The organism is Rhizobium gallicum bv. gallicum R602sp, from assembly GCF_000816845.1.
GTDB classification, from domain to species: domain Bacteria; phylum Pseudomonadota; class Alphaproteobacteria; order Rhizobiales; family Rhizobiaceae; genus Rhizobium; species Rhizobium gallicum.
Map to the genome: position 1 here is coordinate 3,722,501 of NZ_CP006877.1, position 112,805 is coordinate 3,835,305.

108 protein-coding genes, 2 tRNA genes and 2 pseudogenes (2 of these 112 running past the window's edge) are annotated in these 112,805 nt (G+C 59.7%); 55 read left to right on the forward strand and 57 right to left on the reverse strand.

All coding sequences use genetic code 11. From position 1 onward, the window contains the following. On the forward strand, positions 1 to 631 hold the end of the coding sequence (locus RGR602_RS18190) for a M23 family metallopeptidase (protein WP_039846238.1). The gene continues 1,301 nt to the left of window position 1, outside the view; only the last 631 of its 1,932 coding nucleotides appear in the window; its start codon lies off the left edge, out of view; the stop codon is at positions 629 to 631. A gap of 51 nt (positions 632 to 682) precedes the next feature. On the opposite strand, the gene clpB is transcribed toward RGR602_RS18190, so the two are convergent. Next, the gene (gene clpB / locus RGR602_RS18195) at positions 683 to 3,286 is read right to left on the reverse strand and encodes an ATP-dependent chaperone ClpB (RefSeq protein WP_039846239.1); all 2,604 of its coding nucleotides are present in this window, start codon (positions 3,284 to 3,286) and stop codon (positions 683 to 685) included. Between the two features lie 283 nt (positions 3,287 to 3,569). On the opposite strand from clpB, the gene RGR602_RS18205 reads away from it, so the two are divergent. Then, positions 3,570 to 4,166: a LysE family translocator gene (locus RGR602_RS18205; protein WP_039846241.1), complete on the forward strand. Its 597-nt coding sequence runs from the start codon at positions 3,570 to 3,572 to the stop codon at positions 4,164 to 4,166. Between the two features lie 15 nt (positions 4,167 to 4,181). On the opposite strand, the gene RGR602_RS18210 is transcribed toward RGR602_RS18205, so the two are convergent. The 5 genes from RGR602_RS18210 to RGR602_RS18230 all read right to left on the reverse strand — a co-directional run bounded on the left by RGR602_RS18210 (position 4,182) and on the right by RGR602_RS18230 (position 10,809). After that, positions 4,182 to 4,862, reverse strand: coding sequence for a DUF4167 domain-containing protein (locus RGR602_RS18210; RefSeq protein ID WP_039846242.1), 681 nt, complete (start codon positions 4,860 to 4,862; stop codon positions 4,182 to 4,184). 340 nt (positions 4,863 to 5,202) lie between these two features. Next, complete coding sequence (prmC, locus tag RGR602_RS18215; RefSeq protein ID WP_039846243.1) at positions 5,203 to 6,075, reverse strand: peptide chain release factor N(5)-glutamine methyltransferase; 873 nt, start codon at positions 6,073 to 6,075, stop codon at positions 5,203 to 5,205. After that, positions 6,072 to 7,151, reverse strand: a complete 1,080-nt coding sequence (prfA, locus tag RGR602_RS18220; protein WP_039846244.1) for a peptide chain release factor 1 — start codon at positions 7,149 to 7,151, stop codon at positions 6,072 to 6,074. Before prfA ends, prmC begins: the two co-directional genes overlap by 4 nt. 28 nt (positions 7,152 to 7,179) lie before the next feature. Next, complete coding sequence (gene ptsP, locus RGR602_RS18225; protein ID WP_039846245.1) at positions 7,180 to 9,447, reverse strand: phosphoenolpyruvate--protein phosphotransferase; 2,268 nt, start codon at positions 9,445 to 9,447, stop codon at positions 7,180 to 7,182. An 87-nt stretch (positions 9,448 to 9,534) separates the two neighbouring features. Continuing rightward, positions 9,535 to 10,809: an aspartate kinase gene (locus RGR602_RS18230; RefSeq protein ID WP_039846246.1), complete on the reverse strand. Its 1,275-nt coding sequence runs from the start codon at positions 10,807 to 10,809 to the stop codon at positions 9,535 to 9,537. Between the two features lie 271 nt (positions 10,810 to 11,080). Here RGR602_RS18230 and RGR602_RS18235 point away from each other — a divergent pair, with 271 nt between their 5' ends. Further along, the gene (locus tag RGR602_RS18235; protein ID WP_039847012.1) at positions 11,081 to 12,490 is read left to right on the forward strand and encodes an adenylate/guanylate cyclase domain-containing protein; all 1,410 of its coding nucleotides are present in this window, start codon (positions 11,081 to 11,083) and stop codon (positions 12,488 to 12,490) included. A gap of 34 nt (positions 12,491 to 12,524) precedes the next feature. Here RGR602_RS18235 and RGR602_RS18240 read toward each other — a convergent pair whose 3' ends face one another. Together RGR602_RS18240 and RGR602_RS18245 are read right to left on the reverse strand one after the other, a co-directional pair. Continuing rightward, on the reverse strand, positions 12,525 to 12,968 hold the full coding sequence (locus RGR602_RS18240) for a DUF421 domain-containing protein (protein WP_039846247.1): 444 nt from the start codon (positions 12,966 to 12,968) through the stop codon (positions 12,525 to 12,527). A 12-nt stretch (positions 12,969 to 12,980) separates the two neighbouring features. After that, positions 12,981 to 13,484 (reverse strand): hypothetical protein, encoded by a 504-nt coding sequence (locus RGR602_RS18245; RefSeq protein WP_052451616.1) that lies wholly within the window; start codon positions 13,482 to 13,484, stop codon positions 12,981 to 12,983. 184 nt (positions 13,485 to 13,668) lie between these two features. Here RGR602_RS18245 and RGR602_RS18250 point away from each other — a divergent pair. The 3 genes and pseudogenes from RGR602_RS18250 to ubiG all read left to right on the forward strand — a co-directional run. Continuing rightward, positions 13,669 to 13,863 (forward strand): annotated as a pseudogene (locus RGR602_RS18250) (isochorismatase family protein); the annotation flags it as partial. Positions 13,864 to 13,942: 79 nt separating this feature from the next. Continuing rightward, positions 13,943 to 15,370, forward strand: a complete 1,428-nt coding sequence (locus tag RGR602_RS18255) for an amidase (RefSeq protein ID WP_039846249.1) — start codon at positions 13,943 to 13,945, stop codon at positions 15,368 to 15,370. A gap of 53 nt (positions 15,371 to 15,423) precedes the next feature. Beyond that, entirely contained in the window at positions 15,424 to 16,173 is a 750-nt protein-coding gene (gene ubiG, locus RGR602_RS18260; RefSeq protein WP_039846250.1) for a bifunctional 2-polyprenyl-6-hydroxyphenol methylase/3-demethylubiquinol 3-O-methyltransferase UbiG, read from the forward strand. Positions 16,174 to 16,176: 3 nt separating this feature from the next. Here the strand turns inward: ubiG and RGR602_RS18265 are convergent, their stop codons facing one another. From RGR602_RS18265 to grxC, 3 genes are read right to left on the reverse strand one after another with little or no spacing between them, the layout of a single operon-like run. Continuing rightward, positions 16,177 to 16,605 carry a DUF1178 family protein gene (locus RGR602_RS18265; RefSeq protein WP_039846251.1) on the reverse strand — a complete coding sequence of 143 codons (429 nt, stop codon included), beginning with the start codon at positions 16,603 to 16,605 and terminating at the stop codon, positions 16,177 to 16,179. Next, entirely contained in the window at positions 16,602 to 17,459 is an 858-nt protein-coding gene (locus tag RGR602_RS18270) for a carbon-nitrogen hydrolase family protein (protein WP_039846252.1), read from the reverse strand. The genes RGR602_RS18265 and RGR602_RS18270 overlap by 4 nt, the downstream gene beginning before the upstream one ends. A gap of 10 nt (positions 17,460 to 17,469) precedes the next feature. After that, positions 17,470 to 17,727 (reverse strand): glutaredoxin 3, encoded by a 258-nt coding sequence (grxC, locus tag RGR602_RS18275; protein WP_039846253.1) that lies wholly within the window; start codon positions 17,725 to 17,727, stop codon positions 17,470 to 17,472. A 627-nt stretch (positions 17,728 to 18,354) separates the two neighbouring features. On the opposite strand from grxC, the gene RGR602_RS18285 reads away from it, so the two are divergent. After that, complete coding sequence (locus RGR602_RS18285; protein ID WP_039847014.1) at positions 18,355 to 19,239, forward strand: methyltransferase domain-containing protein; 885 nt, start codon at positions 18,355 to 18,357, stop codon at positions 19,237 to 19,239. Positions 19,240 to 19,262: 23 nt separating this feature from the next. Here RGR602_RS18285 and RGR602_RS35895 read toward each other — a convergent pair whose 3' ends face one another. The 6 genes and pseudogenes from RGR602_RS35895 to RGR602_RS18310 form a co-directional block, all read right to left on the reverse strand. Then, positions 19,263 to 19,430 (reverse strand): Flp family type IVb pilin, encoded by a 168-nt coding sequence (locus RGR602_RS35895; protein WP_082046579.1) that lies wholly within the window; start codon positions 19,428 to 19,430, stop codon positions 19,263 to 19,265. 37 nt (positions 19,431 to 19,467) lie between these two features. After that, positions 19,468 to 19,785: a hypothetical protein gene (locus RGR602_RS18290; RefSeq protein WP_039846255.1), complete on the reverse strand. Its 318-nt coding sequence runs from the start codon at positions 19,783 to 19,785 to the stop codon at positions 19,468 to 19,470. A gap of 125 nt (positions 19,786 to 19,910) precedes the next feature. Then, positions 19,911 to 20,324, reverse strand: a complete 414-nt coding sequence (gene mutT, locus RGR602_RS18295; protein WP_039846256.1) for an 8-oxo-dGTP diphosphatase MutT — start codon at positions 20,322 to 20,324, stop codon at positions 19,911 to 19,913. Continuing rightward, positions 20,321 to 21,141, reverse strand: a pseudogene (locus RGR602_RS18300) (GNAT family N-acetyltransferase). Before RGR602_RS18300 ends, mutT begins: the two are co-directional and overlap by 4 nt. Next, positions 21,110 to 22,351 carry a bifunctional glutamate N-acetyltransferase/amino-acid acetyltransferase ArgJ gene (gene argJ / locus RGR602_RS18305; RefSeq protein WP_039846258.1) on the reverse strand — a complete coding sequence of 414 codons (1,242 nt, stop codon included), beginning with the start codon at positions 22,349 to 22,351 and terminating at the stop codon, positions 21,110 to 21,112. Before argJ ends, RGR602_RS18300 begins: the two are co-directional and overlap by 32 nt. Positions 22,352 to 22,465: 114 nt before the next feature. After that, positions 22,466 to 23,341, reverse strand: coding sequence for a peptidylprolyl isomerase (locus RGR602_RS18310; RefSeq protein ID WP_039846259.1), 876 nt, complete (start codon positions 23,339 to 23,341; stop codon positions 22,466 to 22,468). A 247-nt stretch (positions 23,342 to 23,588) separates the two neighbouring features. Here RGR602_RS18310 and secA point away from each other — a divergent pair, with 247 nt between their 5' ends. The 3 genes from secA to RGR602_RS18325 all read left to right on the forward strand — a co-directional run bounded on the left by secA (position 23,589) and on the right by RGR602_RS18325 (position 29,156). Beyond that, on the forward strand, positions 23,589 to 26,303 hold the full coding sequence (secA, locus tag RGR602_RS18315) for a preprotein translocase subunit SecA (protein ID WP_039846260.1): 2,715 nt from the start codon (positions 23,589 to 23,591) through the stop codon (positions 26,301 to 26,303). 163 nt (positions 26,304 to 26,466) lie between these two features. Further along, complete coding sequence (locus RGR602_RS18320; protein ID WP_039846261.1) at positions 26,467 to 27,876, forward strand: lipopolysaccharide biosynthesis protein; 1,410 nt, start codon at positions 26,467 to 26,469, stop codon at positions 27,874 to 27,876. Positions 27,877 to 27,878: 2 nt separating this feature from the next. Then, positions 27,879 to 29,156 (forward strand): GNAT family N-acetyltransferase, encoded by a 1,278-nt coding sequence (locus RGR602_RS18325; protein WP_039846262.1) that lies wholly within the window; start codon positions 27,879 to 27,881, stop codon positions 29,154 to 29,156. Here RGR602_RS18325 and RGR602_RS18330 read toward each other — a convergent pair. Next, complete coding sequence (locus RGR602_RS18330) at positions 29,140 to 30,780, reverse strand: AMP-binding protein (protein WP_039846263.1); 1,641 nt, start codon at positions 30,778 to 30,780, stop codon at positions 29,140 to 29,142. The two genes, RGR602_RS18325 and RGR602_RS18330, sit on opposite strands and share 17 nt — an antisense overlap. Positions 30,781 to 30,988: 208 nt before the next feature. Here RGR602_RS18330 and RGR602_RS18335 point away from each other — a divergent pair, with 208 nt between their 5' ends. After that, positions 30,989 to 31,966, forward strand: a complete 978-nt coding sequence (locus RGR602_RS18335; RefSeq protein WP_039846264.1) for an aldo/keto reductase — start codon at positions 30,989 to 30,991, stop codon at positions 31,964 to 31,966. Between the two features lie 23 nt (positions 31,967 to 31,989). On the opposite strand, the gene RGR602_RS18340 is transcribed toward RGR602_RS18335, so the two are convergent. After that, on the reverse strand, positions 31,990 to 32,574 hold the full coding sequence (locus RGR602_RS18340) for a TetR/AcrR family transcriptional regulator (protein ID WP_039846265.1): 585 nt from the start codon (positions 32,572 to 32,574) through the stop codon (positions 31,990 to 31,992). A gap of 124 nt (positions 32,575 to 32,698) precedes the next feature. Between RGR602_RS18340 and RGR602_RS18345 the strand changes: the two genes are divergently transcribed. Together RGR602_RS18345 and RGR602_RS18350 are read left to right on the forward strand one after the other, a co-directional pair. After that, positions 32,699 to 33,994 carry an MFS transporter gene (locus RGR602_RS18345; protein ID WP_039846266.1) on the forward strand — a complete coding sequence of 432 codons (1,296 nt, stop codon included), beginning with the start codon at positions 32,699 to 32,701 and terminating at the stop codon, positions 33,992 to 33,994. A gap of 123 nt (positions 33,995 to 34,117) precedes the next feature. Next, positions 34,118 to 34,202, forward strand: a tRNA-Leu gene (locus RGR602_RS18350). Positions 34,203 to 34,533: 331 nt separating this feature from the next. On the opposite strand, the gene RGR602_RS18355 is transcribed toward RGR602_RS18350, so the two are convergent. Further along, entirely contained in the window at positions 34,534 to 35,112 is a 579-nt protein-coding gene (locus RGR602_RS18355; protein WP_039846267.1) for a DUF1643 domain-containing protein, read from the reverse strand. Beyond that, positions 35,109 to 35,243 (reverse strand): hypothetical protein, encoded by a 135-nt coding sequence (locus RGR602_RS39250; RefSeq protein WP_267285081.1) that lies wholly within the window; start codon positions 35,241 to 35,243, stop codon positions 35,109 to 35,111. The genes RGR602_RS18355 and RGR602_RS39250 overlap by 4 nt, the downstream gene beginning before the upstream one ends. Before the next feature lie 356 nt (positions 35,244 to 35,599). On the opposite strand from RGR602_RS39250, the gene RGR602_RS18360 reads away from it, so the two are divergent. Then, positions 35,600 to 36,034: a hypothetical protein gene (locus tag RGR602_RS18360; RefSeq protein ID WP_133941871.1), complete on the forward strand. Its 435-nt coding sequence runs from the start codon at positions 35,600 to 35,602 to the stop codon at positions 36,032 to 36,034. Between the two features lie 63 nt (positions 36,035 to 36,097). Here the strand turns inward: RGR602_RS18360 and RGR602_RS18365 are convergent, their stop codons facing one another. Next, positions 36,098 to 36,304 (reverse strand): hypothetical protein, encoded by a 207-nt coding sequence (locus RGR602_RS18365; RefSeq protein ID WP_039846269.1) that lies wholly within the window; start codon positions 36,302 to 36,304, stop codon positions 36,098 to 36,100. A gap of 207 nt (positions 36,305 to 36,511) precedes the next feature. Between RGR602_RS18365 and RGR602_RS18370 the strand changes: the two genes are divergently transcribed. Next, positions 36,512 to 38,278 (forward strand): cation:proton antiporter domain-containing protein, encoded by a 1,767-nt coding sequence (locus RGR602_RS18370; protein ID WP_052451661.1) that lies wholly within the window; start codon positions 36,512 to 36,514, stop codon positions 38,276 to 38,278. Here RGR602_RS18370 and RGR602_RS18375 read toward each other — a convergent pair. Then, positions 38,248 to 38,547, reverse strand: a complete 300-nt coding sequence (locus RGR602_RS18375; protein WP_039846270.1) for a hypothetical protein — start codon at positions 38,545 to 38,547, stop codon at positions 38,248 to 38,250. The genes RGR602_RS18370 and RGR602_RS18375 overlap by 31 nt on opposite strands. A 199-nt stretch (positions 38,548 to 38,746) precedes the next feature. Between RGR602_RS18375 and RGR602_RS18380 the strand changes: the two genes are divergently transcribed. Together RGR602_RS18380 and RGR602_RS18385 are read left to right on the forward strand one after the other, a co-directional pair. Further along, entirely contained in the window at positions 38,747 to 39,337 is a 591-nt protein-coding gene (locus RGR602_RS18380; RefSeq protein WP_039846271.1) for a YqaA family protein, read from the forward strand. Positions 39,338 to 39,359: 22 nt separating this feature from the next. Continuing rightward, positions 39,360 to 39,875: a disulfide bond formation protein B gene (locus RGR602_RS18385; RefSeq protein WP_039846272.1), complete on the forward strand. Its 516-nt coding sequence runs from the start codon at positions 39,360 to 39,362 to the stop codon at positions 39,873 to 39,875. A 14-nt stretch (positions 39,876 to 39,889) separates the two neighbouring features. On the opposite strand, the gene RGR602_RS18390 is transcribed toward RGR602_RS18385, so the two are convergent. Together RGR602_RS18390 and RGR602_RS18395 are read right to left on the reverse strand one after the other, a co-directional pair. After that, the gene (locus tag RGR602_RS18390) at positions 39,890 to 40,447 is read right to left on the reverse strand and encodes an HNH endonuclease (RefSeq protein WP_022718785.1); all 558 of its coding nucleotides are present in this window, start codon (positions 40,445 to 40,447) and stop codon (positions 39,890 to 39,892) included. A gap of 111 nt (positions 40,448 to 40,558) precedes the next feature. Next, a complete protein-coding gene (locus tag RGR602_RS18395; protein ID WP_039846273.1) occupies positions 40,559 to 41,245 on the reverse strand; it encodes a DNA-3-methyladenine glycosylase family protein in 687 nt (228 codons plus the stop codon). Between RGR602_RS18395 and gluQRS the strand changes: the two genes are divergently transcribed. Further along, entirely contained in the window at positions 41,244 to 42,125 is an 882-nt protein-coding gene (gluQRS, locus tag RGR602_RS18400) for a tRNA glutamyl-Q(34) synthetase GluQRS (protein WP_039846274.1), read from the forward strand. The genes RGR602_RS18395 and gluQRS overlap by 2 nt on opposite strands. On the opposite strand, the gene RGR602_RS18405 is transcribed toward gluQRS, so the two are convergent. Next, on the reverse strand, positions 42,087 to 43,004 hold the full coding sequence (locus RGR602_RS18405; RefSeq protein ID WP_039846275.1) for a YihY/virulence factor BrkB family protein: 918 nt from the start codon (positions 43,002 to 43,004) through the stop codon (positions 42,087 to 42,089). The two genes, gluQRS and RGR602_RS18405, sit on opposite strands and share 39 nt — an antisense overlap. Before the next feature lie 76 nt (positions 43,005 to 43,080). Here RGR602_RS18405 and RGR602_RS18410 point away from each other — a divergent pair, with 76 nt between their 5' ends. From RGR602_RS18410 to RGR602_RS18440, 7 genes are all read left to right on the forward strand, one after another. Then, the gene (locus tag RGR602_RS18410) at positions 43,081 to 43,914 is read left to right on the forward strand and encodes an SDR family oxidoreductase (protein ID WP_039846276.1); all 834 of its coding nucleotides are present in this window, start codon (positions 43,081 to 43,083) and stop codon (positions 43,912 to 43,914) included. Between the two features lie 18 nt (positions 43,915 to 43,932). After that, positions 43,933 to 44,136, forward strand: coding sequence for a twin transmembrane helix small protein (locus RGR602_RS18415; RefSeq protein WP_039846277.1), 204 nt, complete (start codon positions 43,933 to 43,935; stop codon positions 44,134 to 44,136). Positions 44,137 to 44,159: 23 nt separating this feature from the next. Further along, a complete protein-coding gene (locus tag RGR602_RS18420; RefSeq protein WP_039846278.1) occupies positions 44,160 to 44,738 on the forward strand; it encodes a cob(I)yrinic acid a,c-diamide adenosyltransferase in 579 nt (192 codons plus the stop codon). Between the two features lie 35 nt (positions 44,739 to 44,773). After that, positions 44,774 to 45,541 (forward strand): rhomboid family intramembrane serine protease, encoded by a 768-nt coding sequence (locus RGR602_RS18425; RefSeq protein ID WP_039846279.1) that lies wholly within the window; start codon positions 44,774 to 44,776, stop codon positions 45,539 to 45,541. 189 nt (positions 45,542 to 45,730) lie between these two features. Next, positions 45,731 to 46,480: an electron transfer flavoprotein subunit beta/FixA family protein gene (locus tag RGR602_RS18430; protein WP_039846280.1), complete on the forward strand. Its 750-nt coding sequence runs from the start codon at positions 45,731 to 45,733 to the stop codon at positions 46,478 to 46,480. 20 nt (positions 46,481 to 46,500) lie between these two features. After that, positions 46,501 to 47,430 (forward strand): electron transfer flavoprotein subunit alpha/FixB family protein, encoded by a 930-nt coding sequence (locus RGR602_RS18435; RefSeq protein WP_039846281.1) that lies wholly within the window; start codon positions 46,501 to 46,503, stop codon positions 47,428 to 47,430. Between the two features lie 150 nt (positions 47,431 to 47,580). Further along, entirely contained in the window at positions 47,581 to 48,462 is an 882-nt protein-coding gene (locus RGR602_RS18440; protein ID WP_022718092.1) for a 3-hydroxybutyryl-CoA dehydrogenase, read from the forward strand. Positions 48,463 to 48,464: 2 nt separating this feature from the next. Here the strand turns inward: RGR602_RS18440 and tlpA are convergent, their stop codons facing one another. Then, on the reverse strand, positions 48,465 to 49,127 hold the full coding sequence (tlpA, locus tag RGR602_RS18445) for a thiol:disulfide interchange protein TlpA (RefSeq protein ID WP_039846282.1): 663 nt from the start codon (positions 49,125 to 49,127) through the stop codon (positions 48,465 to 48,467). Positions 49,128 to 49,168: 41 nt separating this feature from the next. On the opposite strand from tlpA, the gene argH reads away from it, so the two are divergent. The 4 genes from argH (at position 49,169) to RGR602_RS18465 (ending at position 54,940) form a co-directional block, all read left to right on the forward strand. Next, a complete protein-coding gene (gene argH / locus RGR602_RS18450) occupies positions 49,169 to 50,572 on the forward strand; it encodes an argininosuccinate lyase (protein ID WP_039846283.1) in 1,404 nt (467 codons plus the stop codon). 76 nt (positions 50,573 to 50,648) lie between these two features. Then, positions 50,649 to 50,843 (forward strand): LPS translocon maturation chaperone LptM, encoded by a 195-nt coding sequence (lptM, locus tag RGR602_RS18455; RefSeq protein ID WP_039847016.1) that lies wholly within the window; start codon positions 50,649 to 50,651, stop codon positions 50,841 to 50,843. Between the two features lie 12 nt (positions 50,844 to 50,855). Next, positions 50,856 to 52,124, forward strand: a complete 1,269-nt coding sequence (gene lysA / locus RGR602_RS18460) for a diaminopimelate decarboxylase (protein WP_039846284.1) — start codon at positions 50,856 to 50,858, stop codon at positions 52,122 to 52,124. Between the two features lie 164 nt (positions 52,125 to 52,288). Further along, positions 52,289 to 54,940 (forward strand): TIGR02302 family protein, encoded by a 2,652-nt coding sequence (locus RGR602_RS18465; protein WP_039846285.1) that lies wholly within the window; start codon positions 52,289 to 52,291, stop codon positions 54,938 to 54,940. Positions 54,941 to 55,087: 147 nt separating this feature from the next. Here the strand turns inward: RGR602_RS18465 and RGR602_RS18470 are convergent, their stop codons facing one another. The 3 genes from RGR602_RS18470 to RGR602_RS18480 form a co-directional block, all read right to left on the reverse strand. Further along, complete coding sequence (locus RGR602_RS18470; RefSeq protein ID WP_039847017.1) at positions 55,088 to 55,447, reverse strand: response regulator; 360 nt, start codon at positions 55,445 to 55,447, stop codon at positions 55,088 to 55,090. Positions 55,448 to 55,567: 120 nt separating this feature from the next. After that, positions 55,568 to 56,110, reverse strand: coding sequence for a hypoxanthine phosphoribosyltransferase (gene hpt, locus RGR602_RS18475; protein ID WP_022718085.1), 543 nt, complete (start codon positions 56,108 to 56,110; stop codon positions 55,568 to 55,570). Between the two features lie 59 nt (positions 56,111 to 56,169). Beyond that, entirely contained in the window at positions 56,170 to 56,829 is a 660-nt protein-coding gene (locus RGR602_RS18480; RefSeq protein ID WP_039847018.1) for a membrane protein, read from the reverse strand. A 206-nt stretch (positions 56,830 to 57,035) separates the two neighbouring features. On the opposite strand from RGR602_RS18480, the gene ftsE reads away from it, so the two are divergent. The 4 genes from ftsE to RGR602_RS18500 all read left to right on the forward strand — a co-directional run bounded on the left by ftsE (position 57,036) and on the right by RGR602_RS18500 (position 60,368). After that, positions 57,036 to 57,695 carry a cell division ATP-binding protein FtsE gene (ftsE, locus tag RGR602_RS18485; RefSeq protein WP_039846286.1) on the forward strand — a complete coding sequence of 220 codons (660 nt, stop codon included), beginning with the start codon at positions 57,036 to 57,038 and terminating at the stop codon, positions 57,693 to 57,695. Continuing rightward, a complete protein-coding gene (locus tag RGR602_RS18490; protein WP_039846287.1) occupies positions 57,688 to 58,701 on the forward strand; it encodes a cell division protein FtsX in 1,014 nt (337 codons plus the stop codon). The genes ftsE and RGR602_RS18490 overlap by 8 nt, the downstream gene beginning before the upstream one ends. A gap of 65 nt (positions 58,702 to 58,766) precedes the next feature. Further along, a complete protein-coding gene (locus RGR602_RS18495) occupies positions 58,767 to 59,483 on the forward strand; it encodes a YdcF family protein (RefSeq protein WP_039846288.1) in 717 nt (238 codons plus the stop codon). Positions 59,484 to 59,570: 87 nt separating this feature from the next. Then, entirely contained in the window at positions 59,571 to 60,368 is a 798-nt protein-coding gene (locus RGR602_RS18500; protein ID WP_039846289.1) for a lysophospholipid acyltransferase family protein, read from the forward strand. Here RGR602_RS18500 and RGR602_RS18505 read toward each other — a convergent pair. Continuing rightward, the gene (locus RGR602_RS18505; protein ID WP_039846290.1) at positions 60,365 to 60,895 is read right to left on the reverse strand and encodes a gamma-glutamylcyclotransferase; all 531 of its coding nucleotides are present in this window, start codon (positions 60,893 to 60,895) and stop codon (positions 60,365 to 60,367) included. The genes RGR602_RS18500 and RGR602_RS18505 overlap by 4 nt on opposite strands. Positions 60,896 to 60,947: 52 nt before the next feature. Here RGR602_RS18505 and RGR602_RS18510 point away from each other — a divergent pair, with 52 nt between their 5' ends. Beyond that, positions 60,948 to 61,949, forward strand: coding sequence for a DUF2125 domain-containing protein (locus RGR602_RS18510; RefSeq protein WP_039846291.1), 1,002 nt, complete (start codon positions 60,948 to 60,950; stop codon positions 61,947 to 61,949). A 3-nt stretch (positions 61,950 to 61,952) separates the two neighbouring features. Here the strand turns inward: RGR602_RS18510 and RGR602_RS18515 are convergent, their stop codons facing one another. The 3 genes from RGR602_RS18515 to RGR602_RS18525 all read right to left on the reverse strand — a co-directional run bounded on the left by RGR602_RS18515 (position 61,953) and on the right by RGR602_RS18525 (position 64,854). Then, a complete protein-coding gene (locus RGR602_RS18515; protein ID WP_039846292.1) occupies positions 61,953 to 62,885 on the reverse strand; it encodes a prephenate/arogenate dehydrogenase family protein in 933 nt (310 codons plus the stop codon). Further along, on the reverse strand, positions 62,882 to 63,991 hold the full coding sequence (gene hisC, locus RGR602_RS18520; RefSeq protein WP_039847019.1) for a histidinol-phosphate transaminase: 1,110 nt from the start codon (positions 63,989 to 63,991) through the stop codon (positions 62,882 to 62,884). Before hisC ends, RGR602_RS18515 begins: the two co-directional genes overlap by 4 nt. A gap of 86 nt (positions 63,992 to 64,077) precedes the next feature. Next, positions 64,078 to 64,854 (reverse strand): class I SAM-dependent methyltransferase, encoded by a 777-nt coding sequence (locus tag RGR602_RS18525; protein WP_039847020.1) that lies wholly within the window; start codon positions 64,852 to 64,854, stop codon positions 64,078 to 64,080. 53 nt (positions 64,855 to 64,907) lie between these two features. On the opposite strand from RGR602_RS18525, the gene gloB reads away from it, so the two are divergent. Further along, positions 64,908 to 65,678, forward strand: coding sequence for a hydroxyacylglutathione hydrolase (gene gloB, locus RGR602_RS18530; protein ID WP_039846293.1), 771 nt, complete (start codon positions 64,908 to 64,910; stop codon positions 65,676 to 65,678). Continuing rightward, positions 65,678 to 66,100: a cupin domain-containing protein gene (locus RGR602_RS18535; RefSeq protein ID WP_039846294.1), complete on the forward strand. Its 423-nt coding sequence runs from the start codon at positions 65,678 to 65,680 to the stop codon at positions 66,098 to 66,100. Before gloB ends, RGR602_RS18535 begins: the two co-directional genes overlap by 1 nt. Before the next feature lie 3 nt (positions 66,101 to 66,103). On the opposite strand, the gene yddG is transcribed toward RGR602_RS18535, so the two are convergent. Further along, on the reverse strand, positions 66,104 to 67,000 hold the full coding sequence (yddG, locus tag RGR602_RS18540; RefSeq protein WP_039846295.1) for an aromatic amino acid exporter YddG: 897 nt from the start codon (positions 66,998 to 67,000) through the stop codon (positions 66,104 to 66,106). A 28-nt stretch (positions 67,001 to 67,028) separates the two neighbouring features. Continuing rightward, on the reverse strand, positions 67,029 to 67,805 hold the full coding sequence (locus RGR602_RS18545) for a DUF3108 domain-containing protein (protein WP_039846296.1): 777 nt from the start codon (positions 67,803 to 67,805) through the stop codon (positions 67,029 to 67,031). Positions 67,806 to 68,045: 240 nt separating this feature from the next. Between RGR602_RS18545 and rpmB the strand changes: the two genes are divergently transcribed. Both rpmB and RGR602_RS18555 read left to right on the forward strand, forming a co-directional pair. After that, a complete protein-coding gene (gene rpmB, locus RGR602_RS18550; RefSeq protein WP_022718069.1) occupies positions 68,046 to 68,336 on the forward strand; it encodes a 50S ribosomal protein L28 in 291 nt (96 codons plus the stop codon). Between the two features lie 112 nt (positions 68,337 to 68,448). Next, positions 68,449 to 69,084, forward strand: coding sequence for a queuosine precursor transporter (locus tag RGR602_RS18555; RefSeq protein ID WP_039846297.1), 636 nt, complete (start codon positions 68,449 to 68,451; stop codon positions 69,082 to 69,084). A 30-nt stretch (positions 69,085 to 69,114) separates the two neighbouring features. On the opposite strand, the gene RGR602_RS18560 is transcribed toward RGR602_RS18555, so the two are convergent. The 4 genes from RGR602_RS18560 to RGR602_RS18575 all read right to left on the reverse strand — a co-directional run bounded on the left by RGR602_RS18560 (position 69,115) and on the right by RGR602_RS18575 (position 73,961). Further along, positions 69,115 to 70,107: an esterase-like activity of phytase family protein gene (locus RGR602_RS18560; protein WP_039847021.1), complete on the reverse strand. Its 993-nt coding sequence runs from the start codon at positions 70,105 to 70,107 to the stop codon at positions 69,115 to 69,117. A 22-nt stretch (positions 70,108 to 70,129) separates the two neighbouring features. Beyond that, positions 70,130 to 72,031 carry a cobaltochelatase subunit CobT gene (gene cobT / locus RGR602_RS18565; protein ID WP_039846298.1) on the reverse strand — a complete coding sequence of 634 codons (1,902 nt, stop codon included), beginning with the start codon at positions 72,029 to 72,031 and terminating at the stop codon, positions 70,130 to 70,132. 12 nt (positions 72,032 to 72,043) lie between these two features. Continuing rightward, positions 72,044 to 73,036, reverse strand: a complete 993-nt coding sequence (gene cobS, locus RGR602_RS18570) for a cobaltochelatase subunit CobS (protein ID WP_022718065.1) — start codon at positions 73,034 to 73,036, stop codon at positions 72,044 to 72,046. A gap of 310 nt (positions 73,037 to 73,346) precedes the next feature. After that, positions 73,347 to 73,961, reverse strand: coding sequence for a J domain-containing protein (locus RGR602_RS18575; RefSeq protein WP_039846299.1), 615 nt, complete (start codon positions 73,959 to 73,961; stop codon positions 73,347 to 73,349). A gap of 104 nt (positions 73,962 to 74,065) precedes the next feature. Between RGR602_RS18575 and RGR602_RS18580 the strand changes: the two genes are divergently transcribed. Both RGR602_RS18580 and RGR602_RS18585 read left to right on the forward strand, forming a co-directional pair. Further along, positions 74,066 to 74,350 (forward strand): BolA family protein, encoded by a 285-nt coding sequence (locus tag RGR602_RS18580; protein WP_028740097.1) that lies wholly within the window; start codon positions 74,066 to 74,068, stop codon positions 74,348 to 74,350. Between the two features lie 54 nt (positions 74,351 to 74,404). Continuing rightward, the gene (locus tag RGR602_RS18585) at positions 74,405 to 74,728 is read left to right on the forward strand and encodes an antibiotic biosynthesis monooxygenase family protein (protein WP_039846300.1); all 324 of its coding nucleotides are present in this window, start codon (positions 74,405 to 74,407) and stop codon (positions 74,726 to 74,728) included. Positions 74,729 to 74,731: 3 nt separating this feature from the next. Here RGR602_RS18585 and RGR602_RS18590 read toward each other — a convergent pair whose 3' ends face one another. Genes RGR602_RS18590 through RGR602_RS18600 form a run of 3 tightly spaced genes read right to left on the reverse strand, consistent with a single transcriptional unit; the run spans position 74,732 to position 77,756 of the window. After that, positions 74,732 to 76,042: an HlyC/CorC family transporter gene (locus RGR602_RS18590; protein WP_039846301.1), complete on the reverse strand. Its 1,311-nt coding sequence runs from the start codon at positions 76,040 to 76,042 to the stop codon at positions 74,732 to 74,734. Further along, on the reverse strand, positions 76,039 to 77,169 hold the full coding sequence (gene aroB / locus RGR602_RS18595) for a 3-dehydroquinate synthase (protein ID WP_039846302.1): 1,131 nt from the start codon (positions 77,167 to 77,169) through the stop codon (positions 76,039 to 76,041). Before aroB ends, RGR602_RS18590 begins: the two co-directional genes overlap by 4 nt. Beyond that, positions 77,166 to 77,756 (reverse strand): shikimate kinase, encoded by a 591-nt coding sequence (locus tag RGR602_RS18600; protein ID WP_039846303.1) that lies wholly within the window; start codon positions 77,754 to 77,756, stop codon positions 77,166 to 77,168. Before RGR602_RS18600 ends, aroB begins: the two co-directional genes overlap by 4 nt. Positions 77,757 to 77,902: 146 nt before the next feature. On the opposite strand from RGR602_RS18600, the gene RGR602_RS37320 reads away from it, so the two are divergent. From RGR602_RS37320 to RGR602_RS18625, 5 genes are all read left to right on the forward strand, one after another. Then, entirely contained in the window at positions 77,903 to 78,079 is a 177-nt protein-coding gene (locus tag RGR602_RS37320) for a hypothetical protein (protein WP_022718059.1), read from the forward strand. Between the two features lie 4 nt (positions 78,080 to 78,083). Further along, on the forward strand, positions 78,084 to 79,037 hold the full coding sequence (gene xerD / locus RGR602_RS18610) for a site-specific tyrosine recombinase XerD (RefSeq protein ID WP_039846304.1): 954 nt from the start codon (positions 78,084 to 78,086) through the stop codon (positions 79,035 to 79,037). A gap of 62 nt (positions 79,038 to 79,099) precedes the next feature. Continuing rightward, positions 79,100 to 80,056, forward strand: coding sequence for an acetyl-CoA carboxylase carboxyltransferase subunit alpha (locus RGR602_RS18615; RefSeq protein WP_039846305.1), 957 nt, complete (start codon positions 79,100 to 79,102; stop codon positions 80,054 to 80,056). A 198-nt stretch (positions 80,057 to 80,254) separates the two neighbouring features. After that, positions 80,255 to 81,493: a L,D-transpeptidase family protein gene (locus RGR602_RS18620; protein ID WP_039846306.1), complete on the forward strand. Its 1,239-nt coding sequence runs from the start codon at positions 80,255 to 80,257 to the stop codon at positions 81,491 to 81,493. A gap of 5 nt (positions 81,494 to 81,498) precedes the next feature. Beyond that, the gene (locus tag RGR602_RS18625; RefSeq protein ID WP_039846307.1) at positions 81,499 to 81,723 is read left to right on the forward strand and encodes a sulfurtransferase TusA family protein; all 225 of its coding nucleotides are present in this window, start codon (positions 81,499 to 81,501) and stop codon (positions 81,721 to 81,723) included. Positions 81,724 to 81,725: 2 nt separating this feature from the next. Here the strand turns inward: RGR602_RS18625 and RGR602_RS18630 are convergent, their stop codons facing one another. Both RGR602_RS18630 and RGR602_RS18635 read right to left on the reverse strand, forming a co-directional pair. Continuing rightward, positions 81,726 to 82,862, reverse strand: a complete 1,137-nt coding sequence (locus RGR602_RS18630) for a CobW family GTP-binding protein (RefSeq protein WP_039846308.1) — start codon at positions 82,860 to 82,862, stop codon at positions 81,726 to 81,728. 11 nt (positions 82,863 to 82,873) lie between these two features. Next, entirely contained in the window at positions 82,874 to 83,977 is a 1,104-nt protein-coding gene (locus RGR602_RS18635; protein ID WP_039846309.1) for a D-alanyl-D-alanine carboxypeptidase family protein, read from the reverse strand. Positions 83,978 to 84,127: 150 nt separating this feature from the next. Here RGR602_RS18635 and RGR602_RS18640 point away from each other — a divergent pair, with 150 nt between their 5' ends. Both RGR602_RS18640 and RGR602_RS18645 read left to right on the forward strand, forming a co-directional pair. Next, positions 84,128 to 85,291 (forward strand): M20 aminoacylase family protein, encoded by a 1,164-nt coding sequence (locus RGR602_RS18640; protein WP_039846310.1) that lies wholly within the window; start codon positions 84,128 to 84,130, stop codon positions 85,289 to 85,291. Between the two features lie 72 nt (positions 85,292 to 85,363). Next, positions 85,364 to 85,440: transfer RNA gene (locus tag RGR602_RS18645), tRNA-Arg, on the forward strand. A gap of 36 nt (positions 85,441 to 85,476) precedes the next feature. On the opposite strand, the gene RGR602_RS18650 is transcribed toward RGR602_RS18645, so the two are convergent. The 4 genes from RGR602_RS18650 to RGR602_RS18665 form a co-directional block, all read right to left on the reverse strand. Then, the gene (locus RGR602_RS18650) at positions 85,477 to 87,027 is read right to left on the reverse strand and encodes a SpoVR family protein (protein ID WP_039846311.1); all 1,551 of its coding nucleotides are present in this window, start codon (positions 87,025 to 87,027) and stop codon (positions 85,477 to 85,479) included. Beyond that, positions 87,024 to 88,301, reverse strand: a complete 1,278-nt coding sequence (locus RGR602_RS18655) for a YeaH/YhbH family protein (RefSeq protein WP_039846312.1) — start codon at positions 88,299 to 88,301, stop codon at positions 87,024 to 87,026. Before RGR602_RS18655 ends, RGR602_RS18650 begins: the two co-directional genes overlap by 4 nt. A 19-nt stretch (positions 88,302 to 88,320) precedes the next feature. After that, positions 88,321 to 90,264: a PrkA family serine protein kinase gene (locus tag RGR602_RS18660; RefSeq protein ID WP_039846313.1), complete on the reverse strand. Its 1,944-nt coding sequence runs from the start codon at positions 90,262 to 90,264 to the stop codon at positions 88,321 to 88,323. A 482-nt stretch (positions 90,265 to 90,746) separates the two neighbouring features. After that, a complete protein-coding gene (locus RGR602_RS18665; protein ID WP_039846314.1) occupies positions 90,747 to 91,286 on the reverse strand; it encodes a DUF992 domain-containing protein in 540 nt (179 codons plus the stop codon). Between the two features lie 336 nt (positions 91,287 to 91,622). On the opposite strand from RGR602_RS18665, the gene RGR602_RS37325 reads away from it, so the two are divergent. Then, the gene (locus RGR602_RS37325) at positions 91,623 to 91,787 is read left to right on the forward strand and encodes a hypothetical protein (RefSeq protein ID WP_166677513.1); all 165 of its coding nucleotides are present in this window, start codon (positions 91,623 to 91,625) and stop codon (positions 91,785 to 91,787) included. A gap of 89 nt (positions 91,788 to 91,876) precedes the next feature. On the opposite strand, the gene RGR602_RS18670 is transcribed toward RGR602_RS37325, so the two are convergent. Together RGR602_RS18670 and RGR602_RS18675 are read right to left on the reverse strand one after the other, a co-directional pair. Then, positions 91,877 to 92,143 (reverse strand): BON domain-containing protein, encoded by a 267-nt coding sequence (locus RGR602_RS18670; protein ID WP_039846315.1) that lies wholly within the window; start codon positions 92,141 to 92,143, stop codon positions 91,877 to 91,879. Positions 92,144 to 92,218: 75 nt separating this feature from the next. Further along, positions 92,219 to 92,866, reverse strand: a complete 648-nt coding sequence (locus tag RGR602_RS18675) for a hypothetical protein (RefSeq protein ID WP_052451617.1) — start codon at positions 92,864 to 92,866, stop codon at positions 92,219 to 92,221. A gap of 311 nt (positions 92,867 to 93,177) precedes the next feature. On the opposite strand from RGR602_RS18675, the gene dxr reads away from it, so the two are divergent. Next, positions 93,178 to 94,371: a 1-deoxy-D-xylulose-5-phosphate reductoisomerase gene (dxr, locus tag RGR602_RS18680; protein ID WP_039846316.1), complete on the forward strand. Its 1,194-nt coding sequence runs from the start codon at positions 93,178 to 93,180 to the stop codon at positions 94,369 to 94,371. 332 nt (positions 94,372 to 94,703) lie between these two features. Here the strand turns inward: dxr and hemA are convergent, their stop codons facing one another. The 4 genes from hemA to RGR602_RS18700 form a co-directional block, all read right to left on the reverse strand. Continuing rightward, on the reverse strand, positions 94,704 to 95,918 hold the full coding sequence (gene hemA, locus RGR602_RS18685; RefSeq protein ID WP_039846317.1) for a 5-aminolevulinate synthase: 1,215 nt from the start codon (positions 95,916 to 95,918) through the stop codon (positions 94,704 to 94,706). 198 nt (positions 95,919 to 96,116) lie between these two features. Then, entirely contained in the window at positions 96,117 to 96,914 is a 798-nt protein-coding gene (locus tag RGR602_RS18690; RefSeq protein ID WP_039846318.1) for an FAD binding domain-containing protein, read from the reverse strand. 12 nt (positions 96,915 to 96,926) lie between these two features. Further along, complete coding sequence (locus RGR602_RS18695; RefSeq protein WP_039846319.1) at positions 96,927 to 99,272, reverse strand: xanthine dehydrogenase family protein molybdopterin-binding subunit; 2,346 nt, start codon at positions 99,270 to 99,272, stop codon at positions 96,927 to 96,929. Positions 99,273 to 99,356: 84 nt separating this feature from the next. Further along, positions 99,357 to 99,848 (reverse strand): (2Fe-2S)-binding protein, encoded by a 492-nt coding sequence (locus RGR602_RS18700; protein ID WP_039846320.1) that lies wholly within the window; start codon positions 99,846 to 99,848, stop codon positions 99,357 to 99,359. Between the two features lie 271 nt (positions 99,849 to 100,119). Between RGR602_RS18700 and RGR602_RS18705 the strand changes: the two genes are divergently transcribed. From RGR602_RS18705 to RGR602_RS18715, 3 genes are all read left to right on the forward strand, one after another. After that, positions 100,120 to 100,374, forward strand: a complete 255-nt coding sequence (locus RGR602_RS18705; protein WP_039846321.1) for a YMGG-like glycine zipper-containing protein — start codon at positions 100,120 to 100,122, stop codon at positions 100,372 to 100,374. 154 nt (positions 100,375 to 100,528) lie between these two features. Continuing rightward, positions 100,529 to 102,451, forward strand: a complete 1,923-nt coding sequence (locus tag RGR602_RS18710) for an autotransporter assembly complex protein TamA (RefSeq protein ID WP_203226175.1) — start codon at positions 100,529 to 100,531, stop codon at positions 102,449 to 102,451. A gap of 62 nt (positions 102,452 to 102,513) precedes the next feature. After that, positions 102,514 to 108,936 carry a translocation/assembly module TamB domain-containing protein gene (locus RGR602_RS18715; RefSeq protein ID WP_039846323.1) on the forward strand — a complete coding sequence of 2,141 codons (6,423 nt, stop codon included), beginning with the start codon at positions 102,514 to 102,516 and terminating at the stop codon, positions 108,934 to 108,936. Here RGR602_RS18715 and RGR602_RS18720 read toward each other — a convergent pair. Further along, positions 108,933 to 109,361, reverse strand: a complete 429-nt coding sequence (locus RGR602_RS18720; protein ID WP_039847023.1) for an Lrp/AsnC family transcriptional regulator — start codon at positions 109,359 to 109,361, stop codon at positions 108,933 to 108,935. The two genes, RGR602_RS18715 and RGR602_RS18720, sit on opposite strands and share 4 nt — an antisense overlap. 132 nt (positions 109,362 to 109,493) lie before the next feature. Between RGR602_RS18720 and rocF the strand changes: the two genes are divergently transcribed. The 3 genes from rocF (at position 109,494) to RGR602_RS18735 (ending at position 112,344) form a co-directional block, all read left to right on the forward strand. Further along, on the forward strand, positions 109,494 to 110,429 hold the full coding sequence (rocF, locus tag RGR602_RS18725; RefSeq protein WP_039846324.1) for an arginase: 936 nt from the start codon (positions 109,494 to 109,496) through the stop codon (positions 110,427 to 110,429). 12 nt (positions 110,430 to 110,441) lie between these two features. Beyond that, positions 110,442 to 111,641, forward strand: a complete 1,200-nt coding sequence (gene rocD, locus RGR602_RS18730; protein ID WP_039846325.1) for an ornithine--oxo-acid transaminase — start codon at positions 110,442 to 110,444, stop codon at positions 111,639 to 111,641. A gap of 226 nt (positions 111,642 to 111,867) precedes the next feature. After that, positions 111,868 to 112,344, forward strand: coding sequence for a chemotaxis protein CheW (locus tag RGR602_RS18735; RefSeq protein ID WP_039846326.1), 477 nt, complete (start codon positions 111,868 to 111,870; stop codon positions 112,342 to 112,344). Positions 112,345 to 112,458: 114 nt separating this feature from the next. On the opposite strand, the gene RGR602_RS18740 is transcribed toward RGR602_RS18735, so the two are convergent. Then, positions 112,459 to 112,805 carry the 3' end of an OFA family MFS transporter gene (locus tag RGR602_RS18740; protein ID WP_039846327.1) on the reverse strand. It continues 1,312 nt past the right edge of the window, so 347 of the gene's 1,659 nt are visible here — the last part of the coding sequence; its start codon lies off the right edge, out of view — the gene reads right to left on this strand; its stop codon occupies positions 112,459 to 112,461.

Consider the following 112,805-nt stretch of genomic DNA (forward strand, 5'->3'; position numbering starts at 1 on the left):
GACGCCGAATTCCGAACTGCTTTACGTCAATGCCCGTTTTGGCGATACGGTGACACGCTTCTACCGCTTCCAGGATGCGGACGGAAACGTCGATTACTTTGATCAGGACGGCAAGAGCATCCGTCAGTTCTTGCTGCGCAACCCGGTGCCGAACGGCATTTTCAAGTCCGGTTTCGGCATGCGACGCCACCCGATCCTGGGGTTTGCCCGCATGCATACGGGCGTCGACTGGGCCGCTCCCCGCGGCACGCCGATTATCGCGACCGGCAATGGCACGGTCGAGAAGGCCGGCTGGGATTCCGGCGGCTATGGCAATCAGACGATCGTCCGTCATGCCAATGGATACGAGTCCTCCTACAACCACCAGAGCGCCATTGCCAAAGGCATCGTGCCCGGAGCCAAAGTTCGCCAGGGCCAGGTGATCGGCTGGGTCGGCACCACCGGCGAATCCACCGGACCGCATCTGCACTACGAGATGATCGTCAACGGCACCAAGGTCGATCCGCTCCGCATCCGCCTGCCGGGCGGCAAGTCGCTGGCCGGCGAAGCACTGGCTAAATTCCAGGACGAGCGCAAGCGCATCGATACGCTCCTGAATAACCAGCCGGTCGATCAGATCGCTAGCAAGTAGGCCAAAAAAATGGCGGCCGGAGCCGCCATTTGCTTTCCCGGATGCCGGTCTTTACGCTGCTTCGCTGACGGCGGAATTGCGCGAGCGGAACAGCAAGCGGTCGGAACCGTTGGTGACCTTCACCGTCGATCCGTCCGGTACCTGGCCGGAGAGAATCTGCTCGGCAAGCGGATCCTGGACATACTTCTGGATCACCCGCTTCAATGGCCGCGCGCCATAGACCGGATCGTAGCCTTTGTTGGCAAGCCAACTGCGGGCATCGTCATCGAGCTCGATCGTGATCTTGCGCTCGGCCAGCAACGCCACCAGCCGTTTCAGCTGGATATCGACAATCGCGCCCATCTCATCGCGCTTCAGGCGATGGAAGAGGATGATCTCGTCGACGCGGTTCAGGAATTCCGGCCGGAAATTGGCGCGCACGACCTCCATCACCTGCTCGCGAACCGTGTCGCTGTCCTGGCCCTCGCCCAACTGGGTGAGGAATTCCGCACCGAGGTTCGAGGTCATGATGATCATCGTATTGCGGAAATCGACCGTGCGGCCCTGGCCGTCCGTCAGGCGCCCCTCATCCAGCACCTGCAGGAGGATGTTGAAGACGTCGTGATGCGCCTTCTCGATCTCGTCGAAGAGCACGACCTGATAGGGCCGGCGGCGGACGGCTTCGGTCAATGCACCACCTTCCTCGTAGCCGACATAGCCGGGAGGGGCGCCGATCAGCCGGGCCACGGAGTGTTTTTCCATGTATTCCGACATGTCCATGCGCACCATCGCCGTCTCGTCGTCGAAGAGGAAGCGGGCGAGCGCCTTGGTGAGCTCCGTCTTGCCGACGCCGGTCGGGCCGAGGAAGATGAATGAGCCGATCGGCCGGTTGGGGTCCTGCAGCCCGGCGCGCGCACGGCGAACGGCACGCGATACGGCTTGCACCGCATCGCCCTGGCCGATGACCGAAGTCGCCAGTTCGTCTTCCATCCTGAGCAGCTTTTCGCGCTCGCCTTCCAGCATCTTGTCGACCGGAATGCCGGTCCAGCGGGAAACGACATGGGCGACATTATCCGGCGTCACGACCTCCTGCACCATGGCGCTGCGGTCGCCATCCTGGCTTTCCGCATCGGCCAGTTGCTTTTCCAGCTCCGGAATGACGCCATAGGTCAATTCGCCGGCGCGCTGGAATTCACCCTTGCGCTGGGCGATTGCCAGTTCGTTGCGGGCGTCGTCGAGCTTCTTCTTGAGATCGGCGGCAAGACCGAGCTTCTGCTTTTCCGATTGCCAGCGGGCCGTCAGAGCGTTGGCCTTCTCCTCCAGGTCCGTCAGTTCGGCATCGAGCCGCGTCAGACGGTCGGCGGAGGCCGCATCCGTTTCCTTCTTTAGCGCTTCACGCTCGATTTTCAGCTGCATGATGCGGCGATCTAACTCGTCGAGCTCTTCGGGCTTCGAATCCACCTGCATGCGCAACCGCGCGGCCGCCTCGTCCATCAGGTCGATCGCCTTGTCGGGCAGGAAGCGATCGGTGATATAGCGGTTCGACAGCGTCGCAGCCGCTACAAGCGACGAGTCCGAAATGCGAACCTTGTGGTGCTGCTCGTATTTTTCCTTGAGGCCGCGAAGGATCGAGATCGTGTCCTCGACCGTCGGTTCATCGACCATGACGGGCTGGAACCGGCGGGCGAGTGCTGCGTCCTTCTCGACATGCTTGCGGTACTCGTCAAGCGTGGTGGCACCGACGCAGTGCAACTCGCCGCGCGCAAGCGCTGGCTTCAGCAGGTTGGAAGCATCCATCGCTCCATCCGCCTTGCCGGCGCCGACTAGCGTGTGCATTTCGTCGATGAAAAGGATGATCTCGCCGTTTTCCGACTGCACTTCGTTAAGCACGGCCTTCAGCCGTTCTTCGAATTCGCCGCGATACTTTGCACCTGCAATCAGCGCGCCCATGTCGAGCGCCATCAGCTTCTTGTCCTTGAGAGACTCCGGCACGTCGCCGTTGACGATGCGTAGTGCCAGTCCCTCGACGATTGCCGTCTTGCCGACGCCGGGCTCGCCGATCAGCACCGGGTTATTCTTGGTGCGGCGGGAGAGAACCTGAATGGTACGGCGGATTTCGTCATCGCGGCCGATCACCGGATCGAGCTTGCCCTCGCGCGCCTCGCCGGTCAGATCGCGGGCGTATTTCTTGAGGGAATCGAAGCCTTGTTCCGCATTAGCCGAGTCGGCCGTGCGCCCCTTTCGAATTTCGTTGATAACTTGATTGAGGCTCTGCGCCGTCACGCCAGCATTCTTCAGCGTCGCTGAGGTCGAAGCGGAAGTCTCAATCGCCAAGGCCTGCAGCAACCGCTCGACCGTGACGAAGCTGTCGCCGGCTTTCTTGGCGGCCTCTTCAGCGGTGGAAAAAACTCTAGCGAGCGGCTGGGCGAGATAGATGTTGCCGTTGCCGCCGGAAATCTTCGGCAGCCTTGCAAGCGCTGCATCGTTTGCAAGCCGCGCGGCCTTGGCATCGCCGCCGGCGCGCTCGATCAGCGAAGCGGCCATGCCTTGATCATCGTCAAGCAGGACCTTGAGGACATGTTCCGGCGTGAATTGCTGGTGACCCTGCGCCAAAGCATAGGTTTGGGCGGACTGAACGAAACCGCGAACCCGCTCGGAATACTTTTCGATATTCATATTCTACCTCCATGGATCGCCCTGCCCTTATAAGGCACAGACCGATGATTGAGATTGAGCTCCCTCAAAAGGCGAGCCGTTGCTTCATCCTTTTTGGAAATTGGACGAAGCATTCGAGGACGAATATGGGATGGATTTTCGCGAGTTTAAAGAGCCGGAACCACGAAAGCCGGGCCGAACAATCCTTCGCGAACGCGCGGCCGCGGCCTGATGGCACGAACGTTCAAGACCCGATTGTAGCGCTGCTGGTATGCGTTGCAGCTTCCTAAACAGCAGAGCCGTGATGACCCTCGAGCAAACGATTGCATTTCTGACCTTTTCAGTCGTCGGCGCCATCACGCCCGGCCCGAGCAACGTCATGATCATGGCGACCGCGTCACTCGTGGGTTTGACACGCGGCCTGCCATGCGTGCTCGGTGCTGCCTTGGGAATGTCGTCGCTATTCTTCTGTGCGGGACTCGGCCTTGCGCAGTTGTTTCTGCTTTATCCGCTTACGCTAACGATCATGAATCTGATCGGCGCTGCCTTTCTGTTTTGGCTGGCCTGGAAGATCGCGACCGCGGACGTGACGCAGGCGAAAGGCGACACGAAAGCCGTGGGCTTTCTGCACGCGGCGGCGTTTCAATGGATGAATCCGAAGGGTTGGCTGGTTGCCATGAGTGGGATTACCGCCTACGCCGGCGCATCTCCAGGAAGCGCTTTCGGCTTGGCCGCAACCTTCGCAGTCCTATTTTTTGTGGCAGCCTTCCCGAGCGGTCTCGCCTGGTTAATGGCTGGCGCAATGATGCAGAAACTGCTTCAAGACGCGCGCATTGCGCGCGCCTTCAATATCGTGATGGCAATCGCACTCGCCGGCTCTGTCGCGACAATATTCGTGTGAGCCGGAGAGGCAGCCTTATTCCGTTGCCGCTTCGACGAGAGCCGGTGCTTCGGCGGAAGCAGCCTCGCCTTCGCCTTCGCCTTCGGCGCGGCGCGGACGACGCGGGCGGTTGCTGGCGTTACGGCGGCGCGGCTGGCGTTCGCGCTGTTGGCCGCCTTCTTCCTCCATGGAGACTTCGGCCGGAATGCCTTCGATTTCAGGCTGAGGGCCGGTTCCGTCGTTGGTATCCTGAGCCGGGGCCGGTAAAGAAGCGGGAGCTTCTGCGCGCTGTTCGCGACGATTCTGCTCGCGCGGCGGCTGAACGACGACGGCATCATCGCCGTCTACCGTATCCAGTTCGTCGCCATCGCGCTCGCCACCTTCGCGGTCGGTGTATTCGTTCCGATCGTCGCGCTGGAAACGTTCCTGCATCTGCGTCTGGGCGGCCGCAATGATGCGGTAATAGTGCTCTGCGTGCTGCAGGTAGTTCTCGGCTATGACGCGGTCACCGGAGCTCTGCGCATCGCGGGCAAGCTGCGAATATTTTTCAGCAATATGCTGAGCCGTACCGCGGATCTTCACGTCGGGGCCGGAGCTGTCGTAGGTCCGCGTCAGCGGATTTCCACCCTTGCGGTTGAAATTGTTGTTGTTATTTCCGCCGCCGTTATTGTTACTGCCACGCCCTCGACCGCGCTTGTTCTGCTGTCCTGGCCTCATAGATCGTTCACCTGAATTCTCTGTTTGTGTGGAGTTATGGCACCAACCGCCGTGGCCGGTAAACCGGCTCAGGGCCTTCGTGCCGCAAGCATAATGCGCCTTCGCGCCGACCTGCCGCTTGTTCTCAAGTCATATTGACTGATTCACGCATTGGGTCGTGTTCAACCTTTGAAACTCTCGTTTAAAAGAGTGGACCCCCGAGGCCGACCAAGTACCGAACGAATCGACGTTCCTTCTTGACTGCCCAACGCGTGAGGGCAACCTATATCGCTTCCCCGTGAAATCCAAGCCTTTTCTTCGCAATAGCAGTAATGTCCTGTTCAATGCTGCAATTTGTCGCTCAAGCGATGGGTGCGAACACGAGCACCCGGTCATTCTGGCCATAATCCTTTGCGGATTCCACGCATTTGAAACCTGCGGCCTCGAAGACCGCCGTTACGTGATTGCGCTGGTCGTAGCCGATTTCCAATCCTATGACGCCGTTTGGCTGCATGAACCTGGCAGCATCCTTGGCTATCGCTTTATATGCGTCAAGCCCATCGGGGCCACCATCCAGAGCTGCCGCCGGATCAAACTTCGTCACTTCAGGAGCGAGATTGTCAATCACATTGGAAGCAATATAGGGCGGATTTGAGACGATTGCGTGAAACGTACCGTGAATGTTTTGAAACCAACTTGATTGCACAGCCTCAAACCGTTCCTTCAATCCGTTTCTTGCAGCGTTTGATTCAGCCGTCCTGAGGGCATCTGCGGATACATCGCTTCCGATACCTGACGCTCCCGGAAATTCGCTCAAAAGCGCAAGGCATATTGCCCCGGTTCCGGTTCCTAGATCAAGGATATGGAGATGTTCCTCCGTCTTTGCAAGGGTTCTTAAATAAGGAAGCATCGTATCGACGAGAATTTCCGTGTCTGGCCGCGGCTCCAGCGTTTCGGCGGAAAGCGACAGCGGCAGACCGTAAAATTCCCGCTCGCCGAGAATACGGTGGACCGGCTCATGGGCTAGCCGTCGTTCCACAGCCGCCGGGATCAGCGCCTCTTTATCGGCAGCGACGGGCTCATTACCACGTGATAGCATCTCGCTCGAGGAGAACTTCAGCAATCCGGCAACGAGCAGTCTTGCATCCGTTGCGGGATCGACGATACCGGCTTCGGTGAAGCGGCGGCGGACTTCGGCGAGAACTTCAGAAACCGTCGGCCGCGCTCCGGTCATTGCTGCTCGCCAAGCTGAGCCAGTTGGCTTGCCTGATAATCGGCAAGCAGGGCATCCACCACTTCGTTGATCTCGCCTTCCATCATCCGGTCCAGCTTGTAGAGCGTCAGATTGATGCGGTGATCGGTAATACGGCCCTGCGGGTAATTGTAGGTGCGTATCCGCTCCGAGCGGTCGCCGGAGCCGACCTGGCTCTTGCGATCGGCGGAACGTTCGCTATCGGCCCTTTGCCGTTCGGCATCATAGAGCCTCGAACGCAGTACCTGCATCGCCTTGGCGCGGTTCTGGTGCTGTGACTTCTCCGAACTGGTGACGACAATGCCCGTCGGCAGATGCGTGATACGCACCGCGGAATCCGTGGTGTTGACGTGCTGGCCGCCCGCGCCGGACGATCGCATCGTATCAATACGAATGTCTTCCGGCCGGATCTCAATGTCGATTTCTTCGGCTTCCGGCAGCACGGCGACCGTTGCTGCCGACGTATGAATGCGCCCACCCGCTTCCGTTTCGGGCACGCGCTGCACACGATGCACGCCGGACTCGAACTTCAGCTTGGCGAAGACGCCCTTGCCGGTGATCGTGGCGATAATTTCCTTGTAGCCGCCGGCTTCGCCCTCGCTTGCGGAAAGGATTTCGACCTTCCAGCCATTCGCTGCGGCGAAACGCTCGTACATGCGAAAAAGATCGCCTGCGAAGAGTGCGGCCTCCGAGCCTCCCGTACCCGCGCGGATTTCAAGGATCGCGCTCTTTTCGTCTGCTGCATCCTTGGGCAGCAGCAGGATCTGGATTTCCTGCTCCAGCGCCTCGATGCGCTCCTTCACATCCGGCAACTCCTGCTCCGCGAGATCGCGCATCTCACGGTCGACGGACCTGTCTTCAAGCAAGGCCTCGAGATCGGAACGCTCGGCTTCAGCCTTTTCATAGGCGCGGATCTTGGTGACGACGGGCTGCAGCTCGGAATATTCGGAGGCGAGCTTCACGTAGACGTCCGCCGACGGGCCGGCCGACATCCGCGCTTCAATTTCGCCGAAGCGGCGTTCCAGCTCGCGCATCTTTTCAACGGGAAGCTTCGCCACCCTTCGCTCCGATTCTTCTTATAATTTGCTAAAGGGGAATATTGTGGCTCTCGGCGAAGTGGGCAAGCACCTCGCGCATTGGGGTCGTGGCGTGGATATCGTCCAACGCCTCGTTCATGACCTTCGCCAGCGCCGCCGCATCGAGACCGAGCAGCATTGCCTTTACCGGCCCGATCGAGGCCGGCGACATCGACACCGAGCGGAAGCCGAGACCAAGCAGCGCCATCGCCGAGATCGGCTTGCCGGCAAGCTCGCCGCACAATGTCACGGGCGTATTGTTACGCTCACCGGCTCGCACGATGTCGCGCAAGAGCCTGAGGAACGGCTTTCCCAGCGTATCGAAGCGGTCGGAAACGCGCGCATTGCCGCGATCCACTGCCATAGCGAACTGGAAGAGGTCATTGGAGCCGACCGAGACGAAATCGACAGTCGCCATCAGTTCGTCGAGCTGCCAGAGTAGTGCCGGCACCTCCAGCATCGCACCGAACTGCAGCTTGCGCGGCAGGCCGTGGCCGAAGCGGGACAGGTGCTGCACTTCCTTCTGCAGAAGCTCGCGAACGGCCGCGATCTCGGAAACCTCGGTCACCATCGGCACCATGAGCTTCAGCTCGGCCCCGGCCGCCGCCTTCAGCATGGCGCGAAGTTGCGTGCGCAAGAGCCCCGGACGGTCGAGCGACAAGCGAATGGCGCGCCAGCCGAGTGCAGGATTCTCCTCCTCGTGGCCGCGGAAATAGGGTACAACCTTATCGCCGCCGATATCGAGCGTGCGGAAGGTAACGATGCGGCCGGCCGCCTGCTTCAGCACGTTGCGATAGAAGATTTCCTGCTCGTCGGCCTTCGGCATCGTGGAAGCGATCATGAACTGCAGCTCGGTGCGGAAGAGGCCGATACCTTCGGCACCCGATTCCGCAAGCTGCGGCAGATCGACCAGAAGCCCGGCATTCATCAGCAGCGAAATCCGCTGCCCGTCCCTCGTCAGCGGCTCAACGGAGCGCAGCGCCCGGAACTGCTCCTGCCGGCGTGCTCGGAAGCGGACTTTTTCCTCGTAAGATCTCTGATGCTCCGGCAACGGCCTCAGATGCACATGGCCGCCGTCGCCATCGATGATCACGGCATCGCCGTTTTCGGCAAGCGCGACAACGCCTGCCGCCTGGCCGATCACCGGAATGCCCATGGCACGGGCGACGATGACGACGTGACTGGTGACGGCGCCTTCCTCGAGCACCAAGCCGCGCACATTGGCGCGCGGGTAGTCGAGCAGTTCGGCGGCACCCATGGCGCGCGCGAGGATGATCGCATCACTCGGGAAACCATCACCCGACGTGTGGCCGCTGTAGCCAGTCAGCTGCCGCAAAAGGCGGTTCGCCAAGTCTTCAAAGTCATGCATGCGCTCGCGGAGATAAGGATCCGTCAGACGCATCATGCGCGCTTTGGTGTCGCTCTGGACTTTTTCGACCGCGGCTTCCGCCGTCAGGCCGTTGCGGATCGCCTCTTCGAGCTTCCGCACCCAGCCCTGGTCATGTGCGAACATGCGGTAGGTTTCCAGAACCTCGCGATGCTCACCCTCCATCGAAACGTCGCGGCTCGAAAGCAAGTCGTCGATCGAAATCCGGAGCGATCCCATCGCTTCCGCCAGCCTGCGGATTTCCTTCTCCGAATCTTCGTTGAGAAGATTGGTGACGACGATGCGCGGCTCGTGCAGCACGACATAACCGAGCCCGATGCCTTCGTTATAGGTATCGCCGTTGATCGTGACGGAGCGCGTCAGGTCAAGTTCAAGGCCGGGCTTCGTGATCTTCTTGAGCTCGCCGGTGGCGATCATCTCGGCGAGCACCATCGCCGTGGTCTCGAGCGCTTCTAGCTCTTCCTCGCGGTAGGTGCGGCTCGCCTTGTTCTGCACGACGAGAACGCCGAGCGAACGGCCGGTGCGTAGGATCGGCACGCCGAGGAAGGAATGGTAGATTTCTTCGCCGGTTTCCGGGAGATAACGGAAAGCGGGGTGCGACTGTGCATCGGAGAGGTTGAGCGGCTGCGCGGAAGCGGCGATCGTACCGACGAGGCCCTGCCCCATCTTCAATTGCGACAGGTGGACGGCCTCTTTCTTCAGGCCCTCAGTCGCATAAAGTTCGAGAACGCCGTCAGAGCGCAGCACGTAGACGGAGCAAACCTCCGCGACCATATTGCTGGCGATCTGCCGAACGATCCGGTCGAGACGCTCCTGCGGCTCCAGCGGCTCCGCCATCAACTCGCGCAGCCGCTTGAGCAGCACGCGCGGACCGCCGGATAGGTCTCTCATGGCGTCTCAAGCTCCAAAAACAAAAGCAAAGTAACCCGGCAGACGCCGCGTGACTTCACAACTTAAATGCGGCAGGCCTGCTGGGAATCAATTCTTATCCAGACCGTAGCAGGAATGCAAAGTCCTGACAGCGAGTTCCGCATAAGGACCGTCGATGAGGATGGAAATCTTGATTTCCGAGGTCGTGATCGCCTTGATGTTGATGCCCTTCTCGGCAAGAGCCTTGAAAGCGGTGGCGGCAACACCGGCATGCGAACGCATGCCGATGCCGATGACCGAAACTTTGACCAAGCCCGATTCGTTCTGCACGACGTCGTAGCCGATCTTTTCCTTGTTCTCGTCGAGCACCTTGATCGCCTTCTCGACGTCGCCCGATGGCACGGTGAAGGTCATGTCGGTCTTTGAACCGTCCTCGGAAATGTTCTGGACGATCATGTCGACATTGATATGGCTCTCTGCGAGGGGGCCGAAGATCGCGGCGGAAACGCCGGGCCGGTCGGCAAGACGGCGAAGCGAGATCTGAGCCTCATCCTTGGCATAGGCGATGCCGGTGACTACTTCCTGTTCCACGATTTCATCCTCGTCACAAATCAGCGTTCCGGGCGGATTCAACAAATCACCCATGCCCGGAGCATCGGGATCTTCGAAAGAGGAGCGCACGAAGGTACGGACCTTGTGTACCATGGCAAGCTCGACCGAGCGAACCTGCAGCACCTTGGCGCCGAGCGAGGCCATTTCGAGCATTTCCTCGAAGGCGATCTTCTTCAGTCGACGCGCCTGCGGCACGATGCGCGGATCGGTCGTATAGACGCCGTCGACATCGGTATAGATATCGCAGCGATCGGCTTTGACAGAAGCCGCGATCGCCACCGCCGACGTATCCGAACCGCCGCGGCCAAGCGTCGCTATCCGATTGTCCGGCCCGAGACCCTGGAAGCCGGCGATGACGGCAACCTGACCCTCGCCCATGCGCTTGATGATGTCGGCACCGTCGATTTCAAGGATGCGGGCAGCGCCATGCGCATTGTCGGTGCGGACCGGAATCTGCCATCCCTGCCAGGAGCGCGCATTGATGTCCATGGCCTGCAGCGCGATCGCCAGCAACCCGGAGGTCACCTGCTCACCGGAAGCGACGACCGCGTCATACTCGCGCGCATCGTAGAAAGGTGAATTGGCACCGACCACCTTCGGCGTCCCCTGCACCCAGCCGACCAGCTCGTTAGTCTTGCCGGACATCGCCGACACCACCACCGCAACCTCGTGGCCGGCATCGACTTCACGTTTCACATGGCGGGCAACGTTCTTGATGCGGTCCAGATCAGCGACGGACGTTCCGCCGAATTTCATTACGATGCGTGCCATAAGCCTCTACCACAGCAAACGCCGGGAGAGACGAAAGCCAGACCCGGCATGACGGAGCCCTGAAAACAGCATGGCCGAAGGGTCGGATAAGGAGTCTGTGGAACCCTTCTAAGGCCTTGCACCCAAGGGCCCAAGTTGCGGCGTCTCTTAGCGAGTTTGAATGGGGGTGGCAAGGTGGCCGTCGACTGAAACGGAAAGACCCGCGGGACAATCTCATCCACCTTGAGGAAATCCGCTGATCGCGCATCAGATTCGGTGTAGGATGTTTGCCATGAATGAGGCCCGGTCTTTATTCGCACAACTGCGCCAGTCGGCGCAGCCGGAAATCGTCGACACTATTGAGCGGCTCGTCCATGACGCCCCCGACCGCAAGCTTTGCCGTGTCAATGCGCTTGCCTTTGCAGCCAGCGAGGACCTCGACGAAGAGCAGGTAGTCAACGCCTTCCTGCACGCGTCCCTCCTCGGCATATTCGATCTGTCATGGAACGTGCTGTGTCCCGGCTGTGGCGGGGTGCTCGATGCCAACACCTCGCTGAGGACCGTCCAGAGTGACGAGTATAACTGCGCGCTTTGCGCGGCGGGCTACGAGCCGACGCTGGACGAGATGGTCGAAGTCACCTTCACTGTCAGTCCGCGGGTGCGCCGCATTGCCGCTCACAATCCGCACGAATTGCCGCCATTGGAGTATTTCCGCCAGATCTATTGGAGTTCAGGTGTCGACCTGCCGGAGGAAGATTTTGAGGCGAAGGTCGACGAATTCGTGCTTGAATCCCTCGAACTGCCGCCGGGGGAAAAAGCCGTTATTTCCCTGCAGCTGCCTGCGGATTTCGTCATCATCTTCGAACCGGTCACCCACGCAGCGCAGTTCCTGGATATCAAAGGCGAGCCAACCAAGGAGCGGCAGAGTCTCTCGCTTGTATTCGATCGCGCGCACCGGCATAGCGAGCCCCTTGAGCTGAGGCCCGGTCCGATGCGCATTTCGGTGGAAAACCGCACCGAGGTCCGCACCTTGCCATCTGTTTGCATAGCCAACGAGGCCCTGCACGGTTTGCTCGGCCACCGCCGCCCGTTCCTGACTGCCAAGCGCCTGCTCTCCAACCAGACCTTTCGCGACATCTACCGCACCGACACGATAGACGTGGATCAGCGGTTGAAGATCACCAGTCTGACCTTCCTCTTCACCGATCTCCGCGGTTCGACTGAGCTTTACGAAAGAGTAGGCGACCTTGCGGCATTCGACCTCGTGAAAACGCATTTTAGCATTCTCAACGACATCGTTGGTGCGGAAGCGGGTGCTGTTGTGAAAACAATCGGCGACGCGGTGATGGCCACTTTCCCGACCCCCGACCGGGCAGTCGTCGCGGCCATGAGAATGCGCGAGGCGATGCGCAAGCTCAACGAGGAACGCGGCAGTGAAGATCTGCTTCTGAAGATCGGCATCCACGAAGGACCATGCATCGCCGTGAACCTGAACGAACGGCAGGATTACTTCGGGCAGACGGTGAACATCGCCTCGCGCGTCCAGCATCTGGCCACATCGCGCGAAATCTTCGCGACCGGCTCGGTGTTGGGCGACCCGCGCGCCCTAAGCCTTCTGACGGATCGTGGCCTCAATCCGATGTCGCAAAAAGTCACGCTTCGCGGCATCGCCCACGAAATCAGCATATTTGCGATTCCATAAGCCACCTTCCTGGCCTTCGAAGGCGACTCAGCACTCATTGGTTTTTGATGATGCTGATGGCGCCGCTCACCTCGAGGATAGCGAAGCGGATGTCCTTGACGCTTTCGACACCCTGTTGATTGCGCGCGGCCTCGAGCACGTCTTCCATCTGTAGCCTGCAGCCGCGCAAGGCCTCCTGGTCTGCAACCCCATTCGCAATCAGAATGGTCGGAACGCCGTCGATGACCTTGCCCGCAAGCGGTGACCAGCTCTTGAGATAGGAGAGCAGGATATCCGCAAGAAACAGGGTCAAGATCAGCACGATCGCATTGGTTATCGAAAAATCGTCGCCGAGCATCGCCTGCTGCGTCGTCTCGGAGACCACCAACAGGATCACGAGGTCGAATGGGGTCATCTGTGCGAGCGTCCGGCGGCCCGACAGGCGTATGATGACAAGGAGGGCAAAATAGATCGAAAGGCCGCGAATAACGCTTTCCATATCGAGTTCTCCTCACGGAAGGATCAAGACAAGCGGCGCCGAAACGTGTTCGCCGATACCGACACGAATGCGATGAAAGCCCGGCGACTGGGTGTGCAGGCGGAACCGGACATCGATCGGCATGCCTGGATCCCCGGGAAACTGATAATGGATCAAGCCGGCTTTGGACGTCACCGCCTTCGGTGGCGGGTCGATGCCCTCGACGAGAAAGCCCTTCAGAAACGCTGCATCGGCTGTGAAGACGCAATCCGCATCGCAGGGTCCGAATCGAATATGAATCTCGTCCGGCGCATTCCATCGCGAGATGGCTGGGTAGTCGACCGTTCCTTGCGGCGTTTCCACCAAGGCGCGGGAAAGATATCCGCCCTTTCCCAACGCGCCGAAGAGGCAGCTTGCGAGGATAAGACCGAAGGCAAACCAGGCGACACGCTGAACGATCCAGACTCGCCGTTGAAAGTCCCGATGTTCAGTGACGCCTTCGGGCAAATGGTCGCTGCCGGTCCCTTTGAGTGTCATCTGCGCCGCCTTTATCCGCCTGCGAGATAACGCCGCGGGCCGCAACGAGTTCAATAGTTCAAGGAACCCGACCTATGCCGAGTTAAAATGTCGGAGGTTCCAATGAACTAAGGACCGCGCGGAAATTGGCACCATATCTGTGTCGACATGCAGCGGCTATGCTTCAGGCTTAACCAGTCGAATACTGGTGATTACAGGCGGCGAAACCGACGTGTGCGTGGCAATTGATCTCGGCTACCGCGTCATCCTTGTCGAAAATGCGGTCTGCAGCAGCGACGACCAAACCTGCGATGCCTCGCTGGAATTCCTGAGAAATCGCTTCTCCGTTGAGCTCGAGCTGATGGCAACGGATGACTTTTTGCAGCAAGCACGTGGTTGATCGAGGATGCTTCACTATATCCGTTGAAACTACGCCGGATAAGAACGCACGCACTCCTTCACGCCGGCAGAAGCCCACGATGAGTAAGCCACTGGAAACCGCCACACCACATCCGCTGGACCTTCCTGCAACGGAAATGGCAAGCGGTATCTGCCAGGGCCGGTTCGCCTCCGAAAACGTGGTGGCGGAATCGATCCGCCGCGCCAAGGCGGTGCGCGAAACGCTCAATCCGTTCACCGTCCTGCGTGAGGAGCAGGCGCTCGAAGCGGCCCGCGAGGCGGATCGCGCCGCCGCCCGCGGCGAAGCAACCGGCCCATTACACGGTGTACCGTTCGCCGCCAAGGACCTGACGCCGACCGCAGGCGATCTGACGACGCTGGGCTCATGGACAAAGGGCGACTGGGTGCCTGCCGAAACAGCGCTCTGCATCCGCCGTCTTCAAGGCGCGGGTGCCATTTTGATGGGAAAAACGACAACCCCGGAATTCGCCTTTGCAAGCTTCACCCAAAGCCCGCGCTGGGGCGTGACCCGCAACCCGTGGGACCCGGAGCGCACCTCCGGCGGTTCCTCCGGTGGGTCGGCCGTTGCGGTCGCGACCGGCGTCGTGCCCTTTGCGGAGGGCACGGATATGGGCGGCTCTGTGCGTATTCCGTCCGCATTCTGCGGCACGGTCGGCCTGAAACCGAGCCTCGGACGAATTCCGATGACGATCCTGCCAAGCGTTTTCGACAACATCTCGCATTTCGGTCCGCTGGCACGCACGGTGGCAGACGCGATCGCCTTCATGGAAGCGGCCTGCGGTCCGAGCGACGAGGACATTTCTTCGCTGCCGATCGGCTTCATGTCACATGCGGCACGAGACGGCCAATTGGAAGGCAAGCGCTTAGCACTCTCAATGGACCTCGGTTACTATCGTATCCAGCCCGAGGTCGAGCAGGCGATACGCGCTGCTGTCGAGGAATTGCGTCGCGCCGGCGCCACAGTCGATGCAGTCCCGTTGCATTGGACGCGCTCGGTTAACGATGAATGGTTCGATCTCTGGTGCGTCTTCATGTCTGGCTTCTTCGGCGAGACTATTACCGAATACCGGGAGAAAATGGATCCTGCCGTCGTTGCGATCATCGAGCGCGGCTTTTCAATGAATGCCACCGCCTACAAGCGCGTGGAATTGCTGCGCACCGCAATGTGGCGCGATATGGCAAAGCTCTTCGAGAGCCACGACGCCCTGCTCTGCCCCACCTGCGCCATCACCGCTCCGCTCGCCAGCGAAACTGACGACGACTATGTCGCGACCTGTCCGGACGGCCGTTTCGCCGGGCTCGACATGACCTGCCCTTTCAACATGCTGCCGCAACTGCCCGCGCTTTCTCTGCCGGTCGGTCCTGCAGCAAATGGCATGCCGGTCGGGCTGCAGATCATCGGACGCCGCTTTGCCGACGAAGACGTTCTGGCGATAGGCGCGGCACTCGAGGCGCGTCTTGCGGTTCCCCGTTTTCCCGCCTCTTGACTTATGCTGCTGATCGTCCGACTTCACTCACGACGAACGCAAGGAGCAGGGTCATGAGCGACGCGGCAAAAAGCACGATCGACCAGAGCGAGGTGGACCGCTTTTCCGCAATGGCGGCGGAATGGTGGAGCCCGACCGGCAAGTTCAGACCGCTGCATAAGTTCAACCCGGTGCGCCTGACCTATCTCCGCGACAAGGCAGCCGAAAACTTCGGCCGTGACCAGAAGAGCCCGCGTCCGCTGGAAGGCCTGCGCGTGCTTGACATCGGCTGCGGCGGCGGCCTGCTTTCGGAACCCGTCGCCCGCATGGGCGCAAGTGTTGTCGGTGCCGACCCCTCGGAGAAGAACATCGGCATTGCCTCGACACACGCGCAAGCGTCTGGCGTCACAGTCGATTATCGCGCAGTCACCGCCGAACACCTTGCGGAAGCCGGCGAGACCTTCGATATCGTGCTGAACATGGAAGTCGTCGAACATGTCGCCGACGTCGATTTCTTCATGACGACCTGCGCCAGGATGGTGCGCCCCGGCGGGCTGATGTTCGTCGCCACCATCAACCGCACGATGAAGGCCGCCGCACTCGCGATCTTCGCCGCCGAGAACATCCTGCGCTGGCTGCCGCGCGGCACGCATCAATATGAAAAGCTGGTCCGCCCTGAAGAGCTGGAAAAGCCGCTTTCGGCGCGCGGCATGACGATCATCGAGCGCACCGGCGTCTTCTTCAATCCGCTGTCGAACCAGTGGAACCTGTCCAAGGATATGGACGTGAACTACATGCTGCTGGCGAAGCGGCCCGCCGAATAGCGATCAGTTCACGTCTTCGGGCAGGACCGGAAGCGCTGCAATTTCGATGCCTTCTTCGAGCAGCGCCTGGGCCTCGTCGGTCGTCGCCTGTCCTATGATGCCACGGGCGTCCGCCTCGCCATAGTGAATCTTGCGAGCTTCTTCGGGAAACTGCGCGCCGACATCCTCGGCGTTCGCCTTGATGTGTGCGACGGCTGCCTTCAGCTTCTCAAAGGCGTCGCGGCGCGCCGTATCCATCGCCAGCGTCTTGGTCTCGTCCTTCTTGCGGGCGGTCGAGACGGATGGCGCCATCAACGCCTTCGAGATGGATGTGGAATTGCAGACCGGACAGGTGAGGTAACCGGACGCAACCTGCCGGTCGAAATCGGCACTTTCGGAAAACCATGCTTCGAATTCGTGGGCATTCTCGCAACTGAGGGAATAACGGATCAAGTGGCGACGCCTCCCACGACAGCCCCTGTAATTTTTTCGATCGAGAATTCACGGCCGTTCTTGAGATTCGGAATCTTATCACGCGCGGCCTTGACCGCCGTTCGATCGATGTCGGCGACAATCACCGCCTCGCCGGTACCGCCGGCCGAGGCCAGAACCTTACCCCAGGGATCGATGATCATCGAATGCCCGTAGGTCTCGCGGCCGTCCTCATGAAGCCCGGCCTGCGCTGCAGCAATGACGAAAACCCCATTTTCGATGGCGCGGGCGCGAAGCAGGATTTCCCAATGCGCCTCACCCGTCTGCCTCGTGAATGCGGCAGGCACCGTCATGACTTCCGCCCCGGCGATCGCCTGGGCGCGGAAAAGCGCAGGAAACCGAACATCGTAGCAAATCGTAAAGCCCATTTCCGCAAATGGCAGCGACAAGACGCGCGCTTCCGAGCCCGGACGATAGGCGGCACTCTCCCGCCAGCTTTCGCCGTTATCGAGATCGACGTCGAACATATGGATCTTATCGTAGCGATTGAGGATTTTGCCTTCTGGGCCGAAGAGAAAGCCGCGATTGGCGATTTTGCCGTCGTCGAGTGCGATCGCCGTCGAGCCGACATGCAGGTAGATGCCGAGGGCGGCAGAAAGTGCGGAGGCCGTTTTGACGATAATGTCGTCCGTCTCGTCGCGCAACACCAGTTTCGCGGCAATCCTGTCGCGCTGCAGCATGCCGGTCATTTCCGGCGTCTGCACATAGATCGCGCCCTGGGCTGCTGCCTCACGCACCAGGTGCATCATCGAGGCTGCGTTCTTCGCGGGATCGACTCCGGAACACATCTGAACGGCAGCGGCCTTGAACGTCATCGGTCTCCCCTCATGCTACCAGCATGGGATCGAGCCCACCGGCGCGGTCCAACGCATATAGATCATCGCATCCGCCAACGTGCTGCCCGCCTATGAATATCTGCGGGAACGTCGTCCTGCCATTTGACCTGCCAACCATCTCCTGGCGAAGGTCCGGCGAAAAGGTCGCATCGTGTTCGATATACTCGATCCCTTTCTCTTCGAGAAGAGATTTTGCGCGAGCGCAATAGCCGCAGAACTGCCGCGTATAGATGATGACTGGTGCCATATTTTATCTCCAGACGTATGCCGGTTTTCTTTTTCTCATATAGGTTCCGACAAAGCCCTTGCAAAGGTTAAAACCGTGATGTCCACGGCGCCCGCCCGCCGAAGTACGCGCCTTGCGGGCAAGCTCTGAACTTGCGTCACAGCATACGGGATCAATGGAGCGGACCCGGAACCAATACATCGCAGGCCCGGTCATGCCGTCGCCGGAGCGAAGCATCCAACCGCCACCATCGGCCCAGATCGGTGCGGTCGCGATATTTGAGACCGTGGGGGAGATCGCCGACGGCGTGATCGTGCGCGGCGACCGAGCGAAGCCGGGAAAAGGGCGGTGGATGGCGATCGCCTCAGCGCTAACGGCAGAACCAGTACTTCGCAATAAGACCGCTCGATGAAGTGCACGCCGGACAAACATTTCGGACATGATCCGCGGTGGCCAGCGGCAACAATGGGAGGCGCGGGCCGGCGGATAGAGCCGATCGGCGAACATGGCGAATGGCCGGACGAATTGCGTTAATCGCAGCGCCCGGTCGTTCGAAATTGATGGGCCAATTTGCGAAGATTGGCGCTTTGCGCAGGACAAGGAAAATCCACCTTGCCCCCCTTGGCGCGCAGGATTATGGACATGCACATGGATATGATCTTCGACCGGACCGCGATCGCCGCAAACCGCCGTCGCGCACTGAAAAACGCCGATCCGAAAGCTGCCTTTCTCCTGGATATCGCCGCAGCGGAACTTGCCGATCGGCTGGCTGTCGTCGAACGCCATTTCGAGACAGCCGTGGAACTGCACGGTATGACGGGAGCAGCGGCGCGGGCGGCAGTCGCAACAGGCAAGATCGGTGCTATGACACGGGTCGAGGCGGAACAGGCATTTGCCGCGCCGAATGAAGTTCTGGCCATGGCGCCGCTCGAGGACGTGCCGATCGAGCCGCAGTCTGCCAACCTCGTTCTTGCGCCGCTCTGTCTGCATCTCACCAACGACACGCCCGGCGTCTTCATCCAGATTCGCCGTGCTCTCAAGCCCGACGGCCTGTTTCTTGCGGCAATCCCCGGAGCAGGTACTCTCCAGGAACTCAGGGATGTTCTGCTTGCAACGGAAGCGGAGATGACCGGAGGCGCGAGCCCGCGCGTGATCCCGTTCGCCGACGTCCGCGATGTGGGCGGCCTCCTCCAGCGCGCCGGCTTCGCGCTGCCGGTGATCGACGCCGAGACCTATACGGTCCGCTACAATTCCCTCTTCCCGCTGATGAAAGACCTGCGCGCCATGGGCATGACCAATCCCCTCGCCGCCCGCAGCCGCAAGCCGCCCACCCGCGCATTCTTTCTGCGCGCGGCAGAAATCTATGCCGAGCGCTATTCCGATCCGGACGGGCGTATCAGGGCGACATTCTCGATCATCTATGTTTCAGGATGGGCACCGCATGAAAGCCAGCAGAAGCCGTTGCAGCCGGGCTCGGCGAAAGCGCGGCTTGCCGATGCTCTGCGCGTGGACGAGCACAAGCTGAAGCAGTGAATGGAGGCGAGCCACTTGATCGCCTAGTGGTTGTCAAGGTTGTTGGACACCGTATTGAAGGTGTTTTGCAGGCTGTTGCCGAAGGTCGTCAGTCCGCCGATAAGGGCGGCTGAAATCAGGGCGGCCAACAGACCGTACTCGACTGCGGTCGCGCCGCGAATGTCTGCAAGGAAAGCTTTCAGAATACGCATGCCCAACCTTTCCCGCCAAGGCGGATATCCGATTTCCTCAGCAGCCGGCTCCTGAACCGTACCCCTGGACAACGCAGACCGAGCCGGGCGTCTCCTGCAAGACGCTACGTCGGATCGTGTAGCGCTTGCCGTTTTCCGTTCTCGGGATGGATCCGGTCGTGATCGTATCGAAGTCGGCCGGAACACTGGCGAAAACGCTCGACTTGGACTTGTCGGCGAGCATTGGCGTGAGGATGAGCGTCAGGGCAACGACCGCGGTGCCGAATAGCAAAACGAGATTGAGCGCGCCCGTCCTGCGCGAAGCATTCGAGCTCTGTTCTTTCTCTCGGACAGCTTTCCAGAAATCGTCGTCCATTGCGTCAAGCCTTTTACTCACACGCCAGTTGCTTGAGTGAGGCCGATCTTTGGCAGAAGGTGATAAACGATCGATTAATAACTCTGGCCGAAACCGGCACTTTGCCGCAAGAAAGCGATAATTCGCTAAAGTAGATCCTGAAGCATAGGGATCAACGGCTCGTCGGCTGGCGGCATCGGATAATCCCTGAGAGCCATGGGTTTTACCCATTTCAAAGCCTGGCCCTCCCTGCCCTGGGGAATGCCCTCATAGCGGCGGCAGACATAAAGTGGCATTAGGAGGTGAAATGTGTCGTAGCTGTGGCTGGCAAATGTCAGCGGCGCGAGGCAGGCAACCTTGGTCTTGACGCCAAGTTCTTCCTCGAGTTCGCGCACCAAGGTCTCCTCCGGCGTCTCGCCAGGTTCGACCTTGCCGCCGGGAAACTCCCACAGGCCGGCGAGCGACTTTCCCTCCGGGCGCTGTGCCAGAAGGATACGGCCGTCGGAATCGATCAACGCGCAGGCGGCAACCAGCAGAATATTCTTGCCGGTTTCGCTCATTGCGCCTGTTCCCGGCGCCAGTAGCTGTAGCGGTAAGCCTCGCGGAAACCGAGACGGCCATAGAGCGCCAGAGCCGGGACGTTTACAGCCTTGACCTGCAGCCAGGCCGAGCGGGCGCTGCGCATGCGTGCCCAGCGAAGGGCAGAGGTCAGGATTTCGAGGCCGAGGCCCTCCCGCCGCCGCTTCTTAGCCACCGAAAGCGACATGATGCCGGCAAGATCGTTGTCCTGAACGCAAAGCACGGTTGCAAGCGGGCCGGTTTCCGGATCCTCGATCATGAAGAGACCGCACGGCGGTCCGATCGCGTTAATGATCTCGGCAAGCGCCGGCTTCAGCTTCGGGGAGACTTGATCCGTCGCAAGATTGGCATCGACGAAGCGGCCGATGTCATGCGTCGGCAGGTGATCGAGTGTGTCCGGCAGTTCGGCATGCGCCAGATCGCAGGTCATGACGATTGTCTCGTCGAAATGCGTCCATTGTCGCTCTTTGACGAGATCGATCAGAACCGGCGACGCAAGCGGTGTGTGGCGAAGAACGGCCGGGCGGCCATATGCCTCGAATTTGCGGCTGGCCTTCTCCAGCCGGACTTCGACGTCGCGATGATCGGAAGGGTCGAGCGGCACGATGGAATTCAGCCGGTTCGACGGATGGCCCGCCGTCAGCCGTACCTGCCAGCTGCCGTCATATTGCACGGAAGAAGCCGGCCACGCCCGGAAACCGACAGCTTCCAGCCTGCGTACGAGCGGCAAATTTGCCTTTTGGGAGAATGTTTCAGTCAAGAACGATCAGCTCCGGTAGTCGCCGTTGATCGCCACATACTCTTTTGTGAGATCGCAGGTCCAGACCGTAGCCGCACCTGCGCCGAGCCCAATATCGACTTTAATCGGAATATCCTGCTTCTTCATCACATTCGAGGCGGCTTCCTCCGAGTAATCAGGGTCGCGCTCACCGTTAACCGCAACACGTACATCGCCGAACCAGATGGCGAGCCGATCACGATCGGCCATCTCGCCGGCCTTGCCGACGGCCATCACGATGCGGCCCCAATTAGCGTCTTCGCCGGCGGCAGCCGTCTTCACCAGGGGTGAATTCGCGATCGAAAGCGCAATGCGCTTGGCAGCCGCATCGCTCTGTGCGCCGGTCACGTTGATCTCGAGCATCTTGGTGGCGCCTTCGCCATCACGGCAAACTTGAAGCGACAAATCCTTCAACACTTCATTGAGCGCCGCGCGGAAGGCGGCAAGGCGCTGATCGTCGACACGCTCGATGCGGACCTGACCGTCCTCGGCGGCGGCAGCCGTCGCAAACAGCATCAGCGTATCGGAGGTAGACGTATCGCTATCCACCGTCATCGAATTGAAGGTCGGGCCGACGCCGTCCGAAAGCAGTGCCTGCAGAGCGGCGGGCGCGATATCGGCATCCGTGACAACGAATGAGAGCATGGTCGCCATGTCGGGTGCGATCATGCCGGCGCCCTTGGCAATGCCGTTGATGGTCACTTTCACGCCGCCGATTTCGGCATTGCGGGTCGAAACCTTCGGATAGGTGTCCGTGGTCATGATCGCCTTGGCGGCTTCGAACCATAAATCGCCGGTCGCCTCGGCATGCATCCTGTCGAGAACACCTGCGAATTTCGTCGCATCCAGCGGCTCGCCGATCACGCCGGTCGACGCCAGATAGACTTCATTCTCGCCGCAGCCGACGGCAGCGGCAGCCGACTTTGCCGTCAAGGCGGTCGCCTGGCGTCCCTTCAGGCCGGTGAAGGCATTAGCGTTGCCAGAGTTGACGACGACGGCGCGCGCGATGCCATGCGGCAGATTGCCACGGCAGAAGTCGACGGGCGCCGACGGGCACTTCGATCGCGTGAAAACCCCCGCAACGGCGGCCGGCTTGTCGAAGACCATCATAAGCACGTCCGTCCGGTTCTCATACTTGATGCCTGCGGAAGCGGTCGCCATGCGCACGCCGCGCAGCGCCGGCATCGTGGCAAAGGTTGTCGGAGCGAGCGGAGAAACGGAACCGGACATGAGGATCGACCTGGCTATAGGCATTTCCAGGCGACTTGGAAAACGGTTCGCCCTCCGGAAATGCGACAACAAAGGATAGTGAAGGGCCCGGAAGAACCGGGCCCTGGATGGAAATTACTGCTGCGGCTGCGTTGCTGGCGCCTGCTGCTTGTTCGCGTCGTCGTAACCCTTGCGAAGCGTTTCGTCCATGATGTCGACCTTGGACGTTTCCTTCGCCTTGGAGAGGAGGGCAAGGTACTTATCGCGCATGACAAGCTGACGAACCTGGTCCTTGACCTGATCAAGCGGCGGCGGCGGCGCGTCGCGCTTGTCCTCGACCTTAATGACGTGGAAGCCGAAATCGGTCTTCACAGGCGTCTTGGTATAGGTGCCCTTTTCGAGAGAGAAGGCTGCGTCCTCGAATTCCTTGACCATGCGACCCTTGGTAAAGTAGCCGAGATCGCCGCCGTCAGCCTTGTTCGGGTCGGTGGACTTTTCCTTGGCAAGTTCTGCAAAGTCCTTGCCGCCATCCAGCTGCTTGATGACATCCTTGGCCTCTTGCTCGGTCTTTACGAGGATGTGGCGAGCATGGACTTCTTCCTGCTTCGGAAGGGCTGCGACTTCCTTGTCGTAGCGCGCCTTCACTTCATCGTCGGTAACGGTATCGACGACATGCTTCTTGAAATAGGCATTATGCAGTTCGCGATCCGAGAGATATTGTATGCGCTTCTTGAATTCGCTGGTCTGATCGAGCTTCTCGGCAGCCGCATCGCCGGCGAGGAGCTTGACGTCGATCGCGGCCGAAAGCGCGGCAACCTTCTTCTGATCGTCCGGGAGCTGCGCTAGCTGGGGATCGAGGTTGGCGACGGCCAGATCGAGTTCCGACTGATGGATCTCAAGGTCGCCGACCTTGGCAACGACTGCATCCGGCTTGTCTTCCGCATAGACCGGCGCCTGGAGCGCAACGAAAGTTGCAAGCGCCATCACGGCGAGTTTGTTGTAGCTCAACATCAAATAACCTTTCAGAGTTACATCACCGGCTTCAGCATTCGTGAATCCAGCCCAAAACAGCCATCAACACTGGAATGTGGCCTTTCTATATCAGCCAAATCCGTTGACATCATTCGACCCCCCTCTTATCTGTCACGCAACCTCGCGTCCAGAAAAGTTTCCTGGCGTTTCGAGACGTGTGCCTGATTTTCGGCTGGGTGTGCGTATAAGAAAAGCCGGGGAAGAATATTGAGAAAGGACCAGTCATATGGTCAGCTTCGGCGGTCTCGCCCGCAAAATATTTGGCTCTGCCAATGATCGCCGCGTGCGGTCCTTCCAGCCGAAAGTCGCCGCCATCAACTTGATCGAAGAGAAGACGAAGGCCCTGAGCGACGAACAGCTCGCCGCCCAGACGGTCGAGTTCCGCAAGATGCTTGCGGACGGGAAGACGCTCGACGACATTCTCGTTCCGGCATTCGCCGTCGTGCGCGAAGCCTCGCGCCGCGTACTTGGCCTGCGGCCTTTTGACGTGCAGCTTGTCGGCGGCATGATCCTGCATTCGAACGCCATCGCCGAAATGAAGACCGGTGAAGGTAAGACGCTGGTTGCGACACTGCCGGTTTACCTGAATGCGCTTGCCGGCAAGGGTGTCCATGTCGTTACTGTGAACGACTACCTTGCCCGCCGCGACGCCGCCAACATGGGCCGTATCTACAACTTCCTCGGGCTCACCACGGGCGTCATCGTCCATGGACTGTCGGATGAGGAGCGCGCTGCCGCTTACAATTGCGACATCACCTACGCCACGAACAACGAACTCGGCTTCGATTATCTTCGCGACAATATGAAGTATGAGAAGGGCCAGATGGTCCAGCGCGGCCACAACTTTGCGATCGTCGACGAAGTGGACTCGATCCTGGTTGACGAAGCACGCACGCCGCTGATCATCTCCGGTCCGCTCGACGACCGCTCCGATCTTTATAACACGATTGACGCTTTCATTCCGCTCTTGTCGGCGGAAGATTACGAGATCGACGAGAAGCAACGTTCGGCGAACTTCTCTGAAGTTGGTACTGAGAAGCTCGAAGGTCTCCTAAAACAGGCAGGCCTCCTGAAAGGCAGCGCGCTCTACGACATCGAAAACGTCGCGATCGTCCATCACATCAACAATGCGCTGAAGGCCCACAAACTCTTCCAGCGCGACAAGGACTACATCGTGCGCAATGGTGAAATCGTCATTATCGACGAATTCACCGGCCGCATGATGCCGGGCCGCCGCTATTCGGAGGGCCAGCACCAAGCGCTGGAAGCCAAGGAAAAGGTGCAGATCCAGCCAGAAAACCAGACGCTGGCGCAGATCACCTTCCAGAACTATTTCCGCATGTACGGAAAGCTCGCCGGCATGACCGGTACGGCGCAGACGGAAGCGGAAGAATTCGGCAACATCTACGGCCTCGATGTCATCGAAGTGCCGACTAACCTGCCGATCCAGCGTATCGACGAAGACGACGAGGTCTACCGGACCTTCGAGGAGAAGTACAAAGCGATCATCGCCGAGATCGCAGACGCCCAGAAGCGCGGCCAGCCGGTGCTCGTCGGCACGACCTCCATCGAGAAATCCGAACTTCTGGCTGAGCTGATGCGCAAGCAGGGCTTCAAGGACTTCCAGGTCCTGAACGCCCGCTATCACGAGCAGGAAGCGTATATCGTTGCGCAAGCAGGCGTGCCGGGCGCGGTCACGATCGCCACTAACATGGCGGGCCGCGGTACCGACATCCAGCTTGGCGGCAACCTCGACATGCGCATCGAGCGCGAGCTTGGCGAGGCCGAGCTTGGCCCGGAACGCGACGCCAAGATTGCAGCGATCGCCGAGGAGATCCAGAAACTCAAGGAGCAGGCGATCGCCGCCGGTGGTCTCTATGTCATCGCGACGGAACGCCATGAAAGCCGCCGCATCGACAATCAGCTCCGTGGCCGTTCCGGCCGTCAGGGCGACCCGGGCCGCTCCAAGTTCTATCTGTCGCTTCAGGACGACCTGATGCGCATCTTCGGCTCCGATCGCATGGACGGCATGCTCCAGAAGCTTGGTCTCAAGGAAGGCGAAGCAATCGTCCATCCCTGGATCAACAAGGCTCTGGAGCGCGCCCAGAAGAAGGTCGAGGCCCGCAACTTCGATATCCGCAAGAACTTGCTGAAATACGACGACGTGTTGAACGATCAGCGCAAGGTGATCTTCGAACAGCGCCTCGAACTGATGGAAGCTACGAACATCTCCGAGACCGTTTCGGATATGCGCCGCGAGGTCATCGAGGACCTCGTCGAGAAGCATATTCCCGAGCGTGCCTATGCGGAGCAATGGGATGCTGCCGGATTGAAGGAGCAGGTTGCCGCGCTTTTCAACCTCGATCTGCCAATCGAGGACTGGGTAAAGGAAGAAGGCATTGGTGAAGACGATATCCGCGAACGTCTGACGGAAGCGGCCAACGCTGCCTTCACCGAAAAAGCCGAGCGTTTCGGCCCGGATATCATGCACTATGTCGAGCGTTCGATCGTGATGCAGACATTGGACCATCTCTGGCGCGAGCACATCGTCAACCTCGACCACCTGCGCTCCGTCATCGGCTTCCGCGGATATGCCCAGCGCGATCCGCTGCAGGAATACAAATCCGAAGCCTTCGAGCTCTTCCAGACCCTACTGAACAGCCTGCGCGAGGCTGTGACGGCGCAGTTGATGCGCGTCGAGTTGGTGCAGCAGGCGCCCGCCGAGCCGGAACTGCCGGTCATGCAAGCCCAGCACCTGGACCCCGACACGGGCGAGAATGATTTCGCGCCGATCTTCCAGGCGTCCGAAGTGATCGTCTCGCCGGAAAACCGGGATCCGAACAACCCGTCCACCTGGGGCAAGGTCGGCCGCAACGAGCCGTGCCCCTGCGGTTCTGGCAAGAAATTCAAGCACTGCCACGGTGCGTTTGCCGAAGCCTGAGCGTCGGCAGGCAGCTCAAGAATGCCGCCTTCGGGCGGCATTTCTTTCTGCGCGAATTAGACTGGCGGTTAAGGATGATATGCTCACCACAACCGTTTCTTAATCCTGATCTGACAAGACTTCTGACACGATTTGCCTGAGTTCAGAGTGTTGCGTGTTCGTAATGGCGGTCATTGAAACAGCGGAAAGACTGCTGCCTGCGGGCCTGCGTCCGGCGGGAAGCCGTCTGCTGCGCGTGCTTGCCGCAATCGTGACCGGGCACGGCGACAAGGCAACCGCGCAGCGGATGGCACTTACCGCCTTTTCGATCCGCATAGTGAGCGCCGCCCTCGCCTTCATTTCCCAGATCATCCTCGCGCGCCTCATGGGCGAATATGAATACGGGATTTTCGTGTTTGTCTGGGTTCTGATCGTCCTTTTCGGCGATCTCTCCTGCCTCGGCTTTCACACCGCGATCGTTCGTTTCCTGCCGCAATACAAGGCTGCAGGTGCCTTCGAGGAAATTCGCGGCCTGACGGGAACGGCCCGTACCTTCGCCATGCTTTCCGGAACGCTGGTGATGGCTTCCGGTATGGCGGGACTCCATTTCCTAGGCGACAGGATTGAGTCCTATTATCTCATTCCTGTTTTCCTTGGCCTTCTCGCCATGCCGATGATCGCGCTCGGCGACATTCTGGAAGGCACCTCGCGTGCCAATCACTGGCCGGTCATGGCGCTGAGCCCGGTCTACATCATCCGGCCTGTCCTCATCATTCTCTTCATGCTGGCAGCGATCGGAGCCGGTGCGGAGCATTCTGCCGTCACCGCCATGAAAGCCGCGCTGGCCGCAACCTACGTCACCGCCGTCGGCCAATACATCGCGACACTCCTGCGCCTGCGCCGCCACTACAGCGAGGGACCGCGCAGGGTCGATTTCCTCAACTGGCTGAACATCGCCTTCCCGATATTCCTGGTCGAAGGCGTGAGCTTCCTCTTGACCAATTCGGATGTGGTTGTCGTCGGCATCTTCCTCGAGCCGCATGACGTGGCGATCTATTTTGCCGCCGCAAAGACGATGGCGCTGGTGCATTTCATCATGTTCTCTGTAAAGGCAGCATCCGGTCCACGCTTCTCCAGCCTCATCGCAGAAGGCACCCGCGAGCAGCTTGCCGCAGCAGCAATCGACGCTGCGCGATGGACCTTCTGGCCGGCGCTGGCCCTCGGGCTCGCAGTCGTTGCAGCCGGTCACTTGCTGCTGTCGCTTTTCGGCGCAGCCTTTACGGCAGGTTATGTTTTGATGGCGATCCTGCTTGCGGGCATCCTCGCCAAGGCCCTCGTCGGTCCGGCCGAAACGCTGCTGATGATGGCCGGAAAGCAGAACCTCTGCGTCGCCCTCTATGCGGCGGCGCTCACGGCAAACGTCTCCTTGAATATCGCCCTGATTCCGCACCTTGGCACCGTCGGCACTGCGATCGCGACGGCATCGGCAATGGGTGTGGAAGCGATCCTGCTGCACATCGCCGTGCGCCGGGCGCTCGGCATTGTCCTTTTTGCATTCAGCCGCCCTCCGGCAACGATAGAAACGAGAGCCTGATAATGGTGCGTGTCCCCCCCGTTACCGAAAGCACCGATACCAACGCCAATCGCATGGTTCACGAGCTTGCCTCGATAAACTTCGACTTGCCGCAGGCTGAAGCGCGCGTCGAGATCGGACGTCCGGGCCGGGAGCTCTGCCTCTATCCGGGCAGGCTCGGCTATGAATTGCAGGACGAACTGGATTTCCTTTCGAACCGTGCGATGGAGCCGAATGTTTTCTTCACCGGCCGCTTCCTCGCGCCCGCCATGCCGCGGCTTGAAGACCGGCAAGTGAGTTTCGCACTGATCCGCGACGAGAACGGCCGGCGCAGCCGCTTGCGTTTCCTGATGCCGTTCTCTGTCGAAAGACCCGGCTTTGCCGTCGGCCCCTCGATCATCCGCGCATGGTCGAACAGCTTCGCGCCGCTCGGCACCCCCCTGGTGGATGCCGAAGATGCGGCTGAGACGCTGGACAATCTTTTTGAAGGCTTGACGGCGAAAGATCTGAACCTTCCCGCAACGTTGGTGCTGCCGGATATTCGCCTGAACGGCATCTTTGCTCGCATGGCAAAGGCGGTGGCGCTGAGCCGCAACCTGCCGGTCACGGTCACCAATCCATCCGAGCGGCCGATGCTGCAGAGCGAGGACGACGCTATGGCCTATCTTGGCCGTACCATCTCTTCTTCGCATAAAAGGGAAATGCGCCGTCAATGGCGGCAGCTCGAAGAGCTCGGAACAGCTGTCTATGTCGTTGCGCGCCAGCCCCGCGATATTCATGCGCGGTTTGAGGAGTTCTTAGCAATGGAAGCCGGCGGCTGGAAAGGCAAGAGACGAAGCGCGCTGGCAACCGACCGCTACCACACGGCCTTCGCCCGCGAAGCCGTCTCGAACCTTGCGGCGATCGACGCGGTGCGCATTCACACGATCGACCTGAACGGCAAGGCAATCGCGGCAACAGTTGTGTTGATGATGGGCGGCGAGGCCTATACTTGGAAGACGGCCTACGACGAGGCCTATGCCCGCTATTCTCCGGGCAAGCTGTTGATGGCCGAACTAACGGAGTGGCATCTCGACGATGCGAATATCGTGCGTTCCGATTCCTGCGCGGTGCCGGACCATCCGATCATGAGCCGCTTTTGGCAGGAGCGCGAGGAAATGGGAACGCTGGTGATCGGCCTGACGCAGAACGGCGACCGCGATGTTCGCCAGGCCGCCGCTCAGTTGCATATGTATCGCAGCACCCGCAATATGGCGAAGATGCTGCGCGAGAAGATCATATCGCTCACACGGCGCGGTTAGGCCCCTCGCCGGCCGCCTTTTCGCGCAGAAGTCTGCGGATGACCTTGCCGGTCGTCGTCAGCGGCAGCGCGTCCACAAATTCGACCTCGCGCGGATATTCGTGCATCGAAAGCCGCATCTTCACCCAATCGCGGATTTCAGCGCCGAGCGCATCGCTGGGCGTGCGGCCAGGTGAAAGCACGATATAGGCCTTGACGATCTCGGTGCGCACCGGATCCGGCTTGCCGACGACGGCAGCGAGCTGCACGGCCGGGTGGCCGCTCAGACAGTCCTCGATTTCGGCAGGACCAATGCGATAGCCTGACGAGGTGATGACGTCATCATCCCGGCCTTCGAAAATGACGTAGCCCTCGTCATCCTGATGACCGAGATCGCCGGTTAGCAGCCAGCCGTTGATGAACTTCTTCCTGGTCGCCTCGCCATCGTTCCAATAGCCGAGGAACATGACTGGATCGGGCGCCTTGATAGCGATTTGGCCTGTCTCGCCGGGGGACACTTCATCGCCGCTCTCGCCAATGATTGCAACCCTATGACCGGGAACCGCGCGGCCGATCGCGCCTGCCTTCGTGACACCATAGCCTGCACTGGAGGAGAGTACGAAATTGCACTCCGTCTGGCCATAAAACTCATTGACGGTGATGCCGAACGCCTGGCGCGCCCACTCATAGGTTTCGCGACCGAGCGATTCACCGGCGGAGCCGATGGTGCGCAGATTGAGATCATATTTCGCGCGGGGATCACTGATCGATTTCAGCAGGCGGAGCGCTGTCGGCGGGATGAAGGCATTCCGCACCTTCATCTCGGCCATGATGCGATAAGCCATATCGGCGTCGAACTTCTGCGCCGGAGAGGAAACGACAGGAACGCCGAGCAGGAGGCTTGGCAGCAGCGCATTCAGCAGCCCGCCTGCCCAGGCCCAGTCCGACGGCGTCCAGACCTTGTCGCCGGGCTGTGCAAAACCTTCATGCGCGAACTGCATCCCGGGAATGTGGCCCGCCAGAACACGATGGCCATGCAAGGCGCCCTTGGGCGGCCCCGTCGTGCCTGATGTGAAGATCATCAACGCCGGATCGTCCGGGCTGGTCGCAGCAACGTCGAAAAGCGGCGGATGCGCCTCGACGAGCGCTCCGAAAGCAAACGCTTCACCGCCATCGATGCTGATGACCGTGCCGAGTTCCGGCAGGTTTTCGCGAATCTGGTTCACCCGCTCCAGTCCGAACGAGTTGGTAACGATCGCAGTCGCGCCTGAGGTTCTCAGCCGGTATTCCAGTGCCTCGACGCCAAACAGCAGCGCGAGCGGCAGCGCAATCGCACCCATCTTGTAGATCGCCACATGGGCGATCGCCGTCTCGAAACATTGCGGCAGAAGCAACGCGACGCGATCGCCGCGGCGAATGCCGAGCGACGTCAATGCATTGGCAAAAGACGACGAGCGCTCCGCCAGCGCGCCGTAGGTCATCGACAAATGACGACCATCCGGGCTGAAATGTTCGAGGCAGATGCGTTCGGGTGCCTGCGCCGCCCATCCATCGCTGACGGCACGCCCAATATTGAAGTCTTCCGGAATCTCCCACGAAAAATCGCGATAAAGACCGTCATAGCGGTCGCGGCCGGGAAGTCTCATACTCGAAAATCCAGTGAATGCTGCACCAGCTAACACCTTGCGGCGATCGAGTGCAAGTTCGCTTGATCGCGTGTTTCAAAGCTCCACCTCATGATCGCAAGGCGCGCCTGAAATATTCTTTCGCCGGATTGCTGACACTCTCACCGATTGCGCCCTACATCACCCCGAGGTGTCTCGGGGGATTGAGATTTATTCACGGAGTCAATTCATGGACTATGTCAAATTCGGAGGCACTGGCCTTGAAGTTTCGAAGATCTGCCTCGGCTGCATGACCTTCGGCGATCCGGGCCGCGGCAAGCACGCCTGGACACTCGGCGAGGAGGAAAGCCGCGCGATCATCAGGCAGGCACTCGATCTTGGCATCAATTTCCTGGATACGGCGAATACCTATTCCGACGGCTCGTCCGAGGAAATCGTCGGACGGGCAATCAAGGACTTGAAGCGCGAGGACATCGTACTCGCGACCAAGGTCTTCCACCGCATGCGCCCCGGTCCGAACGGCGCTGGTCTTTCCCGCAAGGCGATCTTTGACGAAATCGACAACAGCCTGCGCCGACTCGGCACGGATTACGTCGACCTCTTCCAGATCCATCGCTTCGACTACACGACGCCGATCGAGGAAACGCTGGAGGCCTTGCACGACGTCGTCAAGGCCGGCAAGGCGCGCTATATCGGCGCCTCCTCCATGTATGCTTGGCAATTCGCAAAGATGCTCTACACCTCGCGGCTGAACGGCTGGACTCAGTTCGTGAGCATGCAGGACCATGTCAACCTTCTTTATCGCGAGGAGGAGCGCGAAATGCTGCCTTTCTGCGAGGACCAGAAGATCGCTGTCATTCCGTGGAGCCCGCTTGCCCGCGGCCGCCTGGCGCGCGACTGGGACGAAAGGACCGCCCGCACGGAAACGGATGAATTCGGCAAGACGCTCTACAGGCAGGCCGAAGATGCCGACCGCAAAATCATCGACACGGTCGGCCGATTGGCGAAGACACATAACGTCTCCCGGGCCCAGATCGCAACTGCTTGGATCTTGCAGAAGAGCGCGGTGACCGCACCGATCATTGGCGCATCGAAGCCGCACCATCTTTCGGACGCCGTTGGGGCATTGGCTGTCAAGCTCAACGCCGACGACGTCGCCGCTCTCGAAGAGCCTTATGTTCCGCATCACGTGGAAGGATTCAAATAACGCAGACACATGCCGACGGGCACTCAGGCGCCGACAAACTTTGCCGGTGCCAGCTTCTCCCGCATCGTCGAAAGGAACTGACCGGCCAAATCGCGATTTTCGACCGCGCGCGCCAGACTGACGGCCCCCATCATTGATGAGAGCGTCGTAAAGCCATTCTTGCGGCGCTCCTCCGGCGTCTCACCCGGAACGATCTCCGCCAGGATATCGACAAGCGTGGAAAGCCCGTCGTTGAAGGTTTCCCGCACCGCACCGCTACTGCGGCTCACCTCTTCCATCAATGCCACGAAGACACAGCTCGAGCCTGGATTGTCGACGGAACACCAGGAAACATAGTGGTCGAGGAGCGCTTCCAAGGGGCGATCCGGAGCGTCGGCGATAAGAGCCTTCCATCGCACTTCCACCCTGGCGATCAGCGCACGGCTGACCTCCAGCTGCAGCTCTTCCTTTGATTGGAAGTGGCCATAGAACCCTCCATGCGTCAGCCCGCAGGCTTTCATGATATCGGCAACCCCCACGCCATCAAATCCATTTTCGCGGAACATTACGCCCGCCACTTCCAGGATCTTCTGGCGGTTTTCTGCAAATTTTTCGCGGCTGACGCGCATGATCCGGCTCCGAAAATAGTCCCTTGACAAATTATATGACGCCTATCATCAATACGCAAGAAACATGACGACCATCATCTAAATCAGTGATGCATCGATCATTCCCACGAATGGAACTTGCCCCATGGTTTCCACTGCGCTTGCCTCCACCCTTGCACGCCGCAACATCCACTACGGATGGATCGTTGTCGGCGCGACTTTCCTGACCATGCTGGTCACCGCCGGCGCCATGGGCGCGCCGGGCGTGCTGATCAAGCCGCTGCAGGACGAGTTCGGCTGGGAAACTTCGCAGATTTCCTCCGCACTTGCGATCCGCCTGGTCCTCTTCGGCCTGATGGGTCCCTTCGCGGCGGCTTTCATGAACTATTTCGGTGTGCGCAAGGTCATCGTCTTCGCGCTTGCGCTGATCGGCGCGGGCTTCGTTGGCTCGCTCTTCATGACATCGCTTTGGCAGCTTCTGCTGCTGTGGGGAATCGTCGTCGGTTTCGGCACCGGCCTGACGGCCATGGTGCTCGCAGCGACCATATCTGCCCGCTGGTTCACGAAGCACCGCGGCCTCGTGGTCGGGATGCTTTCGGCAAGCTCGGCCACCGGTCAGCTCGTTTTCCTGCCGCTGATGGCGGAATTAACGGATCGCTACGGCTGGCGCTCCACGGTCTTCTTCGTCTGCGCCATGATCATGGTTGCCGCACTTGCCGTGCTTGCCTTCATGCGCGACCGGCCCTCCGACTTAAACCTGCCCTCGCTCGGCGAAGCTCATGTCACGCCGCCGCCGGCACGGGGCACGTTGGTCGGCGCGCTTAAGACGCCGATCACGATCCTGAAAGAGATCTCCGGAACTTCGACTTTCTGGATCTTGTTCGCCACCTTCTTTATCTGCGGCCTCAGCACCAACGGCCTGATCCAGACTCATTTCGTCACGCTTTGCGGCGACTTCGGCATCCTGCCTGTCGCGGCGGCCAGCGTTCTAGCCGTAATGGGTATCTTCGATTTCTTCGGCACGATCGGCTCCGGCTGGTTGTCGGATCGCTTCGACAACCGCTGGCTCCTCTTCTGGTATTACGGTTTGCGCGGGCTTTCCTTGCTCTTCCTGCCCTTCAGCGATTTCAGCTTCTACGGTCTTTCGATCTTCGCGGTGTTCTACGGCCTCGACTGGATCGCCACCGTTCCGCCGACCGTAAAGATTGCCGCCGACCGCTTCGGCCGGGAGAAGGCCGGTCTGGTCTTCGGCTGGGTCTTTGCCGGCCATCAGCTGGGCGCGGCAACCGCTGCTTATGGCGCTGGCCTTTCACGGACCGAGCTGTCGAGCTACCTGCCGGCCTTCTTCGTTGCCGGCGCCTTCTGCCTGCTCGCCTCGATCCTCGCCATTACTTTGAAGAAGTCCGGCTTGACCGAACCGGCACCGGCTACCGCACACTGATTGCAAAAGGCTTTCCCAAGGAACATCAAGCCGGAAGCCGTATCAAATCAGCCTGATAAGCCCGCCGGCCGTCTTGCGCGGCCGGGGGTCGCATGTTAGACACCCGGCTCGTCGGTATCCGTTGCCCCATTGGCGGAATTGGTAGACGCGCTCGACTCAAAATCGAGTTTCGAAAGAAGTGCTGGTTCGACCCCGGCATGGGGCACCACCGACGAAAAACGATCCGATAATTCGTATAGGGCGTCGTCTGGCCCTTCGTCGTCCAGCCGAAGATCGCCATCAGTTCTTCGTCGGTCGCACTGTTCCCAGCGGCGATCGTCGCTCCCGCCTTGTGCAGGCCGGGCGCGGTGGTGGAACAGCTCGGCCTGGTCGCACCAGTCGCGCATCTTGTTGCCGGGGCCGTTGACCGTCAACGGCATGCCGAACTCCGTCGCTGGCACGACCCTTCGGCTTAGACCAGTCAGGCGACCAACTCGCCCGCCAGAGTGAAAAAATATAGGACGGCGCTCGGCGATGATATCGTCGATTGCTTTTAACGTTTACGCCGCCTTCGTTGCGCGCCGGAACATGACCGGCTGCTGGTTCCGATCAATGCGATGGACGCCACGCGCCATCGGGTGTTTCGGAAATCCCTCCTTCGTCAGCCCCAGGCAGACGAGATCGACGGTCTGGTGGCGGGCGCGGCCGCAGAACCAATCCTGTCCCCCTTCCCCATCGTTCAGACTTGCGTGGTGCGCGCCGTGGGCGCCCCATGCGGCAAGAGCCGGCGTGTTCTGCAAGCGGGCGACCGTCAAGGCGGTTTCGATGAACTGGACGTTCTTCGGGCCGCGCGGATAGTGCGACGACATCATCACGATCGGGCTCGACGAGCGGAAGGCGAAGAGGTTGACGACCAGCAGGCCGCCGTAGCCCCAAGCCTTACCAAAATGGATCAGCGCGCAGATCGTCGGATCATCGTTGTCGGCATCGGCCGTCGAAGGGTTGAGCATGCAGGTGACGAGCAGCGGCCTGCCCTTCTCCCACACACGCGTCAGCTCGTAGCGATATCGGCCGCAATCGGAAATGACGGCGGCCTTTTTGATGAGACCGATGCTGTCATCGAGTGCGAGCAGCGTCATGCCTCTCCTTTCGAGACGTCGACGCAAGACGTTCCGGTCATGCGAACGACACCGACCATCGTCACCGTCTTGTCGTCGCCGACCAGGCAGATGAAGGCGGAGATGCGGCCTTCGCCGACAATGATCTCCACTTTGTCGCGATTTAGTTGTCAAGAGCGGCGATGACGAAGCATCCAGTATATCCCTGGCGGAGTTCGCCGGTGCAACTGATGGCGATCTCGTCGTCAACCGGTCAGAGCTGTGAAAAACTTCAACCAAAGCGTTTATTCTTGTCGATCTTTTAAATCTGATGATCTGGCGTTGGAAAATCCTAACCCGCTGCCATCAAAAGATCATGATCAAAAGGCGCCTCTTCAACCTGCTCCTTCTTGTTGCCCTTCCGGTTGTTTCTTATGGCGCGGATTGCCCTTCAGCCAAGAGTGCAGAAAACGGTTTCTTATTGAGGAATTCGGGGGCGATAAGCGAATTCCGGCCGGCGCAAGGACCTGTGGTCGCAATAACCAATTCCTTCGGAAGTTCGAAGAAGCAGACGGTTTATTCGTACCAGGGGCTTTTCGATCTATCGCGCTCCAGCAGCGATGAGCGTTACGCCATCTATCCAATCGATGGCTTGGACAAGCTCTTGCCCATCAAGAAGGATGGGCATCACGTCATCCCCTTTGTCCCCTTGGATCCTCAACAATCCAGCGAGAAGTGGACGCTGGAGCTGACGGTAACCAAACGCGAGACCGTCGCAGTTGGCCGGTGCAAATACGAGGTTTTCAGGATCAGAGAGGAAACCAAAAGAGGCGGCGAGCGCGTCGAGCTCTGGAGCGCTCTTTACTCTCCCGACCTGCACGCGACCCTTGCCAAGATCTACGACGAGGGAACAAGCGAGGAAGCCATTGTCAGTTACGACTACATCCAATCCTTATCGCGATGACGTAGTTCGGCGGCGGGATTTGCGAAACAGCTGCAAGAAGTGCGCGACCGCACGCGACCTCTCCTACTGGATCAGCTGAATCCTGATCTCTTCCTTTGCAGCGAAGGAGCGGCATTCGTCGAGGTCGTCGCCGACGAAGATTACATCGCCTTCGGAATCGAACAGACCCCAGCAGGCTTCGTCCTCAAGAAGTACCTCTCGGACATATCCGAATTCGACGGCATCAAACGACCGTTTGAACGCGACATCAACAGCTTCTATTTCTCGCATGGAAATCTCCAATGAGACAGGGATTTCTGTTTTAGTGCTCGCTTATACTGATCTCCGAAACTGACGCCAAACTGGTGCCGCCGCGAGAACGCCCGAGTATCGCTGGAGCTCAGTATTTGCCGGTGGTACGGAAACTCAAATCAAGTATTTAATTTCACTCACGCTTCGGTCAAAGTGGCGGTCGCCAACGAATATCAAGGGACGGATGTGCATCAGGAAGTAACGCTTATCGCCACAGTCGCCGTCAGCTTCGTCTTTGCGGCGGTGCTTGGATATGTGGCCGACAGGCTGCGGCTGCCGCCGCTGGTCGGCTATCTCGTCGCAGGCATACTCATGGGACCGTTCACGCCGGGCTTCGTCGCCGATACAGGGCTTGCCGGACAGTTGGCCGAAATGGGCGTCATCTTGCTGATGTTCGGCGTCGGGCTGCATTTTTCCGCCGCTGACCTGCTTGCCGTGCGCGGTATCGCCGTGCCGGGCGCGATCATCCGGATCATCCTCGCTACGCTGCTCGGTATTGGCCTCGCGAAATGGTGGGGCTGGGGGCTCGGCGCCGGGATCGTCTTCGGCCTCAGCCTGTCGGTGGCAAGCACCGTCGTGCTGCTGAAGGTCCTTGAGGAACGAAACCTCCTGAATTCAGCAAGCGGCCGCGTCGCGGTCGGCTGGCTGATCGTCGAAGACTTGGCGATGGTTCTGGCGCTGGTCTTGCTGCCTGCCCTTGCGGAATTGCTCGGCGGCCGCGCCGCCAGCGATGCTGCACAGGGCGCTGGGCTGCCGCTTTCGCTGGCGATCGCACTGACGCTGCTGAAGGTCGGCGCCTTTGCAGTCATGGCGATCTTTGTCGGCCCGAAAATTGTTCCCTGGCTACTGACGCTCGTCGCCCGAACCGGCTCGCGCGAACTCTTCACATTGACGGTCCTTGCCATCGCCCTCGGCATCGCTTTCGGCTCCGCTGAGATCTTCGGCGTTTCCTTCGCACTCGGCGCTTTTTTCGCGGGCGTCGTGATGAGCGAGTCCAATCTCAGCCACCGGGCCGCTGCCGATTCTCTGCCGCTTCAGAACGCCTTTTCAGTCCTGTTCTTCGTGTCGGTCGGCATGCTGTTCGATCCATCGATCCTGGTCCGCCAGCCGATGGCGGTCATCAGCGCGCTGATGTTGATCATCGTCGGCAAGGCGATCATCTCCTTTCTGATCGTCATCCTGCTTCGCTATCCGATCGGAATGGCGCTGACCGTCGCAGGCGGATTGGCGCAGATCGGCGAATTTTCCTTCATTCTTGCCGGCCTCGGTGTTTCCCTCGGATTGCTGCCGACTGACGGGCAGGATGTCATCCTTGCGTCCGCGATCATTTCGATCACGCTCAATCCGCTCGTCTGCGCCGGCGCCGAGGCGCTGCATACCTATGTGCACGCCCGATGGCCGGTGCTCAGCAATCATTACGGCCGCCGCCGGCATGAGGCGCTCGGACGCGAGCTTGAAAAGATCAGGGCACTTACCGAAGCGCGGGAGCGCCAGCACCAGCTGGAGATGCAGCAACTGATCGAGACTTTCCCGCTTTTCGCCAAGGTCGATGAGCACTCGCAGGAGGAACTGCTCCTTCTCTTCCGTCCCAAATCCGCGCTGCCGGGCGAACGCGTCATGCGCAAGGGGGACCGCGGGGACGGCATGTATTTTCTTTCGTCCGGAGCCGTGGAGGTCCGTCTTCCCGGGGGCGCCGTCCGTCTCGAACCGGGTGCATTTTTCGGTGAAATGGCGCTGCTGAGCGGCGGACGGCGAACGGCCGATGTCATTGCCATCGATTTCTGCCAATTCCTGGTGCTGGAACGACGTGACTTCAATATGTTCACCGCCCGCCACCCGGAGCTAAGGGCCGCCGTCAGCGAAATGGCACGAGAGCGCTCGCAGATGAACGCATTAAACGCGAAGCGCGAAGCGCATCCGGATCAACGCGAAGTGTCGGCGCAAGGCCAATAGGCATCCGCGGAGAAGTCGTGGGGGATCGGATCGAGGCGGGACAGCGTCTCGGCCGCAAAATCGAGCTGCATCTTCAAATATCTGAGCGCTGCCGGCGCAGGAACGCCCGTCGCAAACTCTCTCACATAAGACGAATGATAGCCGCTTTCCCGAAGCCGCCTGACGGCTTCGCGCCGTACATCCTCCCTGCTCGGCCTTCGAGCTGAAGCTACGGTTTCGCGCGCATCGGCTCCTTTGCCGAGCCCGCCCTCAATCACCCTCAATTTCATTCATAGCCACCTGCAAAAACCAATCGGAAACCAGCTTGCAGAAGATTCACCGATTTGCAATCTCCCGAAAACGTGGGAGCACAGCCGCCATACGGATCACGAAAATTTTCGTGGCACGCTGGCATCATTGCCACACTAGGCATTTACAGCGCCATACTGCCCCCCTAAAGCTTTTGCACCGCAGCACGAAAGGAATGGAATGCTCCGCAGACTTTACGACTGGACCATGTCTCTCGCCGCCCGCAGATCGGCCGAGGTCTGGCTCGCCGTTATCGCCTTCGTCGAAAGCTCCGTCTTTCTCGTCCCGGCCGATGTCCTTTTTCTTCCCATGGCACTCGCCAAGCCTGAGCGATCATATCGATATGCGATCGTTGCCACGGCCGCCTCGGTTCTCGGCGGCATCGCCGGCTGGGCGCTCGGCTTCTATGCCTACGAGACCGTGGCGCGGCCGGTGCTGGAATTCTACGGAAAGCTCGATGCCTTCGAGCAGATGAAATCTTACGTCACTTACGAGACGATCCTGCTTTTGCTGGTGACGTCGGGACTGGCGCACCTGCCGCCGATCAAAATCGTGACGATTCTGTCCGGGGTGATTCACGTCAATATATGGCTGTTCGTCATCTCGGCGATCGTCGCCCGCGGCGCGCGCTTCCTATTCCTGGCGTGGCTGCTTCGCCGCTACGGTGAGCCGATTCGCCATTTCATCGAAAAGCGCTTGGGGCATATTGTCAGCATCGGTGCAGTGGTCGCCATCGTGCTTTATATTCTCTATCGCTACCTTGCCCACTGAGCCAAGCTCGCGGAGTTCCGCCATGACTGCCATTGCCTCGCCTCTTTCCCGCCCGGTCGTTCTCTATTCGCTATTCCTGGCCCTCGGCATGGCGGCGGTCGTCGGAACTGCACTCGGCTTCCAGTATCTCGGCGGCTACATTCCTTGTGCGCTCTGCCTGCTGCAGCGCGAGCCTTATTACTACGGCATTCCGATCGCGATTCTCGGCGCGCTCGCATCGCTTTTCGGTCTGCCGAACTGGGTCGCCCGTGCCCTGCTGTTGGCGGCAGGTATGCTGATGGTGGTCGGTGCCGGCATGGGTGTCTATCACGCGGGCGTCGAATGGCATTTCTGGGCAGGGCCGGCGACCTGCTCGACCAGTGCAGGGGCCATGACGCAGAATGCCGGCGACCTGCTTACGGAACTCAACACAATTACCGGCCCGTCCTGCACCGATGCGGCGCTGCGCGTTCTCGGTCTTTCCTTTGCGGGCTGGAATGTGATTGCGAGCCTGATCCTTGCGGCTTTCGCTTTCGTCGGCGTCCGCAAATCGGCATAAGGAAATAGCGGCAATCAGGGCTGCAGTTCGGTATCCCAGTAGAGATAGTCGAGCCAGCTGTCGTGCAGATAGTTCGGCGGAAAGAGCCGGCCGTTGTTGTGCAGGTCCTGCACGGTCGGCTGATACGGCTTCTGCGACGGGAACATGCCTGCCTGCTTCGGCAGCTTGCTGCCCTTTTTGAGATTGCAGGGTGAGCAGGCCGCCACGACATTTTGCCAGGTGGTCTCGCCGCCATGGGCGCGCGGGATGACGTGGTCGAAGGTCAGATCATCATTCTCGCCGCAATACTGACATTCGAATTTGTCGCGGAGAAAGACGTTGAACCGGGTGAAGGCTGGGTTCCGCGAAGGCTGAACGTAGGTCTTGAGGCAGACGACACTCGGAAGCCGCATCGAGAAGCTCGGCGAGGAAACCGAATGTTCGTATTCCGCAATGATATTCACACGGTCAAGGAAAACCGCCTTGATCGCGTCCTGCCAGGACCAGAGCGACAAGGGATAATAACTCAAAGGCCGGTAGTCAGCGTTCAGGACGAGCGCCGGCAGGGCCTGGGGGGAGACTGCAATCGTCAAGGTACTCTCCTGAGCGATTCGGCATCTGCATCCTTATATTAGGCCGGTTGTGACAGCCTTGTGAAGCCCAATAAATTCAGTCAATAACGACAATTCGATGAGCGTTGTCCATCAGCCGACCGGCAGGAGCCCGCGACCCAGTTTCTGAGCATAGTAAGCCCAAAAAAGCCTTGCTGCGACCGATCTCCAGGGAGACCAGACCATGGCAAGCGAGGCGAGCACTTTCGCATGCGGACGCTGTGCGAGACCAAAGGCAGCAGCGACGGCGTTCTGCAGGGCGACATCTCCTGATGGGAAGACATCGGCGTGCCCGCCGCAAAACATCAGATAGACTTCCGCGGTCCACGGACCAATCCCCTTCAACGCCGTCAACTCGGCAAGCGCCTCCGCCGGCGGCCTCGAGGAAAGCAGAGCGAGATCAAGGCGGCCGGATACGACTGCCTCGGCGATACCCGACAGTGTCGTCGCCTTGGCACGCGACAGACCGAATTCCCGCCAGGCATCCGGTCGCAGTGCGACATAGCTTTCGGCCGTCAGCACTCCTTCAGCAAGCGACATACGCCGCCAAATGGCATCGGCGCTTGCGCGCGAAACCATCTGCGAAACGATGATATGGGCAAGGCCCGCAAAACCCGGCTCGTGAAGGCGCAGCGGGATCGGACCCGCCTCCTTCGCAATATCGGCGAGCCGCGGGTCGAGACGAACCAGATGCTTCAGTCCCTCGCGGATATCCTCGTCGCTTCGAATGATCTGCACGTTGCCTCGCGATGGTTTCGAATTCGTGGCAGAAGAAAGCATGACCACGACTCAGCGTCAAAAGCCCATTTTCCGTTTTGCGCCCAGTCCCAACGGCCCGCTGCATCTCGGCCACGCGCTTTCGGCCTTCCTCAACCAGGATATGGCCGCAGCAATGGACGGACGCCTGCTGCTGCGCATCGAAGACATCGACCAGACACGTTGTACACCCGAATTCGAAGCAGGCATCTATGCCGATCTCGAATGGCTGGGAATCGACTGGGAGAAGCCCGTCCGGCGACAATCCGACCATTTCGCGGAGTATCAGACAGCATTGCATGGTCTGATCGAGCGCGGATTGGTCTATCCCTCGTTTCTGACGCGCGGCGAGGTGAAAGCCAGAGTGTCCGCTTCCGAAGCCGGAGGCAACCTCTGGCCGCGCGATCCGGACGGTTCGCCGCACTATCCCTCCGACGATCGCGACCGAAGTGAAGGCGAGCGGCGCAAGATGCTTGCTTCAGGCCTGAAACACGCTTGGCGTCTGGATATGGGGCGGGCACTGCAGGCTGCCGATCGTGTTTTATCATGGAACGAGACCGGCGACGGCGAGACCGGGGGGATTGCCGCCGATCCATCGGTGTGGGGGGACGTCGTTCTTTCGCGCTCGGATGCCCCCTCAAGCTATCACCTTTCGGTGGTTGTCGATGATGCGCTGCAGGCCGTCACTCATATCGTGCGCGGGCTCGACCTCTTTCACGCAACATCGGTCCACCGGCTGCTGCAGGTGCTGCTCGACCTGCCTCAGCCGGTCTACCACCATCATCGGCTGGTGAGGGATACAAAGGGTCGCAAGCTCTCGAAAAGCGATGGCGATACCGGGCTCGCGGATTTGCGTAGCAAGGGGCTATCGGCGGCCGATATCCGGGATCTTATCGGTCTTTGAAAGCTTGCTGCCCTGCCCGCTTAAAAAATTGCGGGCGAAGATGGCGCGCACCCGAAATTTCATCAGCGCCGCATTGATTTCCGCGCCAATGATGAAGATCACGCCGACCATGTAGAGGAAGATCAGCACGACCATCACCGATGCCAGACCCGCGTAGGTCGCTGTGTAATTCGCGAAGGTCGCGAGGTAAAAGGCGAAGATCAGCGCGCCCGCGAGCCAGAAAAGCAATGTCAGCAAAACCCCAGGGATAACGTCGTAAACGCGCCTGCGGCCGGCAGGCAGCCAGAGGTGAACGACGAGCAGACCGACCGTCAGCACGAAAAGCGTTCCGTAGATTCGCCAGCTGAAAACAATTTCGAGCGTATCGGCAAACAGCGGAAACCATTGCCGCGCGTAATCGAGAGCGAGCGGCACGGCGACGAGCAGGATGCTGATGGCGGCAAAAATGATCACCGCGATCAGCACATAACCGAGGCTGGCAAGGCGCGTGAAATACCAGGGCCTCGTCTCCTGTACGCGATAGGCGCGGTTGAGCGATATGCGCAGCGCCTCGACCCCGTTCGAGGCGAAATAGGCGGCCGCCAGCACCGAGACCGTCAGCAGTCCGCCGCGCGGAATCGTCAGCACCTGCAGCACCTGGTCGGCAACGGGTTTGGCGATCGCTTCCGGCCAGGTATCGAAAATGAGATGAACGGCCGTGGAGGAAAACTGGTCGGCTCCGAGGAAGTTTGCGAGCGTCGTGCCGAAGATCAAAAAAGGAAACACCGCCAGCAGGATCGACAACGCGACATGGCTCGCCATCGCGAAACCGTCATCCTCGATTAGGTGGCAGATCGCGTCGTATGCCACATCATAGAGCGTACGCACTATCTTCGGCATTCCACCCCCGGGCTTCGTCATTGTATCGTCGGTTCGAATATGGGAAACGAGTCCCAATTTGTACAGGAATCATTCCATGGCGGAGCAGCGCACCATCATCGTGACTGGATGCTCATCTGGCATCGGTGCCTATTGCGCGCGAGCCCTGAAGGTCGACGGCTGGCGCGTTTTTGCAGCGGTCAGAAAACAAGCCGACCTCGGACCGCTGCAGGATGAGGGCATCGAAGCCTTCCTGATGGACTATACGCGGTCGGATACGATCAGTGATTTTGTTCGCGATGTAGCCGAGGCAAGCGGCGGGCGCATCGACGCAGTTTTCAACAACGGCGCCTACGGCCAGCCCGGCGCGGTCGAGGATTTAACGACAGACGTGCTGCGAGCGCAGTTCGAAACGAATTTCTTCGGCTGGCATGAATTGACACGGCAAATACTGCCTCTGATGCGAAGGCGCGGCTCGGGCCGCATCGTACAATGCTCGTCCATTCTGGGCGTCGTGCCCTATCGTTTTCGCGGCGCCTACACCGCTTCGAAGTTTGCGCTCGAGGGGCTGAGCATCACGCTGCGCATGGAACTTCAGGGCAGCGGCATCCACGTGTGCCTGATCGAACCAGGCCCGATTGCCTCGCGCTTTACCGCCAACGCGCTCGCGAAGTTCAATGAACACGTCGACATCCGCAATTCGGTGCATGCGGCAGATTACCGCCGACAACTCGCGCGTCTTGACGGGACTGGCCCGAAGAATCGACATAAGCTTCAACCCGCCGCCGTCTATACTGTGTTGAAACACGCATTGAACTCGAACAGTCCGAAGCCACATTATCCTGTAACGACACCGGCAAAACAGGGCATGTTCTTGAAGAGGCTGATTCCGGCGGACCTTTTTTATCGCCTGATGCGCTGGACCGACTAACCAAGAAAGCCGACTTCCATGTCCACGGCCACTTATATTCTCGCGATCATCATCATGGGCCTCGTCGCGCTCGTGTTGGTCCGCGGCCTCTTCAACATGATGAAGGGCGGCGACGCGAACACTTCCAACAAGCTGATGCAGCTCCGCGTATTGCTGCAGGCGATCGCTGTGATCCTGATCATGCTGACCCTCTGGCTGACAGGAGGTGGCCGCCCTACTTAACGCCGGGAAGAGAGGGGACAGGCATGGTAACACTCAACAAGATCTACACGAAGACCGGCGACGACGGCACGACGGCGCTCGTTTGCGGGCCGCGCCGTCTCAAGTACGACCTGCGCGTGGAAGCCTATGGCACGATCGACGAGGTCAACTCCGCAATCGGCGTCGCAAGACTGCACATGCAAGGCATGCCGGTTCTTGAAAGAATGCTGACGCTGATCCAGAACGACCTCTTCGACCTCGGCGCTGACCTTGCGACACCCGACGACGGCAAGCCGCCGGTCCACGAGCCGTTGCGCATCATCGATACGCAGGTGGCGCGGATCGAGACCGAGATCGATGAACTGAATGCCGATCTGCAACCCTTGAAATCTTTCGTTCTGCCCGGCGGTCATTCGGCAGCTGCCTATCTTCATTTGGCGCGCACAATCGCGCGCCGCGCAGAAAGGTTGATGGTGGAACTTGCCCGCACGGAGGGCGAAATCGTCAGCGGAGCGGCCCTGAAATATGTCAACCGGCTTTCGGACTTCCTCTTCGTTGCCGCGCGCCACGCCAATGACCGCGGCAACGCGGATGTGCTTTGGGTTCCTGGAAAAAACAGATAGGCTTCTCGCGGTCACGATAGCCAGGGGCAGGCTTCATGTTCATACCGCTGCACGACGCCAATACGCTGAAACACATCAAGGTCCAGTGGGTGACGCTGGGCTTGATCGGCATGAACATTGCCGTCTGGCTTTTCACCGGCTTCTTCGCCCCGGAACAGACGGCTCAGGCGACATCAGTCGGCCTGGGCTACATACCGGCGGTCTCCTTTGACTATGCAACACTTGCACCCGGCCTCGCGATTGTTCCCGAGCCGCTGACCTACATCACCCATGCTTTTGTGCATGCCGGCTTCTGGCACCTCGTTTCCAACATGATCTTCCTCTGGGTCTTCGGCGATAATGTCGAGGATGCCATGGGCCATCTCCGCTTCCTGATCTTTTATCTCGTTTGCGGCGCCTTCGGCGCGCTTTGCCATGGCCTGCTCGTGTCGGAATCGCAGGCGCCGCTGGTCGGCGCCTCAGGTGCGATCTCAGGGGTGGTTGCTGCCTATGTCATCCTTCACCCGCGCGTGAAAATCTGGGTGCTGGTCTTCTTCCGTGTTCCATTGCCGCTTCCTGCCTTCGTGCCGCTGCTGCTTTGGATCGGCCAGCAGTTCTTCATGCTGCTTGTCGATCCGGACGGCAATGTTTCCTGGGGCGCCCATGCCGGCGGCATCGTCGCCGGCGCTGTTCTCGTCTTCTTCATGCGCCGCAAGGGTGTGCCGCTGTTCGACCGCGAGATCGTCACGCCCCGCGCCGTTTTCAGCACGCCCGCTGTGAGGCGGGCGGTCGTCGCCGCTGACGACGGAGCGCCCGGACACTGAAAAGAAACATGGCGTCGCCTCGAATATTGACGTGAACGTAAACGTCATATAATTCGAGACGCAATTTGTCTGTCTGCGACCGGCAAGCGTTGTATTTGGAGGAAAAACGCGTATCCATGTCGCCATTCGACAATCGGAGCGACGCCGAAGCGCGCATTTTCTTGGCGAAAGAGTTGAAGGAAGGACCCCATGAAAATTCTCGTCCCCGTGAAGCGGGTGGTTGATTACAATGTGAAGATCCGCGTCAAGCCGGATGGCACGGGCGTCGAGCTTGCCAACGTCAAGATGTCGATGAACCCGTTCGACGAGATCTCGGTGGAAGAGGCGCTGCGGCTGAAGGAAGCCGGCAAGGCTGAGGAAGTGGTCGTCGTGTCGATCGGTCCGGCCAAGGCCGAAGAGACGCTGCGCACCGCGCTCGCCATGGGTGCTGACCGGGCGATCCTGGTCGAGACCGACGAGACGGTCGAGCCGCTTGCCGTGGCCAAGATCCTCAAGGGCGTGGCAGCCGCCGAACAGCCGGGCCTGATCATCGTCGGCAAGCAGGCGATCGACGACGACTCGAACCAGACCGGCCAGATGCTCGCCGCGCTGTTGGGCTCTGCCCAGGCAACCTTTGCCTCGAAGATCGAGATTACCGACGGTAAAGCGACCGTCACCCGCGAAGTCGATGGCGGCCTGCAGACGATCGACATCAAGCTGCCGGCCGTCGTCACCACCGACCTGCGCTTGAACGAGCCCCGCTACGCCTCGCTGCCGAACATCATGAAGGCGAAGAAGAAGCCGCTCGACAGACAAAGCCCTTCCGACTTCGGCGTTTCCACCACCCCGCGGCTGAAGGTGCTGAAGACCGAAGAGCCAAGTGGCCGCAAGGCAGGCGTCAAGGTCAAGTCGGTCGCCGAGCTCGTCGAGAAACTCAGGACCGAAGCCGGCGTCCTCTAAGGCGAGAAAGGAAATACGACATGGCCATTCTGCTTCTGGCTGACCACGACAATGCAAGCCTTTCCGACCAGACCGCCAAGGCGCTGACCGCTGCCCGCCAGATCGGCGGCGATGTCACCATCCTGGTTGCCGGCAAGGGTGCCAAGGCTGCCGCCGATGCCGCTGCCAAGCTTTCCGGCGTCTCCAAGGTGCTGCTGGCCGAAAGCGACGAGCTTGCCAACAATCTGGCCGAGCCGCTGGCCGACCTGATCGTTTCGCTCGCCGGCAGCTACGACACGATCATTGCGGCTGCGACCTCGACCGGCAAGAACGTCGCTCCGCGCGTTGCCGCCCTCCTCGATGTGGCGCAGGTGTCGGAAATCATCGAAGTCGTCGCGCCTGACACCTTCAAGCGGCCGATCTATGCCGGCAACGCCATCCAGACGGTGCAGGTAACCGATGCCAAGAAGGTGCTCACCGTGCGCACCGCCTCCTTCGCTGCTGCGGCGACCAGCGGTTCGGCTCCGGTCGAGGCAATCCCGGCCGTTTCCGATCCGGGTCTTTCGACCTTCGTCAAGGACGCGCTGTCGGCTTCCGACCGCCCGGAGCTGACGTCGGCAAGGATCATCATCTCCGGCGGCCGCGCACTCGGCTCGGCCGAGAAGTTCAGGCAAGTCATCCTGCCGCTCGCCGACAAGCTCGGAGCGGCCGTCGGCGCAAGCCGTGCGGCCGTCGATGCCGGCTATGCGCCGAACGACTGGCAGGTCGGCCAGACCGGCAAGGTCGTCGCCCCTGAACTCTACATCGCGGTCGGCATTTCCGGTGCCATCCAGCACCTTGCCGGCATGAAGGACTCAAAGGTCATCGTCGCCATCAACAAGGACGAGGAGGCCCCGATCTTCCAGGTCGCCGACTACGGCCTCGTCGCCGATCTCTTCGAGGCCCTGCCGGAACTGCAGAAAGCTCTTTAAACGGGCAGAATGCCAGCTTTTCGCACTTGCGAATGACTGGAAAATTATCTCTTATGGAGCTACTACTGCTGCCGGGCGATCATTTTGCCCGGCAGTTTCATTAGAAAGAAAAATACGGGCGGAGCGGGCGGCTGCCACGGGGGTTTGGAGATGAGTGCGGTGTTGAAAACGATCGGTATTGTCGGCGCGGGCCAGATGGGCTGCGGCATCGCCCATGTTTCAGCAGCTGCGGGCTATAAGGTCCAGCTCTACGACCTGACGCAGGAACGCATCGAATCCGGTCTCGCGACCATCAATGGCAACCTTGCCCGGCAGGTAACGAGCGGCAAGATGACGGATGAGGAGCGCAAAGCAACCCTTTCCCGCATCTCCGGCTCCGCCAACCTCAATGACCTTGCTCCCTCCGACCTCGTGATCGAGGCGGCAACCGAGGAGGAAGCGGTAAAACGCAAGATCTATGCGCAGGTCTGTCCAGTGCTAAAGCCGGGCGCGCTGCTTGCGACGAACACGTCCTCGCTCTCCATTACCCGCCTGGCATCGGCAACGGACCGGCCTGAGCACTTCATGGGCATTCATTTCATGAACCCCGTGCCGGTTATGAAACTGGTGGAACTGGTGCGCGGCATCGCAACGGACGAAATTACGTTTTCGACCGCAAAGGAATTCGTCGCCTCGCTGGAAAAGACCGTCACGGTAGCTGAGGATTTTCCGGCCTTCATCGTCAACCGCATACTGCTGCCGATGATCAATGAGGCGATCTACACGCTCTACGAAGGCGTCGGCACTGTCGATGCCATCGACACGGCGATGAAGCTCGGCGCTAATCACCCGATGGGCCCGCTTCAGCTTGCCGATTTCATCGGCCTCGACACCTGCCTCTCGATCATGCAGGTGCTGCACGACGGCCTCGCCGACTCCAAGTATCGCCCCTGCCCGCTGCTGGTAAAGTATGTCGAGGCCGGCTGGCTCGGCCGCAAGTCCGGCCGCGGCTTCTACGATTATCGCGGCGATACGCCCGTCCCGACGCGGTAGCCCTAAGACCCTGTTGCACCCTGGATCAGTGCCTTCGCATCGCCGCTATCCCATGCGGCAGGGCCGTTCATCGCCGAAACCAGGCACCCATTGTCGTCGATGAGCAACGTCACCGGCAGGCCGAAAGCAAGCCCTTCTTTCTTGAGGCTGTTGAAAACGCCGATCGTATTGTCGCGATAGAACTGCAGGGAATCGACGCCGGTTTCGCTTAGGAAAGCCTTCGGTTTCTCGTCATCTCCAGTGTCGATATTGACCGCGACGACCTGGAATTTGTCACTGCCCATCTCCTTCTCCAGCGCGTTCAGCGCCGGCATTTCCTCGCGGCAGGGCACGCACCACGTGGCCCAGAGATTGAGAAGCACGGTCTTGCCCGCAAAACTCTCGAGCGTCACCGGTTTGCCGTCCGGACCGTTGAAGGCGACTGAGGTGAGCTTTCGTGGCGCGTTGACAGCAACCATCGCCGCCACCGCGCCTTTGGCGAGCGGCGTAATCTTCTGGACGAGATCCTTGGTCGCAGTGCATTCGGCAGAGGCCGTTTCACCGCCGGCATTGCCATACCCGGCTTCCTTAATGTAAACCGCTGCCGCACCGGCAATTACGCCTGCGACGGCGGCTACCGCGATCAATTTCAAGGATGGCAGCCTGAACAGCTTTTTTGTCGTCATTTCATTCTCCAGGGCATGCGCCCTTAAGACAGGCATCTTTCATGGCCGACGGCACAAAGGACACCAAATCCTCAAACCAGATGTGGGGCGGACGTTTCGCATCCGGCCCCGACGCGATCATGGAGGAGATAAATGCCTCGATCGGTTTCGACAAGAAGCTCTTTGCCCAGGATATCCGTGGATCGATCGCCCACGCGACGATGCTTGCCCATCAGGGCATCATTTCTGTGGACGATAAGGACAAGATCGTTCACGGACTAAGCACGATCCTGTCAGAAATCGAAACCGGCAATTTCGAATTCTCCCGCCAGCTCGAAGATATTCACATGAATATCGAAGCCCGCCTTGCCGCGCTGATCGGCCAGGCTGCCGGCCGCCTGCACACCGCCCGTTCACGCAATGACCAGGTAGCGCTCGACTTTCGTCTCTGGGTGAAGGAAGAGCTGCAGAAGACTGAAGCGATGCTGACGACCCTCATCGCAGCCTTCCTCGACCGCGCTGAAGAACATGCCGAAAGCGTCATGCCGGGCTTCACGCACCTGCAGACTGCTCAGCCCGTCACCTTCGGCCACCATTGCATGGCCTATGTCGAAATGTTCGGCCGCGATCGTTCGCGCGTACGCCACGCCATCGAGCATCTGGACGAAAGCCCCATTGGCGCTGCAGCGCTGGCCGGGACCGGCTACCCGATCGACCGCCACATGACGGCAAAGGCGCTCGGCTTCCGGGAACCTACGCGTAACTCGATCGATACCGTCTCCGACCGCGACTTCGCCATCGAGTTCCTGTCGATCGCCGCGATCTGCGGCATGCATCTCTCACGCTTGGCCGAAGAGATCGTGATCTGGTCGACGCCGCAATTTGGTTTCGTGCGGCTTTCCGATGCATTTTCGACCGGCTCGTCGATCATGCCACAGAAGAAGAACCCCGACGCCGCCGAACTCGTGCGTGCCAAGACCGGCCGCATCAACGGCTCGCTGATTGCGCTGCTGACGATCATGAAGGGCCTGCCGCTCGCCTATTCCAAGGACATGCAGGAGGACAAGGAACAGGTGTTCGACGCGGCCGAGAGCCTGGAACTTGCGATCGCCGCCATGACCGGCATGGTCCGCGACATGACGGTCAATACGCAGCGCATGAAAGCCGCAGCCGGTTCCGGCTATTCGACGGCCACCGATCTCGCCGACTGGCTGGTGCGCGAGGCGGGACTTCCGTTCCGAGATGCACATCATGTGACCGGCCGTGCCGTGGCGCTTGCCGAAAGCAAGGGCTGCGACCTCGCCGAACTGCCGCTTGCCGATCTCCAGTCCATCAACCCGGCAATCACCGACAAGGTCTACGAGGTCTTGACTGTCGAGGCTTCGGTTGCAAGCCGCAAGAGCTTCGGCGGAACGGCACCCTCCGAAGTGAGGAAGCAGATCGCCTTTTGGCGGGCTCGCAACTGAGAAAACAATCAGGGTGCACAAGGCGGATAAACTTCGCTATGAAGATGTCCACCAGCGCCGCTCCAAGAGGAATCCCATGCAGACCAGCTTGCCGCACCTCATCCGCCTGACGGTTGTCTTTGCCGTCATCGGCCTTGCCGTTGCCGGATGTGGACGCAAGGGCGATCTCGATCCGCCGAGCGCGATGGCAACGAAGGAAGGCGACGTATCGAAGCCGACGAAACAGCCGGGCGCCGTCGACAAGCCATTCCTTCTCGATCCTTTGCTTTGATAGGCACGTCCCGTGAACCACTTCGAATATCGCGACGGCATCCTTTACGCCGAGAACGTCCCCGTTCCGGAGATCGCCAAGGCCGTCGGCACGCCTTTCTATTGCTATTCGACCGCAACGCTTGAGCGCCACTACCGGGTCTTCGCCGAAGCCTTCAGCGATATCGATTCCATGGTCTGCTATGCGATGAAGGCGAATTCGAACCAGGCTGTGTTGAAGACCCTCGGCAGGCTCGGCGCCGGCATCGACGTCGTGTCCGAGGGCGAATTACGCCGCGCGCTTGCTGCCGGCATCCCAGCAAGCCGCATCATGTTCTCCGGCGTCGGCAAGACGCCCCGTGAGATGGACTTCGCGCTCGAGGCCGGCATCTACTGCTTCAATGTCGAATCCGAACCGGAACTCGAAATCCTCAATCAGCGCGCCGTCAAGGCCGGCAAGAAGGCACCTGTCTCCTTCCGCATCAATCCGGACGTCGATGCGAAGACGCATTCGAAGATCTCGACCGGCAAGAAAGAAAACAAGTTCGGCATTTCCTGGGAACGCGCTCGCGCCGTCTATGCACAAGCCGCCAAGCTGCCCGGTATCGAAGTCACCGGCATCGACATGCATATCGGCAGCCAGATCACCGAGCTGCAGCCCTTCGACGATGCCTTCAAGCTGTTGCGCGAACTGGTCGATACCCTGCGTGCCGACGGCCACGACATCCACCATGTTGATATTGGTGGCGGCCTTGGCATCCCTTACAAGGAAGACAACGAGCCGCCGCCACTGCCAGATGCCTACGCGGCGATCGTCAAGAACCAGCTCCGCGGGCTGAACTGCAAGATCGTGACTGAACCGGGCCGCCTGATCGTCGGCAACGCCGGCATTCTCGTTACCGAAGTTATCTATGTAAAGGATGGTGGCGAAAAGACCTTCGTCATTGTCGATGCGGCAATGAACGATCTGATCCGCCCGACGCTTTACGATGCCTGGCACGAAATCCGGCCCGTCGTGATCTCAGCGGCAAATGCTCCGCGCATCAAGGCCGATATCGTGGGGCCGGTTTGCGAGACCGGGGACTATCTGGCGCTCGATCGAGAGATGGCGATGCCGAAGCCGGGCGATCTGTTTGCGGTCAGTTCCGGCGGCGCTTATGGTGCAGTGCAGGCAGGCACCTATAACAGCCGCCTGCTGGTGCCAGAAGTTCTGGTGAAGGGCGCCGATTTCCATGTAATTCGGCCCCGCCGAACCTACGAAGAACTGATCGGCCTCGACTCCGTACCCGCCTGGATCGAGTGACAGCCTCATCACTTTTTGGCGAATAGAGGTGAAAAAACGGCTTTGCCGACCGCCTGCCCTCGCCTTCGCCACAAAGAGTGTTATCTTTTCTCCATGCGAGCATATTGCCTAGCAAGCGCCGGAAGCGCCCTCCATTACTCCAGCATCAACTGGCGGAGACCGGATTGACGAACAGCCCCCGCAGGCAAAGACATGGCGCGTTTGCCCTTCGGCCCTCTCTCGCGAGGCTCGTCGCGGTAAAGCGGTTCTTTGCGCGCCTGGTACTCGTATCCGAGCAGGTCCTGCCACCGCTTGTCCCGGTTCTTTCCGCCGTGGCCTTCTATCTGGCAGCGTCCTGGTTCGGCCTCTTCCGCTCCGTTCCTGACTTCATGCGTGTCGGGCTGCTGATTGCCTTCGCCATCGCCTTCCTCGCCGCGCTCATCCCATTTCGCAATCTCCGCTGGCCCAATACCGCCGAAGCCGACCACCTGCTTGAGGAGCGCAACGGCCTACCGCATCAGCCGGTGACGGTGCAGGAAGATGAACCGGCCGTCGACACGCCCTTCGCAAAGGCGCTTTGGCGCGAACATCAGACGCGGATGGCGAAGAAGATAGCAGCCCTCGACACTGGCTTCCCCCGCCCGGACATCGCAACCCACGACCGTTTCGCGCTGCGTGCCATCCCGGCGCTCCTTCTCGTCACGGCCTTCGGTTACTCGCTTTCGACCAACGGCGGCTCAATCACCGACGCGCTGCAGCCACCCGTCGCGCCGGCAGCGACCAATCCGGCTGTGCGTATCGACGCATGGGTCACCCCGCCCTCCTATACCAGCCGCGCTCCGGTCTATCTGACGGCAACCGGCACTGAGCAGGCGATCAACATTCCGCAGTTCTCGAACCTGACCGTTCGCGTCAGCGGCGGGCAGACGAAAGACGAAAAGGTCTTATTCAGGAAAGAAAGCGGCGAGGTGCGGGAAATCGCATCCGAGGCAAAGGCAAATCCGCAGCCTGGTGCTGCGCCGCAGGCGAAGCCACAGGGTCCTGCCACGCCAGTACTTGCCGCACAGACACATTTGATGAAGCTTGAGGAAAACGGTGCGCTGCTCGTCAATGGCCGCAGGTGGAACTTCAATGTCATTCCCGACAAGGCACCCGAAATTGCCTTCGACGGATTGCCCAAACCCAGCGTAAACGGGGCGCTGGAAATCGGCTTCACGGTAAAGGATGATTACGGCGTGCAGGAAGCGCGTGCAGAAATCCTGCCGGCCCAATCCGATCCGGAGGCAAAGCCGCTTTATCCATTCCCCGATTTCCGGCTCGACATTCCGCGCCGCAACGCGCGTGATGCCAAGGCTGTGACCAGCAAGAACCTGACCGAGCATCCGCTGGCCGGAAAGCGCGTACGCGTAACGCTGGTCGCCAAGGATGCAGCCGGCCAGACCGGCCGGAGCCCGCCGCATGAAATGACGCTGCCGTCACGGCCGTTCAACGAACCGCTGGCCGCAGCCGTTGCGGAAGAACGCCAGGTTTTCGCACTCGATACCCGCAAGATGCCGGAAGCGATCGCTCTTAACGAGGCGCTGACGATCCGTCCTGAAGAAACGATTCCCAAGCTCACCAACTATCTGCTGCTGCAATCGGCGCACACGCGCATGAAGCTCGCCAATGGCGACGAGCAGTTGAAGGATACGGCCGACTATCTCTGGGATATCGCAATCGGCATGGAGGATGGCGACCTTTCGCTTGCAGAACGCAACCTGCGCAACGCCCAGCAGAATCTCGCCGACGCGCTTCAGCGCAATGCGCCGGACCCGGAGATCAAGAAGCTCATGGACGAGCTTCGCAAGGCGATGAACGAATACATGAAGGAACTGGCTCAGCGCATGCAGAATGCGCCGATGCAGCCGAACCAGAACGCGCAGAACGTCATCCGCCAGCAGGATCTGGAGCGCATGATGGACCAGATCGAGAATCTGGCCCGTTCAGGCAACCGCGATGCCGCTCAGCAGATGCTTTCAGAATTGCAGCGCATGATGAACAACCTACAGGCAGGCAGGCCGCAACAGGGACAGCAACAGCAGGGCGACAACAGCCAGATGCGCCAACAGATGGACAAGCTTGGCCAGATCCTCCGCGACCAGCAGAAGCTGATGGAGCAGACCTTCAAGCTGGACCAACAGTTGAAGGACCGTATGCAGCGCGGCGACCCGAATATGGGTATGAACGATCCGCTACTTGACCAGATGATGCCAGGCCAGGATGGCCAGCCGCAGGATCAGCAGCAGGGGCAGAACGGCGAACAGGGGCAGTCACCGTCGGAGCAGATGACCGAGGAGCAATTGCGCGATGCGTTGAAACAGCTCCGAGCACAGCAGGATGCGCTTGGCAAGCAGCTCGGCGAACTGCAGAAAGGCCTTGGCGAGATGGGTATGAAACCCGGACCGGGCTTTGGTCAGGCACAGCGCGAAATGGAAGGTGCCGGGCGCGAACTCGGCCAGGGCCGCGGCGAACCGGCCCTCCAGGGCCAGGGCCGTGCGCTGGAAGCGTTGCGCCAGGGCGCCCGGGACATGATGAACCAGATGATGCAAGCGCAACAGGGCCAGCAAGGCCAAGGGCCACAAGGTCAGGTTGGCCAGGGCAACCAGAACGGCCGCGATCCGCTCGGTCGTCCGCGTCGCGCAGAGGGTCCGGATTTCGGCGATCAAGTGAAGGTACCGGACGAAATCGACGTGCAGCGCGCACGCGAAATTCTCGATGCGATCCGCGAAAAGCTCGGCAACAACCCGCCTCAGGAGATGGAGCGGCGCTATCTGGAACGGCTGCTGGATATTCAGTAGCTGAGCTTGGATCGCAATGCGCCACCCAACTCCTAGGGTGCAGTGGATTCTCTTTCAAATGATGGGTCGCTCACGGCGCCGACGCAGCGTGGTGGAATTCCTGTCAAGGACAGGAATGGGGAGCAGGGAAGGTGTCGCCAACCTGTCTCACGCAGCCAGCGCCCGGGCAACCGCTTTTCGGATGTCTGGAAGTGCAAACGGCTTCGACACGACGTCGACGATCTTTTCTGCAAGGTCATCGGCCCGTTCGCGCTGCTCGGCATAGCCCGTCATCAGCAGGATTTTGAGCGTCGGAAAGGCCGATTTCGCCTGATGCGCAAGCTCGATGCCGTCCATGACCGGCATGCGGATGTCGGAAAGCAGTAGATCATAGACCCCGTCCTTCAGCTTCTCCAGCCCCTCGGCGCCATCGGCGGCTTCGTCGGTCTCATGACCGTCAAGGCGCAAGGCCCGGGCGACGAAAGAGCGAAGCGAATCTTCGTCTTCCGTGATCAGAATTTTTGCCATGATGTGCATCGCTCCGTCTTCATGCCCCGGAACGGAAATTGCACGGCGTTCCTTTTCGATCGGTAAACGAAAGAAGGCGATGGAAGGGATGGTTAACAACCCGTCTTATCCTCGATGAGGTCAGGCGTCGCCGGTAACCACGCCGACATAGGGCAGCTCACGGAAGGCATAGGCGACATCCATGCCGTAGCCGACGACGAAGTAATCCGGGCATTCGAAGCCGACATAGTCTGCCTCGAGCTTTTCTTTGCGCTTGACGCTCTTGTCGAGCAGCACGGCGATGCTGACGTTGCGCGCGCCGCGTTCGTAGAGAAGTTCCTTGGCGAAAAGCAGCGTGCGGCCTGATTCGAGGATGTCGTCGATCAGCAACACGTCGCGATCTTTCACGTCGCTGTCGATATCCTTGACGATGCGGACGCCCTGAGAAACCGTTCCCGTACCGTAGCTGGAAAGCGTGATGAATTCGACTTCAGGCGCAAGCCCGCTGTCGTGTAGCGCGCGGATGAGGTCTGCGGCAAAAATGAACGACCCCTTCAACACGGCAATGACGAGCAGGTCCTTTGTCGGACCCGCAGCAATATGCTTTGCCATTGCGTGATTGCGTTCGGCAATCTGCTCGGCAGTGAAAAGCGGTTCGATAATTTTTCCGCGCACGACAGGCATACGGCTAGCTCCATGAAACGAAGGGTAAGCCGTTAGCACATTAGAAGGGCAGAAACACCCTAAGGCATGAACGAAAGCCGGACTTCGGGCATTTTTCCGCCAGAGTGCTGCACGCGTGCCGAAAAACCACGGCTCTCGCCACCATAGATGACGTCTGCCGGCGGATTGATGACCATGCTCGCCACCAGCTGCTCGCCGCTCATCAGATCCGCGCGGATCGGCCGCACGGTCTGTGTGGTACCACTGCCGTTTTCGATGATGCCGTTGATAACCAGGATGCGCATACCATTTGCCTCGCGCGGCGCCACCGTGACATGCGTGAAGTGAAGCGGCGAGGTCAAGGCAGCAGTATCGCTCCCCGCCAGGCCGGAGAAACCGCCCGTCAGGCCGAAAACGAGAACGAAAAGCATGAAGACCAGGGCTATAAAGCTTTTGAGCGACGCCCGCTGCAGCCACTCTTCTGCGATCGCGAGAAACATAGTCGCCTTCGAGAAAGCTTCAGGCGTCGCAGGAAGCTTGGCAGCGGCAGCGGCGCGCTTACGATTGTCATTGAAACTTCTGGCGTTGAAGCCTTGGCTCCGGTTGCCGATAACGACGAACTCGGCATCGGCGACATCTGTCGGACGGCCAGGATAGCGGGGCTGACGCGCGGCGGGCTCCGGCGGCAAGAAATCGTAGGCGTTGCTCGCCGCGCGGCGCCTGAAGGTGGATGCTTCCATGTTGACGGTCTCTCCCATCTCCACATGGTTTCAGTGCACGGTTAAAATCCGGCATTGAAACGAATCCTGCCCAGTCGTAAATTTTAATGGTTAATGCTTCGCTAAGCTTGCCTTCAAACAGGCATCTTTCCGACGAAATTCACTGATTGTTAACGGTGTTGGTTAACAAGTCGATGGCGTTAAACCATGAAAGACTGGACTGCCCGTTGATCCATTTCGAGAATGTCGGTTTGCGCTACGGCATGGGCCCGGAGATTCTCCGGGACCTCACCTTCGATATTCCGAAAAAGTCCTTTCAGTTCCTGACCGGTCCCTCTGGCGCCGGCAAGACGACGCTTCTGCGCCTGCTTTTTATGTCGCTGCAGCCGACGCGCGGCCTGATCCGCATGTTCGGACGCAACATTTCCGACATCCCGCGGCCGGAGCTGCCGCTGCTTCGCCGCCGCGTGGGTATCGTCTTCCAGGATTTCCGCCTGCTCGATCATCTCACGACCTATGAGAATGTCGCACTGCCGCTTCGTGTACGTGGCAAGGACGAGAGCTCCTACAAGACAGACGTGCTCGAACTGCTGAAATGGGTGGGGCTCGGCGAGCGCATCAATGTGCTTCCGCCGGTGCTTTCCGGCGGCGAGAAACAGCGCGCGGCGATCGCCCGCGCGCTGATCGATAGACCCGAGGTTCTGCTTGCCGACGAGCCGACCGGCAACGTCGATCCGCCGATGGCACGCCGCCTGTTGAACCTCTTTCTCGAACTCAACCGCCTTGGTACAGCTGTCGTGATCGCAACTCACGATCTGACATTGATGGACCAGGTGGAAGCCCGCCGCATGATCCTTTCGGAAGGGCATCTTGACGTCTATGATTGAGCCCGCATCAAAGAACCGCGCGCAAAGCGCCGCCCAACCACAGCAGAAGCGGGCGGAGATGCGCGTGCGGCCAACGGCGCCGATCCTTCCGCCCTCGAATATCCAGGGCAACGCACTGACGGTGGTCATCGCAATCATGGCCTTCCTCGCCTGCCTGACGCTTGGCGGCGTCAGCATGGTGCGTTCGACAGCGGCCAGCTGGGAGAGCCAGATTTCCCGCGAGATCACCATCCAGATCAAGCCGGACGACGGTCTCGATATGGAAAAGGCGCTGACGCAGGCACGCGATATCGCCATGACCTTTGTCGGCACCAAAAGCGGCCAGATCGTCGATGAGGCGGCAACGGCCCGTCTGCTGGAGCCATGGCTCGGCAGCGGCCTTGACATCAAGGAGCTTCCCGTCCCCCGCCTCGTGATTATTACCATCGACGAGACGAACCCGCCCGATTTTGACGCGATGCGCTCACTGCTGAAGGAGAGCATCCCTCAGGCGTCGCTGGACGATCACCGCACATGGGTCGATCGCCTCGTTTCAATGGCACATACAACGGTCATGCTCGGCACCGGCGTGCTGCTGCTCGTCTTCATCGCCATGGTGCTGACGGTCGTCTTTGCGACACGTGGCGCACTTTCCGGCAACCGCCATATCGTCGAGGTCTTGCATTTCGTGGGAGCCGAAAGTTCCTTCGTCGCGACTGAATTCCAGAAGCATTTCCTGAAGATCAGTCTTAAGGGATCGGCAATCGGCAGCGCTTTGGCAGCTCTCTTTTTCTTAGCTGCAGGCTTCCTGCAGAGCCGTACGATTGCGACGCCGCAGACCGATCAAGCGACAGCTCTCTTCGGCACCTTCTCGGTCGGAGCCCTTGGCTACCTCGGCATTTTTGCGACGATGATCGTCATTGCATTGCTGACGACGCTCACAGCGCGGCTCACGGTGATGCGCACGATCTATGAAATCGATACGCTGCGCTCCGACCCGACGCGAAGCGATGGCATCGCGAATTGAAGGCTCAGTCGTTTTTGCCACGAAAGTGTCTGTTCCCTGCCGCAATCTGCATATATTCACGATTTATGACCATGGGCCATACTAGACGCACTCCGATTCGTCCCGACCCGGCGCTAGCCAGCTACGGTGTCGAAACCCTGCGTCGTGGTCCCCTACGCCGGATGTTGCGATGGGGCGGATTCGCCTTCGTCCTGGCGACCGCGCTGCTTTTCGTCGGCTTCCTGCGGTTCGCCGATTCCGTAACCACCTTGAAACCTCCGGCTGAACCGAAGGCCGATGCCATCGTCGTTTTGACAGGCGGCTATCAGCGCATCGATCAGGCCGTCGAACTGCTGGAGAAAGGCGCGGGCAAGCGGCTGCTCATATCGGGCGTTCATCCGTCGACAACGCCGGGGCAGATACGCAAAACCACATCGGCGCCTGCTGATCTTTTCGATTGCTGCGTCGACATCGGCTATGACGCAATCGACACGATCGGCAATGCGCAGGAAGCTGCAAACTGGATCCATGCGAAGGGCTACAAGAGCGTTCTGGTCGTCACCAACAACTACCACATGCCACGCAGTCTCGCCGAACTCGCCTACGTCGATGCCGATACGCAGTTCATCCCCTACCCGGTCGTCAATTCCGACCTGAAGACCAGGGCCTGGTTCACCGATCCAAATGCGCTTCGCGTCATGCTCGCCGAATATGCCAAGGTGCTTCTGGCAGGCGCGCGCAACATCACCGGCTTCGGGCGCCATCCCGGCCTTCGCTCGGCAAGCATCACCGGTCCGAGCTGATTTCCATCGAGCGCTTTTTATGAGAGCCATTATCGTGTAGGCAGGGCGAGCTCGCCGTTTGCGCGGATACTGGCTTTGGAAAATTTCATGATCGCCCTGCGTTCCGTTCTCTTCAATACGATCTTCTACGCCAACCTCATCATCCGGATGATCGTGCTTTCGCCCTATTATTTCGTCGTGCCCCGCAAGACCGCCTATGCGATCCCTAAGAACTGGGCACTTTCGAACCATTGGCTGATGGAAAAGATCGTCGGGACGACCTTTGAGATCGATGGCATAGAGAACCTGCCGGACGGCAGCTACATCCTCGCCCCAAAGCACCAGTCCTTCTGGGACACCTATGCACTGCTGCCCTGGTTGAAAGACCCGGTTTACATCCTCAAGCGCGAATTGATGTGGATCCCGCTTTTCGGCTGGTATGCGAAAAAACAGCGCATGATCCCGGTCGATCGCGGCGCGCGCGGCAAGGTCATGGTCGAGGTGCTGAAGCGCACCAGGGAAGAGCTTGCGACAGGCCGTCAGTTGATCATCTATCCGGAAGGCACGCGCCGGGCACCGGGCGCAGAACCGCTCTACAAATACGGCATTGCCCGCATGTATCGGGATCTCGGCATTCCGGTCGTGCCGGTGGCCATGCATCCCGGCCTTTTCTGGCCGCGCCGCAGCGCCGTGCGCCGTCCCGGCCATTTCAAGGTTCGCATCCTGCCTGCCATTCCGCCGGGTATGGATCCGGATGCGTTCTTCGAGCATCTAATCGATGTGACCGAGAAGGCGAGCGACGACCTTCTGGTCGATACGGTGGCGCGCAATCCGCGCTTGCCACTGCCGCCGACCGCCGTCGAGAGACTGGCGCAATTGCGGAAGGCAACGGCCGCTTCTGCCTAAACGGCCCGCAGCCGCTCGACCTCGCCGGCGACCCGTTCCAGCCAATGGTCGCGAATGCCCATCTCCTTAAGATGCGAGAGCGTATTGAAAACATAAGCGTCGTTCGAACCCGACCGACCCTTTGCCTCGTGCACCGTGCGCGCAGCTACAGAGGCATCGAGCGCGCCGGCATATTGGGCGTGGTCGCGATCAACGATGTAGGCAATTGCCTTGATGTTGCGTCGGCCGGGAAGCGATAGCGGCACATGCCGCTCGAGATAGACGTTGGTGACGAGCTCGCGGGCGCGCAGATAGTCCATCACCTCGTCGCGCCTTTCCAAGGCCACGCGAAATGCTATGCCGCGGCAGGAGCCGCCGCGATCGAGGCCTAGCACGAGACCCGGATTTTGCTGCGTGCCGCGGTGAACCCAGGAATGGACGCATAGTGATCGCCGGTAGCCGTAAACGAGAGCCTGAGAGCGCTCAAGAAACTCGAAGCCCGGATTCCACATCAGCGATCCGTAGCCAAATACCCAAAATTCGTCCATATCGCAGGCCAGACCGAAATTCCCATTTGCGATTCACCATTGGAGAACCATCATGGCAGCGTCAAGCCAATCCGGCAGCGGCAGAAAATTCTGGTTGCTCGGCTTGGGCATCGTTCTGGTTGTCGCGATCTATACCGGCGGCTGGTTTTACGCAGCCGCCCACCTCAAGGAGACCGTGCTCAAGGTTATTGCGCCGCGCAGCACGGCGGGCGTCAGCGGCGAATGCGCCGATATCGACTTTCGCGGCTATCCGTTCCGAATTGGCCTCTATTGCTCGAAAGTGGGTGTGGATGACAACACGAACGGCGTCTCCGCTTCCTTTGGCGAACTTCGCTCCGCAGCCCAAGTTTACGCGCCGGGCCATATCGTCTGGGAACTCGATTCGCCGGCTGAAATCCGCACGGCAAACGGCCTTTCGATCTCGGCGCAGTGGGCAAACCTGCAATCCAGCCTGGTGACGCGGCTGAGGGGCATCGACCGCACCTCCATGATCATCGACGGCCTCAAGGCGACCGCTGTTTCCTCCTATACCGGGCAAACGGTCAATGTCGATGCAGGACACACGGAAGTCCACCTCCGCCAGAATGCAGGCGATCTCGACGGTGCCTTCTCACTCGAAGATGCAAATGCCGTCATCAAGGACTGGCCGCAGGTCTTCCCTAAATTCTCGGCGAGCGCCGATATCACCCTTGCAGGCAGAGGCGGAATGATCGACGGAAGCGATCCGCAAGGGCTTTATGGGGCAAGCGGAGAGCTGCGCAAGGCCGTGGCCGATATCGGCGACGGCAAGGTGATGACGTTGACGGGCCCCTTCTCCTTCGATGAGCAAGGCTTTTTGTCCGGAAAGTTCAAGCTGGAGATCGAGCAACTCGGCCCCTGGCGCGACAGCCTGAAACAGGCCCTTCCGGAAATCGCCAAGACCGTCGATACCGCCGCCAAGCTTCTAAAGGCGCTCGCGGTCGGCGGCGACAGGGTTTCGGTCGACCTCGTCGTCCAGCACGGCAATGCCACCGTAAGCGGCTTCATCCCGCTCGGCACAATCCCGCCGATCTGAGGCTCAGTTCGTCTTCGTATCCTGCGCATGTGGGCGGCCAAAGTCTGGCGTGTCCACATCCTGTCCTGCCTGGACGATCGAGCGGCGAATTGCGCGGGTGCGGCTGAAGAGCTCGAAAAGCTTGTCGCCCTCGCCCCAGCGGATCGCGCGCTGCAGATAGGCAAGATCTTCCGAAAAGCGCGCCAGCATTTCAAGGATCGCATCCTTGTTGTGCAGGCAGACGTCGCGCCACATCGTCGGATCGGAGGCCGCAAGGCGCGTAAAGTCGCGAAAGCCGGAGGCGGAGTATTTGATGACTTCCGATTCCGTCACGGTTTCCAGATCGTCGGCCGTGCCGACAATATTATAGGCAATGATGTGCGGCAGGTGCGAGACGATGGCGAGCACCTTGTCGTGGTGGTCGGCGTCCATCTCATCGACCTTGGAGCCAAGGCTTTCCCAGAATTTGCGAAGCTTCTTGAGCGCCCCCTCGTCGGTGCCCGCAATCGGCGTGAAGATGCACCAGCGGCCTTCGAAAAGGCCCGGGAAGCCGGCGTCAGGACCGGATTTTTCCGTACCGGCCAGCGGATGGCCGGGGATGAAGTGCACATGCGGTGGCATATGCGGCTGCATCTGCGCGATGACCGACGCCTTGGTGGATCCGACGTCGGTGACGATCGCCCCCGGCTTCACGCTTTCTGCGATTTCCTTGGCAACACTTTCCGAGGCGCCGACCGGCACGGACACGATGACGAGATCGGCATTCTCGGCGGCCTCGGCCGACGACGTCGTATAACGGCTGCCGAGCTGCAATTCCCCGGCACGCTTCAGCGTTTCGGCACTGCGCGTTGCCACGACGACTTCGTTGGCGAGCCCCAGCCGCTTGATGTCGTGAGCGATCGAGGAGCCGATCAACCCGATGCCGATCAGCGCGATGCGATCAAACTGCGCTGTCATGCCGGGCGTCCCATGAATTCGCCGAGCGCTTCGATGACGCCGCGATTGGCTTCTTCGGGGCCAATACTCATGCGGAGTGAATTGGGGAAGCCGTAGCTGCGAACCGCCCGCAGGATATAGCCACGGCTCGTCAGAAAATCGTCGGCATCGGCAGCGCGCTTGCCGTCGACGTCCGGAAAATGGATGAGGACGAAGTTGGTCACCGACGGCGTAACCTTGAGACCGATCGTTTCGAGCGCTCCGGTAACCTTCTCGATCCACATCTGGTTGAAGGAGGTCGCCTCTTGAACGAAGGCTTGATCGCGGATCGCCGCGGCACCGGCCGCGATCGCCGGCGTATTCATGTTGAACGGGCCGCGCACGCGGTTCAGCGCATCGATGATCTCGGCAGGCGCATATATCCAGCCGACGCGGAGCGCGGCAAGCCCATAGACCTTCGAGAAGGTGCGGGTCATGACGACGTTCGCGTTCGAGGAGACGACCTCGATGCCGGATTCATAGTCGTTGCGCCGGACATATTCGGCATACGCCGCATCGAGCACCAGGACGACATGCTTCGGCAGACCGGCCTGCAGGCGGCGGACTTCGCTGACCGGGATATAGGTACCGGTTGGATTGCCAGGATTGGCGATGAAGACGATCTTCGTCTTGTCTGTCACGGCGGCAAGGATCGCGTCGACATCGACGGTATGATCCGTCTCCTTCACCACGACAGGCGTCGCGCCCGCGCCCATGATCTGAATCTTGTAAACGAGGAAGCCGTGCTCGGTGATGATGCCTTCGTCACCGGGGCTGAGATAAACGTGGCAGAGCAAGCCGAGCAGTTCGTCCGAGCCGTTGCCACACATGATGTTAGCCGGGTTAAGGCCATGAACCGCTGCGATCGCCTCGCGCAATTCGATCGCCTGCCCGTCCGGATAGCGCTCGAGATGGCCGGCGGCCTCACGGAAGGCTTCTATGGCCTTCGGGCTCGCGCCAAGCGGCGTTTCGTTGGAGGAGAGCTTGTAGACGCGGGCGACGCCCGGTGCATGTTCCTTGCCCGGCACATAGGCTGCAATATCGAGGATACCGGGACGCGGAACAGGCTTGCTCATCTCAACGCTCATGGGATCGACCTTGAAAAACGCCGGAAATTCCGGCCGGAAATTGCCCTGTGGCAATAAAGCGGAAAGCGGCCTTTGTCGAGTGAGACTTAACGGCTGCGTGTCGTCGGAACACCATGCGGCGCAAGAACCGGCACGAAGACGCGGCGCGAAGCCCGTGCGGCTACCGGCAGGCCCTGATAGAGCCGCTTCTGTGCCTCGACGATGATGACGCCTGAAAAGGCCGGCCAGAGTGTGCGGCCAATGCGTTCGAAGGCGCGGCGAAGGCTGAGAACCGTGCGAAGCTTCGATGGCGGGAAGAACAGCGCCTCGGCGGTCGCGCCGGGCGTGAAATTCGTCTCGCGCAGCAGATGCGTGAGTTGACCCCGCGAATAGGGGCGCCCGGAGCCGAAAGGCGTATGTTCCATGCGCGCCCAGACGCCGCGCCGGTTCGGCACCACGATGACGAGGCGTCCGCCGGGCGCAAGCACGCGCCAGAGCTCCTTCAAGGTCTCCCGCGGGCTTTCGGCGAATTCCAGCGAATGCACCATCAGCACACGATCAATGGACGAATCGGGAAGCGGCAGTTCTTCGTCGAAGATGAGTGCGGTCGACGACAACGACCCCACCGGCCAGTTCACGGCGCCCTGCCCGGCTGGCATGAAGGCGAAGGTGCGCTCGGTATCGGCACTGAACCGGTCGAGGAAGGGAACGGCATAGCCGATGCCCACGAGCCGCTCCTGCGGCAGGCGCACCCAAAGCGACGACAGCGCCATGGCAATCGAGTGCTCGGCAAGGCGGCCGAGCTCGGAGTGATAGAACTGGCGCAGATCGACAATATCCGTGTGCATCGCAATAAATGTTATCAGCGGGCGATTGGACTTCAAGGCCGGAGCCTCTACATTCCGGACATGTTCGTGGGAAAGAGGCCGCTTGGACAATGAAACCTTTGGAATTAGAAGTTTTTCTCTGCCGATCCGACAATTTCGGCGTTCTCGTGCATGATCCGGAGTCCGGACTGACGGCATCGATCGACGCGCCGGAAGAGGCGGCCGTGGCAGCGGCTGCTAAACGGCGCGGCTGGAAGATTTCGCACATCTTCACCACGCATCACCACACCGACCACGTCGAAGGCAATCTGGCATTGAAGGAGCAATTCGGCTGCGAGATCATCGGTCCGGTCAACGAGGCCGTGGCAATTCCCGGCCTGGACAAATCGATGGCCGATGGCGACAGCTTTTTCTTCGGCGACCATGTCGTCAACGTCATCGAAACACCGGGCCATACCGTCGGCCATATCTGTTACCATTTCGCTGACGACAAGCTGCTTTTTGCCGCCGATACGGTCTTTGCACTGGGCTGCGGCCGCCTCTTGGAGCGCCCGGCAGCAGATATGTGGCATTCGCTACAGAAGCTGGCCGTGCTGCCAGACGAGACGGCAATCTATTTCGGCCATGAATATACGCTTTCGAACGCTCGTTTCGCTTTGACGATCGATCCGGACAACGAGCGGCTGAAGACGCGTGTTGCCGAGATCGAGGCTTTGCGCGCCGAAGGCAGGTTCACGATCCCGACGACGCTGGGCCTGGAAAAGGAAACCAACCCTTTTCTTCGCGCCGCCGATCCCGCCATCCGCCGCAATCTCTTGATGGAAAGCAAGACGGACGAGGAAGTCTTTGCGGAGATCCGCAGGCGCAAGGACAAGTTCTGATGTCTCCCGACGATATTATCGAGGCGCTTTCGATGCAGCCGCATCCGGAAGGCGGCTGGTACGTGCAGACGTTTCGCGATGGCAATGGCAAGGATCGCGGGCACTCGACAGCAATCTACTATCTGCTGAAAGCCGGGCAACGTTCGCACTGGCATCGCGTTCACGATGCGGCGGAGGTCTGGCACTATTACGCTGGTGCGCCCTTGGCACTCCACAGGTCAGCAGACGGCGCGGAAAGCGAAACCTTGATGCTCGGGATCGACCTGGTAAATGGCGAGCGTCCGCAAGCGATCATTCCGGCAAACTGGTGGCAATCGGCAGAAACGCTTGGCGAATACACGCTCGTTGGCTGTACGGTGGCACCGGGCTTCGAGTTTTCGAAATTGGAAATGGCACCGATGGATTGGCAGCCGGGCGGGTAAGATCTATTCAGCCGCCGCCGCAACCTGTTTTGCGACGCTTTTGCGGCGGAACATTTCCTGAGCCGCAAGCACTGCACCGCCGGTGACCAGCAGGCAGGCAAGCGCAATGCGCCAGCTTGGCTCGGCAAAGCCGAATATCGTCAGGATGAGCGTCGAAAACAACGGCGCTGCATAACTTGCCGCACCGAGGATCTGGATATCGCCGTTCTTGACGCCGTAATCCCAGGCATAGAACGCAGCGCCGACGGGGAAGAGACCGAGACCGGCAACGGCGATCCATTCGAAAGCCGTTGCCGGCCACAGGGTCGTTTCCAACCCGAGATGGCAGAAGAACGACAGAGTGGATGTCGCAAGGCAGAAGCCGGTAACGACATCGGTCGAGACCGCATCGAAGCGCCGCGTCAGCAGCGAATAGCCGGACCAGGTGAAGGCGCAAAGGAAGGCAGCGCCGTAGCCGATCGCATAGGCACCGTCGAAATCGATGCCGTTGCGGCCGACGATCAGGAAAGTGCCGCAGAGCCCGGCGAGCGCGCCTGCCACATGATACCAGCGCAACCGCTCGCCCGGCAGCAGCGCCGAGCCGACGACAATCAGCAGCGGCCAGAGATAGGCAATCAAGCCGGCCTCCACCGCCGGCGCGTTCCGAAGCGCGGTGAAATAGAGGAAGTGATAGCCGAAGAGGCCGGCAATGCCGATGATCCAGACCTTCGCCGGCTGCCTCAGCAGCGCCATGCGAGACGGGTTGAGGATTAACACGGCAATGCCCGGGATGCTACCGATCGCAAAGCAGATCGCCGAAAGCTGGAACGGCGGCATCTCGCCGGATGCAGCGGTGAAGAGCGCGAGAAACGACCACATCAAAATGGCCGTGAACCCGATCAATGTCGCCCGAAGCTTCACCTGTCCCCCTTGACGCAGACCAGCTCCGTCAGTTTGCACGGTATTTCACCGCGGTAATCGTCACCATTCCGTACTGCGTCGGAATGCGAACATAGACCGGAGCATATACGTTGGCCGCATCCGCCTTTGCAAACCAGATTTCCATGTTGCCGCTTCGGCTCAGATAATCGATATCCTTGCGGCCTTTCCTGTAGCCGGACCTGGGCACGAAGCGCACGCCGCAAACCGTTGCCTTGCCGGAAAACCCATCCGTTCTAAAATCCTGGGATCCCTTTGGCGAAAGCACAAGGTCCATGCGCATCTCGCCGTCATAGATCGGCAGGCGCTGCGAGCAGAGCTTCGTATCCGCCGGGAAGATCAACCCGGAGATCGGATCAAGCACGGAGCGCATATCGCCCGGCTTGACATCGACCCAGTTGCGTGGCTGGCGCCGTTCCGGCTTCACAGTCGTGGAGACGATATCGCCGTTTCTGTAGCGGACTTCGTAGGTACGCACGCGTTTGCCGCTCTTGTAATAGAGGTAGTAGCGCTGCGCTTGCAGTCGGTCGTTGCGCAGGACACCGGTGACGTTGGTTTTCGCAGCAATTTTCGTCACAAGATCGGCAAGGCCCGCCGAACTGATATTGCCTGAAACCTGGTAGCGCTGATCATCGTCGATCTGGGTAACGAAGGCGGCGCGCGCAATCGGCAGGATTCCGAGAGCAACTCTATATTCCGTACGATGACGGATCTCGCTTGCGCCAGCCGGGATGGACATCAGCGCTGCAATTGACGATAGGAAAATCCGCCTGCCCAGATGAGCCATGAAGAGAGCCTTTTTCAAGGGCAGACAATGCCCTGCACAAGCGGTCTATACTCCTGCCGCGCATAGAAGCAAACACGAGCTTTTTGACAGAATTGCGGGAAAGGCCAAGGTTTGGCTTGACGCGGGCGGCCGGTCTGACTATAGAACCGCAACTTTCCAATTATGGCCTGTTGGATTGCAGACCCGCGTTTGCCGGGGCATGGTAATACGATGGCCTAGAAAAACAAGAATAGGTGTTCAATGTCCCGCGTGTGCGAATTGACCGGCAAGGCCGTCCTGACTGGTAACAATGTCAGCCATGCCAACAACAAGACCAAGCGCCGGTTCCTGCCGAACCTGTGCCAGGTTACGCTGATCTCCGACGCTCTCGGCCAGCGCTACCGTCTGCGTGTTTCAGCAGCTGCGCTGCGCTCCGTCGAGCATCGCGGTGGCCTCGACGCCTTCCTCATCAAGGCAAGCGAAAACGAACTGTCGATGCGTGCCCGTCTGCTGCGCCGTCAGATTGTCAAGAAGACCGCCGAAGCCGCATAAGCTTCGACACCTTCTTCCATACGGCTTCAAAGGCTTGCACGGCTAATACCGGACAAGCCTTTTGCTTTGCCGGCCCGATACCCCAACTGGTGGCATCACCCAGGATAAAAAAATGCTGAAGACCCGCTATACCCTCCTCTACATCGCTCTGATGACGCTTGTCGTCGTGGCTTCCAACTTCCTCGTCCAGTTTCCCGTGAACGCGGAAGTCGCCGGCATCAAGCTAGCCGATATCTTGACCTGGGGTGCGTTCAGCTATCCGGTCGCTTTCCTGATCACCGATCTCACGAATCGCCAGTTCGGTCCTCAGGTAGCGCGCAAGGTCGTGTTCGCCGGCTTTGTCGTCGGCATCGGGCTTTCCTTCTTCACATCGGTGCCGCGCATCGCGATCGCCTCCGGTTCGGCTTACCTCGCCGGCCAGCTGCTCGATATCGCCGTCTTCAATCGCCTTCGCCGCCAGACCTGGTGGCGTGCGCCGCTCGTCGGCTCGCTGGTGGGCTCGGCGCTCGACACGGCGATCTTCTTCTCCTTCGCCTTTGCCGCCTTCTTCGTCTTCCTCGGCCCGAACGATCCGTTTGCGCTGGAGCAGGCCCCGGTCCTCGGTGCAATGGCCGCTCAGGCGCCGCGCTGGATTTCATGGGCGATCAGCGATTTCTCGGTGAAGATGCTCATGGGTCTCGTCATGCTGCTGCCCTACGGTGCACTCATGAACGTGCTGCGGCCGATGCAGCCGGCCCGCGCAAGCTGATCGCCAGTAGCCGGCCTTCGAAAAGGCCCTTTACTCAGTGAGACGAAATTCCAGCATGAGGTTCCGCTCCAAAATGGAGTGGTTGTCGTCGGAAACGATGATCACATGCGTGCTGCCATCCGGCGCCTGAAAACTGTCCAGGCCTTCCATGTTGTCGATCTGGTAACCGAAATCGGCCGTCAACAAAATGTCGCCATCGGCGACGGCGTCCGGCCGGATCTCTGCCGCAGCGATGCGCCGGATCCGCATAGCGATGCCGTTGGCGATGTTGAAACGACGTTCCAGAAGCAAAAGATCGCCGCCCGGCAGAAACGCACCATCGGTCGGATCGAAATCACCGTTGCGCGTCACCGCGAAGCTGCCCTTGAGCGGCCCGGATAGGATTGCGCCGTAGATATTCCCCTTCCGATCCCGGCTCTCTTCCGAAATGATGACGGCAGCGCCCTTCAAGGCGCTCTCGGGCGGAGCCACCGCTAGCGTCTCGAAGCCGCGGCCGCTTCGCAACGACCGTATAGGCACGAGAATGGGGATCGAGCCAACTGACGACGAGGTCTCGAACCCAGGGTCGGGGTAGGCTTCGACCCGGTGGTCTTGTTCGAAGGAAACCAGAACCTTGTCGCCCTTGAGGGCAAGACCCTCGGCATCCATGCGTCCCTTCCCCTCGAAAGTGGTCCCACTGGCGTTTTTCATAGGCGTGATTTCAACGCCGGACAAACCGGAAAGCCGTCCCTGCTGGTCGCGCTCGATACTGCCGGTCAGCCAGTGGCCGGTATCAAGCACACCAACGAAATGCTTCCGGTCCGGCACGAAACGGATCGCCGACCAAGATCCAAAAAGCCGGTTGCCGGACACCATTTCCAGCCCGCCAAGGAATTCCAGCGGCCCGAATCTCGTCTCGCTGGAACCAATCTTGAAGGTCGAGATGAAGCGGCTGCTGATATCCACGCTCTCGCGCGCAACCGCGATGGAAGCATCCCCAGCGAGACAAAGAACAAGCAAAGCCGCGCGGGACAGACGGATCATTATGCGCCGGTTCCTTTCGGCATCAGCTTGCGCGTCGCAAACGGCCGCCACGCGGCTGTGCTGCCTGATCTTCGAAGAGCGAGGCCAGCTGCTCGGTCATCGCGCCCGCAAGCTCGTCCGCGTCGACGATGGTCACGGCGCGGCGATAATAGCGCGTCACGTCGTGGCCGATGCCGATCGCAAGCAATTCGACCGGCGAACGGGTCTCGATCTGCTCGATCACGGCGCGCAGATGACGTTCGAGGTAATTGCCGGGATTGACCGAAAGCGTGGAATCGTCGACCGGCGCACCGTCGGAGATCATCATCAGGATGCGGCGCTGTTCGCGGCGAGCCAGAAGACGATTATGCGCCCAGATCAGCGCCTCGCCGTCGATATTTTCCTTCAGCAGCCCTTCGCGCATCATCAGGCCGAGATTGGTGCGCGCACGGCGCCACGGCGCATCTGCCGACTTGTAGATGATGTGACGCAGGTCATTGAGGCGGCCGGGCGTCTGCGGCTTGCCGCCGGCAAGCCAGCTCTCACGCGCCTGCCCGCCCTTCCAGGCCTTGGTCGTGAAGCCAAGGATCTCGACCTTGACGCCGCAACGCTCCAACGTGCGGGCCAGAATATCGGCGCAGGTGGCAGCAACGGTGATCGGGCGCCCGCGCATGGAGCCAGAATTGTCGATCAGAAGCGTCACGACCGTGTCGCGGAACTGCGTGTCCCGCTCCATCTTGAAGGAAAGCGGCTGCATCGGATCGATGATGATGCGCTGCAGGCGGGCGGTATCGAGATAGCCCTCTTCCAGATCGAAGTCCCAGGAGCGGTTCTGTTGCGCCATCAGGCGACGCTGCAATCGATTTGCGAGCCGCCCGACAGCGCCCTGCAGGTGCGCGAGCTGCTTGTCGAGGAAGGCGCGCAGGCGCTCCAGCTCGGCAGCGTCGCAAAGCTCCTCGGCGGTGATGATCTCGTCGAACTCTTCGGTAAAGACGTGATAGTCGACCTTCTCGTTGAAGTCGGCAAAGGGCGTGTTTGGACGACGGGTTTCGCCCGGTGTTTCAGACTCGTCCTCGCCCTCTTCCATCATGTCGTCGTCGGAGATCTCGGCGCCTTCGGTCTCGCCGTCCTCCGTCTGCTCGTCGGCAACTTCGCTATCTTCGACCGGCGCGGCATCGGTGCCCGCGTCATCATCGACCTCGTCCTGATTTGACTCATCGCCGCTCGGCTGGTCTTCCTGATCCTGCTCGTTGTCCTCATCGTTTTCGCTGTCGTCGTCGCCGTATTCTTCCGCCATTTCCATAGCGGAGAGCATGTGGCGGATCACCTTCGAGAAAGCCTGCTGATCGTTGATGACGCTTGTAAGGTCATCGAGTTCGGAACCCGCCTTCTCCTCTATGAAGGGTCGCCATAGATCGAGAACCTTTCCGGCGGAGGCGGGCGGCTTCTGGCCGGTCAGCTTCTCACGCACCATCATGGCGACGGCCTCGCCGATCGGCGCATCCTCCTGCCGCTCGATGCCGGTGAAATTCGCCTTGGAGTACTTCTCCTCGGTCATCGAACGCAGGTTCGCAGCCACGCCCTCCATGCGCAGCGTGCCGATCGATTCGACGCGCGCCTGCTCGACGGCGTCGAAGATCGCACGCGCGTCCGAGCCCTGCGGCGCCATCGTCGCGTGCACTTTTTCATCGTGGCAGGCAAGCCGAAGCGCCATGGAGTCGCCTAGACCGCGCGTCACCGCCAGCTCATGCGCCGTTGGCCGCTTGGAAAGCTCGGGTAGCCGAATACGCTCAGCCGTCATGCCGGGGCGCTCGTTGGCAAAAGTCACCTCGACCTCGCCGTCGCCTGCAATCGCGCGCACGCAGCCGGTTATCGCGCGCCGCAAGGGCTCGACGTCGACCGGGGCGTTTGGTCTTGCTTTCGAATTGTCACCACGTGATGCCATGATCGACGGGCCTTAAGCCTCCAGCACGATGTTGGCTGCGCTCTCCTTGAGCTCGACACCAAAGGCGCGCTGATAGTGCTCGGCGACCAGCGGACGCTCCAGTTCGTCGCACTTGTTGAGGAAGGTGACGCGGAAGGCGAAGGCGAGGTCGCCGAAGATATCGGCGTTTTCGGCCCAGGTGATGACCGTACGCGGGCTCATGACAGTCGACAGATCGCCGTTCATGAAGGAAGCGCGTGTCAGATCGGCGACGCGGACCATCTTGGAAACGGTATCGCGGCCGTTCTTGTCCTTCTGGAAGCTTTTCACCTTGGCGGTGACGATGTTCACTTCATGGTCGTGCGGCAGGTAGTTCAACGTGGTGACGATCGACCAGCGGTCCATCTGCGCCTGGTTGATCTGCTGCGTGCCATGATAGAGGCCGGTGGTATCGCCGAGGCCGATGGTGTTTGCCGTCGCAAAGAGGCGGAAGGCCGGGTGCGGACGAATGACTCGGCTCTGATCGAGCAGCGTCAGGCGGCCTGAAGATTCCAGCACGCGCTGGATGACGAACATGACGTCCGGACGGCCGGCGTCATATTCATCGAAGACGAGCGCGACATTGTGCTGATAGGCCCAGGGCAGGATGCCGTCCTTGAATTCCGTGACTTGAAGGCCGTCCTTGACGACGATCGCGTCCTTGCCGACGAGATCGATACGGCTGACGTGGCTGTCGAGGTTGATGCGCACGCAGGGCCAATTGAGGCGGGCAGCGACCTGCTCGATGTGAGAGGATTTACCGGTGCCGTGGTAGCCGGAGATCATGACGCGGCGGTTGTGGGCAAAACCTGCAAGAATGGCGAGTGTCGTCTCGCGGTCGAAGAGATAGTCGTTATCCAGGTCCGGAACGTAGGCATCGCCCTTGCTGTAAGCCGGAACGCGGATATCGGAATCGATCCCAAAGACTTCCCTGACCGAAACGGTGGTGTCTGGAAGCTCGGAAATATCAAGGTCAATCTTGCTCATCATGTCTCCAAGGCGGGTGCTTCCACCCTGCCATACTATCTCAGGCCATTTCGCAACCATGACGCCGCAGCTTTGTTCTGCGCCCGTTCAAGGTGGAACGTCCACGATACCTCTCCGGGACTGAAGCGAAACCTCGGCGGGATAATGACCGCTTGCGAGCATTCTGGAACAAAGTCCCGGACAAGAAACGCCGCGTCCGGAAGGTTGGCAAAGGCGGCGTTGGCAAAACGCACAGATCCATGCCGCGGTTGCCTGCGGCCTCAGCCGATTTGGACCATACCCGATTGAAGGCGGAGAGCAAGGACAGGAATTAACAAAAACCGTTCTGCTTCAACAATTGATAGGCTTGGATGACGGCGCGGAAGCGCTCTTCGGAACCGCGGTCGCCGCCGTTGGCATCGGGATGATGCTTCTTGACCAGTTCCTTGTAGCGGGTCTTGATCTCGGCAGAGGTGGCACCTGCCTGCAGCCCCATCGTATCGAAGGCTTTGGCCTCCAGGCTCTTCAACTTGCGTTGCTCGGGGAAACGCGGACCGCTGCCCTTGGCGCCGCTGACGAAACCGAAGGGATCGCGCACACGGCTATAGGCGCCGGAGCGGATGTCCGAATGCAGCGGGCTGTCCTTCGCCGCCTTGTTGACGCCGACGGTCCAGGTCGGACGATGTCCGGTGACCGCCTCCTTCTGGTAGCGGGCGATTTCGCCATCCGAGAGGCCGGAGAAATAATTGTAGCCCTTGTTGTATTCCTTGACGTGCTCGAAGCAGAAAAGAAAGAACTGCCCTTCGGCATTGCGTCCGACAGGAGCGCGATGCACGCCTTTTTTATCACAGCCGTCCCACTGGCAGGTCGGAGGAGCCTGCTCGGTTTCCTGCTCGCGTTTGCGGCGGGTGCGGATGCGATCGAAATATTTGGAATCGAGTCTCATGACGGCGCTAATTATGGGCCTGCCGCGAAGCGACGACAAGAATTGACAAACACGAATGTTGCTGGCTTGGTGGGAACCCCCTTTTTGCGAAGCAACTGGACGAAATCGTGACCCTTGAGACCCGCATCGAAGAAAAACTGACCGAAGCTTTTGCGCCCGAGCGCCTGAGCGTCATCAACGAAAGCCGCCTTCATGCCGGCCATCAGCCGGGTTTCACCGGCACCGGTGAAACGCACATGCGCGTGCGCATCGTCTCAGCCAAGTTTGCAGGAATGACGAGGCTCGCCCGCCACCGCGCCGTCACCGAACTGCTGAAGCCGGAACTTGACGCAGGGCTGCATGCGCTCGCCGTAGAGCTCGCCGCACCCGGCGAAGCAACCAGCTGGTAGGAACACGTCCCTCATATAAGCGTTTGCTCTCCTTTCACCAAGGAGGAAACAGGCATGATGAAGCCGACGATTGCCCGCATCTGGCGCGGGCGTACGCCAAGAGAAAAAGCTGACGAATACGAAGCCTATAACTACGAAGCGGGCATCAAGCCGCTGATCGAGAAAGCACTTGGCGTCCAGACTTTTCGCGAAGACCGCGACACGGAAAGCGAATTCGTGACGATCTCTTATTGGGAAAATATCGAGGCGATGAGCACCTTTGCCGGCACCGATCCCACGAAGATCCATCACCTCGAACGCGACAGCGAATTTTTGATCGAACTGCCGAAGGAAGTGCAAATCCTGCGCCTGCTCACCAGCCACGGAGCGACCGGATAAGATTCAGAGCGGTTTGGTCTCGTTCTCCGCAGCAGGACGGATGCGTAGCCTGGTGATGCGGTTCTTCTCGCGCTTCATGACGATGAAGCGCTTGCCGTAAAAAGTGAAGGCCTGCCGCTCCTCCGGGATCGTCATCGATTCATGGATGACGAGGCCGGCGATCGTCGTCGCCTCTTCGTCGGGCAACTGCCAATCGAGCGCGCGGTTGAGGTCCCGGATCGGCACACTGCCATCGACAACGATCGAGCCGTCGGATTCCTGGCGCACGCCCTGCATATCGATGTCGTGTTCATCGGAAATATCGCCGACGATCTCTTCCAGGATGTCCTCGAGCGTCACGATGCCCTGCACCTCACCATACTCATCGACGACGAGGGCGAAGTGCTGCTTGCGGCGCAGGAACGCATTGAGCTGATCTTCGAGATTCGTGCTGTCCGGCACGAACCAGGGTTTCTGGGCAATCTTGACGATATCGAGATTCTCCGGCCCCACGTTCGGCTCGGCCAGCGCGCGCAGCAAGTCTTTTGCGTGGACGACGCCGATGATGTTGTCGATCGTGCCGCGCCACAGCGGCATGCGGGTATACGGGCTCTCGAGGATCGTGCGAACCAATACCTCAGGCGCGTCGTCTGCATTGATCGCGCGCATCGCCGTGCGGTGGACCATGATATCGGAGAGTTCGAGCTGGCTAAGGTCGAGTATACCGCCAAGACGATCCCGGTCAGCCTTCACCACCGCCCCCTCGCGATGCAACAGATCGACGGTACCGCGCAATTCCTCGTGCGCCGTCAGCATCGGGATTTCACGCGAGAGGGTGACGCCGAAGATCCCCAGGATCCGGCGGACGACGGCATTGACGAGAGATGAGATCGGGCCGACGACAGCGACAAAGAGCTTGATTGGCAATGCCGCGCTCAATGCAAAACGGTCAGGTGACGAGATCGCCCAGCTCTTCGGCAGAACTTCCGCGAAAATGACGAGGATCACGGTCATCGCAAGCGTTGCAAGCGCCACGCCCGAGCTGCCGAAGAGACCGAGAAACAAGCTGGTCGCCAGAGACGAAGACAGGATGTTTGCAAGGTTGTTGCCGATCAGCAGCGCTCCGATCAGCCGGTCGCGCCGCTCGATCAGCTGGCGCACAAGACCGGCGCGCATTTCGCCGTTGGCTTCCAGCGTATGCATGCGGCTGCGAGAGACTGCCGTCAGTGCAGTCTCCGAACCAACGAAGAAGGCTGATATTAGCACGAGGGCCACGATGGATACGATTTCCGGCCAGTAAACCGCAAGAAATGCCAGCGTGCCGTCGAGTGTCATTGCGGCTGCTTTTGCTTGAGGAAGCCCAACACTTCGGAAGCCGGCACGTCATCGGCGATGAACGACCGGCCAATGCCGTGCGTCAGGATGAAGGTGAACTTGCCGTTTTTCACTTTCTTGTCCTGCGCCATCGCCTCGAGCAGCGTTTCAGCCGGCGGAAGAGCGCCCGGAATATCGGACAAACGCGTCGGCAGGCCGACCTCTTTTAGATGTTTCTCAACCCGCTTCGCGTCATCAGGGCTTGCAAGGTTCATGCGCGCGGAAAATTCATGCGCGAGGACCATGCCGATCGAAACGCCTTCACCGTGCACCAGGCGCGCACTCTCATAGGCTGTGGCCGCCTCCAAAGCATGCCCAAAAGTATGGCCGAGATTGAGAAGCGCCCGTGGGCCGTTCTCGCGCTCGTCAGCGACCACGACATCGGATTTCGCCTGACAGCTTGTGGCAATCGCCTCGATACGCGCAGAGCCGCCGGCAAAGACGGCGCTCCAGTTTGTTTCTAGCCAAGCGAAAAAATCCGGCTTGTCGATAAGACCGTATTTCGCGACTTCTGCATAGCCGGCACGGAATTCGCGCCCGCTGAGAGAGTTAAGAACATCCGTGTCGGCAAGGACCAGATCCGGCTGATGGAAGACGCCGATAAGGTTCTTGCCGTGTCGGCTGTTGATGCCCGTCTTGCCGCCGACGGAAGAATCGACCTGCGAAAGCAGCGACGTCGGGACCTGCACGAAGCGCACGCCGCGACGCACGATGCCGGCGGCAAAGCCGGCAAGATCGCCAATAACGCCGCCGCCAAGCGCAACGACGTAATCATTCCGCTCGACGCGCGCCTCCAGGATCTTGTCGCAGACGGTCATGAGATGCTCGAAGCTCTTCGTCTTCTCGCCGGCGGGCAGCACAAGCTGCGCGGACACGATACCTGCGCCTTCGAGGCTTTTAACGAGAGCTTCGAGATAGAGTGGCGCCACATGCTCATCCGTGATGATCGCAGCTTTGCGACCCTTCAGCCGGGACGCTATTTCCGCTCCAGCACGCGCAATCAGACCCGGCCCGATCAATATATCGTAGGCGCGCTCACCGAGCGGTACGTGAACCTTTCGTTCGGCAGAGGAGGTGATCGCATTCATGATAGGGTACTTTCGGTTTGGGCTTCGATCACGGCTTTCAGCACTTCGTCAGCCATGACTTCCTTACGCACATCGCGCGACAACACGGTGATGTCGGCTTCGGCATAGATCGGGTATCGCGCGTTCATCAGGTTTTCGAGCGTCTGCCTTGGATTCTCGGTTTTCAGGAGCGGGCGCGTGTCTCGCTTGCTGACCCGCTCCCACAGCACGTCGAGATCGGCCTTCAGCCAGACGGAAAGACCGCTCTTCTTGATGTGCTTGCGCGTCCGATCGTTGATGAAAGCGCCACCGCCGGTAGATACCACGCGCGGCCCGTTTTTCAGCAACCGCTTCATCACGCGTGTTTCAAGCGCACGGAACTCATCTTCGCCATAAGCTGCGAAAAGCTCCGAGATGGTCATCCGGGAAACGCGCTCGATCTCTCCGTCGCTGTCGATGAAAGGAATACCCAGCTGATGGGCGACGATACGGCCGACGGAGGATTTGCCGGCCCCCATAAGGCCGACGAGGATCAGGTTGCGGGACCCGAGCGTGGCGCGAGCTCTGTCTTTCAGGCTGTCTCCCACTTTCACAACTGGGTCACTCATCGGTCCATTCACACTTTGTTTGCAAACGGTATCGACAAATGCGGGTGTAGCGTCAAGTCGCGGACCAGGGAAACATGGTTCAAAAGCCGCTTCTTGCACGCAAACCCGCTTCTTCATAAAAGAGGCAGAGCTCATGGAGTTGCGAAATGCCGACCCTCTTGCGTCTACTGGCTGTCCTGGCGATGATCGCCGGGGCGATTTATGGCGGGATGGTGGCGCTCGTGACCTTCGTGGAGCCACAGCCGCGCGACGTGACGATCCGCATCCCGTCGGAACGGATCAACCCGCCGGCAACTGGCACGATCAAACCGGCGAAGAAGTGATCCGATGAAGGATCTGAGCCGCGTCCACGTGGAAGCCTTTCTTGAGATGATGAGTGCAGAGCGAGGGGCTGCCGTGAACACGCTGCAGTCCTACGAGCACGATCTGGACGACCTCCATGCATTCCTGAACGGCAAAAGCGTGCGGCTGACCGAAGCGGCCTCCGGCGATCTCGCTGCCTACCTCTCCTCGCTCTCGAAACGGGGCTTCAAGTCCTCGTCCCAGGCCCGCCGGCTGGCAGCCATGCGGCAATTCTACAAGTTCCTTTATGCCGAAGGCCTGCGTGTAGATGACCCGACGGGCGTTCTCGACGCGCCGAAGAAGGCACGAGCTCTGCCAAAGACAATGGGCGTCGAGGAGGTGACGCGACTACTGACCCAGGCCGAAACCGAAGCCAACAATCTTGCGGACGGCCAATTGCAGCGCCAGCGGATGTTGGCGCTTCTGGAGCTGCTTTACGCGACAGGAATGCGCGTCAGCGAGCTCGTTTCGCTGCCGGCACGCGTTCTCGACCAAGAAGGTCGTTTCCTGATCATTCGCGGTAAAGGCAATAAGGAGCGGCTCGTACCTCTATCTCAATCGGCAATCGCTGCACTCAAGGCCTATGGCCGCTCGCTCGCAGAAAAGAACGCCGAGGCGAAGGATCCGATTGATAGTCCATGGCTTTTTCCGGCAGCCTCCAAGGAAGGCTATCTGCCCCGCCAGGTTTTTGCCCGGGAACTAAAAAACCTTGCGATCCGTGCGGGATTGACGCCATCCATGATCTCGCCGCACGTCATGCGTCACGCCTTTGCAAGCCATCTTCTTGCTAATGGCGCCGACCTTCGCGTAGTTCAAGAACTCCTCGGACATTCCGACATTTCGACGACACAGATCTATACGCATGTCCTTGAAGAAAGGCTGCAGCAACTGGTTCAGACGCATCACCCCCTTGCCAAACAGGCGAAAAAGCACGAATAGGACCGGCGACATGGGGCAAGGCCAGCAAGATGCCCCGGGCACAAGGAACGGAAACGCACCTCATGCACAACTATCTCGACTTCGAAAAGCCGATCTCCGACCTCGAAGGCAAGATCATCGAACTGAAGAAGCTCGCTTCCGAAGACGAGAGCATCGACACGTCCGATGAGGTCGGCAGGCTGGAGGTTCGCGTTCGCGAAGCGATGGTCGATATCTATTCCAAGCTCAACGCCTGGCAAAAGACGCAGGTTGCTCGCCATCCGCAGCGCCCGCACTTCGTCGATTACGCTAAAATTCTCTTCCAAGAGTTCACGCCGCTCGCCGGCGACCGCAAGTTCTCCGAAGACGCGGCGATCCAGGCAGGCCTTGCACGCTTTCGCGGCCAGCCGATTGCCGTCATAGGCCAGGAAAAGGGCAGCGATACCAAGAGCCGACTGAAGCACAATTTCGGCAGCGCCCGCCCTGAAGGCTATCGCAAGGCGATCCGCATTCTTGAAATGGCTGACCGTTTCGGCCTTCCGCTCGTCACCCTCGTCGATACCGCTGGCGCTTATCCAGGCGTGGGTGCTGAAGAGCGCGGCCAGGCTGAAGCAATCGCGCGCTCGACGGAAATGTGCCTTGGCGTGAAAGTGCCGATCATCTCCGTTATCATCGGCGAAGGGGGCTCCGGCGGCGCAATCGCGATCGCGACCGGAAACAGGGTCTATATGCTCGAGCATTCGATCTACAGCGTGATCTCACCGGAAGGCGCGGCCTCCATTCTATGGCGAGATTCGACCCGCGCCAGGGAAGCAGCAACCAACATGAAGATCACCGCCGAGGACCTGAAGTCGCTTAGCATCATCGACGGCATCATTCCCGAACCGCTCGGCGGCGCGCATCGCGATCCGGACAGCGTCATCGCCGCCACCGGCGATGTCATCGCCAGCGCCCTTGCCGAACTTTCGCCGCGTTCCGGCGAACAGTTGCGCAACGACCGCCGCCAGAAATTCCTCGCCATGGGCCGGAATCTCGCATAACTCCCGGCATACGTGACCGGATTGCGGCCAAACCTTGGCCACAATAATGTTATCTGTAACAGTCGCGCTTGCGGGATATCCTTGGGCAAGTCATAGGCTGGTAAGAAATTGTGAAGTATATGCCGTCTATGATTCTGGGATCGCCCGGACTCCATGGACGCGGATCGGGTCGTATCGATTTAATGGGCTTGTTGGGAAATGCGCATTCGTCATTTTGCCTATGTTTCGCTGATGGCACTGGCTCTTGCCGGCTGCAACGACGCTTTGGACGTCACCCATACTGATCTGTCGAAGGTCAAGAACAAGGTTGAGCAACCTCTGCCGGCACGTATCCTCGCCGATATGAGGACGAAAGGCATGGACCGCAATTCCCCGATCATGATCCGCATCTTCAAGGAAGAAGGCGCTCTCGAAGTTTGGAAGGCAAAGACGGACAACCGCTTCGACAAGATCGCGGATTACAAGATCTGCGCGTGGTCCGGCCGGCTGGGCCCGAAGGTCAAGACTGGCGACCGGCAGGCGCCTGAGGGCTTCTATAACCTGACGCGAGCGAACCTGAACCCGAACTCCAAATATTATCTGGCGATCAACACCGGCTTTCCGAACCGATACGACGCCGTCAACGGCCGCACAGGCTCGGACTTGATGATCCACGGCGCATGTTCGTCTTCCGGCTGCTATTCGATGACCGACGAGCAGGTTCTGGAAATCTACGCTTTCGCGCGTGATGCCTTCAAGGGCGGCCAGGCAACCGTTCAGCTGCAGGCTTTTCCCTTCCGCATGACGGCCGAAAACATGTTCAAGCATCGCCTGAACCAGAACTATGACTTCTGGAAGATGCTGAAGGTCGGCTACGACAATTTCGAGGTCACCAAGCGTCCGCCGGAAGTGAATGTCTGCGAGAAGAAATATGTCTTCAACCAGCAGTTGGCGCAGGGCAGCGCCGCCTTCAATCCGGCAGGCCAGTGCCCAGCGATGTCCACGCCGCCAGCGCTGGCCTCAGCACTTGCTGCCTATAACAAAACATACGCGACCGACTTCGCCAGGGCCGAAAGGAAGTTCGACGGCATGGCTTGGTACGACCCAACCGAAGCCGAGCGTAAAGCCGTCGTCGCCAAGCAGCGCAAGGGCCGTGAACTCGCTTATGCTCCGACCGGCACGTCGCTGGAGGCAGGCCGCATGGTCAAGGTAGCCGAACTTGAGGAAATGATGTCGAAGCCCGCTGCACCTGCGGCAAATGCGACGGCGACCGCCGCGGCAACACCGGCGCCGGCATCAGCCCCTGCTCAGAACGATGCGACGGCTGTTGCAGCGGTAGCACCTGCCAATGTCCCCGTTCCGACGCAGAACCCTCTGGCCTTCGCGCCGGAACTGCCTCCGCAGGAAACGGCAGAAGCCACCAAGAAGCCGTTCTGGAAATTCTGGGCCAGGAACTGAGCGGCTTGGACGCCTTTTCCTATGACCTGCGGGGCCTGAAATGCCCCCTACCCGTGCTGAAGACCCGCCGCAAGCTTTCTTCCATGACAAGCGGCGCGCTGATTCGGGTAGAAACGACCGACCCGCTGGCTGGGATCGACATCCCTCATTTCTGTAAGGAAGACGGCCACGCGTTACTGGAAACGGTGAAAACCGAAACCGGTCACCGTTTCCTGATCCGCAAGCGATAATCTCAGATCTTCATGCCAGGAATGGCGAGCGGATTGTCGCTGAGAGCCGCGCGATCGGGCGTGTCGATCCGCGGCTTTCCGAGAAATGCATCGAAGAGGTTCTTCACGAAATCCTCCGGCAGATCCTTGGTGATCAGTACCATGCGCGTTCGCCGGTCGACCGGATCCGGCCAGGCCGGAAGGCGCACCGGCGGGTGAAAGATATTCTGCACGCCATGCAGGACCAGGGGCCTCTCCGGCCTGTCCGAAACGGCAACGATTGCCTTCATGCGCAGCAGCTTTTCGCCATGCGCGGAGCGCAATAGGTCGATGAACATCTCGAGCGCCATCGGCTCGATCGGCTTGTCTTCGACAATCGAGAAGGACCGGATCGACGCATCGTGACGGTTCACATCATGGGGATCTTGATGGTCATGACCATGGTGGTGGTGATCGTGGCCATGATGGTGACGATCATCATGCTCGTCTTCGTCGCGAAGCCAGCGGCTGACGTCGGCGATCTTCGTTGCCGGGTTGTATAGACCGTTTACGAAAATCTCCGCGCTACCGGCGGATGCGCTGTCAGCATCCATCGGCACCGCGCGCGGATTGAGGTATCGCAGCCGCGCCTCCAGCACCGACAACAGCTCGGCGGATGCCATCGCCTGCTTCGACACGATGAGGCGATCGGCGACTGCGACTTGCCGGCGCGCCTCCTCGTGATTGGTGAGCGTCTGAAGGCCATTGACTGCGTCAACGACCGTGACAACGCCGTCGAGCTCAAAATTGGTGGCGATAATCGGGTTGCCCATGATCGCCTGCATGACCGGCGCCGGATCGGCAAGGCCGGTAGTCTCGATCACGACACGTTTCACGGGCTTGACCCGGCCGGTCTGCACCGCATCGATGAGGTTTGCCAGCGTATCGACGAGCTCGCCGCGCACCGTGCAGCAAAGGCAGCCGTCAGAAAGCTCGATGATCGCATCTCCCGAGCTTTCGACGAGCAGATGGTCGATGCCGACATCGCCGAATTCGTTGATGATAACGGCGGCATCCTTCATCGCCGGATCCTTGAGGATGCGGTTCAGCAAGGTTGACTTACCGGCGCCAAGAAAGCCGGTCAGGATCGTGACCGGGATCGTGTCGTGATGACTGCTCATTTTCCTTTGCCTTAGAAGGACGTCGGGCGCGGCAGCGGTACCGGCACATTGGCAAGGTCGCCGATTGCCTCGGCCTTTGCCATCTTGTCCGGCTGGACTTCCTGGCCGGGAATGAGGCCGGCAAAGACGTAGCGCGGCTCGTGATCCATTTCCTGGATATAGGGCGACTGCACTTTCATGCGACCGACCTCGTCGCGCGTTTCGCTGCGCACCTTGGCGCCCTTTGCACTGCAGATATCGGCGCTCAAGTCGGTGACCTGATCCTGCCCCAGTCCGTAGGGTTTCAACGAACCCAAGGTATCGACTGCGGGAAACTGTGTCGTAAAGCCCTTCTGCAACAGGTTCGCCGTCGCATCCGCACGCGCCGCGAGGCTGTCTGTGCCCAGAACGACCGAAATGATGGTGCGGCCGTTCCGGGTCGCCGAACCGATCTGGTTGAAGCCCGACGCGCAGATGAAACCGGTCTTCATGCCGTCCGCACCGGCGAAACGGCCGATCAGCAGATTGATATTGGCCGTGTTCGTCTTGCCGTTGGTAAAGCCTTCAAGAGCGAAATAGCCCGCATATTGCGGGAAGTCACGCCGTAACGCGACTGTCAGGACTGCGAGATCGCGCGCCGTCGTATATTGGCCCCTGCCTGGCAGGCCGTTCGGATTGACGAAATGCGAATCCGACATGCCGAGCTTTGCTGCATCGGAATTCATGCGCAGGACAAAGGCATCCTGGGTCCCAGCGACGGCCTCTGCCACGGCAACCGCGACGTCATTCGCCGACTTGATCATGAGGATCTTCAACGCGCTGTCGAGCGTCAGCTTCTGCCCCGGCTTGTAATACATTTTCGCAGCCGGCTGGGCAGCCGCCTGCTTGCTGATGACGATCGGCGTTTCGAGGCTGATCTCGCCGGCGCGGATTGCATTGAACACCGTATAGGCCGTCATCAGCTTTGTCAGCGATGCCGGATACCATTTGCGAAAGGCTTCTTCATGCTCCAGCACGCGGCCGCTTTGGACATCGACGAGGATATGCGGATTGGCCTGCGCCAGCGGAACCGAGAAGAAAAAAGCGGCGGTAGCGGTGGCTGCGAATGAAATCAAACGTTTCTGGCGCGTTGACACGGTTCGTCCCTAAGATGTCCGGAAATCTCGAAAGCTTCACCTATTTAGCTTATATGGCCATGACATGGCAAAGGTCATTGAATAAGTTATTCCGCGGCGCAGCATTGCGCAAGCCGCCGGACAACCCGATTTCGCGACAGGAAGTTACGTATGCCGATTTTAAACAGAGCCGCTGAAATGCAAGCCGAAGTGGCCGAATGGCGCCGCTATATCCACGCCCGGCCGGAGCTTCTTTTCGCGGTCGAAAACACGGCGGCCTTCGTTGCCGGCAAGCTCAGGGAGTTCGGCGTTGACGAAATTGTGACCGGCATCGGCCGCACCGGCGTGGTCGGCCTGATCAAGGGCAAGGGAGAGGGCAGCCGCACGATCGGCCTCCGCGCCGACATGGACGCCCTGCCGATGACGGAGATCACCGGCAAGCCCTGGGCCTCGACGACACCCGGCAAGATGCATGCCTGCGGACATGACGGCCACACGGCAATGCTGCTTGGCGCCGCGAAATATCTTGCCGAGACCCGCAACTTCAACGGCAACATCGCCGTAATCTTCCAGCCGGCCGAAGAGGGCGGCGGCGGCGGCAACCTGATGGTCCAGGACGGCATGATGGAGCGCTTCAGTATCGAGGAGGTGTACGGGATGCATAATCTGCCGGGCCTTCCCGTCGGGCAGTTCGCCACCCGCCAAGGCGCGATCATGGCGGCAACGGACGAGTTCACGGTGACAATCAAGGGCCTCGGCGGTCATGCCGCCCAGCCGCACCGTACGATCGACCCGATTGCGATCGGTGCGCAGATCGTCACCAACCTGCAGATGATCGCTTCGCGCAGTGCTGATCCCCTGCGTTCTGTCGTCGTCTCGGTTACCAAGTTCAATGCGGGTTTCGCCCACAACGTCATTCCGAATGACGCGCAGATCGCCGGCACGATCCGCACGCTCGACGCCGAAGTCCGTGATCTGGCGGAAACACGCTTGAAGCAGATCATCAACGGCCTGGCCGCTGCCCATGGCGCGCAGGCCGATATCAGTTTCCACCGCAACTATCCCGTCACCGTCAACCATGCCACCGAGACCACCCATGCGATTGCCGTCGCCAGCGACATAGCAGGCGCAGCAAACGTCAATCCTGAAATCGATCCGATGATGGGAGGCGAGGATTTCTCCTATATGCTCAACGCCCGTCCCGGCGCTTTCATCTTCATCGGCAACGGCGACAGCGCAGGCCTTCATAATCCGGCCTATGATTTTAACGACGAAGTCATTTCCCACGGCATCTCTTATTGGGTCCGCCTTGCCGAACAGCGTTTGGGCGCGTGAAAATCTATACGCGATAAGAGCCTCAAAAAAGCTTGGCTTCCCGCCAAGCCTTTTGTATGCATGGCACGGAGTGGTCCCGTAGCTCAGCAGGATAGAGCATCAGATTCCTAATCTGGGGGTCGCGCGTTCGAATCGCGCCGGGATCACCAAAACATTCCGAGGAAGCCCTCGATACGGATAGTGCATCACTGAATGGGCCTGCGAGGGCTGGCGGTGTGTTCCTTCACCACTTCATTTGAACTATCGATTTCCTGAAGCAAGACGTCATAGCCCCAAAGATTGGCGAGATGCTGCAGGACGAGCTTCGTATCGGCCTCCTGAAGAAACCAATCATTCGTGACATTGTGGCGCAAGAGAAGGCGGCGGTCACCGGCAAGATCGACATCGACGATGTCTATTCCCGGGTCGATCCAGCCGATGTCGTATTCGCGGGAAAGCTGACGGCGGATGCGCCGATAGCCGCGTTCGTCGTGGATTGCCGAAACCAGAATTCCTTCTTCCTGCTCCGGGTCGTCGTAAAGATGGAAAAGGCGCAACTGGCGGATCAGGTTGGGGCTCAGGAACTGATTGATGAAACTCTCGTCCCGATAATCGGCCCAGATGTCACGCAGCACCGACATTGCATCGCCTTGTCCGGCAATGTCCGGAAACCACGCCCTGTCCTCTTCCGTCGGTGCCGTCACGATCCGCTCGATATCCTGCATCATTGCAAAACCCAGCGCATAGGGATTGAAGCCCGAGAAGCGACGATCGTCGTAGTTTGGCTGGAACACGACATTGGCATGTGATTTCAGGAATTCGAGGAAGTTTCCGTCGCTGATCTGCCCGCGCTCGTGAAGCCTGTTCATGATCCGGTAGTGGACGTAGGTGGCCGTTCCCTCATTCATCACCTTGGTCTGGCGCTGCGGGTGAAAATACTGCGCGACATGGCGGACGATGCGCAAAATCTCACGCTGCCATGGCTGCAGCAATGGTGCTGATTTTTCGAGGAAATAGAGGATGTTGTCCTGAGGAAGGCCAAGGGCGAGGCGCCGCTTCTCCAGGCCGACATCGGCTGCCGTGCGCTTCTTGCCGGTGGGAACAGTGCGCCAAAGATCGTTGAACACCTGCTCTTCGTGGACCCGGCGCTCCTGCTCCCGCCGCTCCTCGTCACGAAGGTCGACCTTCGTCTTGCCGGCGTGCCGATGCACGCCATGCGACATTAGCGCGTGCGCGGCATCGAGCGTGCGCTCGACTTCGACTTCGCCGTAGCGCTCCTCGCAACGGGCGATGTAGCTCTTGGCGAAATTGAGGTAGTCGAGGATGCCATCGGCATCCGTCCAGAGTTGGAAGAGATAGTTGTTCTTGAAGAAGTGATTATGTCCGAACGCGGCGTGCGCGATAACTAAGGTCTGCATCGTCGCCGAGTTTTCCTCCATCAGATAGGAGATGCAGGGCGAACTGTTGATGACAATTTCATAGGCAAGGTCGCGCATCCCGCGACGGTAGAAAGCCTCGTGATGGGCGAAATGCTTGCCGAAGGACCAATGGCGGTAGAAGAGCGGCATGCCGGTCGACGAGTAGGCATCCAGCATCTGTTCCGAAGTGATGACCTCGATCTGATTTGGGTAGACATCCAGGCCAAGTTCGCCGAGCGCGATCTCCTCGCAGGCGTCATGAACGCGCTGGAGCGTTGGAAAATCCCAGTCGGCGCCGTTAAACAGCAACCGCTGCTTTGACATCGACGTGGTCGTCATGGCGCCACCTTCGACTGTGCATCACGTTTCTGGAAGAGATCGTGGAAGACCGGGAATATTTCGTTGCGCCGACACACTTTGCGCATGGACAGGGGCACCTGTTCGGCACGGATCCCTTCGTAAAGCGTCCAGAGCGGTGAGCGGGACACGGAGGAGTCGCTGTCTTCCTCGCCGACCTCGATATAGGCGAAATACTGGCACAGCGGCAAAATCTCATGACGCAGCAGTTGCCCTGTCATGGTGCCGTCCGAATAGGAGTTGTCACCATCGGAAGCCTGGGCGGCATAGATGTTCCACTCTGCCGGATCGAACCGCGCCGCGACAATCGTGCGCATCGCCGCAAGTGCGCTTGATACCAGCGTACCGCCCGTCGCCGGACCATAGAAGAAGGTTTCCTCGTCGACTTCTTCGGCTTTGTCCGTATGGCGGATGAAGACGATCTCGACCTTCTTGTAGCGCTGCGACAGGAAAAGGTAGAGCAGCAGGTAGAACCGCTTCGCAAGATCCTTCATATGCTCCGACATAGAGCCGGAGACGTCCATCAGGCAGAACATGACGGCCTTCGCCACCGGTTTCGGCTCGCTTTCGAAGCGGCGATAGCGCACATCGAGCGGATCGATATAAGGAATGCGCCGGCTTTTTTCCGTCAACGCTTTGAGTTTAGCCTCAAGAGCCAGGCGCTTCTCGTCGTCTTCGCATTCGCCGATCTCACGCCGAAGTGCCTCCATCTCCTGGATGCGCGGGCGGCGAAGCGCGATCCGTCGCATCATCGCCATCCGAGTCGTGCGGCCGACGGCAATGTTGGACGGTGAACCGGATACCGAATAACCGGCCCGCACAGGGCTTTCTTCCTCAGTTTCCGTCAGCCGCCGCTTGGCGAGATCGGGCAGTTCCAGATCATCAAGAAAGACGTCGAGGAACTCCTCGCGCGTCAGCACGAAGCGGAAACCATCCTCGCCGTCGCCTTCACCTGCTTCCTTCGGCCTGCCGCCGCTCCTGCCAGGCGGCCGCGGGATGATGTCCCCCTCAACGAAGGCTCTGTTTCCCGGCAGAATTTGATCGCTGATGCCGCCCTCGCCCCGGCGGAAACCCGGCTCTGTCAGGCCGTCAATCGGCAGGGTGATTTCGCCACCGTCGAGCACGTCCCGAATATTACGGCTTTGCAGAGAACGTTTCACCGCCTGCTGCACGGCGCTTTTCGCGCGCCGAAGAAACCGTTGACGATTTTCCAAGCTTTTACCGCGCGGATTGAGCCGGCGGTCGACAATGTGCATGATAGCTCCCGCGTGAGCGTTAACTTGCCTGCTTAACGCGCATGTACCATTCCACTAGGCGCCGAACCTGTCTTTCGGTGTAGCCGCGCGTGGTCATGCGCGAAACGAATTCACTGTGTTTCTTTTCGGCTTCGCCGTCCTTCTTTGTGCCGAACGAAATAACTGGCAGCAGGTCCTCGACTTGCGAGAACATGCGTTTCTCGATCACCTCCCTGATCTTTTCATAGCTCGTCCAAGACGGGTTTTTCCCGCTGTTGTTTGCACGCGACCGCAAGCAGAACTTGACGATTTCGTTTCGGAAGTCCTTCGGGTTGGCGATACCCGCGGGCTTTTCAATCTTCGTCAACTCCTGATTGAGCAGTTCCCGGTCGAGAAGCTGGCCGGTATCCGGATCCTTGAAGTCCACATCCTCGATCCAGGCATCGGCATAGTCCACGTAGCGATCGAAAAGATTCTGTCCGTAATCGGCATAGGATTCCAGATAGGCTTTCTGAATCTCGTTGCCGATGAACTCCGCATAGCGCGGTGCGAGTTCGGCCTTGATGAACTCCATGTAGCGTTTCTCGATCTCGTCAGGAAACTGCTCGCGGCGGATCGCCTGTTCCAGAACGTACATCAGATGAACCGGATCGGCCCCCACTTCGCTCGTGTGATGATTAAAGGTCGAAGCGAGCACTTTGAAGGCGAAACGTGTCGATATTCCGTCCATTCCCTCGTCAACGCCGCCTGCATCCCGATATTCCTGGACACTACGGGCTCGCGGATCGGTCTCCTTGAGGCTTTCGCCGTCATAGGTGCGCATCTTGGAAAAATATGTCGAGTTTTCATGCTTTCGCAAGCGCGAAAGCACCGAAAAGCGCGCCAGCATTTTAAGCGTCCCCGGTGCACAAGGAGCATCCGCGAGTTCCGACCCTTCGATCAGTTTCTCGTAGATCTTCTGCTCCTCGGTGACCCGGAGGCAATACGGCACCTTGATGACGCAGATGCGGTCGATGAAAGCTTCATTGTTCTTGTTCGCCTTGAAACTCTGCCATTCGGCCTCGTTGGAATGCGCAAGAACAATGCCCGAAAAAGGAATGGCGCCGATATTTTCGGTACCAATGTAATTTCCCTCCTGCGTCGCTGTCAGCAGGGGATGCAACATCTTGATCGGCGCCTTGAACATCTCGACGAATTCCAGCAGGCCCTGGTTGGCGCGGTTGAGCGCGCCGGAATAGCTGTAGGCGTCCGGATCATTCTGGGAATAGGTCTCAAGCTTGCGGATATCGACCTTGCCCGCCAGGGAAGAAATATCCTGATTGTTCTCGTCGCCCGGCTCGGTCTTGGCGATGGCGATCTGGCGCAACCGCGAAGGCTGCATTCTGACGACGCGGAATTGGGAAATATCGCCACCGAACTCGTCAAGCCGCTTCAGGCACCACGGGCTCATTAGCCCGGTCAGCCGCCGCGTCGGAATGCCGTATTCCTCAAGGAGCAGCGACCCCATTGTGGCTGGATCAAAGAGGCTGAGCGGACTTTCAAAGACCGGACTGACCTCCTCGCCCGCCTTCAGCACAAAGATCGGATGGACTTCCATCAACTGCTTTAATCGTTCAGCTAGCGACGACTTGCCGCCGCCGACCGGACCGAGCAGATAAAGAATCTGCTTACGCTCCTCGAGCCCCTGTGCGGCATGTGTGAAGAACGAAACGATACGCTCGATCGTCTCCTCCATGCCGTAAAAGCCAGTGAAGGCCGGGTAGGTCCGGATCGTCCTGTTCATGAAGACCCGGCCGAGACGTAGATCCTTGGCGGTGTCCAATACCTCCGGTTCGCCTATCGCTGCAAGGAGACGCTCCGTCGCGTTGGCATAGGCAAGCGGCTCCTGCTTGCAGAGCGACAAGTATTCTGTGATGGACATCTCAGTTTCGCGTCGCGTTTCATAGTTACGCGTAAACGCATCGAACACGGATTCATTCAGCATGGGCCCTCCATTCAAGGTTTATGCCACAGGCTCCCGAAATAGCCGTACCACCGCAATGGAAACAACATTTCGTTGAGAATCAATATGTTTCGTGAATTGATTGGACACCTGTCGGCCGTCTATAGCAATGCACAAAAATGTGCATCCATCGGTCGTTTTGGCTCCAATCAAACTAACTATACTATATCCTAATTCGTAAGGCGCCAGTGCGATATCAGCACATTTCAGGACGTGACATGAGGCCGCAAAGGGCTTCTAATGCCGCTGCTGCTGATTCCCGCGCGCGGAAAATCGAAAGATTCCACGCTTGACCGGTTGCGCTTACGATTTTGATTTTCCCACGAGCCGGCATAAACAGCGCGAGACCGCGAGCCTTACACGCTCCAGCGGACGCTTTTGCTATATTTGCCGAATCAACCATCAAACTCCTCATCCAAGCTTGGCGCCCCTTCCGATGACGAAAGGGGCCCTAATGCAATTTGTCAGGCCGGGGTTAGCGTCATCGACGCGCCGGCCGCTGCAATATTGAGACCGAGCTGGCCTGTTACGCTGAGAGGCTGGAGATGGATCGATCCCGCGGTACCACCGACCAAGACATTCGCACCGACACCGGCGCCAAGCGTGGCTTCAGCCACGGCGCCGACATAAAGGCCACCGAGCGAGCCGCGATGATAGCCGGCAGTCGGCGCGAAGACAGCCCAAATGAGGCGGCTGCGCGTCGTAAAGCCGAGATCCACACCGAGTTTTCTGATATCGCCGGTATAGTGATCGGAAATCTCCTGACCAACACTCGAAGAAAAAACGCAGTCGGCCTCCTTCGCTGAACCGAGCACGTAGCCGAGGCCCCCACCGACATCGCATGTCAGGAGGCCAATCTTGACCCCACCGCGTACGTCCGGCTCTTGGTAGCCGCGTGCGTCTGGCTCTTGGTAGCGCCGGATCGTGTCAGCTGCGTATGCAGCCGTCACGCAGGCTTGAGCCAGTGACGCTGCGGCAACTATCATCGCAATGGACTTTTTCATCATGGTCTCCTTACTCAAATTATGGCTATGGCATTGGGTTCAGCCGGCGAAGAACAAACTCTGAAACACATAACGTGCGTCGTCGAAGAATGATCCCAACTGTCTCCCCCTTATCTGCATGTCATGGCGCCGTGCCTTGGTTGCATGTTGCGGACAGCCAACACTGCTCCCATCGCAAACCGACATTTCAAAGGCGCAGCCTAAATCGGCCCGGGTCGGCGTCCTTTTCTCCCGACAAGTGGCGGAAAAGCGACAGCGAGCAAATGGCGCCCGATATCGTCTTTGGGAACTTTGAAATCGGGCTGGCGTTGAGGGCGAAACAGGGAGTGTTTCGTCATGCGTACCAAGATGACCATCGTTGCGATAGCTTACGTCGTGATCAGTGGCCTGTTGCTTTTAATCGCTCATCAGTCGTCCGGCCCAGTCACCACAGAAAAGACCGACCGCGCGGGCGGCGCAGACAATGGCTCGGTATTCCTTAGCGAGCGCTTTGCCGGCTGAATCAGCAAATGCAATGTAGGCCCCACATGCCAGCGGTCCAACTGCCGAGTACCAATCTTTCGTCCTGGTTTATGGTGTTGCGTGCGCATTCAACCAAGCAGGATCCGGTTCCGAACAGCACGTACGCCCTGAACGTCTCGCGCGACGGCCGTCGCGCGTTCGATTTCATCGGCAGTACCAACCGAGCCGGTCAGTACGATGTCGTCGCCTTCGGCCGTTACTTCGACGTCTGAAGCGTCGATGCCGCCAGCTGTCGCAAGCGCGCCAGCCACTGCCCTTTCAAGCGATGCATGATCGACCGACACCGCTTCGATTCCAGGCTGCTTCCCGTGGAATGTAGCCTTCTTGAAAACCATGATCGTTCCTCCTGTTGGATTGCAGAGAAACGCAAAGGCAACCGGCTTTGTTGCAGCCGTCGATCTCGTGATCGCCTACCAGCTTACCCGGTAGTTGACATTGACGCTGGCTGAGCGTTCCGACGAAAGCGGATCGGTCACCGAAGCATTGAGATTGAGGTTCGGAAGAACAGTCTGGCTGACGCCCACTGAACTCGAAAAATCCTTGCCGAAATCCGTCACGCTGCTTCCTGCCGAAATTGACGTTCCAGTCCATGGATAGATCAGTTTCAGCGCCTGGGTTGCCGTCACCGACGTCTGACGTGTTTCGACGGCAGCGTAGCCGACGCTGACAGCCCGGCTTGTCTGCAGGTCGAGCGAGTCAGAGAGAATAAAACTGCGCGAGCGGCTCAGCATCAGCGAACCACTGCCGCGCAACGTATCGATCCGGATGCTTGCATCCTGTTGCGCTTTGCCTGCCGGCGTGACGCGCGCCTTTGTGATCTTTCCCCAAAACGTCGCTTGTTCGGAGCCGGGCTGGATGGCCTCGCCCTCGGTCGATGCGAGCGCCAGGTCGGCGCCGGCGCTCGTTTCCCATTCGAACGGAAGGCGAAAACCCATCGTCGCCTTGTAGGACTGCTCGGAAACCCGCACTGGTGCCCAGATCAAAAGATTGTCCGCCTTGGCCGGAAGGGGCCCCAGAAGGCATAGGCCCGACAATAGTATTTTCTTCAACGTCGTCATCAAATCCAATCGCACTCAGCGCGCACCGCGCAAAAACCCGCTGATGCGCTTCCACGCATCCTTTTAACTCCTCCCGATTTGTGAACTGGCCCGGCATCTGATGCCATTTGCCAATGCAGCGCGACATCAGTCGTCGGCGACTGCAGAACAACTGCGGAGTTAAATTCCGCAGGAATTGTTATAAGGATCACATCCGAAGCCCATCGTGTAAACCACTCAACGGTAGAAAAGTGCTGCACTGCACACTTGCCGCCCATTTCAAAGCCTTGTAGAGCCAGAGGCTAATGGGAAATCTTCGGCAAAAAACCCGCATGACGACCGGCACAAACGCGCCGCGGCGCCTCAGCATCTTCGGTTCAACGGGCTCGATCGGACAAAATACGCTCGATGTCGTCCAGCAGCTGGGCGGCCGTGAGAGCTATGAAATTTCGGTGGTGACCGGAAATGAAAATATTGAGCTTCTTGCGCAGCAGGCAAGATCGACCGGCGCCCGGCTGGCAGTCACCGCAAGCGACAGCAGATACAGATCTCTGAAGGCCGCGCTCTCGGGCAGCGGTATCGCCGTCGCAGCCGGTGCTCAAGGACTAGCGGAAGCCGCCGACATCGAAGCGGACTGGGTCATGGCCGCGATCGTCGGCACGGCGGGGCTGGTGCCGACACTGGCGGCAGCGCGCAAGGGTGCGGCGATCGCGCTGGCAAACAAGGAGTGCCTTGTTTCAGCAGGCGATCTCTTTGTCGAAGCGGTGCTGAAGGGGGGCGGGCTGTTGATCCCGGTCGATAGCGAACATAGCGCCATTTTCCAGTCGCTTGACGAAAATCAGCGGCACGCCGTCGAACGGATCATCCTGACGGCATCAGGCGGCCCTTTCCGCACCTGGTCGCGCGCCGAGATGGCGAATGTGACTGCGGCAACCGCCCGCGCCCATCCGAATTGGTCGATGGGCTTGAAAATCTCCATCGGCAGTGCCTCGATGTTCAACAAGGCACTGGAGATGATCGAGGCTAAGCACCTCTTCTGTGTCCGCCCGGACCAGATCGAGGTGGTCGTGCATCCGCAATCTATCGTCCATTCCATGGTCGGTTATACCGATGGATCCATCATCGCCCAACTCGGCAGCCCGGATATGCGAACGGCGATCGGCTATGCGTTGGAATATCCTCGCCGGCCGAAGCTGAATGTCGAGCGCCTGGATTTCGCAAAGCTCTCTCGTCTGGACTTCGAAGCGCCGGACGAAAAGCGTTTCCCCGCTCTCAGGCTTGCGCGCACGGCATTGGAGCGAGGCGGCTTGCAAGGGGCAATCATGAATGCTGCTGAGGAAGTGGCCTTTCATGCCTTCGTCGACGAACGGATCGGCTTCCTGCAAATGGCCGATATTGTCGAAGCCGTTATGGACAGGATGGCCGGCACGGGCGGCGCGCACACTATGGATGACGTCTTTGCGGCCGACGCTGAAGCGCGCAGGCTTGCTGCCGAACTGGTTGCGCTCAACGAAAAAGCCGCCTGACGGCAGGCCGCCGATTGGCGGCCTCGACCAGCGCGAACGCAAGTGCACAATCGCAACGACGTGCGCAGCGACTGCAATGGGACGTCGAAAGCGCTGCTGGCCGAATTCGAAACGGCTGTCGATTACACATGCCTGTTGCGATGATAAACACCGGTGAGTGGCTACCATGAGATCCAGACCACCGCGGTCGTCCGCCATCCGTATCTTCGGAGCCGCAAGGCCAGCAAGGGCGAACTAATGGGCGCAAGGAGCGGCCTGTTGCGGCATTCTTATCCCACAGCCGGACAGCGACCTCGCGCTGTTCTTCCCGATGACCACGAAGCCAATCGATTTTATGCGACCTGCCTTGCGAGCGCGCAGCGCGACCAGAGGGAGTGGAGTGCTGCGACCAGCTGTTCGATGTCGGCATCGGAATGCAGCGGCGTCGGGGTGATGCGCAGCCGTTCGGTCTTCTTCGGCACCGTCGGATAGTTGATCGGCTGGACATAGACGCCGAAATTGTCGAGCAGCAGATCCGAGATCCATTTGCACTTCGCCGCATCGCCGACCAAGACCGGCACGATGTGGCTCGGGTTCGGCATATGCGGGATGCCGCGCTGGTCAAGCAATGATCTCAGCTTGCGCACCCGGTCCTGATGGCGGGCGCGCTCGAACTGGCTGACTTTCAGGTGCTGGATCGAGGCCACCGCACCGGCAGCAAGCGCCGGCGGCAGCGCCGTCGTGAAGATGAAGCCGGAGGCAAACGAGCGGATGAAATCGCACAGCGCCGTTGAGGCGGCGATATAGCCGCCCATGACGCCGAAGGCCTTGCCGAGCGTGCCTTCGATGATGGTCAGCCGGTCCATCAGCCCCTCGCGCTCGGCAATGCCGCCGCCGCGCGGACCATACATGCCGACGGCATGCACTTCGTCGAGATAGGTCATCGCGCCATATTTGTCGGCGAGATCGCAGATCTCCTTGATCGGCGCGATATCGCCATCCATCGAATAGACGGATTCGAAGGCGATCAGCTTCGGCGCCTTCGGATCGGCGGCCGCAAGCTTGGCTTCGAGATCGGCGACGTCGTTGTGCTTCCAGATCACCTTGCCGCATTTCGCATGGCGGATGCCTTCGATCATCGAGGCATGGTTCAGCGCGTCGGAGAAGATGATCAGCCCGGGGATCCTGGCGCCGAGCGTGCCGAGCGACGCCCAGTTGGAGACATAGCCGGAGGTGAAGATCAGTGCTGCTTCCTTGCCGTGCAGATCGGCCAGCTCGCGCTCGAGCAGCACATGGTAGTGATTAGTGCCAGAGATATTCCGGGTGCCTCCCGCACCCGCGCCACAGTGGTCGATGGCGTTCTTCATCGCCTCGATCACCTTCGGGTTCTGGCCCATGCCGAGATAGTCGTTGGAACACCAGACGGTAACGTCCTTCTGACCGTCAGCCGTGTGGCGCGTGGCGCGCGGAAAGTTGCCGCGATGACGCTCGAGATCGGCGAAAACCCGATAGCGGCCTTCCTTGTGAAGCCCGTCCAGCTCGCTCCTAAAAAATCCTTCGAAATCCATGCATGTGCTCCAGTATCGCGCGACGGTTTTGCTGAGCGGACGATCGCGCGTCAACCCTTACTTCACGCTTTAGCACCAACTGCGGCAAATGGCCCATATTTTTGAATGATTCCAGATAAAAAATTGCGCGAATCTCGCTGATCCGGAGCGCGTTCTTACACAATTGATGGAGCCGGCAAGCCGGCTCCGCTCGATATGTTAGCCCGCTGCGGCAACGGCGCGCTTCGCCATCACCTTCACCAGATTAGCGCGATATTCCGCGCTGGCATGCAGGTCCGACATCAACGCGGCCGGATCGACATCGACGCTCGTGACCGCATCCGGCGACCAGTTGGCGCCCAGCGCCTGCTCCATCGCAGATTGGCGAAAGACGCCGCTGGAGCCCGCACCAGTGACGGCGACGCGCACGCCGCCGGATCCCTTCGCAACGAAGACGCCGGTCATGGCATAGCGGGAAGCCGGATTCGCAAACTTGGCGTAGCCGGCCCTCTCCGGCGCCTCGAAGCTGATCGCTGCGATCAGTTCAGCCTCCTCAAGCGCCGTTTCGAAAAGACCGGTGAAGAAATCGTCGGCTGCGATCTCGCGTTTATTCGTGACGATACGGGCATTCAGCGCCAGCATCGCAGCCGGATAATCGGCAGCAGGATCGTTATTGGCGATTGAACCGCCGATGGTACCCATATGCCGCACATGCGGATCGCCGATCCGTCCGGCGAGGTCGCACAAGGCTGGGCAGATTGCGCCGATTGCGGCAGAAGACGCCACTTCCGCATGTGTCAATGCCGCGCCGATCCGCACCTTGCGGCCTTCGACCTGGATACCTTTCATCGCCTCAATGTGGCGTAGATCCACCAGATCGCTTGGCGCGGCAAGCCGTTGCTTCATCGTTGCGATCAAAGTCATGCCCCCGGAGACATATTTGCCCTCCGATGCGCCCGTGATCATGCTCACGGCCTCATCGACTGTCGAGGCGCGGTGATAATTCGTTTGATACATGGCCGTTCCTCCTCAGTGGGTTGCTCGCGCAGCCATCCACACCTTCTGCGGCGTGGCGGGCATCGTCAGCATGTTGTTGCCGATCGCATCCGTGATCGCATTCATCAGCGCCGGCGGCGAGCCGATCGCGCCCGCCTCGCCGCAGCCCTTGACGCCCAGCGGGTTGCTCGGACACGGGGTGTTTTGATGCGACAGATCGAAGGATGGCAGGTCGTCGGCACGCGGCATGGCGTAATCCATGTAGCTCGCGGTCAAAAGCTGGCCGCTCTCGTCGTAGTGAACGCCTTCAAGCAGCGCCTGGCCGATGCCTTGGGCAAGGCCACCATGGACCTGGCCCTCGACAATCATCGGGTTGATGATATTGCCGAAGTCGTCGGCAGCGACGAACTGCACGATTTTCGTCGTGCCCGTTTCGGGATCGACTTCGACCTCGCAGATGTAGCATCCCGCCGGGAACGTGAAGTTCGACGGATCATAGAAGGCCGTCTCCTTCAGACCCGGCTCCATTCCGGCAGGCAGATTGTGGGCGGTGTAGGCGGCAAGCGCTACCTGGAACCACGGCAGCGTCTTGTCCGTGCCCGCCACCTTCAGCTCGCCGTTTTCGATCACAATATCGCTCTCATCCGCCTCCATGAGGTGCGCGGCAATCTTTTTCGCCTTGGCCTCGACCTTGTCGAGCGCCTTGGCGACGGCCGACATGCCAACGGCACCGGAGCGCGAACCATAGGTACCCATGCCCATCTGCACCTTGTCGGTATCGCCGTGAACGATGGAAATGCTATCGATCGGCACGCCGAGCCGGCCCGCAACGAGCTGTGCGAAAGTCGTTTCATGTCCCTGGCCGTGGCTATGCGACCCGGTCAGGACCTCCACGGTACCGACGGCATTGACCCGCACCTCGGCGGACTCCCAAAGGCCGACACCGGCGCCGAGGGAGCCGACCGCCTGCGACGGAGCAAGCCCGCATGCCTCTATATAGCAGCTCATGCCGATGCCGCGCTTCATGTCACGCTGGCTAGCCTCCTCCTTGCGCGCGGCAAAGCCGTTCCAATCGGCCGCCTGCATCGCCGCGTTGAGCGAAGCTTCATAATCGCCTGCGTCGTAGTTCAAAATGACCGGCGTCTGGTGGGGGAACGAGCGGATGAAATTCTTACGCCTGAGTTCAGCAGGCGAAATGCCGAGCTCGCGCGCCGCCGTTTCCATGGTCCTTTCGAGGAGATAGGTCGCCTCCGGCCGCCCCGCCCCGCGATAGGCGTCGACAGGCGCGGTGTTGGTATAGACCGTACGCACATTGGCGTGGATTGCCGGTATATCGTACTGGCCGGAAAGCAGCGTCGCGTAGAGGTAGGTCGGCACGCAGGACGAAAACAGCGACATGTAGGCGCCGAGGTTGGCGATCGTGTCGACCTTCAGTGCCGTGATGCGATTGTCTGCATCGAAGGCCATTTTGACCTTGGAGACGTGATCGCGGCCGTGCGCATCCGTGAGAAAGGCCTCCGTGCGGTCTGCAGTCCATTTCACCGGCACGCCGGTCTTCTTCGATGCCCAGAGACAGACGATCTCCTCCGGATAGATGTAGATCTTGGAGCCGAAGCCGCCGCCGACATCCGGCGCGATCACCCGCAGCTTGTTTTCCGGCGCCACGTTGTAGAAAGCGCTCATGACCAGCCGCGCCAGATGCGGATTCTGGCTGGTGGTGTAGCAGGTATAATGGTCGTCGCCCGCATCGTAGATGCCGAGCGTGGCGCGCGGCTCCATCGCATTGGGGGAGAGGCGGTTGTTGACGATATCGACCTCGATCACATGTTCTGCTTGCGCAATTGCCTGGTCGGCAGCGGCAGCGTCGCCGATCTCCCAGTCGAAAATCAGATTATTGGCCGCTTCCGGATGGATTTGCGGCGCACCGGGTTTTAGAGCATCGACCGCCTCGATCACAGCCGGCAGTTCCTCGTAGTCGACAACGACTGCTTCTGCCGCGTCGCGCGCTTCGTCGAGCGAATCCGCTATGACGATCGCAACAGCATCGCCCACATAGCGCACCGTCTCCACCGCCAACGGGCGCCACGCGCCCATTTTCATCGCCGAACCGTCCTTCGAATGGATCATCCAGCCGCAGATGAGGTTGCCGATGCCGTCAGCGAGCAATTGCTTGCCGTCCAGCGCGTCGATGACGCCAGGCATGGCTTTCGCAGCGGAAATATCGATGCTCTTGATTTTGGCATGCGCATGCGGACTGCGAACGAAATAGCCGTATTTCATGCCGGGCACGACCATATCGTCGGTATAGCGGCCCTTGCCGGTTAAGAACCGCTTGTCTTCCTTGCGTGCGACGCGTGCACCAACTCCTTCGACACCCATGATGTCCTCCCAATGGGGTTTTGGTCTGGCACTCCGCCAAATCGCATCGTGTGCGGCAGTCAGCCAGACAATTCCGGAAAGATGTTACTCGGCAGCCTGCTTGGCGCCGCCATGCATCTCCGCATTGGCGGAAAGCACGGCCTTGACGATGTTGTGATAACCGGTGCAGCGACAGATGTTGCCTTCGAGCTCCTGGCGAACCGTCTGTTCATCCAGTTGCCCGCCATGACGATTGATCATGTCGACCGCGGTCATCACCATGCCGGGCGTGCAGAACCCGCACTGGAGCCCGTGATGCTCCTTGAAGGCGGCCTGAACCGGATGAAGTTCGCCATTTGCGGCTAGGCCTTCGATCGTCGTGACCGACGAGCCCGATGCCTGAACGGCGAGGATCGTGCAGCTCTTGACCGACTTGCCGTCCATATGGACGACGCAGGTGCCGCACTGCGTCGTATCGCAGCCGACATGGGTTCCCGTCAGGCCCAGTCTTTCGCGAATGAAATGGACGAGAAGCGTGCGCTCTTCACAGTCGCCGCTCACCGCCCGGCCGTTCACCGTCAGTTTCACCTTCGCCATGATTTTCTCCTCGTGCCTCCTCCAGGCACAGGAACATCATTTGACTTTTTCGCTTAGGGATCAACCGCTACTTTGGGGAGTTCTGCCAAATTTGCTCTACGGACGACTGCATGACTCCGCATGACATCTGAATCGGATTGAAAACAACCGTGATCACAAAAATTTCAGCTGCAAACTGGACGCCATCCTGTTGCGACATAGTTTTAATTATCAAAAAGACACCGTGAAGGGACAGCGGCTGCCAAGCGGCAGTCAACCTTGGAGAGAAAAAATGAAGAAAGCAATCGCATTTGCTCTGATCGGCCTCTCGATCGCGAGCTGCACACCGACGGAGCGGGGTGCCGGGATCGGTGCGGCATCTGGTGCGGTCATCGGCGGGGTGGCCACAGGCAATGTTCGCGGAGCCGCAGTCGGCGCTGCGATCGGCGGCGTCGCAGGTGCCGTCATTGGCAGAGTCGCAGAACAGCCTGGGCAATGCTACTATCGCGACCGCTATGGTCGCCGCTATATCGACGATTGCCCCTAAGACGTAGTGCCAAGGTTCGAAAATCCCGGCTGCAAACCGGGATTTTTACCTTTCGTGCTAAATTAGCTCGAAAATAGCTTAAATCGGTACACCTCGTGCATTTTTGCCGCTAAGCTGTTAATGGCTGGGCAACGCATGTAATCAAAAGCGGCGGATGCATATCAGAGGGAAGACACCGAAATCGGGTTTTGCGTATCGGCGGGCAGGCACCATGATGGTGATCGCGGCGGCGGCTGCGTTTTCACCGGTTCTGACTGGCGAGGCCTATGCATTCAAGCTTTTCGGCATTACCATTTTTGGCGAAGACGAGAATGACAGCGAGCAGGTGCCTGATCCTGTGCGCTACGACGCCAATCTTGCAACGAATACCGCCGATCCTGATCTCAAAGAGGCTTTGGAGAATAGTTCGCGCCTGATCGGCGACGAGGATCGCCCGGTTTCCGGCGATCTGGGCATTGTCGTCAAGGCACGCGACGACCGCGACCGCCTGATCGCGGCGCTCTATGAAAAAGCGCGCTATGGCGGCGTCGTGACGATCACGATCGACGGAAAGAACATCGACGAACTTCCTCCCAACCCGACCTTCGACCGATCCAGGCCCGTTTCCGTTCAAGTCGCCATCGAGCCGGGACCGGTTTTCCGGGTCAAGGAAGTGCAGTTCGGCGGCGATGCTGCAAGCCGCAATCCCGCCGATTACGACCTTGCGCCTGGCGAAGTGGCCGGATCGCTGACGATCATCAAGGCCGGGGACAAGATCGTCGAACAGCTGAAGAGCGAGGGCCGACCGCTTGCGAAGCTGACCACACGCCAAGTGGTGGCCGATCACCGCACCAAGACGGTCGATATCGTCATCGCGACGGAAGGGGGTCCGATCGCCCCGATCGGCAATGTCGGCGTCACCGGGCAGAAAGCCGTCAAACCCGCGTTCATCCAGCGTTATTCGCGCCTTGAAAAAGGGGGAGCCTATTCTCCCGAGGCACTCAAGAAGGCTGGCGAACGGTTGCGCGCGCTCGGCGTTTTTTCGAGCGTCACCATTCACGAAGCCGATAGCCTCGCCGCCGATGGTACGCTGCCCATGACGATTGAAGTCTCGGAAGGCAAGCAGCGCTATTTCGGTGTCGGCGCCAATTATTCGACGATCGACGGCATGGGAGTCCAAGGTTATTGGGGACACCGCAACCTTTTCGGCGAAGCGGAATCCCTTCGGATCGAGGGCACGGTTGGCCGCCTCGGCGAAAACGACATCGGAAATCTCGACTACTCGACAGGTATTCTCTTCACCAAACCCGGCGCCTTTTTCCCTGCCGCAACGCTGAAGGCCGGCATTCTCGCAAAGACCGAAAATCCGGATGCCTACAACGCATCCCTGATCACCGCATCGCTCGGCCTGTCTTACGAGCTGACCGATCAAGATACCGCCTCGGCGAGCGCTGAAATCAGCTATGAGAAGGATGATGACGCCTTCGGCGACAATGAATATCTGACTTTCGCCCTGCCGCTTACTTACGAGCGCGATGCGCGCGACAACAAACTCAACCCCACGGAAGGCTACCGGGCCACGCTTGCAGCGACGCCGAGCTATGAGATGTTCGGCAGCACGATCTTCTCGTCCTTCGAGGGTTCGATAACCGGCTACCAGTCGATCGGCGCGGAAGACAATGTTGTCTTCGCTGGCAAGGTGGCGGCCGGCCTGCTGGTTGGCGGAGAATTGCCGGACATTCCCGCAACCAGACGTTTTTTTGCCGGCGGGGGCGGCTCGGTTCGGGGGTATGGCTATCAGGAGATTTCCCCCTACAACGCTGAGGATGAAGCGACGGGCGGCAAATCCTATGTCACCGCCTCGCTGGAAGCGCGCGTCAGGATCACCGAGACCATTGGCATCGTTCCTTTCATCGACGTCGGAACAGTGGGGAGCGAGGAGTTTCCCGATTTTTCCGACATCCGGGCCGGTGCCGGCGTCGGAATACGCTACGCCACGCCTTTTGGCCCCCTGCGGCTTGATTTTGCCGTACCGTTGAACAAGTACGAGAATGGCACGAGTTACGGCATCTATGCCGGGATCGGCCAGTCGTTCTAGAATGCGATAGTCGCGGATTTCAAACCCGCGATCAATGACGAGAACAGGGTAGTTCCGCCTTCATGCAAGCGCTGACGAAATTCGTGAGTTGGACCATCCGTGTGATCGGCGTTGCGACCGGTGCTGCACTGATCCTTGCCGCGATAGCCATTGCGATCTTCGGCTTCACCTCGTTCGGCTCGCGCATTGTTACGGAGGAAGTCGCGGAAGCCCTTTCGAACCGCGACATGAAAATTACGGTCCGCGAGCCAAGCGGCTTGCTGACCGGCGGATTGCGCGCTGCGGAGATAACCGTCTCAGATACGCGCGGGGTATTCGCGCAGATAACCGGTCTCTCGATAGACTGGAACCCGCTGGCGCTGCTCCGCGGCGCATTCCACGCAAGCGAACTCTCCCTCCGCTCCGTCAATATTATCCGAAAGCCGGTGCGTACCATTCCCTCACCACCAACAAGCGGTGAGGACGAGGGTTTCAGCCTGCCGATCAAGATCGATGTCGACAGGATCGCTATCTCGGACATCAATCTGAGCGAGAAATTCGCGGGACGCGCGTTTACTTTAACGGCGGGCGGCAATCTGCAGGCCGACCAGAATGGCGGGAATGGCGTAATCAATATCAGCCGTCACGATGTGCCGGATGCCAAGCTCTCGGCCGATTTGGCGTTCATGCCCGATCAGAACCAGTTGCGGCTGAAGGCGCAGCTGTCTGAACCGAAGGGGGGGCTGGTTGCAGCTTTCCTATCGCTGCCGGGCGACCCTTCAGTCGATATCGTCGTCGATGGCGAAGGGCCGGTCTCGGATTGGAACGGCAGGCTTCAAGCCGCCCTGGACGGTCAGCAACGCGCTTCGATCAAAGGACATCATGCGCTCACACAGGACGGTCTGCACCATCTTGATCTCAAGGGCGGCGGCGATCTGAGCACTCTTCTGCCGCCGGCCTTCCGGCCATTGTTTTCCGGCCAGACGAACATCGATGTCTCCGCCACCTTCAATAGAGGCAAACTCGATATCCAGACCGGCAACATAGCAACCGGCAGCGTCGTCATTGCGGCATCCGGCACCCTGGATCGGGCGGGAAACAACAGCCTGAACGTCAACGTGCTCGGTACGTCAGGTCCGGTTGATTTTCGTTGGCCGCTTGCCGATGGCGAAGCCCGTTTCATGGTGACCGGTCTAAACCTCGCCCTCACGGGCGACGCGCAGTCGGCACGGCTGAACGCCAGTGCTTCGCTCGATGCCGCAACATTGCCTCAGGCGACGATCGGCAACGTAAAGCTGACCGCGAAGAGCGACGCTTTCAATCTGGCCAAGCGCTCCGGTGCCGTTCAGTTGCGCATGGTTGCCGGTGATACGACGTTCCTGAACCCGGATGTCAATCGGGCAATACAAGGTCCTGTGACGCTTGCCGCGCCGCTCCAAATCGCCGCCGATGGCGTAGGCTTCAACGGGACAACATTTGAAAGCGCCAATGCAAGCGGCACCGTCAACGGCAGCTATAAGCTTACCGACAACACGCTGACGGGAAATGCGAAGCTTACAGTTCAACCCGCGGCACTGCCGCCTGCTATCGCGCCGCGCTTCGATACGCCGATCTCGATCGATACACAGATCGCCGGAACCATTCCGTCCAAGATCAACCTCTCGGATCTCGTCGTCAAATCCGGAACGATCGAAACTGCCGGCTCCGTGGTGCTTGACGGCGAAAGCCTCACCGCTAGCCTTTCCGGGCGGCTGCCGGATGTAAAAAAGGTTCTGGAAACCGCCGAAGGCGAGGCGAGCTATACGGTCAATGCCAGCGGCCCGCTGACAGCCCTGGCGATAAAGGCAAATTTGAAGGCCGCAACTCTTCGCACCGCTGGCCGCACGCTTGGTGACTTGGACGTCAACATTTCCGGCGCGGCTGATCCCGACGCACCGCAAGGTACCATCAATGCCAAGGTCACGATCGACGGCCAACCGATTATTATCGTTGCCGACGCACAGTCCAAAGGCGGCGTCATCAACGTTCCGTCTCTCAGTGCGGACGTCGGCAGCAACCGGCTGCGAGGCAATATCCAACTGTCCTCACGCTTCGAGCCAACCGGAGCGCTCACCTTCGATTTTCCCGATATCGGCCTGCTAGCCGCACTCGGCGGGCAGAGAGCCCAAGGCGATCTCAAGGGTGCGCTCGACATCGCAAACGACAACGGCAAGATCGCGCTAAAGGTGGCGGCCACAGGAAATGGCTTGCAGCGTGACACGTTTTCGATCGTGAGACCGGACATCGCTATCACCGTCACCGATCTCAAAGCCTTTTCCGCCAACGGCGTCGTCAAGGCCGGCGAGATGTCGGCAGGCGCCAACAAGCTGGCTGAACCGGTGCTGAACTTCGTGCAGCATCAGAACCGCACGAAGTTCGATCTTAACGCTGCCTACGATGATCATCCGGTGCTTGCCGAAGGCGATCTTGAAACAAAGGCAGGCGCGACGACGATCCGGCTCGATCGATTTTCAGGCAAACCACGCAATATTCCGGTTGAACTCTCCAGACCCGCCGAAATCGCGATTGCGAATGGCCAGGCCGCGCTGAGCGGCCTCACGGTCAAAACCGGAAGCGGTTCCGTGGCGGTGACCGGCTCGGCGGGCGAGACGCTCGACATCAATGCGGTCATCAGCGACCTGCCCGCAAGCCTCGCCAACGGTTTCGTTCCCAGGCTGAATGCCGAAGGTGCCGTCTCCGGCACGGTATCGGTCAAGGGAACGCCGGCGACGCCGATTGCGGATTTCAAGCTCGACTGGAAGAATGCCGCAACTAGCCACACCAGGAGCGCGCATCTTGCGCCGTTCGGCGTTGCCGCGACCGGAAAATTCGCCGATAACAAGCTCGACTTCGACGCAAGTGTCGATGGTTCCGAGGGACTGTCCTTAAAATCCCGCGGAAATGTTGTTGTGGCCGGAACGGGCGGGCAAAGCCTGAAAATTGATGCCGATGTCGTCAACCTTCCGGCGCGCATCGCCAACAGCTTCGTGCCTGGACTTGCCGCCGAGGGCACGATCTCTGGAACTGCCAAGGCATCGGGAACGCCGACTGCGCCGGCCGTCGATTTCGATCTCGACTGGAAGGACGCAGCCACAAGCCAGACCAAGGGTGCCGGATTGAAAGCGCTCGGGCTGAGCACCACTGGCAAATTTGCCGATAACAGGCTCGACTTCGATGCGAACCTATCGGGCCCAGCCGAAACGGGTCTCAAGGCAAATGGCAATGTCGTGATTGCCGGCACGGCGGTCCAAAACCTCGACGTGAATGCCAATCTCAACAATGTCCCGGCGAGCATTGCAAACAGCTTCGTGCCTGGACTTGCCGCCGAAGGCACGATCTCTGGAACTGCCAAGGCATCGGGAACGCCGACTGCGCCGGCCGTCGATTTCGATCTCGACTGGAAAGACGCAGCCACGAGCCAGACGAAACAGGCAAAGCTTGCCCCGTTCGGCCTGAGCGCCACCGGCAAACTCGCAGATAACAAGCTCGACTTCGATGCAGATCTGACCGGGGCAGCCAACACGGGACTGAGCGCGGACGGGAATATTGTTATCGCCGGCACGGCGGTCCAAAGTCTCGACGTCAACGCCAATCTCAACAATGTCCCGGCAAGCATTGCAAACAGCTTCGTGCCTGGACTTGCCGCCGAGGGCACGATCTCTGGAACTGCCAAGGCATCGGGAACGCCGACTGCGCCGGCCGTCGATTTCGATCTCGACTGGAAAGACGCAGCCACGAGCCAGACGAAACAGGCAAAGCTTGCCCCGTTCGGCCTGAGCGCCACCGGCAAACTCGCAGATAACAAGCTCGACTTCGATGCAGATCTGACCGGGGCAGCCAACACGGGACTGAGCGCGGACGGGAATATTGTTATCGCCGGCACGGCGGTCCAAAACCTCGACGTCAACGCCAATCTCAACAATGTCCCGGCAAGCATTGCAAACAGCTTCGTGCCTGGACTTGCCGCCGAAGGCACGATCTCTGGAACTGCCAAGGCATCGGGAACACTTGCTGCGCCGGCCGTCGATTTCGATCTTGATTGGAAGGACGCAGCCACAAGTCAGACTAAGGGTGCTGGATTGAAAGCGCTCGAGCTGAGCACCACCGGCAAATTTGCCGATAACAGGCTCGACTTCGATACAAGCGCGAATGCCGCCGATGGTGTCGCTTTGAAAGCGGCGGGTAAGGTCGTCGTTGCTGAAAAGACTATTCAGAGCTTGGAGATTGACGCGAACGTCACCAACGTTCCCGCAAGCATCGCAAACGGCTTTGTCCCGGGCCTGGCTGCCGGGGGTACCGTTTCGGGAAGGGTGACAGCCTCTGGGACGCTCTCCTCACCTGCCGTTGATTTCAGGCTCGATTGGAAGGACTTGGCGACAAGTCAGACGAAGGGCGCCAAGCTGTCGTCGCTGAACCTCAGCGCGAGGGGAAAATTTGCCGACAACAAGCTTGATTTCGACGCGAATGCGAGCGGTGCTGACGGAGCTTCGCTGAAAGCCAACGGCAATGTCGCAATTGCCGGCAAGACAGTCGAGAGCCTGAAGGTGGACGCCGACATTGCCGATCTGCCGGCAGGCATCGCCAACAATTTCGTGCCGGGCCTTGCGGCAGAAGGTGTCCTTTCTGGCACGGTTGTGGCTGGGGGGAGCCTTGCTTCCCCGACAGCCGATTTCAAACTCAACTGGAAGAACGCGGCAACTAGCCACACCAAGAAGGCAGGACTGTCCCAGCTCGTGGTGAACGCGACTGGCAAGCTTGCGAACAACAGGCTCGACTTCGATGCTAACATGAACGGCGCTGACAACGTCACTCTGAAAGCTGGCGGCAATGTCATGATAGAGGGCACAGTCGTCAAGAGCCTAAAGGTGGACGCCAATGTCTCCAATCTTCCGGCGAGCGTTGCAAACGGTTTCGTACCAGGCCTCGCCGCTGAGGGAACGATCTCCGGAACCGCATCGGTTTCGGGGCCGCTGTCCGCGCCGAAGGTTGATTTCAAGCTCAACTGGAAGAATGCGGCGACCAGCCAAACCAAAGGCGCCGGGCTCTCGCCGTTCGCAGTCACCGCGAACGGCAAGCTCGCCGATAACACACTCACCATCGATACCGACCTTACCGGCGACAGCGGCCTTTCGGTGAAGGGTGGCGGCACCGTTGCGATCACCGGCAGTCGGGCCCTCAACCTGCAATTCCGCGGCAACCTCCCCTTTGCCATCTTGGGTGCGCAGCTGGCGCAACAGGGCTTTGTCGTGGACGGCACCGCCGACATAGACCTCCGTATCACCGGTACGGCCGCCGGCCCCGTCATCAACGGGTCTATCGCGACCAGCGGCGCCAAGCTGGTCGATGTCCGCAGGAACCTTGCGCTCAACAATGTCGTCGCCAACATCACCATGAATGGCGAGCAGGCCACCATTTCCCGCCTAAGCGGCAATTTCGCGAGCGGCGGCAGCGTTACGGCGAGCGGTACGGTCGGGATCCGGCCGGGCAGCGGCTATCCGGTAAACATCGAGGTTAGGCTGAACAGGGCAGTCTATGTTGACGGAACGCTTGTCGTCGCGACGGTCGATGGCAATCTCGGTCTGCGGGGTCCGCTTCTCACCAACCCGGTGCTGAGCGGCAGGTTGAACGTCGAAAAAGCATCGATCACCGTGCCGGACAAGCTGCCGACTTCACTGCGCGAAATCAACATCAAGCATGTGAATGCACCACCTGCGGTGCGTGCCCAGCTGCGCGACGAAAATGCGCAGAAGGCCGGCGAGAAATCCACGACGCTCGCGCTCGACCTGCACATTAGCGCGCCGTCGAAAATCTTTGTCCGCGGCCGCGGCATCGATTCGGAACTTGGAGGCAGTGTCACGATCAGGGGAACGGCGGCAACGCCCGTCGTTTCCGGCGGCTTTACTATGCGTCGCGGACGCTTGACCATGCTTAACCGCCGCCTGAACTTCACCGACAAGAGCCGCATTACGTTTGCCGGTGACTTGACGCCGGCGCTCGATATGGAAGCGAGCTCCACTTCGGGAACGACGACGCTCATCGTCGACGTCACCGGACTTGCGACAGATCCCTCGATCACCTTCTCGTCCTCGCCGACCCTGCCGCAGGATGAAGTGCTGGCGCAGCTCATATTCGGCCAATCGATGTCGAAGCTCTCGCCGGTCCAGATCGCACAGCTCGCCGATGCGGTGAGCCAGCTGGCGGGCGGACGTTCGACCTCGCTTTTCGAGGGGCTCCGCAACCAGCTTGGTGTCGACGACCTGAACATCAGCACCGACGAGAAAGGGCAGACAAGTGTCAGCGTCGGCCGCTATTTGAACGAGCGCACCTATTTCGAGCTGCAGCAAGGCGGCGAAGCAGGCGCCAAGGCGATTATCAATCTCGATGTCGGGCGTGGCGTGAAATTACGTGGTGCTGCGGGCGGAAACGGCGCCGGCGAAGCCGGCATCGTCTACGAACATGAATATTAGAATCCGGACTTCCGGGTTTTCAGCAGGATACTGGTTTCAGTCGAATTGATGCCGTTGACGAGCCGGATACGGCGGAGCGTCTCATCGAAGGAGACGAGATCGCGATCCTCAAGCTCCGCGACGAAATCCCATTTGCCGTTGGTGCTGTGCAGCGCACGTACCTGCGGGAGACCGCGCAACTGATCGGCCACTCGGTCGGCGAGCTTGCCGAGTACCTCGATCATGACGATGGCACGAACTCCCGCGGCACGCGTTTCATGGCCGGTCCGGATGGTGAAAGCGGCAATGGTGCCGCTTGCGACAAGCCGGTCGATGCGGGCGGCAACGGTCGCGCGCGACGCGCCAGTCATCGCGGCGAGAGAGGATACCGGCGTTCTAGCATTATGGCGAAGCGCGCTTAGAAGTTCTTGATCAAGGTCGTCCATGGCGATCACTTTGTCGAAACACACTTAGCAAAGTGCATAATCGGATTTGATTTCTGACACTTTTCCATCTTTTTGCCGTCACGTCGATATCCGAATATGCGCCAATCCAATTTCGAATCCGGAGCGCCCAGAATGGAAGTTCAGTCTCGATCAGTCACACTCATTGGTGTTCCGGTAGAGGAAGGATCAGGCCGGCGCGGGGCGGCGATGGGGCCGGCAGCGCTACGCATTGCCGGTGTGGACCAGACCCTGATCGACCTCGGCCATGATGTGTGCGATGAAGGCGACATCCACGTCGTACCGGCACGTGACCTTCCGAACCATCCGAAGGCGCACAATCTGCGTCTCATTGGCGCCTATACGCGTGCGCTCGAAGCCAGCACCTACGAGGCCGCTGCGGCCGGACGCTTTCCGCTGATTCTCGGCGGCGACCACAGCCTGTCGATGGGCAGTGTCTCCGGCATGGCGCGTTACGCGGCCGAGCAGGACCGCCCGCTCTTCGTACTCTGGCTCGACGCCCATTCTGACTTCAATTCGCCGGCGACGTCGCCTTCCGGCAATATGCACGGCATGCCCGTCGCTTTCTTCAGCGGTCAGGCCGAGGTCGCCGAAATCCTGCCTAAGGACCGGCCCCTCGTTGACCCGCGCAATGTGTTTCAGGTTGGCATTCGCTCCGTCGATCCGTCCGAACGCGTGGAAATCCAAAAGCACGGCGTCAATGTCTTCGACATGCGCTCGATCGATGAGCAGGGCATCGCAGCCACCATGCGCCATATCGTCAGCACAATCGAAAAGGCGAACGGCCTTCTGCATGTAAGCCTCGATGTCGATTTCCTCGACCCGGATATTGCACCTGGCGTCGGCACCACCGTCCCGGGCGGCGCGACATTTCGCGAAGCCCACCTCGTCATGGAAATCCTTTCCGACAGCGGGCTCGTTTCGTCGCTTGATCTTGTCGAGCTCAATCCGTTTCTGGACGATCGCGGCAAGAGTGCCCGCGTTCTCGTGGAACTGACGGCAAGCCTCTTCGGGCGCCGCATCTTCGATCGTCCGACACGCGCCGCATAAGGGGAAGCAGCCATGAGCACATCCACAGATCTGATCGCCACCGAACACCAGCTTGGTGCGCATAACTACAAGCCGCTCGACGTCGTCCTGACGCGCGGCGAAGGGGTGTACGTCTGGGATACGGACGGCAAGCGGTATCTCGATTGCCTTTCCGCCTATTCTGCGGTCAATCAGGGGCACTGCCATCCGAAGATCCTGGCGGCGATGGTCGAACAGGCCGGAAAGCTCACTCTCACCTCGCGCGCATTCCGCAACGACCAGCTCGCACATCTCTATGAGGAGCTGGCCACGCTCACCGGCTCTCACAAGATCCTGCCGATGAACTCCGGCGCCGAAGCCGTTGAGACGGCCATCAAGGCGGTTCGCAAATGGGGCTATGAAGTAAAGGGCGTTCCGGAAGGAAAGGCGGAGATCATCGTCTGCGCCGATAACTTCCATGGCCGGACGCTCACTATCATCAGCTTTTCCACAGATCCGGACGCACGTGCCGGCTTCGGCCCCTATACGCCAGGCTTTCGCATGGTTCCCTTCGGCGATGCGGAAGCCTTCGCGGCCACCATCAACGAGAACACCGTTGCCGCCCTCATCGAGCCGATCCAGGGCGAAGCCGGTGTCATCATCCCGCCTGAGGGATATTTCAAGCGTGTCCGTGAGTTGTGCACCGCCAACAACGTCACGCTGATCCTCGACGAGATCCAGACAGGCCTCGGCCGGACGGGCAAATTCCTGGCGGAGGAGCATGAGGGCATTGAAGCCGACGTGACGCTGATCGGCAAGGCGCTTTCCGGTGGTTTCTATCCGGTATCGGCCGTCCTTTCCAACTCGGAAGTTCTCGGAGTGCTGAAACCCGGCCAGCATGGCTCGACGTTTGGAGGCAATCCTCTTGCTTGCGCCGTCGCCCGCGCCGCACTGAAGGTGCTCACTGAGGAAGGCATGATCGAAAATGCCGAGAAGATGGGTGCATACTTCCTCGACGGTCTGAGGTCGATCCGCTCCAACATCGTCAAGGACGTGCGCGGCCGCGGCCTGATGATGGCGATCGAGCTGGAGCCGGAAGCTGGGGGCGCGCGGCGGTACTGCTATAACCTCAAGGAACGGGGCCTGCTGGCAAAGGATACGCATGAAAATACGATCCGCCTGGCGCCGCCGCTCGTCATCACCAAGCAACAGGTGGAATGGGCGATCTCTGAGATCGAGAAGACGATCGCATAAGGCAAGCACCTTCTCGTTTCTATTGTTGAGGCAAGATTGCGAATGAACCCAAAAACCTTGTGGTCTCCAGTGACGATTTAGATTTGTGCAACACTCTTCCGGTAATGTCGCGCGTAACCGTAACGAGGCCCCGAAGATCATTGCGAGGGCGTCGCGTGGTGTGAAGGCACGGGGTGTTCGCCAATGGTGGCGCAGCCGCTTCTGCCGGGCTTGGGAAGACTTTCTAATGACGACGATCAACTCAAATAACTTCAGCGGCGACACTCTCGAGATCATCGCATTCCGCCTGCATGATCAGGAGTTCTGCGTAAAGACGACCACCATCCGCGAAATCCGCGGCTGGGCGCCTTCGACGCCGATCCCGCATGCGCCTGCTGATGTCATCGGCGTCATGAACCTTCGCGGCTCAGTTATCCCGATCATCGATCTCGCCTATAAGCTCGGCATGCAGAGCACCGTCGCCAATGAGCGAAGCGCCATCGTTGTCGCCGAAGTGCACAGCATGGTCATCGGCATGCTTGTCGACCGCGTCTCCGACATTCTGACGATTGCCTCCAACCAGGTTCAGCCCGTACCGGAAGTGACGGCATCCTTCGATCGCGCTTACTGCGAAGGCGTCATCGCCTCGGAGAACGGCATGATCTGCTTCTTGAACCTTGCCAAGATGTTCAAGGAAAACGAAACCGACGAACTGGCAGCGTAAGCCACCGAAGCATGATTTCCGGAAGCCGCCGCAAGGCGGCTTTTTTAATGGTGGCGCACCATTAAAAAAAGCACGCGCCGACGCGCGTGCCTTGATTTTCGAGAATGATCAAAATCAACCGAACAGTGCAAAGGTTGCCTTCAGCGTGACCCATACGCCCCAAAGCAGCGGGATGCCGACGACGGCCCAGGCAAGCAGAGCCTTTGAGTCGAAGCCGCCTTTGCCGATACCGAACGAGCCGGTCGGGCCTATGCTTGCGGCTGCGGATTTCGCCTGAAGTGCTGCAACCTCCTCATCGGACATAAACCACTTGCTGGCAAGCGGCCGGACGAGGGCGTTGGCAATCAGACCCAGAGCCAGCATGCCAGCCAGGATATACATGGTCCCTGTGTAGAGAGCCGGTCCCGGTGCAACGCCGGCTGCTATCTGCGCTTCGCGAATATAGTTCACGACCACAGGAC

Bases quoted from the DNA above. Each gene is read 5' to 3' on its own strand.
- RGR602_RS18675 (WP_052451617.1), bottom strand. From the start codon at position 92,866: ATGACGACGTTGAAGAAAATACTATTGTCGGGCCTATGCCTTCTGGGG.
- rpmB (WP_022718069.1), top strand. From the start codon at position 68,046: ATGTCCCGCGTGTGCGAATTGACCGGCAAGGCCGTCCTGACTGGTAAC.
- RGR602_RS18655 (WP_039846312.1), bottom strand. From the start codon at position 88,301: ATGCACATTGTCGACCGCCGGCTCAATCCGCGCGGTAAAAGCTTGGAA.
- cobS (WP_022718065.1), bottom strand. From the start codon at position 73,036: ATGAGCAAGATTGACCTTGATATTTCCGAGCTTCCAGACACCACCGTT.
- RGR602_RS18695 (WP_039846319.1), bottom strand. From the start codon at position 99,272: ATGGGTGTCGAAGGAGTTGGTGCACGCGTCGCACGCAAGGAAGACAAG.
- RGR602_RS18705 (WP_039846321.1), top strand. From the start codon at position 100,120: ATGAAGAAAGCAATCGCATTTGCTCTGATCGGCCTCTCGATCGCGAGC.
- RGR602_RS18495 (WP_039846288.1), top strand. From the start codon at position 58,767: ATGACCATGGGCCATACTAGACGCACTCCGATTCGTCCCGACCCGGCG.
- RGR602_RS18630 (WP_039846308.1), bottom strand. From the start codon at position 82,862: ATGAGCAGTCATCACGACACGATCCCGGTCACGATCCTGACCGGCTTT.
- secA (WP_039846260.1), top strand. From the start codon at position 23,589: ATGGTCAGCTTCGGCGGTCTCGCCCGCAAAATATTTGGCTCTGCCAAT.
- RGR602_RS18535 (WP_039846294.1), top strand. From the start codon at position 65,678: ATGTCTCCCGACGATATTATCGAGGCGCTTTCGATGCAGCCGCATCCG.
- RGR602_RS18575 (WP_039846299.1), bottom strand. From the start codon at position 73,961: ATGAGACTCGATTCCAAATATTTCGATCGCATCCGCACCCGCCGCAAA.
- RGR602_RS18355 (WP_039846267.1), bottom strand. From the start codon at position 35,112: ATGACGCTGCTCGCACTCGATGACAGCATCGGTCTCATCAAAAAGGCC.
- tlpA (WP_039846282.1), bottom strand. From the start codon at position 49,127: ATGACGACAAAAAAGCTGTTCAGGCTGCCATCCTTGAAATTGATCGCG.
- RGR602_RS18560 (WP_039847021.1), bottom strand. From the start codon at position 70,107: ATGATCCGTCTGTCCCGCGCGGCTTTGCTTGTTCTTTGTCTCGCTGGG.
- aroB (WP_039846302.1), bottom strand. From the start codon at position 77,169: ATGAATGCGATCACCTCCTCTGCCGAACGAAAGGTTCACGTACCGCTC.
- RGR602_RS18505 (WP_039846290.1), bottom strand. From the start codon at position 60,895: ATGGACGAATTTTGGGTATTTGGCTACGGATCGCTGATGTGGAATCCG.
- RGR602_RS37325 (WP_166677513.1), top strand. From the start codon at position 91,623: ATGCGTACCAAGATGACCATCGTTGCGATAGCTTACGTCGTGATCAGT.
- RGR602_RS18345 (WP_039846266.1), top strand. From the start codon at position 32,699: ATGGTTTCCACTGCGCTTGCCTCCACCCTTGCACGCCGCAACATCCAC.
- RGR602_RS18320 (WP_039846261.1), top strand. From the start codon at position 26,467: ATGGCGGTCATTGAAACAGCGGAAAGACTGCTGCCTGCGGGCCTGCGT.
- RGR602_RS18270 (WP_039846252.1), bottom strand. From the start codon at position 17,459: ATGACGTTCAAGGCCGCTGCCGTTCAGATGTGTTCCGGAGTCGATCCC.
- lptM (WP_039847016.1), top strand. From the start codon at position 50,649: ATGCAGACCAGCTTGCCGCACCTCATCCGCCTGACGGTTGTCTTTGCC.
- RGR602_RS18380 (WP_039846271.1), top strand. From the start codon at position 38,747: ATGCTCCGCAGACTTTACGACTGGACCATGTCTCTCGCCGCCCGCAGA.
- RGR602_RS18410 (WP_039846276.1), top strand. From the start codon at position 43,081: ATGGCGGAGCAGCGCACCATCATCGTGACTGGATGCTCATCTGGCATC.
- RGR602_RS18405 (WP_039846275.1), bottom strand. From the start codon at position 43,004: ATGCCGAAGATAGTGCGTACGCTCTATGATGTGGCATACGACGCGATC.
- RGR602_RS18340 (WP_039846265.1), bottom strand. From the start codon at position 32,574: ATGCGCGTCAGCCGCGAAAAATTTGCAGAAAACCGCCAGAAGATCCTG.
- RGR602_RS18430 (WP_039846280.1), top strand. From the start codon at position 45,731: ATGAAAATTCTCGTCCCCGTGAAGCGGGTGGTTGATTACAATGTGAAG.
- RGR602_RS18375 (WP_039846270.1), bottom strand. From the start codon at position 38,547: ATGAAATTGAGGGTGATTGAGGGCGGGCTCGGCAAAGGAGCCGATGCG.
- RGR602_RS18415 (WP_039846277.1), top strand. From the start codon at position 43,933: ATGTCCACGGCCACTTATATTCTCGCGATCATCATCATGGGCCTCGTC.
- gluQRS (WP_039846274.1), top strand. From the start codon at position 41,244: ATGACCACGACTCAGCGTCAAAAGCCCATTTTCCGTTTTGCGCCCAGT.
- RGR602_RS18720 (WP_039847023.1), bottom strand. From the start codon at position 109,361: ATGGACGACCTTGATCAAGAACTTCTAAGCGCGCTTCGCCATAATGCT.
- RGR602_RS18205 (WP_039846241.1), top strand. From the start codon at position 3,570: ATGACCCTCGAGCAAACGATTGCATTTCTGACCTTTTCAGTCGTCGGC.
- RGR602_RS18600 (WP_039846303.1), bottom strand. From the start codon at position 77,756: ATGAGTGACCCAGTTGTGAAAGTGGGAGACAGCCTGAAAGACAGAGCT.
- argJ (WP_039846258.1), bottom strand. From the start codon at position 22,351: ATGTCCGGTTCCGTTTCTCCGCTCGCTCCGACAACCTTTGCCACGATG.
- dxr (WP_039846316.1), top strand. From the start codon at position 93,178: ATGACGACCGGCACAAACGCGCCGCGGCGCCTCAGCATCTTCGGTTCA.
- RGR602_RS18715 (WP_039846323.1), top strand. From the start codon at position 102,514: ATGCAAGCGCTGACGAAATTCGTGAGTTGGACCATCCGTGTGATCGGC.
- RGR602_RS18395 (WP_039846273.1), bottom strand. From the start codon at position 41,245: ATGCTTTCTTCTGCCACGAATTCGAAACCATCGCGAGGCAACGTGCAG.
- RGR602_RS18690 (WP_039846318.1), bottom strand. From the start codon at position 96,914: ATGTATCAAACGAATTATCACCGCGCCTCGACAGTCGATGAGGCCGTG.
- hemA (WP_039846317.1), bottom strand. From the start codon at position 95,918: ATGGATTTCGAAGGATTTTTTAGGAGCGAGCTGGACGGGCTTCACAAG.
- prmC (WP_039846243.1), bottom strand. From the start codon at position 6,075: ATGACCGGAGCGCGGCCGACGGTTTCTGAAGTTCTCGCCGAAGTCCGC.
- RGR602_RS18470 (WP_039847017.1), bottom strand. From the start codon at position 55,447: ATGGCAAAAATTCTGATCACGGAAGACGAAGATTCGCTTCGCTCTTTC.
- RGR602_RS18490 (WP_039846287.1), top strand. From the start codon at position 57,688: ATGATTGAGCCCGCATCAAAGAACCGCGCGCAAAGCGCCGCCCAACCA.
- RGR602_RS18665 (WP_039846314.1), bottom strand. From the start codon at position 91,286: ATGAAAAAGTCCATTGCGATGATAGTTGCCGCAGCGTCACTGGCTCAA.
- RGR602_RS18245 (WP_052451616.1), bottom strand. From the start codon at position 13,484: ATGACACTCAAAGGGACCGGCAGCGACCATTTGCCCGAAGGCGTCACT.
- rocD (WP_039846325.1), top strand. From the start codon at position 110,442: ATGAGCACATCCACAGATCTGATCGCCACCGAACACCAGCTTGGTGCG.
- grxC (WP_039846253.1), bottom strand. From the start codon at position 17,727: ATGGCACCAGTCATCATCTATACGCGGCAGTTCTGCGGCTATTGCGCT.
- RGR602_RS18555 (WP_039846297.1), top strand. From the start codon at position 68,449: ATGCTGAAGACCCGCTATACCCTCCTCTACATCGCTCTGATGACGCTT.
- RGR602_RS18640 (WP_039846310.1), top strand. From the start codon at position 84,128: ATGCCGATTTTAAACAGAGCCGCTGAAATGCAAGCCGAAGTGGCCGAA.
- gloB (WP_039846293.1), top strand. From the start codon at position 64,908: ATGAAACCTTTGGAATTAGAAGTTTTTCTCTGCCGATCCGACAATTTC.
- argH (WP_039846283.1), top strand. From the start codon at position 49,169: ATGGCCGACGGCACAAAGGACACCAAATCCTCAAACCAGATGTGGGGC.
- clpB (WP_039846239.1), bottom strand. From the start codon at position 3,286: ATGAATATCGAAAAGTATTCCGAGCGGGTTCGCGGTTTCGTTCAGTCC.
- RGR602_RS18480 (WP_039847018.1), bottom strand. From the start codon at position 56,829: ATGGAAGCATCCACCTTCAGGCGCCGCGCGGCGAGCAACGCCTACGAT.
- RGR602_RS18290 (WP_039846255.1), bottom strand. From the start codon at position 19,785: ATGGACGACGATTTCTGGAAAGCTGTCCGAGAGAAAGAACAGAGCTCG.
- RGR602_RS18425 (WP_039846279.1), top strand. From the start codon at position 44,774: ATGTTCATACCGCTGCACGACGCCAATACGCTGAAACACATCAAGGTC.
- rocF (WP_039846324.1), top strand. From the start codon at position 109,494: ATGGAAGTTCAGTCTCGATCAGTCACACTCATTGGTGTTCCGGTAGAG.
- RGR602_RS18710 (WP_203226175.1), top strand. From the start codon at position 100,529: ATGCATATCAGAGGGAAGACACCGAAATCGGGTTTTGCGTATCGGCGG.
- RGR602_RS18700 (WP_039846320.1), bottom strand. From the start codon at position 99,848: ATGGCGAAGGTGAAACTGACGGTGAACGGCCGGGCGGTGAGCGGCGAC.
- xerD (WP_039846304.1), top strand. From the start codon at position 78,084: ATGAAGGATCTGAGCCGCGTCCACGTGGAAGCCTTTCTTGAGATGATG.
- RGR602_RS18365 (WP_039846269.1), bottom strand. From the start codon at position 36,304: ATGCGAGAAATAGAAGCTGTTGATGTCGCGTTCAAACGGTCGTTTGAT.
- RGR602_RS18420 (WP_039846278.1), top strand. From the start codon at position 44,160: ATGGTAACACTCAACAAGATCTACACGAAGACCGGCGACGACGGCACG.
- RGR602_RS18650 (WP_039846311.1), bottom strand. From the start codon at position 87,027: ATGACGACCACGTCGATGTCAAAGCAGCGGTTGCTGTTTAACGGCGCC.
- RGR602_RS18240 (WP_039846247.1), bottom strand. From the start codon at position 12,968: ATGGAAAGCGTTATTCGCGGCCTTTCGATCTATTTTGCCCTCCTTGTC.
- RGR602_RS18385 (WP_039846272.1), top strand. From the start codon at position 39,360: ATGACTGCCATTGCCTCGCCTCTTTCCCGCCCGGTCGTTCTCTATTCG.
- cobT (WP_039846298.1), bottom strand. From the start codon at position 72,031: ATGGCATCACGTGGTGACAATTCGAAAGCAAGACCAAACGCCCCGGTC.
- ubiG (WP_039846250.1), top strand. From the start codon at position 15,424: ATGAGCGACGCGGCAAAAAGCACGATCGACCAGAGCGAGGTGGACCGC.
- RGR602_RS18330 (WP_039846263.1), bottom strand. From the start codon at position 30,780: ATGAGACTTCCCGGCCGCGACCGCTATGACGGTCTTTATCGCGATTTT.
- RGR602_RS18500 (WP_039846289.1), top strand. From the start codon at position 59,571: ATGATCGCCCTGCGTTCCGTTCTCTTCAATACGATCTTCTACGCCAAC.
- RGR602_RS18310 (WP_039846259.1), bottom strand. From the start codon at position 23,341: ATGTTGAGCTACAACAAACTCGCCGTGATGGCGCTTGCAACTTTCGTT.
- RGR602_RS18545 (WP_039846296.1), bottom strand. From the start codon at position 67,805: ATGGCTCATCTGGGCAGGCGGATTTTCCTATCGTCAATTGCAGCGCTG.
- ptsP (WP_039846245.1), bottom strand. From the start codon at position 9,447: ATGAGAGACCTATCCGGCGGTCCGCGCGTGCTGCTCAAGCGGCTGCGC.
- RGR602_RS18590 (WP_039846301.1), bottom strand. From the start codon at position 76,042: ATGACACTCGACGGCACGCTGGCATTTCTTGCGGTTTACTGGCCGGAA.
- RGR602_RS37320 (WP_022718059.1), top strand. From the start codon at position 77,903: ATGCCGACCCTCTTGCGTCTACTGGCTGTCCTGGCGATGATCGCCGGG.
- RGR602_RS18325 (WP_039846262.1), top strand. From the start codon at position 27,879: ATGGTGCGTGTCCCCCCCGTTACCGAAAGCACCGATACCAACGCCAAT.
- RGR602_RS18210 (WP_039846242.1), bottom strand. From the start codon at position 4,862: ATGAGGCCAGGACAGCAGAACAAGCGCGGTCGAGGGCGTGGCAGTAAC.
- RGR602_RS18255 (WP_039846249.1), top strand. From the start codon at position 13,943: ATGAGTAAGCCACTGGAAACCGCCACACCACATCCGCTGGACCTTCCT.
- RGR602_RS18670 (WP_039846315.1), bottom strand. From the start codon at position 92,143: ATGGTTTTCAAGAAGGCTACATTCCACGGGAAGCAGCCTGGAATCGAA.
- RGR602_RS18440 (WP_022718092.1), top strand. From the start codon at position 47,581: ATGAGTGCGGTGTTGAAAACGATCGGTATTGTCGGCGCGGGCCAGATG.
- RGR602_RS18515 (WP_039846292.1), bottom strand. From the start codon at position 62,885: ATGACAGCGCAGTTTGATCGCATCGCGCTGATCGGCATCGGGTTGATC.
- RGR602_RS18335 (WP_039846264.1), top strand. From the start codon at position 30,989: ATGGACTATGTCAAATTCGGAGGCACTGGCCTTGAAGTTTCGAAGATC.
- RGR602_RS18510 (WP_039846291.1), top strand. From the start codon at position 60,948: ATGGCAGCGTCAAGCCAATCCGGCAGCGGCAGAAAATTCTGGTTGCTC.
- mutT (WP_039846256.1), bottom strand. From the start codon at position 20,324: ATGAGCGAAACCGGCAAGAATATTCTGCTGGTTGCCGCCTGCGCGTTG.
- RGR602_RS18620 (WP_039846306.1), top strand. From the start codon at position 80,255: ATGCGCATTCGTCATTTTGCCTATGTTTCGCTGATGGCACTGGCTCTT.
- RGR602_RS18660 (WP_039846313.1), bottom strand. From the start codon at position 90,264: ATGCTGAATGAATCCGTGTTCGATGCGTTTACGCGTAACTATGAAACG.
- RGR602_RS18285 (WP_039847014.1), top strand. From the start codon at position 18,355: ATGGATATGATCTTCGACCGGACCGCGATCGCCGCAAACCGCCGTCGC.
- hpt (WP_022718085.1), bottom strand. From the start codon at position 56,110: ATGCCTGTCGTGCGCGGAAAAATTATCGAACCGCTTTTCACTGCCGAG.
- RGR602_RS18435 (WP_039846281.1), top strand. From the start codon at position 46,501: ATGGCCATTCTGCTTCTGGCTGACCACGACAATGCAAGCCTTTCCGAC.
- RGR602_RS18615 (WP_039846305.1), top strand. From the start codon at position 79,100: ATGCACAACTATCTCGACTTCGAAAAGCCGATCTCCGACCTCGAAGGC.
- RGR602_RS18585 (WP_039846300.1), top strand. From the start codon at position 74,405: ATGATGAAGCCGACGATTGCCCGCATCTGGCGCGGGCGTACGCCAAGA.
- RGR602_RS18235 (WP_039847012.1), top strand. From the start codon at position 11,081: ATGAATGAGGCCCGGTCTTTATTCGCACAACTGCGCCAGTCGGCGCAG.
- hisC (WP_039847019.1), bottom strand. From the start codon at position 63,991: ATGAGCGTTGAGATGAGCAAGCCTGTTCCGCGTCCCGGTATCCTCGAT.
- RGR602_RS18230 (WP_039846246.1), bottom strand. From the start codon at position 10,809: ATGGCACGCATCGTAATGAAATTCGGCGGAACGTCCGTCGCTGATCTG.
- RGR602_RS35895 (WP_082046579.1), bottom strand. From the start codon at position 19,430: ATGCGTATTCTGAAAGCTTTCCTTGCAGACATTCGCGGCGCGACCGCA.
- RGR602_RS18735 (WP_039846326.1), top strand. From the start codon at position 111,868: ATGACGACGATCAACTCAAATAACTTCAGCGGCGACACTCTCGAGATC.